78 protein-coding genes are annotated in these 87,516 nt (G+C 44.5%); 40 read left to right on the forward strand and 38 right to left on the reverse strand.

Features of this window, described 5'->3' with window-relative positions; all coding sequences use genetic code 11:
- The first annotated feature begins 563 nt into the window (after positions 1–563).
- From AB4138_RS06800 to AB4138_RS06825, 6 genes are all read left to right on the forward strand, one after another.
- A complete protein-coding gene (locus AB4138_RS06800; protein WP_017066617.1) occupies positions 564–1,484 on the forward strand; it encodes a DUF368 domain-containing protein in 921 nt (306 codons plus the stop codon).
- Positions 1,485–1,687: 203 nt separating this feature from the next.
- Positions 1,688–2,128, forward strand: a complete 441-nt coding sequence (locus AB4138_RS06805; protein ID WP_017061864.1) for a hypothetical protein — start codon at positions 1,688–1,690, stop codon at positions 2,126–2,128.
- Complete coding sequence (locus AB4138_RS06810) at positions 2,125–2,721, forward strand: SCO family protein (RefSeq protein WP_004732104.1); 597 nt, start codon at positions 2,125–2,127, stop codon at positions 2,719–2,721. Before AB4138_RS06805 ends, AB4138_RS06810 begins: the two co-directional genes overlap by 4 nt.
- A gap of 83 nt (positions 2,722–2,804) precedes the next feature.
- The gene (locus AB4138_RS06815) at positions 2,805–3,263 is read left to right on the forward strand and encodes a copper chaperone PCu(A)C (protein ID WP_017068936.1); all 459 of its coding nucleotides are present in this window, start codon (positions 2,805–2,807) and stop codon (positions 3,261–3,263) included.
- A 469-nt stretch (positions 3,264–3,732) separates the two neighbouring features.
- A complete protein-coding gene (gene rsgA, locus AB4138_RS06820; protein ID WP_372305415.1) occupies positions 3,733–4,797 on the forward strand; it encodes a ribosome small subunit-dependent GTPase A in 1,065 nt (354 codons plus the stop codon).
- A gap of 387 nt (positions 4,798–5,184) precedes the next feature.
- On the forward strand, positions 5,185–5,718 hold the full coding sequence (locus tag AB4138_RS06825; RefSeq protein WP_372133773.1) for a DUF4136 domain-containing protein: 534 nt from the start codon (positions 5,185–5,187) through the stop codon (positions 5,716–5,718).
- A 331-nt stretch (positions 5,719–6,049) separates the two neighbouring features.
- On the opposite strand, the gene AB4138_RS06830 is transcribed toward AB4138_RS06825, so the two are convergent.
- On the reverse strand, positions 6,050–6,241 hold the full coding sequence (locus AB4138_RS06830) for a hypothetical protein (RefSeq protein ID WP_372305418.1): 192 nt from the start codon (positions 6,239–6,241) through the stop codon (positions 6,050–6,052).
- Between the two features lie 148 nt (positions 6,242–6,389).
- Positions 6,390–7,358, reverse strand: coding sequence for an alpha/beta fold hydrolase (locus AB4138_RS06835; RefSeq protein ID WP_136979036.1), 969 nt, complete (start codon positions 7,356–7,358; stop codon positions 6,390–6,392).
- A 285-nt stretch (positions 7,359–7,643) separates the two neighbouring features.
- On the opposite strand from AB4138_RS06835, the gene AB4138_RS06840 reads away from it, so the two are divergent.
- A complete protein-coding gene (locus AB4138_RS06840) occupies positions 7,644–8,651 on the forward strand; it encodes an AraC family transcriptional regulator (RefSeq protein WP_017072401.1) in 1,008 nt (335 codons plus the stop codon).
- 56 nt (positions 8,652–8,707) lie between these two features.
- Here AB4138_RS06840 and AB4138_RS06845 read toward each other — a convergent pair whose 3' ends face one another.
- The 3 genes from AB4138_RS06845 to AB4138_RS06855 form a co-directional block, all read right to left on the reverse strand.
- The gene (locus AB4138_RS06845; RefSeq protein WP_029235518.1) at positions 8,708–9,370 is read right to left on the reverse strand and encodes an OmpA family protein; all 663 of its coding nucleotides are present in this window, start codon (positions 9,368–9,370) and stop codon (positions 8,708–8,710) included.
- Positions 9,371–9,558: 188 nt separating this feature from the next.
- Positions 9,559–10,782 carry an HlyD family secretion protein gene (locus AB4138_RS06850; protein ID WP_372131746.1) on the reverse strand — a complete coding sequence of 408 codons (1,224 nt, stop codon included), beginning with the start codon at positions 10,780–10,782 and terminating at the stop codon, positions 9,559–9,561.
- Entirely contained in the window at positions 10,783–11,103 is a 321-nt protein-coding gene (locus tag AB4138_RS06855; RefSeq protein ID WP_017072398.1) for a hypothetical protein, read from the reverse strand.
- Between the two features lie 636 nt (positions 11,104–11,739).
- Between AB4138_RS06855 and sstT the strand changes: the two genes are divergently transcribed.
- A complete protein-coding gene (gene sstT, locus AB4138_RS06860) occupies positions 11,740–12,954 on the forward strand; it encodes a serine/threonine transporter SstT (RefSeq protein ID WP_004732110.1) in 1,215 nt (404 codons plus the stop codon).
- A 215-nt stretch (positions 12,955–13,169) separates the two neighbouring features.
- On the opposite strand, the gene AB4138_RS06865 is transcribed toward sstT, so the two are convergent.
- The 3 genes from AB4138_RS06865 to AB4138_RS06875 form a co-directional block, all read right to left on the reverse strand.
- Positions 13,170–14,381, reverse strand: a complete 1,212-nt coding sequence (locus tag AB4138_RS06865; RefSeq protein ID WP_372305466.1) for a tetratricopeptide repeat protein — start codon at positions 14,379–14,381, stop codon at positions 13,170–13,172.
- Positions 14,382–14,696: 315 nt separating this feature from the next.
- Positions 14,697–15,299 carry a response regulator transcription factor gene (locus AB4138_RS06870; RefSeq protein WP_108151820.1) on the reverse strand — a complete coding sequence of 201 codons (603 nt, stop codon included), beginning with the start codon at positions 15,297–15,299 and terminating at the stop codon, positions 14,697–14,699.
- Between the two features lie 14 nt (positions 15,300–15,313).
- The gene (locus AB4138_RS06875; RefSeq protein WP_372175091.1) at positions 15,314–17,182 is read right to left on the reverse strand and encodes a PhnD/SsuA/transferrin family substrate-binding protein; all 1,869 of its coding nucleotides are present in this window, start codon (positions 17,180–17,182) and stop codon (positions 15,314–15,316) included.
- 257 nt (positions 17,183–17,439) lie between these two features.
- On the opposite strand from AB4138_RS06875, the gene dsrO reads away from it, so the two are divergent.
- The 5 genes from dsrO to AB4138_RS06900 all read left to right on the forward strand — a co-directional run bounded on the left by dsrO (position 17,440) and on the right by AB4138_RS06900 (position 24,694).
- A complete protein-coding gene (gene dsrO / locus AB4138_RS06880) occupies positions 17,440–18,276 on the forward strand; it encodes a sulfate reduction electron transfer complex DsrMKJOP subunit DsrO (RefSeq protein WP_372175090.1) in 837 nt (278 codons plus the stop codon).
- Entirely contained in the window at positions 18,273–19,421 is a 1,149-nt protein-coding gene (gene nrfD, locus AB4138_RS06885; protein WP_017064228.1) for an NrfD/PsrC family molybdoenzyme membrane anchor subunit, read from the forward strand. The genes dsrO and nrfD overlap by 4 nt, the downstream gene beginning before the upstream one ends.
- Positions 19,422–19,435: 14 nt before the next feature.
- Complete coding sequence (locus AB4138_RS06890; protein WP_372305422.1) at positions 19,436–22,528, forward strand: tetrathionate reductase subunit A; 3,093 nt, start codon at positions 19,436–19,438, stop codon at positions 22,526–22,528.
- A gap of 453 nt (positions 22,529–22,981) precedes the next feature.
- On the forward strand, positions 22,982–23,623 hold the full coding sequence (locus AB4138_RS06895; protein WP_372175088.1) for a cytochrome c: 642 nt from the start codon (positions 22,982–22,984) through the stop codon (positions 23,621–23,623).
- Between the two features lie 9 nt (positions 23,624–23,632).
- A complete protein-coding gene (locus AB4138_RS06900) occupies positions 23,633–24,694 on the forward strand; it encodes a c-type cytochrome (protein WP_372175087.1) in 1,062 nt (353 codons plus the stop codon).
- Positions 24,695–24,834: 140 nt separating this feature from the next.
- Here the strand turns inward: AB4138_RS06900 and AB4138_RS06905 are convergent, their stop codons facing one another.
- Both AB4138_RS06905 and AB4138_RS06910 read right to left on the reverse strand, forming a co-directional pair.
- Positions 24,835–25,764, reverse strand: a complete 930-nt coding sequence (locus tag AB4138_RS06905; RefSeq protein WP_017064224.1) for a LysR family transcriptional regulator — start codon at positions 25,762–25,764, stop codon at positions 24,835–24,837.
- Positions 25,765–25,790: 26 nt separating this feature from the next.
- Positions 25,791–26,231 (reverse strand): Lrp/AsnC family transcriptional regulator, encoded by a 441-nt coding sequence (locus tag AB4138_RS06910; protein WP_009845852.1) that lies wholly within the window; start codon positions 26,229–26,231, stop codon positions 25,791–25,793.
- A gap of 140 nt (positions 26,232–26,371) precedes the next feature.
- Here AB4138_RS06910 and AB4138_RS06915 point away from each other — a divergent pair, with 140 nt between their 5' ends.
- The gene (locus AB4138_RS06915; protein ID WP_017058847.1) at positions 26,372–26,956 is read left to right on the forward strand and encodes a LysE family translocator; all 585 of its coding nucleotides are present in this window, start codon (positions 26,372–26,374) and stop codon (positions 26,954–26,956) included.
- Positions 26,957–27,008: 52 nt separating this feature from the next.
- Here the strand turns inward: AB4138_RS06915 and AB4138_RS06920 are convergent, their stop codons facing one another.
- Positions 27,009–27,398 (reverse strand): DUF1294 domain-containing protein, encoded by a 390-nt coding sequence (locus AB4138_RS06920; protein WP_017066606.1) that lies wholly within the window; start codon positions 27,396–27,398, stop codon positions 27,009–27,011.
- A 156-nt stretch (positions 27,399–27,554) separates the two neighbouring features.
- On the opposite strand from AB4138_RS06920, the gene AB4138_RS06925 reads away from it, so the two are divergent.
- The 3 genes from AB4138_RS06925 to AB4138_RS06935 all read left to right on the forward strand — a co-directional run bounded on the left by AB4138_RS06925 (position 27,555) and on the right by AB4138_RS06935 (position 34,139).
- Complete coding sequence (locus tag AB4138_RS06925) at positions 27,555–29,327, forward strand: alpha-amylase family protein (protein ID WP_372175086.1); 1,773 nt, start codon at positions 27,555–27,557, stop codon at positions 29,325–29,327.
- Positions 29,328–29,678: 351 nt separating this feature from the next.
- Complete coding sequence (gene pulA, locus AB4138_RS06930; protein ID WP_372305426.1) at positions 29,679–33,377, forward strand: pullulanase-type alpha-1,6-glucosidase; 3,699 nt, start codon at positions 29,679–29,681, stop codon at positions 33,375–33,377.
- Positions 33,378–33,809: 432 nt separating this feature from the next.
- Positions 33,810–34,139, forward strand: coding sequence for a hypothetical protein (locus AB4138_RS06935; protein ID WP_017058851.1), 330 nt, complete (start codon positions 33,810–33,812; stop codon positions 34,137–34,139).
- A 102-nt stretch (positions 34,140–34,241) separates the two neighbouring features.
- On the opposite strand, the gene AB4138_RS06940 is transcribed toward AB4138_RS06935, so the two are convergent.
- Positions 34,242–35,069 (reverse strand): MalM family protein, encoded by an 828-nt coding sequence (locus AB4138_RS06940; RefSeq protein WP_017058852.1) that lies wholly within the window; start codon positions 35,067–35,069, stop codon positions 34,242–34,244.
- 165 nt (positions 35,070–35,234) lie between these two features.
- Positions 35,235–36,455 carry a maltoporin LamB gene (gene lamB, locus AB4138_RS06945; protein ID WP_017058853.1) on the reverse strand — a complete coding sequence of 407 codons (1,221 nt, stop codon included), beginning with the start codon at positions 36,453–36,455 and terminating at the stop codon, positions 35,235–35,237.
- A 434-nt stretch (positions 36,456–36,889) separates the two neighbouring features.
- On the opposite strand from lamB, the gene glgX reads away from it, so the two are divergent.
- The 3 genes from glgX to AB4138_RS06960 all read left to right on the forward strand — a co-directional run bounded on the left by glgX (position 36,890) and on the right by AB4138_RS06960 (position 41,718).
- Positions 36,890–38,875 carry a glycogen debranching protein GlgX gene (gene glgX, locus AB4138_RS06950; RefSeq protein WP_017069732.1) on the forward strand — a complete coding sequence of 662 codons (1,986 nt, stop codon included), beginning with the start codon at positions 36,890–36,892 and terminating at the stop codon, positions 38,873–38,875.
- A gap of 240 nt (positions 38,876–39,115) precedes the next feature.
- Complete coding sequence (locus AB4138_RS06955) at positions 39,116–40,858, forward strand: diguanylate cyclase (protein WP_102398418.1); 1,743 nt, start codon at positions 39,116–39,118, stop codon at positions 40,856–40,858.
- 131 nt (positions 40,859–40,989) lie between these two features.
- Positions 40,990–41,718, forward strand: coding sequence for a tRNA (adenine(22)-N(1))-methyltransferase TrmK (locus AB4138_RS06960; RefSeq protein ID WP_017072289.1), 729 nt, complete (start codon positions 40,990–40,992; stop codon positions 41,716–41,718).
- A gap of 105 nt (positions 41,719–41,823) precedes the next feature.
- On the opposite strand, the gene AB4138_RS06965 is transcribed toward AB4138_RS06960, so the two are convergent.
- Positions 41,824–42,768 (reverse strand): acyltransferase, encoded by a 945-nt coding sequence (locus AB4138_RS06965; RefSeq protein ID WP_017063993.1) that lies wholly within the window; start codon positions 42,766–42,768, stop codon positions 41,824–41,826.
- A 331-nt stretch (positions 42,769–43,099) separates the two neighbouring features.
- On the opposite strand from AB4138_RS06965, the gene AB4138_RS06970 reads away from it, so the two are divergent.
- Both AB4138_RS06970 and AB4138_RS06975 read left to right on the forward strand, forming a co-directional pair.
- Positions 43,100–43,900 (forward strand): ferredoxin--NADP reductase, encoded by an 801-nt coding sequence (locus tag AB4138_RS06970; protein WP_102428464.1) that lies wholly within the window; start codon positions 43,100–43,102, stop codon positions 43,898–43,900.
- A 347-nt stretch (positions 43,901–44,247) separates the two neighbouring features.
- Positions 44,248–45,243 (forward strand): 2-hydroxyacid dehydrogenase, encoded by a 996-nt coding sequence (locus tag AB4138_RS06975; protein ID WP_372305428.1) that lies wholly within the window; start codon positions 44,248–44,250, stop codon positions 45,241–45,243.
- A gap of 132 nt (positions 45,244–45,375) precedes the next feature.
- On the opposite strand, the gene AB4138_RS06980 is transcribed toward AB4138_RS06975, so the two are convergent.
- The 3 genes from AB4138_RS06980 to AB4138_RS06990 all read right to left on the reverse strand — a co-directional run bounded on the left by AB4138_RS06980 (position 45,376) and on the right by AB4138_RS06990 (position 49,410).
- On the reverse strand, positions 45,376–46,248 hold the full coding sequence (locus AB4138_RS06980) for a patatin family protein (RefSeq protein ID WP_372305432.1): 873 nt from the start codon (positions 46,246–46,248) through the stop codon (positions 45,376–45,378).
- Positions 46,249–46,499: 251 nt separating this feature from the next.
- On the reverse strand, positions 46,500–47,951 hold the full coding sequence (locus AB4138_RS06985) for a catalase (RefSeq protein WP_102398420.1): 1,452 nt from the start codon (positions 47,949–47,951) through the stop codon (positions 46,500–46,502).
- Positions 47,952–48,237: 286 nt separating this feature from the next.
- Positions 48,238–49,410, reverse strand: a complete 1,173-nt coding sequence (locus AB4138_RS06990) for a glycerate kinase (RefSeq protein ID WP_372305435.1) — start codon at positions 49,408–49,410, stop codon at positions 48,238–48,240.
- 293 nt (positions 49,411–49,703) lie between these two features.
- On the opposite strand from AB4138_RS06990, the gene AB4138_RS06995 reads away from it, so the two are divergent.
- On the forward strand, positions 49,704–49,913 hold the full coding sequence (locus AB4138_RS06995; RefSeq protein ID WP_009845895.1) for a hypothetical protein: 210 nt from the start codon (positions 49,704–49,706) through the stop codon (positions 49,911–49,913).
- Positions 49,914–50,076: 163 nt separating this feature from the next.
- On the opposite strand, the gene AB4138_RS07000 is transcribed toward AB4138_RS06995, so the two are convergent.
- The 6 genes from AB4138_RS07000 to AB4138_RS07025 form a co-directional block, all read right to left on the reverse strand.
- A complete protein-coding gene (locus AB4138_RS07000; protein WP_372305438.1) occupies positions 50,077–50,958 on the reverse strand; it encodes an L-ribulose-5-phosphate 3-epimerase in 882 nt (293 codons plus the stop codon).
- An 8-nt stretch (positions 50,959–50,966) separates the two neighbouring features.
- Positions 50,967–51,614, reverse strand: a complete 648-nt coding sequence (locus AB4138_RS07005) for a 3-keto-L-gulonate-6-phosphate decarboxylase UlaD (RefSeq protein WP_017078555.1) — start codon at positions 51,612–51,614, stop codon at positions 50,967–50,969.
- Between the two features lie 4 nt (positions 51,615–51,618).
- On the reverse strand, positions 51,619–52,440 hold the full coding sequence (locus tag AB4138_RS07010) for a pyridoxal phosphatase (RefSeq protein WP_017065672.1): 822 nt from the start codon (positions 52,438–52,440) through the stop codon (positions 51,619–51,621).
- A gap of 101 nt (positions 52,441–52,541) precedes the next feature.
- On the reverse strand, positions 52,542–53,240 hold the full coding sequence (locus AB4138_RS07015; RefSeq protein WP_017064003.1) for an L-ribulose-5-phosphate 4-epimerase: 699 nt from the start codon (positions 53,238–53,240) through the stop codon (positions 52,542–52,544).
- Positions 53,241–53,250: 10 nt separating this feature from the next.
- Positions 53,251–53,718 (reverse strand): PTS sugar transporter subunit IIA, encoded by a 468-nt coding sequence (locus tag AB4138_RS07020; protein ID WP_372154329.1) that lies wholly within the window; start codon positions 53,716–53,718, stop codon positions 53,251–53,253.
- Between the two features lie 66 nt (positions 53,719–53,784).
- Positions 53,785–55,623, reverse strand: coding sequence for a PTS ascorbate-specific subunit IIBC (locus AB4138_RS07025; protein ID WP_017060920.1), 1,839 nt, complete (start codon positions 55,621–55,623; stop codon positions 53,785–53,787).
- A 339-nt stretch (positions 55,624–55,962) separates the two neighbouring features.
- Between AB4138_RS07025 and ulaR the strand changes: the two genes are divergently transcribed.
- From ulaR to AB4138_RS07045, 4 genes are all read left to right on the forward strand, one after another.
- Complete coding sequence (ulaR, locus tag AB4138_RS07030; protein ID WP_017064005.1) at positions 55,963–56,718, forward strand: HTH-type transcriptional regulator UlaR; 756 nt, start codon at positions 55,963–55,965, stop codon at positions 56,716–56,718.
- Between the two features lie 120 nt (positions 56,719–56,838).
- On the forward strand, positions 56,839–57,906 hold the full coding sequence (gene ulaG / locus AB4138_RS07035; RefSeq protein ID WP_017060922.1) for an L-ascorbate 6-phosphate lactonase: 1,068 nt from the start codon (positions 56,839–56,841) through the stop codon (positions 57,904–57,906).
- A gap of 68 nt (positions 57,907–57,974) precedes the next feature.
- The gene (locus AB4138_RS07040) at positions 57,975–58,217 is read left to right on the forward strand and encodes a hypothetical protein (protein ID WP_017064006.1); all 243 of its coding nucleotides are present in this window, start codon (positions 57,975–57,977) and stop codon (positions 58,215–58,217) included.
- A 204-nt stretch (positions 58,218–58,421) separates the two neighbouring features.
- Positions 58,422–58,883: a hypothetical protein gene (locus AB4138_RS07045; protein ID WP_017060924.1), complete on the forward strand. Its 462-nt coding sequence runs from the start codon at positions 58,422–58,424 to the stop codon at positions 58,881–58,883.
- A gap of 43 nt (positions 58,884–58,926) precedes the next feature.
- Here AB4138_RS07045 and AB4138_RS07050 read toward each other — a convergent pair whose 3' ends face one another.
- The 4 genes from AB4138_RS07050 to AB4138_RS07065 all read right to left on the reverse strand — a co-directional run bounded on the left by AB4138_RS07050 (position 58,927) and on the right by AB4138_RS07065 (position 63,429).
- Positions 58,927–61,158 (reverse strand): hypothetical protein, encoded by a 2,232-nt coding sequence (locus tag AB4138_RS07050; protein ID WP_372305441.1) that lies wholly within the window; start codon positions 61,156–61,158, stop codon positions 58,927–58,929.
- Positions 61,159–61,589: 431 nt separating this feature from the next.
- Positions 61,590–61,928: a hypothetical protein gene (locus AB4138_RS07055; protein ID WP_017060926.1), complete on the reverse strand. Its 339-nt coding sequence runs from the start codon at positions 61,926–61,928 to the stop codon at positions 61,590–61,592.
- 199 nt (positions 61,929–62,127) lie between these two features.
- Positions 62,128–63,102 carry a Gfo/Idh/MocA family protein gene (locus AB4138_RS07060; RefSeq protein ID WP_372305444.1) on the reverse strand — a complete coding sequence of 325 codons (975 nt, stop codon included), beginning with the start codon at positions 63,100–63,102 and terminating at the stop codon, positions 62,128–62,130.
- 3 nt (positions 63,103–63,105) lie between these two features.
- Positions 63,106–63,429 (reverse strand): putative quinol monooxygenase, encoded by a 324-nt coding sequence (locus AB4138_RS07065; protein ID WP_229648088.1) that lies wholly within the window; start codon positions 63,427–63,429, stop codon positions 63,106–63,108.
- A gap of 106 nt (positions 63,430–63,535) precedes the next feature.
- On the opposite strand from AB4138_RS07065, the gene AB4138_RS07070 reads away from it, so the two are divergent.
- Positions 63,536–64,393 carry a LysR substrate-binding domain-containing protein gene (locus AB4138_RS07070; protein WP_017069718.1) on the forward strand — a complete coding sequence of 286 codons (858 nt, stop codon included), beginning with the start codon at positions 63,536–63,538 and terminating at the stop codon, positions 64,391–64,393.
- A gap of 28 nt (positions 64,394–64,421) precedes the next feature.
- Here AB4138_RS07070 and AB4138_RS07075 read toward each other — a convergent pair whose 3' ends face one another.
- The 3 genes from AB4138_RS07075 to AB4138_RS07085 all read right to left on the reverse strand — a co-directional run bounded on the left by AB4138_RS07075 (position 64,422) and on the right by AB4138_RS07085 (position 67,290).
- Positions 64,422–65,630 (reverse strand): winged helix-turn-helix domain-containing protein, encoded by a 1,209-nt coding sequence (locus AB4138_RS07075; protein ID WP_372305446.1) that lies wholly within the window; start codon positions 65,628–65,630, stop codon positions 64,422–64,424.
- Positions 65,631–65,664: 34 nt separating this feature from the next.
- The gene (locus tag AB4138_RS07080; RefSeq protein ID WP_372305449.1) at positions 65,665–66,312 is read right to left on the reverse strand and encodes a DsbA family oxidoreductase; all 648 of its coding nucleotides are present in this window, start codon (positions 66,310–66,312) and stop codon (positions 65,665–65,667) included.
- A gap of 180 nt (positions 66,313–66,492) precedes the next feature.
- A complete protein-coding gene (locus tag AB4138_RS07085) occupies positions 66,493–67,290 on the reverse strand; it encodes a Cof-type HAD-IIB family hydrolase (RefSeq protein ID WP_017069716.1) in 798 nt (265 codons plus the stop codon).
- A 262-nt stretch (positions 67,291–67,552) separates the two neighbouring features.
- Here AB4138_RS07085 and AB4138_RS07090 point away from each other — a divergent pair, with 262 nt between their 5' ends.
- The 5 genes from AB4138_RS07090 to arsB all read left to right on the forward strand — a co-directional run bounded on the left by AB4138_RS07090 (position 67,553) and on the right by arsB (position 71,513).
- Complete coding sequence (locus tag AB4138_RS07090) at positions 67,553–68,716, forward strand: glycosyltransferase family 2 protein (RefSeq protein ID WP_017064013.1); 1,164 nt, start codon at positions 67,553–67,555, stop codon at positions 68,714–68,716.
- Entirely contained in the window at positions 68,713–69,375 is a 663-nt protein-coding gene (locus AB4138_RS07095; protein WP_065583761.1) for an START domain-containing protein, read from the forward strand. Before AB4138_RS07090 ends, AB4138_RS07095 begins: the two co-directional genes overlap by 4 nt.
- A 31-nt stretch (positions 69,376–69,406) precedes the next feature.
- Positions 69,407–69,814, forward strand: a complete 408-nt coding sequence (locus AB4138_RS07100; RefSeq protein ID WP_029235181.1) for a glycine zipper family protein — start codon at positions 69,407–69,409, stop codon at positions 69,812–69,814.
- A gap of 192 nt (positions 69,815–70,006) precedes the next feature.
- The gene (locus AB4138_RS07105) at positions 70,007–70,348 is read left to right on the forward strand and encodes a helix-turn-helix transcriptional regulator (RefSeq protein ID WP_017064015.1); all 342 of its coding nucleotides are present in this window, start codon (positions 70,007–70,009) and stop codon (positions 70,346–70,348) included.
- A gap of 109 nt (positions 70,349–70,457) precedes the next feature.
- Positions 70,458–71,513, forward strand: a complete 1,056-nt coding sequence (gene arsB / locus AB4138_RS07110; RefSeq protein ID WP_017065681.1) for an ACR3 family arsenite efflux transporter — start codon at positions 70,458–70,460, stop codon at positions 71,511–71,513.
- 89 nt (positions 71,514–71,602) lie between these two features.
- Here arsB and AB4138_RS07115 read toward each other — a convergent pair whose 3' ends face one another.
- Positions 71,603–72,493: a LysR family transcriptional regulator gene (locus AB4138_RS07115; RefSeq protein WP_017066099.1), complete on the reverse strand. Its 891-nt coding sequence runs from the start codon at positions 72,491–72,493 to the stop codon at positions 71,603–71,605.
- A 130-nt stretch (positions 72,494–72,623) separates the two neighbouring features.
- Between AB4138_RS07115 and AB4138_RS07120 the strand changes: the two genes are divergently transcribed.
- The 6 genes from AB4138_RS07120 (at position 72,624) to AB4138_RS07145 (ending at position 79,936) form a co-directional block, all read left to right on the forward strand.
- The gene (locus AB4138_RS07120; protein ID WP_017066100.1) at positions 72,624–73,055 is read left to right on the forward strand and encodes a PACE efflux transporter; all 432 of its coding nucleotides are present in this window, start codon (positions 72,624–72,626) and stop codon (positions 73,053–73,055) included.
- Positions 73,056–73,503: 448 nt separating this feature from the next.
- A complete protein-coding gene (locus tag AB4138_RS07125; protein ID WP_019827050.1) occupies positions 73,504–74,358 on the forward strand; it encodes an MIP/aquaporin family protein in 855 nt (284 codons plus the stop codon).
- A 59-nt stretch (positions 74,359–74,417) separates the two neighbouring features.
- Positions 74,418–75,938, forward strand: coding sequence for a glycerol kinase GlpK (glpK, locus tag AB4138_RS07130; protein WP_017060940.1), 1,521 nt, complete (start codon positions 74,418–74,420; stop codon positions 75,936–75,938).
- 260 nt (positions 75,939–76,198) lie between these two features.
- Entirely contained in the window at positions 76,199–76,993 is a 795-nt protein-coding gene (locus AB4138_RS07135) for a DeoR/GlpR family transcriptional regulator (RefSeq protein WP_004740378.1), read from the forward strand.
- A 288-nt stretch (positions 76,994–77,281) separates the two neighbouring features.
- Positions 77,282–78,841, forward strand: coding sequence for a glycerol-3-phosphate dehydrogenase (glpD, locus tag AB4138_RS07140; protein ID WP_372137897.1), 1,560 nt, complete (start codon positions 77,282–77,284; stop codon positions 78,839–78,841).
- A 285-nt stretch (positions 78,842–79,126) separates the two neighbouring features.
- Complete coding sequence (locus AB4138_RS07145) at positions 79,127–79,936, forward strand: SDR family NAD(P)-dependent oxidoreductase (RefSeq protein WP_372305453.1); 810 nt, start codon at positions 79,127–79,129, stop codon at positions 79,934–79,936.
- A 101-nt stretch (positions 79,937–80,037) separates the two neighbouring features.
- Here AB4138_RS07145 and AB4138_RS07150 read toward each other — a convergent pair whose 3' ends face one another.
- The 7 genes from AB4138_RS07150 to AB4138_RS07180 form a co-directional block, all read right to left on the reverse strand.
- Positions 80,038–80,934 (reverse strand): LysR family transcriptional regulator, encoded by an 897-nt coding sequence (locus AB4138_RS07150; RefSeq protein ID WP_372111738.1) that lies wholly within the window; start codon positions 80,932–80,934, stop codon positions 80,038–80,040.
- 192 nt (positions 80,935–81,126) lie between these two features.
- Positions 81,127–81,363, reverse strand: a complete 237-nt coding sequence (locus AB4138_RS07155; protein WP_065606862.1) for a YdcH family protein — start codon at positions 81,361–81,363, stop codon at positions 81,127–81,129.
- Positions 81,364–81,630: 267 nt separating this feature from the next.
- A complete protein-coding gene (locus AB4138_RS07160; protein ID WP_372057863.1) occupies positions 81,631–82,503 on the reverse strand; it encodes a radical SAM protein in 873 nt (290 codons plus the stop codon).
- Positions 82,504–82,702: 199 nt separating this feature from the next.
- On the reverse strand, positions 82,703–82,825 hold the full coding sequence (locus tag AB4138_RS07165; RefSeq protein ID WP_258182976.1) for a hypothetical protein: 123 nt from the start codon (positions 82,823–82,825) through the stop codon (positions 82,703–82,705).
- A gap of 223 nt (positions 82,826–83,048) precedes the next feature.
- On the reverse strand, positions 83,049–83,744 hold the full coding sequence (locus tag AB4138_RS07170; protein ID WP_372057865.1) for an aspartate/glutamate racemase family protein: 696 nt from the start codon (positions 83,742–83,744) through the stop codon (positions 83,049–83,051).
- 207 nt (positions 83,745–83,951) lie between these two features.
- The gene (locus tag AB4138_RS07175; protein WP_102332358.1) at positions 83,952–84,935 is read right to left on the reverse strand and encodes an HAD family phosphatase; all 984 of its coding nucleotides are present in this window, start codon (positions 84,933–84,935) and stop codon (positions 83,952–83,954) included.
- A gap of 236 nt (positions 84,936–85,171) precedes the next feature.
- Complete coding sequence (locus tag AB4138_RS07180) at positions 85,172–86,416, reverse strand: NADH:flavin oxidoreductase/NADH oxidase family protein (protein ID WP_372305458.1); 1,245 nt, start codon at positions 86,414–86,416, stop codon at positions 85,172–85,174.
- Positions 86,417–86,695: 279 nt separating this feature from the next.
- Between AB4138_RS07180 and nfsA the strand changes: the two genes are divergently transcribed.
- The gene (gene nfsA / locus AB4138_RS07185) at positions 86,696–87,418 is read left to right on the forward strand and encodes an oxygen-insensitive NADPH nitroreductase (protein WP_086968828.1); all 723 of its coding nucleotides are present in this window, start codon (positions 86,696–86,698) and stop codon (positions 87,416–87,418) included.
- Positions 87,419–87,516 lie beyond the last annotated feature (98 nt).

The following is an 87,516-nucleotide window of genomic DNA, read 5'->3' on the forward strand; positions in this document are numbered from 1 at the left end:
CGAGATTCGAGATTCGAGAAAAGTTTAAGCTAGTCACCTATGGTGGCTGGCTTTTTTTCATCTGAAGTTTAGAGCCTAAAAGTGTAGGAACGGGAAATGAAAAAAGACAATCACCAAATGACAAGCAAAAAAATAGCCAACCGCAATAATCGCGATTGGCTCTATATATTTGTGAACAAATCATAAGTTCACTAACAACGTCAGTTGGCTAGGTGACCCTCGGCTTAAGAAGGGTCAATGTATATAATGCAGTTAGCGTGCCAACTTTTATTCGACGTTTTATAAGCCCTGCATCGCTTAAAAACCATGAATTTGTCATGCGAATTGCAAAGTGCATTTGCATAATGCAACCAAGATGCAATATCGATAAGAGATCAGTTTCATCGCTGCTCTTAATGACAAATCACTAAGTGGTTGTTATCTAAATGTTAGGCAAATATTCACTTCAACTTATTGCCTTACAATTAATAGAGTAATAAAAGCCCTTCCCCAAAAGCATATTCATACTTTTTTTACACTAAAGTTTGTATACTGCACAAAATCATCCTCAACTCTATGAAGCAATGAACTACTTAAGTACTTTTTTCAAAGGCATGGCTATGGGCGCAGCAGACGTTGTTCCTGGCGTGTCGGGCGGAACCATCGCATTCATCACTGGTATCTACGATACGCTGCTAGAAAGCATTCGAAGAATTAACCCTAGCGTACTTGGCTTATGGAAACGCGAAGGCTTCAAAGCCGCGTTTAATCACATCAATGGTTTCTTCCTAATTTCACTGTTCGCGGGCGTATTCACGAGCATTGCGACATTCGCAAAATTGATTTCTTGGTTATTAGTCACCCACCCTGTTCCACTGTGGTCTTTCTTCTTCGGCCTGATCTTGGTCTCGGTTTTCCATATTCTTAAGCAAGTAGAGAAACGCGATATGATTCGCTTCGTGTTTTTGCTGCTTGGCGTTGCTTTCGCTTATAGCATTACCGTGCTTAAACCGCTGCAAATGGAACCAACCAGCATCAACGTATTGATTGCGGGTGCGATTGCTATCTGCGCGATGATTTTACCCGGTATTTCAGGCAGCTTTATTCTGCTCCTGATTGGCATGTATGGCCCCGTGCTTGGCGCCGTTAAATCATTTCAAGTCGATGTACTTGCGCTATTCCTTGCGGGCTGTGTGATCGGACTGCTGACTTTCTCACATGTACTGTCTTGGCTATTGCGTTCATTCCGCGACTTCACATTGGTATTCTTAACCGGTTTGATGATCGGTACGCTGCCTAAGATCTGGCCTTGGAAAGAGACCATCAGCTGGCGCACAAACTCAAAAGGTGAACAAGTTCCTCTGATTCAAGAAAACCTATCACCGTTTGATTTTGAAGCCGTAACTTCTCAGCCTTCTCAGCTGGTAATGGCTATTGTGATGATGTTTGTTGCGATTGCATTGGTTCTAGGACTAGAGAAGTTTGCAGAGCGTAATGCTGACTAATCATTCAGCCAGCTTCTGGAAAGCGTTTAGAACGGATAATGCTTAGAAATACTAAGCTCACATATCTATTAAACAGACAAAAGCGAAGCCAATGGCTTCGCTTTTTTAGTTCTACCATACGCACAAAATTGCTTTTTGATACAAGCACGTATTGAGGGGTGTGATAACATCGCCGCTCTTATAAAATTAAATGAGAACACGACATGCACTCTGCATTAAAGGTTGCTGCTGTTGGGATCGCTCTCGTGGCAGGCTTTTATGGGCCGCAAGCAATTCAGCAGTTTAAATCAGCGATGGAGCACTCAACTGCCGACGTCAGCTTGGATGATTACTGCATGCTTTCAACCACATCGTGTGAGCAGGAATCCATTTCAATGTCGCTTGACCGAGAAACCGCGCAACCTCTTCTACCCACAAAGATAAAGGTCGTTTGGGAAGGTGCTGCATCTGAGACACTGGTGTTATCGCTCACAGGTTTAGAAATGGAAATGGGATCAGCGCGTTTTCAATTAAAGAGCATTGGCAACAATACCTATGAAGGTGATGTGATTTTACCTGTATGTACTTTAGATAAAATGACATGGATCGGTGAACTCACTGATGGTGTCGATACTGTAAACCCTGCAATAAGGATGGCAAGATGAGTAGAAATTGGTCGTTAGCATTGGTTGTCGCTTTTGTACTTGGCTTTGGTGTCAAAAGCTATCTTGATGGGCAAAACGAAGTTCAAGAACAACACGCTGCAAAACAAGAGTTCTCCGCAACGACTCTTTTCGGCAAAGACAACCAACCAACGGAAATCTTTGACCAAACCGATGACAGAATTCGTATCGTTTACTTCGGTTTCACACGCTGCCCAGATGTGTGCCCCACTTCTTTGGCTATGTTGGCCGGAGCACTTAACCAAGTCTCTGATGAAGCAAAAGCCAAGATTCGCCCGATGTTTGTCTCTCTCGACCCTGAGCGTGATGCAGCAGAAGCCTCATACGAATACGCACAATACTTCCACCCAATGATGGAAGGATTAAGTGGTCCTTTGGATGTGACAACCACGCTTGCACACAACTACGGTGTTATTTTCAGAAAGACCAAGCTGGAAGGTTCAGAGTTGGAATACACCCTAGACCACAGCTCATATTTTTATTTTTTAAAGCCCGACGGTACCTTGATTACCAAAGTACCGCACACGTTGACGCCAGCGCCAATTGTTGAGGCTATCAACAAGCTGACGCAGTAAAACGTAAAAACAAAGAACTTACTCAATAAAGTTCAAAAAAAGTCAGGTCCCAGACCAAAAACATAAAAATTAAGGACAACAACATGAAGTTAAAAGCACTTGCTCTAGCAGGCTTATTGCTCACCCCTTTTGCTCAGGCTAGTAGCGATATTATGGTTCATGACGCGTACGCTCGTGCAACCCCGCCTTCAGCAGTGAACAGCGCGGTGTTCACGACTCTGATGAACCACAGCGATAAAGATCGCGCTATTGTTTCTGCAACAACACCTGCAGCAGGTAAAGTAGAACTTCATGATGTAATCATGGATGGCGATGTTATGAAAATGCGCCAAGTTCAAGAGATCACCATCCCTGCAAACGGTGAAGCGGTACTTAAACCTGGTAGCCTACACATCATGTTGTTCGACCTAAAAAGTAGCCTAAAAGAAGGTGAGCAAATCGAGATGACTCTGACTTTCGCCAATGGTGAAACGCAGACCTTCGATGCCCCGGTTAAGAAAGTGATGAGCGGCATGAAGAAGATGAACCACGACCATCATTAATCGTATTCACAATTGATAAAATAATTTAAGCCACGATGACTTCTCGCCATCGTGGCTTTTTGTTAAACTGAGCGCGCTTTTTATTCAAAGCCTGAACACATTAATAAACCAAGGAGAATAGAAGATGATTGTAATGAAAACACTAAAACTGGCAGTAAAAGTAACGCGTTAATTTGTTTGGTTAATCAAACTTTAATCTCGAACTACCAACATTAAGCCATCAGCTGGCTACCGCACACTTTTACCCGGTTTACTGTTGATCGTAAGTGATCAATATCTGCATGCCTGTAAAGCATGACTCAAATCCGGGGTCCTATCGATTTTGAATTCGACCCAAGCTCAAACATTTTTGACGTCTCGACGCTTTTTGAACTGACCAACGCTTTTCGATCTCATCGACAACCTGAGATCTTACAAGACGTTAATGCTCTCACAAGAAAAGAAAGCTCGCACGTCTGGGTAAATAGACATGAATTCACAAAACGCATTTTCTCATCCAATGTCACTTCAACAACTTGGATGGCAACCTGTATTCCAACAACAACTGACACTCGAAGACTATAATCACTCCGTCATTGCTCGTATCGTCGCACATCACCGCAATGGCTATACATTAGCGTCAGAGCAAGGTGAAATTGTTCTACCCATCCACCAAAACCAACCGGCAATGACCGTTGGCGACTGGGTAATATTGAACTCTGAACTGCAATTCGATCGCTTACTAGAACGCCAATCGCTCTTTAGCCGAAAAGCTGCGGGCAGTCGTGTGGCTGAACAATATATTTCAGCCAATATCGACACAGTGTTTATCGTGGTTTCATTGAACAACGACTTTAATCTGAGTCGCATTGAACGCTACCTGGCACTCGCAAATGAAGCACAAGTTGAAGCGGTTATCGTCCTGACGAAGAAAGACTTGTGTGACGACTACGAAGACAAAGTACAACAGGTACAAAGCTTAGACCCGATGCTGATGATCGAAGCGGTCAACAGCCTAGATCAAGACTCAACCCAAGTACTTTCACCTTGGTGTAAAATCGGCAAGACCGTCGCGCTAATGGGCTCTTCTGGTGTGGGTAAGTCGACTTTGGTTAACTCATTGCTAGGTGAAGCATCGCAGGCAACTGGTGGTATTCGTGAAGACGACAGTAAAGGTCGTCATACAACCACATCACGATCACTCCACTTGCTCGCATCAGGTGGCTTGCTTCTCGACACTCCAGGAATGCGAGAGCTACAACTTGCAGACTGCGCTGAAGGCGTGAGTGAAACTTTTTCAGACGTCGAAGAGTTAGCAATGCACTGCCGCTTCTCTGATTGTCATCATGAATCAGAGCCGGGATGCAAGATAAGGGCTGCCATTGAGAGTGGTGAACTGTCTGAAAGACGATTTACTAACTATCAAAAGCTACTGAGAGAGCAAGCAAGAAACGGCGCTTCTCTTGCAGAGCAACGCGCTAACAATAAGCAGCTTTCCAAAATGTACCGAAACGTACAGTCAGAAAGCCGCAATATTAAGAAAGGCTCAGCTTAAGCAGTTGGATATTGACGGTAATCTGAGTTAATCGCTCAACGCTGAGCTGAAACACCGAGCCCCACGTGTCAATCGCGTGGGGCTTTATCTACAAATTCCCTTCCTCATCAACAAGGGATATTAAGATATCGTCTGCTTCCGAAAGTAAAAATTCACCATTTATAATAGTTGGAATTTTTCTTAGCGAGTTAATCATCACGTTAATGTTTCTCTTTATCCAGTTCAATATAATTCCCCCTTGAACAATAAAGTTAAAATACGATTAATCGCGTCACTTTTACTACCAGATTGACTGAATATAACGAACATAAAGTATCGATTACCGGACAAGTATAATCACCTTCAGAAGAAAATTTCATTTCAAACCACCTTCCAAGGAGATAGAAAATGCTTCGTCTAACCACCATATTATTAACGCTTCCTCTAGCTGCCTGCTCTACAATAAATACTGACTTCGAAAAGCAAACCGATTTCTCAATGTATAAAACCTATGATTTCAGCTCGCCCGGGACTGCGAAAGAAGAGAAGAACAAAATACCGATTAGTATCGACTCAATCAGGATTGAAAGTGCGATCATTAAAGAAATGAGCCGCACAGGGGTTTCATTTGTAGAGGACGGAGGCGACCTATACGTCCGCTACCAACTTCAGCAAGCATCTGAACTTGTGTCTTCCGGCTCGTCAGTTGGTATTGGCTATGGTTGGAACAATTTCCGTGGGGGAATGTCCACTCCACAAAATTATCACCGACAGACGTACGGACAATTGGTTGTAGAACTGATCGATGATAGAACCAACATCGTTGTATGGACAGCGAATTCAAGCCGAAAATTGACTCGCTCAATGAGTTCTAAGGAACGTGAAGAGCTGATTTACGAGGAGATCGCTGAAATGTTTCAACAGTACCCTTCGTACAAATGATTGAAAACTTCTAGGTGATAACTTCTTCAAATATCGGCCATTGAATGTGCAGATAGAGGAAGCCTAGGCATTAGAGGAAGAAGGCACCAAAGCCACTAATGCAATAGATCAAAGCTGCATCATATTGTTATATTCCCTCAACCTTAAAGCTAACGCTGTAACTCACGTCCGAGTGACGAGTTTCACTCCAATCACGTTAGGAGCTCCATTTTCGTCTATATATAGCGAGACGTTTAAGGGGATGCCTAACGTACTCAAATGCTCTTTATGTACCAGACTCGACTCTAAAACAGGATCGTGAAACATAATTGTCAGCGAGGGCAAAAAGCGGCTATTCAGCTTGATTGGCAAACCTAGAATATTCAAACGCGATAGCATTTAACAACTGAGGTAAGTCTTTAATATTGTGTTTATTAATTTCGATATAATCATCAACGAAGTGGTCTTTTTCTTCGGCTGCCTTATTAATAGAACAACCTAATAATAGAATACAACTTAGCGCTAAAAGGGTTAGCTTCTGCATTTACAATGCCTTGATTAGTTTTAGGTAAGGGATGAGGATAGAAGTGGTAAAAAGCTCGAAAGGCGCTCAATAAATCGACATTCACTTTTATTGAGCATGAACCTTCTCGTAGTTCCATTTCAATCATATTTACTCAATCATTTAACTGTTATTGCGTCTTATCAATCCAATATTTCACCATTAGCGAAAACTCTTGGTACCTATCTTGATAACAAAAATGACCACTGTCTTTGAATACTGTTAACTCAGCATTCGACATGCGTTTAGCTAAACGTTCTCCATTATCGACGTAAAGAATTGCATCGTTTTCTCCCCAAAATATCTGAGTGGGTAACTCTATTTTATCGAGCAATGGATCAACCGTTGCTAGACTTTTTGGGTAATCTTTAAACCATTGCATGACGGCAGGAATTCGATTGCGATAAGAAGCAATATAGTCGGAAATCTCTTCTTGATTGGGGCGATAGTTCGTATAGCAAACCTTGATACAGCCTTGAACTAAAGAGCCAGCCCCTGTCACTTTAAAAACAGTGCGCCAAAACGATGAGTCGACCATTTTTCGGATGGCGCTTGCATTTGACGAAGGATTAATTGCTGGGCCATCGCCTATCAATAAACTTTTGACATCATTGTCATATGTGCCCACATAGTAAACGATCGCGGGCATACCAACGTCAGGCCCCAATAAATGTGGTTCTTGAATATCCAAATGATTTAAGAATTCTTTTAAAAAGTCGCCTTGAGCCTTGAAAGACATGTATTCAATCCCGCCCGCACTGCCGCCGAACCCAGGCATATCGTAAGCATATAGGTTGTAGTGTTCAGCCAACCCTGTCCAAATAGGGGCATACGCAAGAATGCTTTGAGGAAAAGGGGAAAGCATCACAAGAGTCGGTTTACCAATCGCTTCAGAATGTGCGTATCGAATATCGACACCATTTATCTTGGTTCGCTTTATTGGCATGGATGGTGTCGTTTCAAATGTTGGGAACATTGGATAGTCGTTTTTTCTTCGCAACTGCTCCAAGCTTTTATATTCAGAAGTCAATAACATCAGTGCCGATGCGTTAATACGATCAAACACGCTAATTTTTTCTATCTTAGGAGTATGTGTCATTAATTAATCTCTATTTAATTCTCTGAAGTTAAAAGACGCTGAAACCATGATTAAAAATTTCCATCCAATTTGTTTCTGGTTCTCAAAAAATAGTATTGGGGTTTACTCAACTCAGTATTTACAGCTATCAATAATTGTAGTTAACACCATTATTACTAATATTATCGCCACTACTTTACCGATATATTTGATGTTAACTAACATCGTTGGGGTCTGTTAAAACTCGTTAAATTACGTCATTTATGCTATGTTTATGACCTAATTCACAGAGGTTTGGATGGATCAATGACTATCAACACAACTTACTTTATAAGGGTAAATAGCCTGATGAATTTGTATTACAACGTATGTAATCAATATTATTCAGATCCAATCTCCCCACAGACAATTCCCCAATCCGCGTTTAATCACACAATGAACCTGTTGCCCATTTCTGAGGTATTTCAGCTTTATGAAGAACTCGAATGCTATACAAAAAATCCAAACTTTATGCTCGAGGCTGTGCGCCATTTCCGGGTCGAAGACTTGGGCGGATTAGGCCAATGGATGTTCTCTGGTCATGACTTAATGTCGACGATAAGAAAGGTAAATTACGGCATGGGGTGTATTCAATCCGGTGCTTTTTGGGTTGCTGCACCTGCGGGGTCTATCATCAAGTGGACTTACAACAATCAGTATGATGCAGAACACTTAGACGTTCATGACAGTATTAGAGTCGCTGTTTTGATGTCAAAAATATTGAAAAAATACCTTGGGGCAGACTTTGCTCCGATGCGCGTACTACTTTCAGGAGAGCGTGCGGATGAGAAACTATATCAAGATTATTTTGGCTGTGATGTCGCGTGGAATCATCATCAAACAGAGATCTGGTTTCATTCCAGCTTACGCTTGGCAAACCTGGCTGATAATCAAGATACCAAGCAAACCTTTTCGCTGAATTTTGAGGATTTGGACCGATGTTTAGACATGCCCGATCCTAGCGATGACACTAAGTTAGTTTATGAAGCCATCAACTACTCATGTCATTTTGGTTTACCGACACTCGAAAGAGTATCGAACCTGTTGGGCCTATCAATTCAGCAGTTTCAACGTAGATTCCATAAATATGGCCACAACTTTACCGAAATGTGTGGTTTTGTCTTAAGCAACAAAGCGGTCAAAATGCTAAGCCAATCAATACCAGTCGAAGAAGTTGCAAGCAGTTTAGGGTATAACCATCTCGATAGCTTTACGCATATGTTTAAGAAGCATCGAGGCATGACACCCAAGCAATATCTCAAATCATTGGAATAAAATAAAACATCCGCAGAGTGTCTCTACTTGCGGATGAGAAAGGTTGCATCACCTCGCTAGATGGCTTGGATACTGATCTCGACACGGCGATTGCAGGCTCTTCCGTCTTCGGTTGCATTGTCACAAATAGGGTAACGTTCACCAAGGCCGCTGGTACTGATGCGTCCACCTTTCACTTTTTGATTCACTAAGTAAGCTTTTACTGAATCAGCACGTTTCTCAGACAACTGCTGATTAGAAGCATCATTGCCAGTACTGTCGGTATAGCCTTTGATCTGCAAATACGAATCTGGGTACTCGACCAATATTCTCGCAACACCATTCAATGAATTGTATACCGTCGCTTCAAGTAGGTATTCACCAGAGCGAAAACCGATGCCGTTTTCCATCACCAACACTAACTCATTTTCACCAACACGCTTTACTTGAACGCCTGAATCTAGCAACTCCTGACGCAAAGCTTCCTCTTGTTTATCCAGTGAGTAGCCGACTCCTCCACCGATGAGACCGCCAGCCGTTGCCCCAATTAACGCTCTCTTTTTCCGTTCTTTTGAATTATCTCCAGACAGGAGACCAATCGCAGCACCAGACAAAGAACCAATCGCAGTCCCTTTTGTTGTGGAATTCGTTTCCATCTCACCAGTCGTTGCGTCCTGACGTTGAGTCGCCTGACAGCCCACCAAGCTCGTTAATAGCAACAGAGAGATAATAGGTTTAATGCATCTTTTTATTTCAGAAGATATGAATAGCATAAATATATTCCAGTTAAATTTAGACTTTCGATTAAATATTCACTGAATAGCAAACATATTAAAATTACAGACCACGACTGTGGCCCGTAATTTCATTAATAATCTTATTTTGAATAATTCGGAATTAAATAACCGAATTAACTCTGGTTCTAGATCTAGAAAGAGTAGAAGTAGTAAAGCTGCGACTTCATACGTAAAATGATTCCACGTATTACATCAAGAAACGCCATAAGCTCTGTTGGCTTTTCTCCGCTAATCCAAGCTAAACCAACCGAGCCGACTGGTACGCTATAGCCTTCAGGTTCAAAGACTTTCAACCTAACAAAGTGATGTTTGTTTTGTAGGTTCTTGCCTGTCGTAGAGCGAACATTCTGGTCAAAGCCAAGCAAGTTACTTTGCGCTTCGCCGGTTGCTTCAATAATACCTTCAACCTCTGCCGTGAATACTTTCCCTGGATAAACTGGCGTTGTAAATTCAGCCAATTGACCCGGTTTAACATTTCTAATCGCTTGATGATTCACTCTCATCAATACGTATTTCTCGTTGGTGTACATCTGCAATCGTGGAACTCTAGAAACAAGCTGACCTTCACGAAGAATAAAGTTAGTCACAAAGCCATCAGCGGGTGCATAAATCTTGGTGCTATCAAGATCCCATTTCGCTTTATTCACCTTCTGAATTGTTTCGTTAAAGTCTGACTGACGGGATTCAACCGAGAGTTCCGCTTTGGTTATTTGTAGCTTGGCTTTCTCTACATCAGATTTCTTTTTGCTCAGCTGTGACTCATGCTTGGCCACAGTGTACACAGCAGAATCGGCGACCGTTTGCTGGTTATCAATCATGCTTTCAGTGATCGTATTACGCACGACTCGGTTTTGTTCAAGATAACGCTTCAACGTTCTTTTCTGTAAGTCTCTATTTGACTGAGCAGCTGAAAGCTCACTTTGTGTCATTTCAAAATCATGTAACGCTGCCTGATAGCTGGATTCAGCGATTTTTACTTCTTCAGCCGCAGTGCTAACCGCTACGTTTGCCGAGTCGCGCGAAATCTTCGCTTGTTCATAAGCAATTTGATAAGGCTCGTTTTCAATCTCATAGATTAACTGCCCTTTCTCAATGCGTTGGTTCGGGGTGATATAAATCTGGTCGACCTTGCCCGAGACATTGGTTGAGGTTGGGCGAAGCTGAATGTGAGGAGACTGCACCACAGAGCCTCCCGACAAATCCATTGGTGTATAGTTAATTAATCCTACCCACACAAATAACAACCAACCACTGCCTCCTAGATAAGCGAATGCTTTAGTCCCTGTGTTCCAAGGCATGCCAACAAGTCTTAATAAATAGATGAACAAACACCAAACCGCTAAACCTTCTAACATTTAGACATCCTCTGATTGATTAACTTGAGCCGGAGAATTCCATAAATCACGCAGTCGGATAATGGCTTTTTCAAAATCTACAAAAGCAATGATAATGGCGAGCACCCACACCCAGTGCCAAATGAAGCCAATCCAAGTGAGCGCGGTAATCAACCCTATCTGATGGTGGTCAGTCTTATGAGCCTTTTGAATAGGGATCTCGTGAAGCTTCCAAAAACCGAACAGGCCAGCCGCTATGGTGCTGATCAGCACGATAGCGGCTGCTATATGTAAAACGGTATCTGCAGAGGTCTCTACATAAGGGATACTGATTAAACTCATTGCTCATACTCTTGTAAATTAAGACCAACACAGGATATATGCCACCCACTTACAACGGCAATTTTAGATAAATTACGTCATATAAAATAACATGATGATATAGATCACCAGATAAGGTGTGCGATATATCAAAGTAGCAAGGTATTAAGTTCAGTAGCCTGACGCTATTAAGGAGAGCTGATGAGATTCAAAGCTAACGCTGCTTAAGTAGGTGGGAATGCCGATAGAAAGATTAGATAACGACAAAACATGGCAAGTCATGCACCAACGTAGATTAAGCAAAGTAGGTGATGTCTATGATGTCTGTTGAAGTGGCTTTTTTACCTATACAAGTTTAGGCAGCTATTTCCGAACACAATGTTTTTATCAGTAATGGTTTACACACCATAAATACTAGAACATTAAGCCAATGGAACATTATTCAGCAGACTTATACCTCAACAAAAGCACAAAAATTTAACATTTAGCTCTAAAAACACCACGCAGCGCAAACAATCACCCTAAAAGTAAACTATTCCTAGACACCCTCTTAGATCCCGCTAATATGACCGCCCATTCCACTAGTGTATAGTTGGATTTGGTACAACTTTATAAAAAAATACATCACTATAATAAATTAACAATTGCAGGTATTTTATGCAAAATCACAACATGCTCGCCCGCATCGCTCGTGGAAATCTCGTTCTACAGATCCTTGCTGGTATTGTTTTCGGTGTCGTTCTCGCCATGGTTTCTCCTTCAGCAGCTCAAGATGCAGGCCTATTAGGTAGTCTGTTTGTTGGTGCTCTGAAAGCTGTTGCCCCAATTTTAGTATTCATTCTTGTTGCAGCTTCTATCGCAAACCAAAAGAAAGGTCAGCATACTCATATGCGTCCAATCATTGTGCTTTACCTGATTGGTACGTTCTCTGCAGCACTGACTGCTGTAGTACTGAGCTTCATGTTCCCAACCACTTTGACACTGGTTGCTGGCGCTGAAGGTGCTAACCCTCCTCAAGGTATTGCAGAAGTTCTTCATACGCTTCTATTCAAGCTTGTAGATAACCCAGTTAGCGCACTAATGAACGCGAACTACATCGGTATTCTTGCTTGGGCTATCGGTCTTGGTCTTGCACTGCACCACGCATCTGCAACAACCAAAGCGGTTTTCGAAGACCTTAGCCACAGTGTTTCACACATTGTTCGCTTCATTATTCGTCTTGCGCCATTCGGTATCTTCGGCCTTGTTTCGACTACATTCGCAACAACGGGCTTCGATGCACTAGCAAGCTACGGTCAACTGCTAGCGGTTCTACTAAGCTCAATGCTGATCATTGCTCTTGTCGTTAACCCACTGCTTGTCTTTGTAAAGACAAAACAGAACCCATACCCACTTGTACTGCAATGTATTCGTGAGTCTGGTGTAACGGCATTCTTCACTCGTTCAAGCGCTGCAAACATCCCAGTGAACATGAACCTTTGTAAGAAGCTAGAGCTAGATGAAGATACTTACTCTGTATCTATCCCTCTAGGCGCAACCATCAACATGGCGGGTGCTGCAATCACCATCACTGTGTTAACGCTTGCAGCTGTACACACAATGGGTATTGAGATTGATATCTTCACTGCGATTCTACTAAGCCTTGTTGCTGCAATTTCAGCATGTGGCGCATCAGGCGTTGCCGGTGGTTCACTGCTACTGATTCCTCTAGCTTGTGGCCTATTCGGTATATCAAACGATGTAGCGATGCAGGTTGTAGCGGTTGGTTTCATCATTGGTGTGATTCAAGATTCGGCTGAAACAGCACTTAACAGCTCAACTGACGTAGTGTTCACTGCGGCTGTATGTAAAGCTGAGCAAAACAAAGCTTAACAGCTCTTGGGTATTAGGCTTTAGCTCTAAGCTCTAAGCTCTAAGCTCTAAAAGCAAATAGCACACAAATAAAAAGGGAAGCATTCGCTTCCCTTTTTTGTTGTCTTGGTTTTCTAGATTACGGTTAGAAGCTATATAGATTTATAGATTTATAGATTTATAGATTTATAGCTTCAGTCATTTTTGTCTAACTCATCAAAGCTAACCAACACGTTTTAGTGGTTGCTTTTCCAGCTTGGATCCACGGCTGCCTGACTGAAGTCTAGAGGGTCACTATTTGGGGTCGCTTGTCTCTCTGTTGATGCTTGCTCGGAATTAGGTTGTTGGCTGTAATCAACATTCGTATCTTGAGCACTCGCCGTTTGAGTATCTAGATGGCTCGCATCTACTTTTAATGCCTCACCTTCTTCATCAGACGCTTCTTTCACTTTCTTAGGGATCGGTATATTGCGCTTGTAGAGCTTATTGAGCGCTTTAATGATTGAATGCTTAGTGATCGCTTCTTGAGTCAACTTAGTCATGATCGGCTTAGTCAGAGCTTGTAAGCCCACGACGGCATCGACACCCAGTTCACCACCAACTTTATCCCGCAAATGCTTCGCTTCTGAGTAGCCAAAATGAGCAGACAAAAATAGCCAGATATAAGCAATCGCGTTGCCGTGTTCACCATGGTCAATCCAAGCTTCGCCAGCTCTAAACATGGCTTCTGCACTGTTCTTTTCTGCGGCAGTTTCAAACCAGTACACCGCTTCGCCGTGATTCGGTTCAACACCAACACCGTTCAAATAGCTCATACCCAGTTTGATCTTGCCGTCTAGGTTGTTTTTTTCAGCGGCCTTTTGGTACCACTCGACAGAGCTTTCAGCCGAGTAATCTGGATTCTCTTTGTCTAGGCACCAGTCACCCATGAATAGCATCGCTTCGGTATTACCACCTGCAGCTGACTCTTCGATGTAAGTGTAACCTTTAGGGATATTCTTATCCGTACCGCGACCAAACACGAGCGCTTTACCCATCTCAAATTTCGCAACCAAATCATTATCCAGTGCAGATATCGCAAGCTGCCAAAAATTGGCTTTTTCTCTTAAAATCAGGTCTTCTTTGCGCTTCATACTGAGTCGCACAACGCCATACATACCGTTGATATTATCTAAATGAGCCGCTTTGTCATACCAATACAAAGCTTCTTTAATATTGTTACGTTCAGCCTCTTTCGCTAAATACAAAATCGATGGCGTATGGCCTGTTTCAGCCTTAAAGTGGCGTTCTTTTTGTTCTTGTATTCGAGCCTTTTCAATCGCCTTTCGGTAAGCAACTGCTCGCGCTTTTCGTTCTTGCTCTAACCGTTGCTTTCTTAGCGATAAAGAAATCAGCCAAACGGCCACAAGTATTAACGAAAGAGCCGTCGCACCAATTGCGATTCCCATTGTACTCATAAAATATATTAACCTAACTCGGCTGATACAAATCTCTATATCGAGGTGTCATCAACCATAGTGAATGTTTCGAATTATAGGGAAAAGCGCCGTTATTGACACGTTCCGCCCCAAAATGAACTTAGTTCAGTATCTCAGGAATACATAGCGATAAAAAGTCTACTTAGACCTATCCTTATGCACTCCATAAATGGTGTGATCTTGCTTCAATAGAGTTCGATAATGAAGACCACCTTTGAGCAAAATAATCTTAAAAAACGACAACGAAATTGATGAATACCTATCAGCAATTTCGTGTCGCTGTAGTTAGTTCAGTTGACCGTATATGTAAGCCAGTTCAGCAACCGTTTTAGCAGAAAATTTCTTCATTAAACTCGCTCGGTGTACTTCTACCGTTCTCATCGCGATACATAATTCATCGGCAATTTTCTGGTTACGTTTGCCGTCGATAATCTGCTTAAGAATATCGATTTCTCGCTCAGTTAACGACGCATACGCTTGGCGATAAACATTCATGTGTAAATGCTTTTCAGAAGCATCCAAACCTTGTTTGATTGCCTCAGCTAACTCACTGCCTTTAACTGGCTTTTGAAAGAAGTTCACCGCACCGGCTTGCAATGCCTCGACCGCCATTGGTACATCACCGTGACCCGTCAGATAGATCACCGACAGTGGGCTCTGCGCCTTCACCATCAACTCATGAACTTGCTGCCCTCTCATTTCGGGCATTCTACTATCCAATACCACGCATCCTGGAACACTCAGATCCACTGCACCCAAAAAGCTCGGGCCATCTTCATAGGCTGTCACCTTGAAATCGTGCTCTTCCAATAAGAACACCAATGAGTCACGCATCGACTCATCGTCATCAACCACATAGACCGGCAACGTTTGATGAAGTTCAGGCATAACAAGATTCCTTATCAATCATTTGAAAGAGAAAAAGGTAACGTCACTGCGACGTGACAGCCGTGAGGAGTTAATGATTTGATGGCCATTTGGCCGCTATGGTCTTCAATCACATCTTGGCAAATCGCAAGCCCTAACCCCAAGCCGTTTTCTTTGCTACTCACAAAGGCTTGAGTGACTTGTTGCTCGGTGAAATCTAAGCCCGTGCCGTTATCGATAACCGACAGCATCATTTTATCCGGTTGATACTCGGTAATCACTTTAATTGTTGGTGGTTCGCTGTTTTTGTTATCAATATCAGACGCAGCGCTTTGTTCGCGATGCTGTTGTGCGTTACACGCGTCCGTCGCATTGTTGATCAAATTTACAACCACCTGCTGCAATCCGACAGGGTCAACATGTAGCGTGATAGGTTTACCCACGACATAACGTTCAATGGTTATCTTGTGTTTCTCTAATCGAAATTGCAGTAGCTCGATGGTATCTGTAAGAAGCACTTCTATATCAGTTTGAGATTTATCTGATGAGCGTTTTTTGATCATGTTTCTCAAGCGCTGGATGATCGCATCAGCACGGTCCACTTGCGACTGGATCTTCTCAAATACAGGCTCTATGTCAGTCAGCGGTTTGTTCTTCGAAATCCGCAGTAAACCACCTTCGCTATAATTCCGAATTGCTGCCAGAGGCTGATTAATCTCGTGTGCCAAGCTACTTCCCAGTTCACCAACTACCGCGATACGTTGTGAGTGCTCTAGTTGTTCACTCTTACTTTTCAGCTTGTACAGCGTCGCTTCTAGTTGCTTTTTGCTGCTACTGAATTTGTATTCTAGCCAGAAGTGGTAAGCATTCAGCGACACGACAAGAATAAAGAACGCCCATGCCCACTGTTGATTGTACTTGAGCCAGATTAACGCTTCTTTCCACCAAGGTTGTTGCAGTGGATGCATGTCGAGTTGTTGATATAGCTTGTCGATCGACAGCAAGCTTGTCGGTGACGTCCAGCCCGATGCATTCGCTGCAATGGCTGGCGCACTGCTTTTTGGCATCGCAAATAACACCTGACTCATTTGTTTCGCCAGTGCCGAAGACGCTCGCTCTGTTTTGGCAAACGACCAGTTAGGGTACAACGGTGTAGACACCTGACATCGGACCCCTTCTGGTGCTTGATTCTCGATAACACGATATTGACCCGCCACCAGCAAACCTTCGCTGATCATGCTCTCGACCAAACACGCAGGCACCACCGCAGCTTCAATGTGCCCTTCACGTAGTTGATACAAGCTAGCATCAATAGGGAAACCTAAGAACTGAGTATTAGAGAAAAAGTGATTGGGGTTGAGCCCTTGTTGCATCACTTGGTAACGCATAGTGAGGTAACCACCAAAAGCATTTTCAGAGACTGCCGCAATCGGCTTACCGCTAAGTTGTTCGAGAGAGATATAAGGCGACATTCTTCTCACCACCAAGGCGGAACCAATGCTGCGTGTATTACTTGAGCCTTGAGCTTCAAAGTTATGACTGGTCATGGTCGCCATCCAAGAAAGCGCATACTGGCGTCCTAATCGAACCGCCTGACCGGGGTTGGTGATAACAAAATCAACAGTCACATCTTTTACCGCTTCGGCCATCTCTTCCAAGTTGAAAGGCTTGAGAACAAAGTGTTTTCCGGGAATGCGCTCCGACAGCCAATCCATCGTCGGCTGCCAACGCTGCTGTGCGGAAAGCTTACCTCGAGTCGCCAACACGCCAACTTCTATGATTTGCTCAGACCCAACAGTGCTTGTCGTTGCAATATCTTGCTCCGATTGAGCCGCTAAACACGCGCCTGCGGTTAGGCTCAACCAACAAAGGCCAACGATTGTCATTAGGTTTCTGACTGTCACTGAAATCTCTTTCTCCAAACGGACTGTTTATTCAATTTATTCTCGATTCATTTTATGTCAGCGGCGTGTTTCGCGCTTAGCTCATGCTTGAGCGCCTTAAATAAGCCTCTAAAACAAAGCATAACAGCTAGATAGCGAAAACCACATTTGTTCTAGATCAAGTTTGATCTGGGTATGTGGAAATCCACAATACCCCGTGAACGGTCAAAAACTGACAATGAGCCTAACAGATCGAATACCCATTTATAGGTACCTCTATGGACTCATTGAAAAGACGGTTTCTCAGCCAATTCGGCAAGGTTTCCGCTGGTGCTGCGCTCATTCCCATTGCCGGAATCAACACCGCAGTCGCAAGCACAGCCATTCGCAATAACAACCAACCTGACCGCAAAGGCAAAATAGGCAAACGCTACGCCATGGCGATTGATTTACGTAAGTGCGTTGGCTGTCAGGCGTGCACTGTTGGCTGTAGCGTTGAAAACCAAGCGCCAATTGGCCAGTTCAGAACCACCGTAAAACAGTATGAAGTCTCCCTTGATGATGGTTCGACGGCTCAACAAGACGTGAAATCATTCATGTTACCTCGCCTATGTAATCACTGTGACAACGCCCCCTGCATCAAGGTTTGTCCAGTTCAAGCGACCTTCCAACGCGAAGACGGTATTGTCATGGTCGACAACGAACGCTGCGTAGCCTGTGCTTACTGTGTTCAAGCTTGTCCTTACGATGCTCGTTTCATTAATAACGACACCCTTACCGCAGACAAATGCACCTTCTGTGCACACCGCCTTGAAGACGGCTTACTGCCTGCTTGTGTAGAAACCTGTGTCGGTGGCGCGCGTGTCATTGGCGACCTTAAAGATCCAAACAACGAGATCAACCGTCTGCTCAATGAAAACCAAGACGACATCAAGGTGCTTAAGCCAGAGCAGAATACCAACCCCCATGTTTTCTATATCGGCATGAACGAGCGATTCGTTAGTCACATTGAAGGCCAACCTGCGATTTATGATCCAGCCGCCATCGATAACTCATCCTCTAGCAAACAAGAATTGGCAATCGCGACACAAGGCAAACAAGGAGAGACAGCATGAATATCACTGAGGTGTTAGTCCCCGCTCAAGAGATCGCTTGGCTACCGTGGGCGGTTCAATATTTCTTCTACATAGGTTCAGCCTACGCGGCCGCTATTTTGTTCTTGATTGCACTGATCTTTAAAAACTCAACCAGTCACCAATTCCGTTCTGCCCTTGTGCTTGTGATGGCCATTGGCGCGATTGTTGGACCATTAGCATTAACCGGTGACTTGCACCAACCCGGACGTGCGTGGCACTTCTATGCTCATATTACGCCTTGGTCATGGATGTCATTGGGCTCTTTGTTTCTACCTTTATTTTCTGGTCTGGCTGTCACGACGGCTTGGGTTTACCTGCGTGACGACATCGCACAGCTTAAACAAAGTGAAAACCCATTTCTAAAACGTTTGTCTTGGCTGACGCTAGGTAAATGGCAAATATCATCAAAGCTGATGATTGCACTCGCTGCTGTGACGGCTATTTCGGGCCTAAGCATCGCGCTTTATACAGGCGCAGAGATTGCGATTTTGGCGAGCCGACCGCTTTGGCATCAACCGGCTTCTCCACTACTTTGGTTCACGACCGCATTCTTTGCTGCAACGGGTTTAACGCTGTTGATTTGGGCTCTTCTGCCTTCAAGCAAGCCAAGCTTAAAACCAACAGACCTAGCTCTGATACAAAGAACCATTACCTTAACGGGTGGCCTTGCCATCATTCTCACGTCGATTTGGGCATCTAACCATGGTCACTTCAGCCTGTATGAGAATGACGCTTGGGGCATCAATTTAGGCATTATGACCACCAGCATTTTGCTGTGCATGATCTTGGTTCTACCACTGCAACGCCTATCGCAAAGTAAGCTAGGAATTATCTGTGTTGCGCTTGCGACCATAGTTTCTGCATGGGCGGTACGTTGGGTCACCATGATGGAAGTTCAAACCATTCCACGTTTCGATGTTGGCCCATTCCCTTATGAACTGCCGATGGGTAGCGCAGGATTACTCGGCATTGTTGGTATGTGTGGTCTTTGGTTAGCACTTGCGTTGTTCGCCTCTGAGATCGTGTCTACTGGTTCTACACGAACAACTGGTTCTGCACCAAAGACAACATCGAAGCCAAACCAAAATACACCTTCACCACTTAACCGCTCACATAGCTTGTAGTCTGAGGAATCATCATGGATAACAAACGTCGTCAATTTTTAAAAGCAGGCCTTGCTGCCGGTGGTGTTGGAGCTTTTGCTGCAGGTTATGCGACAACCACAAAACACATGGTTCACGGTGCTATCGATGGCACCGCGGGTAAGAAAACCAACCACATCCATCACGGTAATTCGCTAGAGACGGAATACAGTGTCGATGAGCAAGGTAAGATCTCGCCGAATCCAAACCAACGCGTTGCACCATCAATGTGTTTTGGTTGCTGGACACTGTGTGGCTTGCGTGTACGTATCGATAATCGCAATGACGAGATCTTGCGTATCTCAGGTAATCCGTATCACCCACTATCAAGTGATCAGCAGATCCCGTTCAAAACACCGGTAAAAGACGCCTACATTGGCTTGTCTGGTGAGTCAGGCATCAATAACCGCTCGACAGCCTGTGCCCGTGGTAACGGCATGTTGGAGATTCAAAACAGCCCATACCGAATCACTCAACCGTTAAAACGTGTTGGTAAACGAGGTGAAGGCAAGTGGGAGCCGATCAGCTACGAACAACTTATCTCTGAGATCACCGAGGGTGGTGACTTATTCGGTGAAGGTAAAGTTGAGGGCTTACGATCGATTCGTGACATCGAAACACCACTCGATCCAAACAACCCTGAATACGGACCAAAAGCCAACCAACTGCTTGTGACCAATGCCGGTAATGAAGGCCGTGACGACATCTTGAAGCGCTTTGCATTTAACAGCTACGGCACACGCAACTTTGGTCACCACGGCTCTTACTGTGGCTACGCATTCCGTGCAGGTTCTGGCGCGATCATGAACGATCTAGACAAGTTCTCGCACCTAAAACCCGACTTCAACAACGCAGAGTTCATTCTTTTCATCGGCATGTCTCCAGCTCAAGCGGGTAACCCGTTTAAGCGCCAAGCGAGACAATTGGCTGAGGCTCGTACCAACGGAAAACTGAGCTACACCATTGTGACTCCAAGCCTTCCGGCAGGATCGTCAAGCCTTGCGGCGGGCGATCGCAACAACTGGCTACCGATCAAACCGGGCACCGATTCAGCATTAGTTCTGGGCATGATCCAATGGATCATCGACAACCAGCGCTACAATCACGACTTCTTGTCTCGCCCAAGTGCGCAAGCGATGAAGCAAGCAGGCACCACACACTGGTGTAATGCATCTCACCTTGTGATCAGTGACGAGTCGCACCCACAAAATGGGCGTATGCTTCGTGCATCGGATATAGGGTTGCTAGAAACAGGCGAACCGATGTCTGACGATGACGGATTTATCGCACTTGATGTGACAACGTCACTATTAGCATCACATCTTCAGGTGAATGAAGCGGCTCTGTTCGTCGATCAAGACGTAGAAGTTGATGGTCAGACTGTTCGTGTTAAGTCTTCTCTACAAAGATTGAAGGAAGAAGCCTTCAAATATGACCTTGCATACTACAGTGAGCAGTGTGAGATCCCGCAGGACCAAATTATTGCGCTAGCGAAACGCTTTACCAGTTACGGGACGAAAGCAGTCGTGGATACTCACGGTGGCAACATGCACACCAACGGCTTCTACAACTCGTTCTCTATTCTGATGCTGAACGCGCTGATCGGTAACATCAACGCGAAAGGCGGTGCGATGGCGAAAGCGGGCGGCTACCCGACTTCGGTTGCTGGTCCACGTTACGACTTTACCAAGTTTAAAGGTAAGACTAAGCCTCAAGGTGTATTCTTGTCCCGCAGCAAGTTCCCGTATCAAAAAACTAGCGAATACAAACGTCGCGTTGCCGCAGGCGAGTCACCTTACCCGACCCGCGCGCCGTGGTACCCAATATCAGCTCCGCTTTTAACTGAGCACTTATCAGCTGCGATTGACGGTTACCCTTACCGCGCAAAAGCGTGGATCAACCACATGGCGAACCCACTTTATGGCGCTCCGGGTTTAGATAACTTACTAGGCGATAAGCTGAAGGATCCAAAGCAGCTTGGTTTGATCGTGTCTATCGATGCCTTCATCAATGAAACAACAGCATTATCAGATTACCTAGTGCCAGACACAGTGACCTATGAAAGCTGGGGCATGGCAACCCCGTGGCATGGCGTTGCAACTAAAGCGATCACTGCTCGTTGGCCGATTGTTGAGCCTAAAACCTCACGCACTCAAGACGGGCGCGCCATTAACCTAGAGAATTTCTTTATTGATGTGGCAAAAACACTGGGCTTAGGTGGCTTCGGCGACAACGTAATCAAAGACAACCAAGGTAACTGGCACGGTATTCATAGCGCTGAAGACTTCTACCTGCGCTCGGCTGCTAACTTGGCGTTCGTAAAAGGTGGCGTGCCGAATGTAGACGCGGAAGATATTGTTTGGTCTGGTCTAGAGCGCCTTATACCTGTAATGAACAAAACGCTTAAACCAGAAGAGATGCTCAAAGTGGCGTATATCTTTGCGCGTGGCGGTCGTTTTGAAGACGCAACCAATGCCTACACCAATGAAACTATGAAGTACAAATGGACCAAACCTTTGGCTATCTGGAATGAAAAGCTGGGTACCTCTCGCAACACCATCAGTGGCGAACAGTACATGGGTTGCCCGACATGGTATCCACAAAAACTGGCAGACGGCACGCCTTTGGCTAAACAGTTCCCAGTAACAGAGTGGCCATTTACGCTAACTAACTTCAAGTCCAATATTCACAGTGCGGTATCGAATTTGTCACCACGCTTAGAATCCATCAAGGGGGTAAATCCGGTTTACATCCACCCGCAAGACGCCTCTTCTGCAGGCATCAAAACCGGTGACGTATTTGCCATTGAAACACCGAGTTCAACCACACACGCGTTGGCGATGGTGATTGATGGCATCAAACCGGGCACATTAGGCTTTGAACACGGCTTTGGCCACAAAGAGCTCGGTGAGCGTGCACACTGGATTGGTGACACACAACAACCAGTGAAGATGAAGTCAAACGATGGCGTTAATATCAATGATATTGGTTTAATTGACCCAACGAGAGAAGGCAAAGGCGTCATGTTGGATTGGGTGGTAGGCGCAGCAGCAAGACAAGCGCTTCCGGCTAAGATCTACAAAGTCTAATCAGTGATCCAATACTTATTCATTCCTGAATAGGAACGCAGCAGAGCAACTTCGTCATTCGAAGTTGCTCTGCTTTTTAACAACCAATACATCGGCAGCATTCAATCCGTAATATTCAATCCAACCCGCAAACTCTCTTCACTTCTATTCTCTTTGCTTCTCTTCACCGTAACTTTTTTAGCCAGCCCCCATAAAGCAGCTATGCTTATACAATCGGTGCCATAAAAGAGCCTTAACAAGCAGTTATACCGAGGCGAACATGGCAGTTCCCTTGCATTTCATAAACGGCAGTTGGATCAACCTATCGAAGTTCACATCAATACCATTATGGTAACTGAGGTTATTAATGTGAGACTCACCTCAAGTTCCAAGTGAATTAATGTGGAAATCCACAATAGCGCGAACAACCAATTATGTCGAAAATGCGTGCATTACAACCAATAGCGACGCCTCATGACTAAGCTGACAATTAAAACTCAAACTCTAACGCTTTGCATCGCTGCTCTAGGAAGCCTTTCTTTATCCGCTTTTGCACAAGCAGCACCCAATCCAATGCCAGAAGCCGCAGAAACTTGTAGCGGCTGCCATCAAGCCGACGGTAAAGGCATGCCCAACATTGCCCCTATGCTTGCAGGGCTCAATGCTGACTATCTAGAACATCAACTGGTTCTGTTCTCAAGTGGTGAGCGTCAAAGCGCGATCATGAAGGGAATGGCTGACGGTGTATCTGATCCCGCTGTTCGTCGTGAGGTCGCAGAATACTTTGCATCACTACCTTCATACGAATTTACCGATTTAGAGCAGCGCGGCTCACAGGCTGATATCGATAACCCCTATCGTAAACTTGTATTCCAAGGCGATTGGGATAGAAACATTCCAGCCTGTGCAACCTGTCATGGGCCAAGCGGTATGGGCGTGGACAAATTCCCGCGCCTAGCAAGCCAGCATGCCGACTACATTCAAACTCAGCTCAACGCTTGGAAAAATGGGACTCGTAAGGGTGATGATTTGAACATGATGGGTAATATCGCGGGCAAGTTAACCGACGATGAGATCGAAAACCTGTCTTACTACTTCGCCTCTTTCCGATACTAAAGGGCTCGCATGAAAACATTACTTCTAATTACCGCAACCCTTGCCTCTGGAATCGCTTATGCCGAAGCAGAGTTGCCCGATCGCCAAACCGAACTGCCAGCCGTTGAGAAGCCTCAAGATAACAAATATCTGGTGCCACGAGACTTGGTTGATATCCCTGCTGGGGAATTTGGCGACAAAGTAAAATTGGGTTATTCGCTGTTTGTCGATTCACAACAGATGCGTGGTACGTTCGTCGGCAATGAACAAAACTGTGTAAACTGTCACATGCAAGCGGGCATGAAGCCTAACGCAGCACCTCTTTGGGGTGCGTACATGGCCTACCCTGCGTATCGTTCCAAGAACGACAAGGTAAACAGCTACGCAGAACGTATCCAAGGTTGCTTCACCTACTCAATGAATGGCCTGCCACCGGCTGAGGGTTCAAAAGAAATAGTCGCACTAACGGCTTATTCATACTGGCTGGCGATGGGGGGAATCTTAGACAAGAACGGCATGCAAGACACACCCGTTCCTGAGATCAGCGATGCTGATTTACAAATTGGTGGTAAAGCTGAAAGCTTCCCTCTTCCAGAAGAACTGTTAAGCAAATACCCAATCGATGACCGCAGTAAACTTGCCGGTCGTGGCTACCCTAAGATTGCAAACCCTGAACAAGAACCCTCAATCGCTCGTGGTGAAAAGGTTTACCAAACCAGCTGCCAAACCTGTCATGGTCAAAATGGTGAAGGTATTAAAGGGGCGGATGGTCGCTCATACCTACCACCTCTTTGGGGCGAGAATTCGTTCAACTGGGGTGCAGGTATGCACCGTGTAAATACAGCAGCCTACTTCATCTACGAAAACATGCCGCTAGGGAAGAGCGAACAGCTTTCAATTCAAGATGCGTGGGATGTGGCCGTATTTGTGAACAGTCATGAACGCCCACAAGATCCTAGATACAAGGGTGATGTTACCGGCAATGCTAAGCGTTACCACAACCACCAAGGTTACTATGGTAAAGAAGTCGACGGTAATGTACTGGGTTCAAAAGCCTACCCAAGTGGTAAAGAAGTGATTCATGAGCATTGATAGACATTAGTAAAAGAGCCATTCACGCCAGATATAGCTAAGCTTTACATTGTAAATCAGCTATAGCCGGAGGAATAAAAAGGAGCCAGATCGTTCGACGTTCTGGCTCCTTTTTTATGTTTGAACGATTAGAGATTCAGCTAATCTTGCTGCATCTTTTCCCAAATGGTCGGAGAGCCAATATAGTCTTGAACCGTAGTGATGAATTCTTTGACTAGTTTGGTTTGCTTACGGTGCGGATAGACAGCGTAGATTGCGGTATCAATCGTAGAGATCGGATAATCCGGCAGTAAAGTGACCAAGCCAAGTTCTTTCATTGAGGCATACAGGTTTGATTGATCAAGGAAGCCATAACCTAGACCATCTTTCACACAAGACACCATAGTACGAACATCACTCACCTTATAGTTGCCACGAATCGTTAGGCTCTGGAAGGTATTACCTCCCGGCTCTTCACTAATGCGCAGATGGTCGACCGTCATATCACCATTGGTATAAATCACCGCAGGTAGAGCGAGTAGATCTTGTGGCGTTTTCGGTTCACCGTGCTGCTTCACAAAATCGTTTGACGCGACCAACATGAAATTACTGTCGGCAATCTTCTTCGCAATCAAATTCGATTCAACAAGCTTACTGAAGCGAAACGCGATATCAAACTGCCCTGCAATGATATTGGCGATCTTATCGTCTAGTGAAAGTACGATCTGAACATCTGGGTACTTTCTCATGAACTGAGTGATGATAGGTTGCAGATATTGCTGCCCAAAATAGATCGGTGAAGTAATTCGTAGCACGCCTTTTGGCTCTGACTGGTATGAATCTGCAATGCCTTGAATCTGATTGATGGTGTCTTTCAGTACATAGGTTTGTGCGAGAATATCTTCCCCTGCCGACGTCAACGAAAACGAGCGTGTAGAGCGGTTCAGCAGCTGAACACCTAAATCTTGCTCGAGCTTTTTGATCTGTTTAGAGAGCGATGAGTTGTCCATGTCATGCAAAGTTGCCGCTTTGGTAAACGACCCTTGTTGAACCACATCTAAGAACAATAACAACTGATTGGTATTTGGCACTGCGCCTCTCCTGAAATAAAACTCGACTAACGTTCGTCTTTGGGTGTGTCCATAACAACCATGGTCGTAATGGATTGAACCTGAGCACATTCCCCAAGCACATCGGCATGAAACTTCTTATAGCCCGGTAGATCTTTGGTTTCTACCCTTAGCAAGTACTCGTTGGCACCGGTAATGTTGTGACACTCCACCACCTCCTTTTCCATACTGACGTGCTGCTCAAACTCCAGCTGAGCCGCTTTGCTGTGGCTCGATAACCCAATCGAAACGTAAGCAATAAAACCGACACCCATCAGGCCATTGTCCAGAACCGCGCGGTAACCTTGAATGATACCTTTACGCTCAAGATCCTGTACTCGCCTTAAGGTCGCTGAAGCCGACAAGCCAATCCGTTCTGAAAGCTCAATGTTGGAGATTCTGCCGTCCAATTTAAGCTCTTGCAATATCCTTTCGTCAAATCTATCCATAAGTACTTATTATTGTGCATTTAGTGATAATAGAGGAAATAAAAGCACATAATTGCCTCACTTTCCACCTACTATGTTTCTCAACACGTGAAAGTCATGACCGGTCAGTCACTTCGTTCATTTTTTGCTGGAGAACCATAATGCCTTTAGAACAACTTAGCGCACTTGCCTTGTTTGCGTTCGTCTCGACCTTCACACCAGGTCCAAATAACATCATGCTCATGACATCAGGAGCAAATGTTGGCTTTGCCCGTACTATTCCGCACATGCTTGGCATTGCTCTAGGGTTTGCAGCCATGTTGCTGTTGGTTGGCTTCGGTTTAATGGGCATTTTCAACGCTTATCCGGTTACTCACCAAATCTTGAAATACCTAAGCCTTGCTTACCTCGTGTACCTTGCAATTAAGATAGCATTGAGCGGCAAAGCCAAAAGCACCGAGGCTTATAAGCCAATGACCTTCATCGGCGCGGCAAGTTTTCAGTGGGTGAACCCGAAAGGTTGGTCGATGGCGCTGACGGCAATTTCAGTCTATAGCAGCGGCAGTTCATGGTGGGAGCTTGCGATCATCGCAGGTATCTTCACGCTCGCCAACTTACCATCCGTGACATTCTGGACAGCGGCAGGTAAACAACTGCAACACTGGTTAACAACACCAGTCCGTATCAAAAGCTTCAACTACGGTATGGCAGGCTTGCTGTTAGCCTCAACGATTCCGATGTTATAACAAAATAGCTTTCCTATGATGGTTAGTAAGTGATTACTAGCCATCAATTTCATTACAAGTATCCAATAACCTCGCTAAGCCAACGTCCAAACGTCGCCTGCCCGCTCGGGGTTAGTGTCCACACAAACGCCGCAACATTCACTGCCACTGTCACCCAATATATGGCTCTGAACGGCTGCTTCTGCGTTTTATGACGCAGCTTATCTTGAGCAATCAACGCCCCTAGCCAGCCACCAGCAACAGAAAAAATATGCAGAGTTTTCTCTGGCACACGCCAATTGCCATTGATCGCTGCTCGCTTGTCCTTCGCGTACACAAAAAACGTCACGAAACCGATAACCAAATACCACACCAACAGCGCTTTAGAACTTTCCGCAAACAACACAGACACCGCCACCAGAACCAAATAGGTGATAACGATTTGAATAGATGAAGACAACATGACTCCTTTTGAGCAACAGCTCACATACTGTAGCAATTACGCCCTGTAGATTTTGATAAGGATGAGCAAGGCATATTGTAATTCGGTTAGCCTGCAAAGAATAAACAAGCCCTTTCATCCCTACATAACATGATGGAAGTTAAAGGAATTATAAATATGTACAACCAAAAGTACGCCATCTACCAAGTTTTTACGCGTTTATTTGGCAATAAAAACACCCAACATGTTCCATGGGGCACAATCGAGCAAAATGGCGTCGGTAAGTTCAGTGATTTTACCGACAAAGCGCTGTCTGAAATCCGCAAACTCGGTATGACTCATATTTGGTATACCGGAGTGCCACATCACGCCATCATCAATGATTACAAACACATCGGGATTTCAGACGATCACCCGAGCGTGGTAAAAGGCCGTGCAGGATCACCTTATGCGGTAAAAGATTACTACTCAGTCAATCCAGACCTCGCTGAGAATCCTGATCGCCGTTTGGAAGAGTTCGAGGCACTCATCAAAAGAAGTCACGACAATGGTTTAAAAGTGATTATCGATATCGTACCGAATCACGTTGCGCGTCATTATAAAGGCTTAAACAACCCAGAAGGTGTCAGTGACTTCGGCGCTCAAGATGACACAACGCTGGAATACCACAAAGACAATAACTTCTACTATATTCCCAACAGCACCTTTGAATTGCCAGACATAGAGCCCGCCTTTACGCCGCTAGGTGGTGAACAGCACCCTAGCCTAAGCTCCCCGTTTATAGAGACGCCAGCCAAATGGACGGGCAATGGATCACGCTTAGCTAAACCTAATTTCGACGATTGGTATGAAACCGTAAAGATTAATTACGGTGTGCGCCCTGACGGTTCAAAAGATTTCCCTAAGCTACCCAAAGGCTATGTACAGCGTGACCACCTAGACCATTACCACTTCTGGGAAGGCGTGGATGTGCCAGACTCTTGGATTAAATTCCGAGACATCGCCTTGTTCTGGTTAGACAAAGGCATTGATGGATTCCGTTACGACATGGCTGAAATGGTGCCAGTTGAGTTTTGGAGCTACCTCAACTCATCAATAAAGATGAAAAACCACGATGCCTTTCTGATGGCAGAGGTGTATCAGCCGGACTTGTACCGTGAATACATTCACTTAGGCAAGATGGACTACCTCTATGACAAGGTAGATCTGTACGACGGCCTCAAAGCCATCATGCAAGGCAAGGCTTCAACGGCAATCATCCCTGAAATCCAACATCAAATGCACGACATTGAACATCATATGCTGCATTTTTTGGATAACCATGACGAGCAACGAATCGCCTCACCAGAGTTTGTAGGCAATCCACATATCGCAAAGCCTGCGATGCTAGTTAGCGCTCTATTGAGCAGCTCTCCAACCATGATCTACTTTGGGCAAGAAGTCGGCGAACCCGGTGCGGAGAACGCTGGCTTTGGACAACCCTCACGAACTTCCATATTTGACTACATCGGAGTCCCACAACACCAAAAGTGGATGAACCACGGCGCATTCGATGGCGGGCTATTAGACGAAAACGAAAAGCAGCTGCGTCACTTCTATCAAAAGGTAATGAACTTTTCGCTTGAGCATACTTCAATGACGGGGCAGTACCTAGACTTACACCAGAGCAATAATTTGAGTGATTCGGTTTACGCATTTCTGCGCTATGACAACCAAGAGTTGACAATAGTTGCTGCGAATTTCAGCCAACATGTCACCGAGAATATTCACTTAACCGTTCCAAGTGATGTTATACAAACGCTCACAATCGCTGATGACAGTTACTTGTTAGATGAACATATTGAAGGCATTCAACAACAGGTATTAAAAGTTGAGGAAAGTATTGGCCGTTTTAGTCTTGATCTAAAGCCACTAGCTTCGTTGGTTTGGGTATTTCCCTTATCTGAATAGGATATTTATTATTAATTCCCAAAAAGCCTGAGTTTTAATTAATTGATAAATAACTTAATTCCCACATTAAATTAACGTCACCTCAATTCGATACCTTCCTCACATTAATAAGGATGAGCTCTCATCCTTATTATCTACTCCCATCCTCTACGCCTTCTACTATTGATATTAAACATATGAGTTATTGATCCAATAAATTTAACTTAAACCAAATACAAAGCGTGATATTGACACTAGGTTTCCTATTTTTATATATTAAAAATAACTTTATACATAGCCATCACAAATAGTTGACCATCGTTAAGACTAGGATATTCATCTTCATAAAAAGTGAAATATGGATATCAAAACGTGAACAACATAAATATTAATAAAATTATCTCTCTACGAAATACCTTCAACAATACCAAAAAGAAGAGCTTCAAACGCTCTACATTGGCCAAAGCAATGTTACCGCTCTTCACCGCTACTTTGATCGCGGGTTGTGGTAGTGATAATGATAGCGACAACGGTACAGCCCCTGGCAACAGTGGTTTATACCCTGCAGCTGAAAACGAAGTCGTTATTTACTACAAACGCGATGTTGCCGCTGCCAGCTCATCTGGCTCTACTTACGACGGTTGGGGACTTCACCTGTGGAATGGCGAAGGCTGTACCAGCACAGACTTAGTCGGCATGGGGTTGAGTGAAACCGGAACCGATTGGAACAGCCCTTACGAATACGATGGTATCAGCGATACTTACGGTGCCTATTATGTGTTGAAAGTTGACCCAGATGCCTCTGACCCACACAAATGCATGAACTTCATCTTGCACAATGGTGATGAGAAAGCATTTGGCAGTGCGAACTCAAAAGTCGAGTTAACTAAGCTTGGCGATTCACAAGGCGTATTTGGTTTCCATGGCAGCAGCGAGTTGTACTACGACCCAATTTCAGAGCGCCCAGTCAATATTGATGGTCAAAAAGCACACTGGCTAGATGCAACCACAATTGGTTGGGAAGCGGCTAGCAATGCAGACTCTGTGAAGCTTTTCTATGCACTAGACAACAGCATCACAATGAACGATGACAAAGAGATTGTCGGTGGAACTGCAATTGAACTAAGCAAAGACGGAGAACTATCTTCTGAATTGAAAGAGCGTTTCCGACACCTTGCAAGCTTACCTGCCCTAGCTATCGATGTTGACGACAGCACACTTCGCACTATTTTAAAATCTCAGATAATTTTTGTTGCCTACAATGCCAATGGCGATGTTATCTCTTCAACTGAGGTTCAAAAACCTGGTGTGCTTGATGCGGTATTTGCTAGCGAAGATGCTGGTAATGCAATGGCTGAAGAACTAGGCGCAATTGTTGAAGGCAGTGCGGCGACCTTCAAGCTTTGGGCACCAACCGCGCAAGATGTAGAGCTAGTTCTTTACAGCGAAGACCTGAAAAGCTCACAAGTTTTTCCAATGACAGAAAGCACTGAGACGGGTATTTGGGCGACTGACGCGGTACCTAACGCTGTCAACAGTTACTATCGCTACCAAGTGAAGGTTTACCACCCAACCACAGGCAACATTGAGACTCGCCTAGTGACAGACCCATACTCTCTCAGCTTATCGAAGAATTCGGCATACTCTCAAGTGATTGACCTAAATGATTCAACCTTGAAACCAGCGAACTGGGACAACTACCAACGACCAACCGTAGAAAAAGACGAAGACCACGTACTTTACGAATCACACCTACGTGACTTTAGCTTCAGCGATAAGCTCGGCACAGCTAGCCTAAATGGCAAGTACCTCGCTCTTACAGAAGCCGATCGTGAGTCGGTCAAACACCTACAAGCTCTCCAAGAAGCAGGTTTAACTACGCTGCATATCTTACCAGCATTTGATATCGCTACCGTCGATGAAGATGCCGCGAGCCGTGTTGATATCACCGACACCGTAGGAAAACTGTGTGATGTAAAACCGACAGCTACCTTATGTGGAAGCGAAGACGAAAACAAAGTCATCGAAGACGTACTCGATGGTTATGACCCTTCAACGGGTGACGCACAAGCATTAATGAATGACCTTCGTATGCTTGATAGCTTCAACTGGGGCTACGACCCATTCCATTACACAGTGCCTGAGGGAAGTTACGCGACCGATCCTAATGGTTCTCAGCGTATTCTCGAATTCCGTCAGATGGTCAAAGCTACGCACGACATGGATCTTAAGCTGATCATGGACGTGGTATACAACCACACCAATGCGTCTGGTGTGAACGATAAGTCGGTACTGGATAAGATTGTCCCTGGGTACTACCACCGTCTTAACGTCAACACTGGTGGCGTAGAAAACTCGACTTGTTGTGACAACACTGCGACCGAAAACCTGATGATGGGTAAATTGATGGTCGACTCACTTAAGGTGTGGGCTGACGACTACAAAGTGGATGGTTTCCGTTTTGACTTGATGGGCCACCAGCCAAAAGATGTAATGGTCGAAGCATTGGAAGAAGTGCGCAAAATCGACCCGAATACTCTGTTCTACGGGGAAGGCTGGGACTTTGGTGAAGTCGCCAACAACGCCCGCTTCGATCAAGCAAACCAAATCAATATGGCAGGTACAGAAATCGGTACCTTCTCAGACCGTTTGCGTGACGCCGTTCGTGGTGGTAGCCCATTCGATGGTGGTGTCGACTCAGAAGGCAACCACCCACTTCGCTTTAACCAAGGCTTTGGTAACGCAGCGATTGCCAACGAAGAAACCAAAGTTGATCAAGATTCGATCAATGGTCGTTTACATAACCAAGACCTTGTTCGTTTAGGTATGGCAGGTAACCTCGCTGAATACGTACTGATTGATTACAAAGGCGATACCAAACTGGGTAAAAACGTTGATTACAACGGCGCGCCAGCTGGTTACACCAAGATGCCTTCCGAGAACATCTCTTACGTTTCCAAACACGATAACCAAACACTTTGGGATAACAACGCTTACAAGATCGCCACTGGTACTAGCTCTGCAGAGCGTGCGCGTATGCAGTCTGTATCGCTTTCTACCGTGATGCTAGGCCAAGGCATACCATTCATCCATATGGGTTCTGAACTGCTACGATCTAAGTCTATGCAGCGCGATTCTTACGATTCTGGTGACTGGTACAACCGCGTCATGTTTGATGGGACGGACAACAACTGGAATGTTGGCTTACCTCGTGAAGATAAAGATGGTGCCAACTGGGATCTGATCAAAACAATCATTGCTGACAGCGCGGCTAAACCAGACTCAGACGACATTGAGCTGACTAAGCAGCAATTCCTAGAGCTATTAAAGATCCGTAGCTCAAGCGAACTGTTCCGCTTAGATACAGCTGACGAAGTTATGAAGCGTGTCGACTTCCGTAACGTTGGCGAAGATCAAGTCGAAGGCCTGATTGTCATGTCGATCGATGATGGCGTGTCTGCGGGCGAAGACCTTGACCCTGCCAATGATGCGATTGTCGCAGTTGTAAACTCAACGAATGAATCTCAATCGTTCAAAATCACGGGAGCAACCGGCTTTACACTTCACACCGTTCAACAGAGCTCTGAAGATGACATTGTAAAAGGTGCAAGCTTCGCCGCTGAAACCTTCACAGTCCCTGCACTAACCACCGCTGTATTTGTACAAGCTCAAGGCGATGCACAAGGCGCTGGTTTGCCGGTTGATAACTCAGACAAGGATGTATCTAGCATTCCTCCGTACGGTCAAACAACCGTGTACGTGCGTGGTGATATGAATGGTTGGAACCCTGTTGATGCTTGGGCAATGAACTTTGTCGCTAATGGTGTTTATTCTGTGACAGGCAACTTGGAAGCGGGTAACTATGGCTTCAAGTTTGCTGATGCTGATTGGGTATCACCTAACTTTGGTTGCGATTCTGTAGAGCTTGCAAGCGGGTCAATCGATATTGGCACAGGTGGCAATTGCCAATTGAGCGTAACGGAAGCGGGCAGCTACACCTTCACCTTGAATGCCATTCACGAGCTTGACGACAATGTAGACAAAGCTGTGGTATCTGTCACTAAGAATTAAGCTCCAAGCTTAGGTTCAAGTAACAGATAATAAAACAAGCGAAAGCTAGCCTTTGGGAGACGTCAGTCTCCCTTTTTTACAACTATTGAACCCAGCAGATTTAAGCAAATAATAAACAACTGCATCGCCCATTAAAATTCGGGGCATTTCCAACCATACTTTATAGCCCCTACATTCGATTACATGGCTGAAAACTTAGAACTAAAGGGAAAGGATATTCCTTAGAACCGTTAAAACCAAATCTTAACGATATATCATAGTAGGAATGCCGCTCTCCCTTAAGTGAACAGAATTAATCCTGGCAGCCTTTTTTGAAGGGTTACGCCCTACAATTACGATTAAAATACATTCAATTCTCGATGTAATATTCTATCAACAGCAAAACACCGCAGTTGTTTGCGGTGTCGTTAAATTTTGATTAGGAAAACTTCCATGAACCGTAAACATATCATCAAAACCATCCAAATGGGCATCGTGACTACAGCATTGATGGGCGGGATGGCTTTGGCTAATACCACTGATCTTGTAGAATCTACCGACGCTGCTCGCGCCCTGGCACATACTCCTAGCACTGCAACAACGCAACAAATACAAGCTGAAAATGCCGCGCACAAACAGGCACTGCAAACACTTGAAAGCAACGGTAATGTTGATCAATATATGGAAACGGATAAAGCAGGGGAAACGACTACTGGTCACGTATCAAAATGCGAAAATACAGAAGTCCCTTTAGGCGAGAAAGTTGCTGAACATTGCAAATAAAAAGCATATACATTAAAGCGGTATTCGATAGGGTTCCTTAGAAGATGCTAACCGATGCTTAACTTACAAGCATTGCACTTTTAAAGGAACCCTTTATCTATATTACTTGGCGTTGACGGCTCGCACAAAGGCTTCTTGTGCACCTTCAATACCAAGGGCTTTTGCTTCATCTAATAAGCTAAGTGCTTTGGGAATATTGTCTGCGTCTACTGCTGCTTGAATGGCATTATGGTAGTAAGTTTGTGTTTCTGGTTGAATAGTCTCAACCTTAGCTGCTGCCGCTGGTTTAGCGTTAGATTCACTGCTAGAGCCAAATGAGAAGAAGCCCACTCTATCAATAGTCACTTCAATCTTACCGACATTCGCGTTTGGAACGGGGATGTCTTCTACTTCTGGCAGGTAGTTACCGCGGCCTTCCGCATCTAAACGTGCAGGGTGAATGACATCAGTAAAACCACCAAGATCTTCTTGCTCTGTATAGATAACTAAGTAAACAGATTCAGCAGTTGTCGGTGGGTAAAAATCATTTTCTGCAACAAGACGGTTGCCCAAATGCAACCTAGGCTTCGCGTATTCGAAGCTCTCTTTGCCATAACGCTCTAACTCGCGACCGTTTTTATCGTAAATCACGGCATTCGGCACAAATGCTGTATCACCGATCATGCTGGTGATCTTAATAGAGTATTCACCGCGATCCGCTGGTAGCTCGATCGCTACTACAGGGCTGTTTATACCCTGATAGTTTAAAATTTGACTGTCTGGTGTTACATCGAAAATTGCCGAGCTTGGAAGCTTCATCGGGGCAAATTGAAGACCAGCAATAGAGTTAACTTGTTCAGCCTGTGCCACTTGCACTTGCTCGACTACTTGTGCAGATTGACAACCGGCCAATGCAACACAACCACTCAACATTAGAGCTTTAAAATACATAACCCTTCCTTCTTGTTATTTTTTTAAGAAATTTACTAACTTTAATTACCACAAAGAGAACTATTCACCTAGGGAACGATCAACTTAATCGTACATTCCTTAAAAAAATAGCCGACGCGAGCCGGCTATGAATTAGGACAGTTTAGGATTTGTTAAGCTAAGTGTTTACCACCAAGCTTCAGCTTGGATACCGAACACGTACTCAGTATCGTCGCCGTTGAATGCATCTTTGTTTTCAGTATCTAGGATGTAAGAACCGTAAACACGAATTTCAGGACGAGCCCAGAAGCTGTCACCCATAGCCCAAGCTTGAGCTACTGTGAACTTAGCGTTACCGAAATCTTCTTTAGCTAAACCGCTGTCTGAAATTTTCTCACCAGCATTGTAACCTGCTTCGAAGATAGTACGCATAGTGTCGTTCCACTTGAACATTGGACGAGCAACTACAGAGTACTGGTCGATATCAAAGTTTTTGTTTGTGTAAACGCCTGCAGCTTGACCACCGATGTCGCTACCAGATAGGTATGCTAGTTGGTGACCCATTTCCCAAGATTCGCCTAGGTTCATTACACCCCAGTTGATCAAACGGAAACCAGATGCATCGTTGAATGCTTCAGTACCACGAGCGTAGTATGTACCTGAACCCCAGAAGTTAGCCGCCTGAACACCGTAACCGTTAGTACCGTATTGAAGGATAGTTTGGTGGAAACCGTTATCCATACCTTGGTGAATGATCGCAGAAGCTAGTAGGCCATCATCCGCTTCTTCACTCTTATCATCAGAGTCAGTTGCAAAGTTGTACGCTAATGCTAGCTCTAGAGATGCATCTTGCCATAGGCCAATGTTCGCTAGACGAGCATCAAAAATGTAACCTGTAGACTCGTCGTGGTCACCGTCTTGAATCAGCGCAACAGAAAGCTTCTGGTCACCAATAGATAAGTTTTCAATACCACCACCGGTACCTGACGTGTTTAGGAAGTAAAAGTCAGTGATGTGGATATCTTTACGTTGGTAGTATGTTTTACCAGCCCAAAGCGTTGCTTCTTTGTCTGAAGCGATCACGCCTTTAGCTTTAACAGCAAATTGTGCAACGTTGAAATCACCGTCTTCCCAACCATTAGAACCGTTGTTGCCTTGAGCAATCATAGATTCTACGCGCCACGTTTGCTCGCCAGTTTTTAGTTCTTCAGCTAGACCAAACTCGTAGTAGTTGTCATTTTCGTTACCTAGACGACCAATACCGTTTTTATTTACTGATACGTCGCCGTTACCGTTACCGCTAATACCAGTACCAGCACGCATGTAGCCATTAAAATCTACAGCGAACGCAGAGCCAGCAGCTAATGTAGTTGCCACTGCAACAGCAATCAAACTTACTTTTTTCATTCTTAACTCCATTAAGGACGATTTATTTTAGGTTTTTATATTTTTGCTCTCTTGCGGCAACCAAAGGCAGTAATGGTAGTCGTAAGATAGAGAGGTTTAGGGTTTCCCCTGATTCGTTTCAACGGGGTCAATATTAAGAGGGGATGACAAGTTTGACTTCCTCCGCCCCTAAGTTAATTAAGGGGGACTAGAGGGGAGTAGAAAATATACAGAATGGTGTTTTAAAGAGGTAGATCACTTAATATAGGAGGAGTAGACAGCACACAGATCTAATTATTCAACATAAGTGAGATCTAGCTCAAATATATAATTTGAACTTCATCGATGAATTATTTTTTTTACCGTAATTAATCTGTGAAGTTGCTTGACCTTACTGTGACAAAGCTTTTTACTTATAGTTCACTGATGTCGATAAACGAACAAGAAATCAAGCAATGACTAGAACGCTCGCTCGCCCTTATCCGCTAGGCGCAACGCTAGGTAACACTGGCTGCAACTTCTCTATTTATTCTCCTGACTGTAAATCTCTTTCACTCGCTCTTTTTGACGAGAACGACGAATTCACCACTTATAAATTGGAAAATGAATACGCTGATATCAGATATGTCTTTATTGATGGTATTAAAGCGGGGCAAAAATACGGCTTCATTGCCGAAACGGACAATGGCCCTATCCTGCTTTCAGACCCGTATGCCAAAGCAATAAGCGAACCGCTCGATTACGTCACGCCATATACCAATGAAAAAAGCTTTGCTATGGCGAAATGTGTCGTTGTTGATGACACCTTCGATTGGCAAGATGTAGAAAAGCCACGCATTAGCCGCGAAGATACCGTTCTTTTTGAAACGCATGTAAAAGGTCTATCTCAACTGCACCCAGAAGTGGCTGCCAATACTAAAGGACGCTACTTAGGGTTAGTGAGCCCTGAAATGCTTGCGTTCTACAAACAGCAAAATATCAACTCTCTACAGCTTTTGCCCATTGCCGCATGCATGCATGAACCACACCTATTAGACATGGGTAAAGTGAACTATTGGGGTTACAACCCATACTTGTTTATGGTGCCTGACCCTCGCTACGCAGAGAAAGATGCCGTAAACGAGTTAAAGACTGCGATTCGCGAACTGCACCGCAATGGCATCGAAGTCATTCTAGACGTGGTGTACAACCACACAGCAGAAGGTGGGGAAGGCGGAACCACCTTCAACCTAAAAGCACTCGATAGCCGCTACTACATTAAACATGGCTGCCATTACGCGAACTTCACTGGCTGTGGAAACACCGTCGACCTTACCCACCAACCTGCACTCAACTTAGTGATGGATACACTTCGGTACTGGGTGAGTGAATTCCAAGTCGACGGCTTCCGTTTTGACTTGGCAGCGACACTGGGGCGCGAAGGCGACAACTACAACCCTGAGGCTGCTTTCTTTAAAGCCGTAGCTCAAGACCCTGTACTTAAAGAAACTAAGTTAATCGCAGAGCCGTGGGATATTGGTCCTAATGGTTATCAAGTGGGTAATTTCCCGCTTGGTTGGAATGAATGCAATGACAAGCTGAGAGACATCACACGTAGCTTCTGGCGCGGTGATCAGGGTTACCTAAAAGAGTTTGCTACACGCCTAATGGGCTCTCGTGATATCTACAGTGCAGCACACTGGCCTTACAAACTCACCGTCAACTACATCACTTACCATGATGGCTTCACCATGCAGGACCTTGTCTCGTACAAGCACAAGCACAATGAAGAAAATGGTGAGAATAACCGCGATGGGCATGGTGATAACCGTTCTGAAAACTACGGTGTTGAAGGTGAAACCGAAAACCTGTTAGTTATCGCAACACGTGAAAAGCAGAAACGCAACTTCATGGCGAGCCTGCTGTTTGCTTTTGGTATTCCTCATATTTTGACGGCCGATGTGTTATCTCATACTCAAAAAGGTAACAACAACGCTTACTGCCAAGATGGCGTGACCAGCTGGCTTAACTGGGAAGATTCAGAGCGCAAGACTTACTTCAAGACTTGGTTATCTGAAATGATCTCTGCTCGTCAGCAATACATGGTGCCGTTTATTAAGGCATTCAGTGGCGAAAAGCGTAACTCTAACCGCATCTTCTGGAGCCGTGTCGATGGCACACTTATGGAGCATGACGACTGGAACCGCTTAAGCTCAGTCGCTTTGCATTTAGGTATTGGTAAAGATGGCGACGAGTTAATTTATCTTATCAACCAAACCAATGCGCCAGCACGTTTCTCGTTACCGAATGACCGTGAACAAAACTGGGTAACCATCTGTGATACCAACTTGCGAAACGTTAAACCCGGTCATGCAGAAGGTGAAATGTTGTTGTCGCCAACTTCGATGGCAATTTTGCACTATTCGCCAGATCAGGCTGATTTGATTAAAGCAAAAGCTTAGTCAGCTTAATAAAACACCGAAAACCATAGAAGCCAGTTATATTTACAGCTGGCTTTTTTGTTAGCTGAATATCACAAAAATCATTCATCCATATGGAATCATTTGCATTGATGTGGTTAATGAAACTGTTTAGTATTGCCGTACTATAAAAATGAATCTATAACGTCTTTGGATATCATGGCTTTACCTAAAACATTAATTCGGCTTTTTAAACCATACATTATTTTATTAACTGGAGGGATGCTCTATCTTGCTATGACTCAGCTTGAAAAAGTAGAAACAGCAGCAACAGAACAATCATCATCAAACATTCGTATCGCAAGCTCTACCATTCGTTCCAACATCGAAGCCACATTCGGCAAACTCTATTTTTTAGAAACCAGTCTAGGCTTGCCTAAAACGGCTCCAATCGGTGATAAAAAATTCAGAGAATTGAGTGATAATATTCTAAGAAGAACACCAAATTTCTCCGATATCGTTCGATACCAACCTAACTCCCAACATTATGTCTCCACTCGTGGCCTTCCTCTTTCCAATGAACAAATCGCCACAATACAATGGCATTCAATAGACGGTGTTGTAGAAGATTTTTACATCTCTTCCGTTTACCAAAAAGCCGATGGACGATGGGTTTTCGCCGTTAAACACACTGCAGAAAAGCTCAACGAAGAAATATGGATTGAGTTTGATTTAATGCATACCACGCAAGGTTTAAGAGATTTAAAAACGCTTAATAATGGCTATGTATTTGTTGTAGACAGAGCAACAGAGCGACTGGTATTCCACCCGGATCCACAGCGTATCGGTTCTAAATCCATCAGCTTCCATGCAGGGATCAGCCACCAACTCTCACAAGGTGAAACCGTTGGTAAGCACGAATATTACTATCAAGATAACTTCAAAATATCGGTATTTGACGCAGACAACAGCTTAAATTGGGTGTTCATTGCGGGCACTGACCGCCATGACATCTTAACCAGCTCACATCAATTTACGTTGACGGGCTTAGTACTGGGCTCACTCCTGCTATTGTGGATTGGTGCCAACTATCTGGCTTATCGTTTGAACGTGTCCTTGTCGCAACTGAATAAAGTCGATGACCTTGTAAGCTTTAAGCGAGAGTTAAAATCCATACTGGATAGTTTCACCTACCAAAAAGGCATTCAATTCTGTCTCTATCAGCTTGAGAACCACGCATTCAGTACCATCGACTATCACGGAAACAAATCCACGGTACATTGTGACAAAGCCCTTGCAGAGCGATTTACACCGGACACTATGGCTTACCGAAGTGGTAAGTACGCCGATCCACTGGCGTGTAAACTCAAAATACACCAACGTCATTACTGTATTCCTTTGCACTCTCGTCAGCAGTTGATCGCAGTGTTGTACGTAAACGTAAACTTACCGATCAGCCAGAGTATTCTACGAATGATCCGTGATTACACTGAAGTCTCTTTGTCTAACTTACTGCTTCAACATCAATTGAGCAGCAAAGATCTGATGACGCAGTTAGACAATAAGAGCAGTTTCAGCATCGCCATCGAAAACTACGTGAGCGAGCCCGATACCTATGTCGCTCTGCTTGATATCGATAACTTCGACCACGTAAACCGAGCCTACGGTGAAGCGGTTGGCGACAAGATGATCAAGCTGACTGCAGAATCGATACGCAGTTACTTCCCCAAGCCAAAGGGACTTTGCTTGGCTCGTGTTGGAGGAAAGGAGTTCGCAGTATTATTCAAAGCCAATGATGTGAAAGATGCCAAATTCCAGCTAGACCAGTGCAGAGTCGCAATCGCAGAGAAAACCATCGTCACTCCAGATATCACCTTATCGCTAGGGGTTAGCGTGGGATACTCGCAAATAGAGGGTGAAACAGACTCAGCTTTAGCGCTGGCGGAACAAGCGAAACTTATCGCGCAACAACTTGGAAAAAATCGAGTTGAAGGCCACATCAGGGCTGTTGCCAAAGCATCGTAAACCTATACTAACAATTCTGTAGCCACTACAAAGCACCTAGGATTCACACCCTAGATGCTTTTGTTTTTCTAGAAAGTCATTACAATGCGCCTTCGATAAGACAACACCCCTTTTCTAACGACGCGAACCTTATGAAGCTAAGTAACCGACTGCAAACTCTCCACTCCCTTGTCAGCAATGACTACCAGCATATTTGGGACTGTTGCTGTGATCATGGCTTTTTGGGTGTTCAACTGTTATCGGATAATAAAGCGCCTCAGATTCACTTTGTCGACATTGTCCCGTCTCTGATGAGTGAGCTTGAAGGCAAGCTAGCGCGCTACTTTCCGCAAGATAACAGAGCCGAACAAACGGTTAGCAGCCAATGGCAAGTCTACTGCATGGATGTCGCCGCTATTCCGCTTGAGAAACATACAGGCAAACACCTAGTTATTATTGCGGGTGTCGGTGGCGATCTTACTCAAAAGCTCGTCGATGATATTCATCGTCAACACCCAGACAAAGCGATCGATTTCTTGCTTTGTCCGGTGCATCAGCAATTCGAGTTGAGAAGCCATTTAAAGGCGATCCATTTTGGTCTTATTGATGAAGTGTTGATTGAAGAGAACCGTCGTTACTACGAGATTTTATTGGTGAGTAATAGTCGCGGTGATTCAGAAAAGAGCCAAACCGTTAGCGAGATATCAAACGTCGGTGACAAGATCTGGACACCAAGTTGTGATGAACAAGTGAAGGTATCACAGCAATACAAAGCCAAAACATTGCAGCACTACTTACGTATCCATCAAGGACAAGAGAAGCAAGGCAAACCTAGCCAAGTAAAGCATATTATTGATGCTTACCAGGCGGTTAAGCCATAGTAAGTACTAACTTAATGGTTTGAATATTAAGAAAGTCAAATTAATAAAAAAGCCGATAGTTCAATGAGCTATCGGCTTTATTAATGCTATCGATTCAGTTTTAGCTTACTGTTCTTGTTTCTTATAAGCCACATCAGGCTCGTCAACTGTCTCTACCTCAGAAGGCTTATCAACCCCATAAACCGTATCAAGGTAGACGTCTTTCTCTTTCCACGTGCTGTTCAACCAATTGTGGAAGCGACGTTTAAAAGCCTTATCTTCAAAGTAATTACCGTTCACGTTCTCATCCATTGGATGCAATTTAATACGCACAACGACCTTAGTCATTTTGCCCTTCAGCATATCTTCAAACGGAGAGGTTTGGTTTTCAGGGTAAGCTAAGGTCACATCCACGATACCATCCAAAATTGGGCCCATTGCAGATAAAGCAAATGCCACGCCCCCAGTTTTCGGCTTCAATAAGTGGCGATAAGGGGTCTTTGCTGACGCCAGTTTCTCGTGGTTTGCACGAGTCCCTTCAACAAAATTAACCAATGTTGTCGGTGCTAATTTGAACTTAGTACACGCTTTATTGATTGCATTAAAATCATCATTACGGCGTTCTGGGTTGCGTAATAGGAACTCACGAGAGTGGCGTCTCATGAATGGCATATCTAAGCCCCAGCAGGCCAAGCCAACAAATGGTACGTACAACAATTCATGTTTCAAGAAGTACTTCGTCATCGGCATTTTGTCTTTTAGGATTGAAGACAAAATCACAATATCTGCCCAGCTTAGGTGGTTAGACATCATCAAATACCACTGCTTGGTCGAAATATCTTCCCCCCCTTCCACTTGCCATTCGATATCGTTATTGGCGTTCAACATCCATAAATTAAGAGAAGCCCAACACCAGAATGTGAAGTTAGCTAAGCGAGTGCATGATTTTTGAACGACAGAAATTGGCAAAATAAGTTTGATTAGGGCAAACAGGCTCACAGCCAATGCGGTGAATGCAGTATTAATGGTCACGAACAATACGTTCAAGGCCATACGAAGATTATCAAGCATAAAACACAGTTATATTGAGAACGAAAGCCGCCATTATACGCATCTATAAATTATTCTCTTCAGTAATTGATTGAATATCCTAGGGGTCAAACCACTCAACCTATGTTAACGATGTTCAACCAGCTAAAGTCTATTAAAACGAAACCAAAACACATGCACGAGTCATTTGGACTCAAATAGTATATTGTCTTTTTGACAACATTCGACCCAATAATTAACCCTTAATCAGTATTGATAAGCATTCTCATTATTGGCGTGGTACATGCAACTCTAAAGTGTAAATAGTTGAGTATCCTTAATGAGATAACTTCTCTTCTTAAAGGTGGATGATATGACAGATATTCCTCATGGTTTAGTTACAGGCAAAGTCCTAAACAAAACAGAATGGACAGATCAATTGTTCTCACTCCAGGTTAGTGCACCTGTCTCTTCTTATCAGGCAGGTCAGTTCACGAAACTTGGCTTACTTAACAGTGAGGATGAGTTCGTAAGACGCGCCTATTCGATGGTGAACGCGCCAGAGCACGAACAAGGTCATCAACATCTGGAATTTTTGATTATTAAGGATCAGAACGGTCAGCTTTCACCTCAACTTCATGAGTTGAAGATGGGCGATGACATCTTTGTCGGCAAAGACCCAAGTGGCTTTATGACCTTAGATGAGATCCCAGAGATCGCCGACGATCTATGGATGCTTTCAACCGGAACCGCGGTAGGCCCATTTATCTCAATACTTGAGAGCATGCAGATACAGCAAAATGAGTTGGCTTCAGACAAAGCCTCTTCATTCAAGAATCTGGTTCTAGTGCATGCTGTAAGAACAGAGCAAGACCTGACTTATCGAGATCGTATCACTCAACTCGTTAATCACTTTCAAGGGAGACTTAAATATGTGCCAATTATTTCTAGAGAATCAGTTACCGGAACTTTGCGCGGACGAATCCCAAATTTGTTACTTGGAGGCGGCCTCGAGCAAGCCGCGTCTGTCGCTTTCAATCAAACCCGCAGTTTTTTCTACCTTTGCGGCAATCCGCAAATGGTTCGTGACACAAGCGAAGCGCTAACTAGCTTAGGTTTCGAAAAGCACTTACGCAGAAAACCCGGTCAATTCAGCAGTGAGAACTACTGGTAAATAACAACCGCCACTCGTTAGACAGAAGCACAACTTTCAAAGAACAGTTAGAGAAGAGGTTTTATATGAGTCATTTACGTATTCCGTCACACTGGAAAATTCAACGTTCCACACCCGAAAGTAAGATTCATTCAATATTGATGAACTTATAAGCAAGCAACCTCGTAATGTGATTTTTAATGTTCAATAAGTGAAGACAAAAGATCAAATAACCATAGCAATTACAATGACTAATGGTGATAGACAAGAGAAAAAAACTCTAGCACACTGAACAGAGTTATTAGTTTTAATCCCGTCTCAGAGAATGAATTAGTGGGTTATTTATATTTTAGGTAAGAGAGGAAGCCATGCTCAACATTGCTTTTTTTAGCTCAAAATCATACGACGAAAAATCATTCGAACTGGCAAAAGGCGAACTCAACGCTGAGTTTCATTTTCACGATTTTCGACTCACCACAACAACAGCAAAAATGGCGCACGACAACGAAGTGGTTTGTGCGTTTGTAAACGATGACCTATCGCGAGACGTGTTAGAGATTCTTGCTCAAGGCCGCACCAAGTTAATCGCGATGCGCTGTGCGGGGTTTGACAAAGTCGACCTAGACGCAGCCAAAGAGTTTGGCTTGCAAGTGGTACGCGTTCCTGCTTATTCACCAGAGTCAGTAGCAGAACATACGGTCGGCATGATGATGTGTTTAAACCGCAAGCTGCACAAAGCGTATCAGCGTACTCGTGATGCAAACTTCTCTCTTGAGGGCTTGGTAGGCTTCAACTTCCACGGTAAAACTGTAGGTGTGATAGGCTCTGGAAAAATTGGCCTAGCGACCATGCGAATTCTGAAGGGTTTAGGCATGAATATCCTATGCTATGACCCATATCCAAACCCGTTAGCTGTTGAGTTAGGCGCTAAATACGTTGAACTCGACGAACTTTACCAAGAGTCTGATGTGATTTCTCTACACTGCCCAATGAGTAAAGAGAACTACCACCTATTAGATGCGACTGCGTTTGAGAAGATGAAAGACGGCGTGATGATTGTCAACACCAGCCGTGGTGAACTACTGGATTCCACAGCTGCTATCGAAGCGCTTAAACAGAGTAAGATTGGCGCACTTGGTCTTGATGTGTATGACAACGAGAAAGAGCTGTTCTTCCAAGACAAATCAAATGACGTGATTGTCGATGATGTGTTCCGCCGTCTATCTGCTTGTCACAACGTGCTGTTCACAGGTCACCAAGCTTTCTTGACTAAAGATGCGTTGTTCAACATTGCCAACACAACGCTCACCAGTGTTGATGCCTTCTTTACTGGTAACACCAGCGGTAATGAATTGGTCGAGTAATAGACTGGTTTAGTAACAGGCTGCTTTAATAAAATATTGTTTTAAAAATAGATTGTTTTCTAAAATATAAAGCCACGCTAGGTCTTAATGAATAGCGTGGCTTTTTAGCTTAGTCCATTATCGAAAACAGAACTAGACACAAAAGTGACAATCTTCAATATCCAAACCATACACGCCTTTTCGGATCGCGATATGCTCTTCCCCAGCTTGGATGCCCATCTCGTAACCTGCATCAAGTGTCACTTGATCCATGGTCAAACGCTTCACCGCGAAGGCTTCTGGCGGCGCAATCACTTTAATGGTCGCATCTTTGGGAGGGTTACGAATGAACTCCAAAGACTGGTTGTAGTTTTCGGCGCGCACAGCCATCGACTCAGCAATATTTGGGAATTTCTTTAACAGCTTTTTCAGCATCCACTGATACCTCTGCGGTTTCATTCGGTAGCTAAGAGGATGAGAAAGAATCACCGTAATGTCTCGTGCGCCGCGACGGTATGCTTCGCGAACCGGAATCGAATCCGCTACACCACCATCGGTATAACAACCACCCGAGAAACACGGTGTTTCGCGGTAAGCTATAGGTAAAGCTGTTGTCGCTTCAACCACATTAGAAAGGTTTTCTGGCTTGATATGATAGTAGTCTGCACTACCCGTATCGACATTTGTGACAGCAGCAATGAGTGGGATACTTGAAAACAACTCACCACAATCGAGCGGATAACGTTGATTGGATTCGTTCCATAACCATTTAACATCTACCAAGTTACCGCCTTTGGCAAAGCGAGCAGGATTAAAGAAAGTTTTATCCGTCGCCATCGTGGTGATCACATCATAACTGCGTTTTGGTGCATGAGATAAGTAGCCAACCAGATTCGACACACCTGCAGATACGCCGATGGCAAAGTCATAAGGACGGAAATCGTCTTGCATAAAGGCGTCTAAAACTCCGGCAGCAAAAATACCTCTCATTGCTCCACCTTCAACGATTAATGCGCTCTTATTCATCTCAAACTCTTCTACTTTATAAACTGATAGTCGTAGAATAATCCCATCACTCTTACAAAGATAGTCGTAGAATAATCCCATCACTCTTACAAAGATAATGGGATAGATTTATCAATTCGATAGGTAAAAACTATCAATGTGGATTATTAAGTTTTTCAATGATTTAGGGTTGCTTAATAAACAGCGAGATCAAAAAAGGCCGTTGAGTGATTCACTCAACGGCCTTTCAATTAACGAATCAAGATGATTGATTACGACTTAAATTCGCTCACATCGATTTCAAGCAGTTTACCAATGCCTTCACCGTATGCAGGGTCAGCTTTGTAACAGTGTCTTAGGTGACGCAATTGAATCTCTTTTGGCACGCCGCCTAGGTTGCGAGCAGTGTTATCAAAAAGAATCGCTTGCTTCTCTGGTGTCATTAGGCGGAACAAGTCACCCGGTTGCGAGAAGTAATCTTCATCTTCGCGGTGATCCCAGTGTGCTGCTGCGCCATCTAGGTTCAGTGCTGGTTCAGCGAAATCTGGTTGCTCAGCCCATTGACCTTCGTTGTTTGGCTCATAACCTAATGTGCCACCGAAGTTACCATCGACACGCATCGCGCCATCACGGTGGTAGCTGTGTACTGGGCAACGAGGCGCATTCACTGGAATGTGCTGATGGTTTACACCCAAACGGTAACGTTGTGCATCACCGTAAGCAAACAGACGACCTTGCAGCATCTTGTCTGGCGAGAAGCTGATACCTGGAACTACGTTCGCTGGGTTGAATGCTGACTGCTCTACTTCTGCGAAGAAGTTTTGCGGGTTACGATTTAGCTCAAATTCGCCCACTTCGATCAACGGGTAATCTGCATGAGGCCAGATCTTAGTCAAATCGAACGGGTTGTATGGAACCTTCGCTGCATCCGCTTCTGGCATCACTTGTACTTTCAACGTCCATTTCGGGAAATCTTGGTTATCGATGCTGTCTAGCAAATCACGTTGGTGGCTTTCGCGATCATCACCGATCACTTGTGCCGCTTCTGCATCAGAAAGGTTCTTAATACCTTGCTGAGATTTGAAGTGGAATTTCACCCAGAAACGTTCGTTATCAGCGTTGATGAAGCTGAACGTGTGGCTACCAAAGCCGTGCATGTGACGGTAAGTCGCAGGGATACCACGGTCACTCATTACGATAGTAATTTGGTGCAGAGCTTCCGGCAAAGAAGTCCAGAAATCCCAGTTGTTTTTCGCGCTACGCATGTTGGTGCGTGGGTCACGTTTCACCGCGTGGTTTAAGTCTGGGAACTTAAGAGGATCACGAAGGAAGAATACTGGCGTGTTGTTACCCACCATATCCCAGTTGCCTTCTTCAGTATAAAACTTCAACGCGAAACCGCGAATATCACGCTCCGCGTCCGCTGCGCCACGTTCGCCCGCTACCGTTGTAAATCGTGCAAACAGATCCGTCTTTTTACCGATTTCAGAGAATAGTTTAGCTTTGGTGTATTGAGTAATATCGTGAGTCACAGTGAAAGTGCCGTAAGCCCCTGAACCTTTCGCGTGCATACGACGCTCTGGAATCACCTCACGATCAAAATGCGCCATTTTTTCTAAAAACCAAACATCTTGAAGAAGTTGAGGACCGCGTTTACCCGCAGTTTGGACATTCTGGTTATGAGCAACAGGACAACCCGCAGCTGTAGTTAATTTTTTACTCATCATCTATTCCTTATTACCTTTTAGATGCACCATCTTTGTTGCATCTTTACTTCTGAATGGTGGCTATTCATCACACAAAACCACGCAGTAATTAAGGATATAGAATACGCCTGGGCTAAAGTAAAATATAATCGTTTGTATTTATCGTTATCATGGATAAAACCTATCAAATTAATGATCTAAATCATAATCATTCAATATTGACAATAATATTTACAATATAATAATCATGAACTTACAACACGCAGAAAACCAAAGCTAGGCGCAGCCTACCTCGTAGAAGCCACTATTTTTGAGATATTTTGTGACCTAACCGTAAAGTCGCTGCGATATTTCTTGCCGTTCTTGTTAAGTTAAGCTCCGCCTCTTGTAATACTTTTTCTAAAGTTTGTGGCGATCTTACAGTTCCAAACAAGCTGCTCATTTCGCCGTAAAGCGCTTCTACTTCGGTGCCTAAAGATCCGGCAATTCCTATGGTTGGAATGCCCTGTAAGCTCGCACGTTTGGCAATGCCATAAGGCGTCTTTCCTTGCAGAGTTTGATTGTCCATTTGCCCTTCACCGGTAATCACAAGATCTGCGCCTTTCAATACTTCATCGGCTTGCAAAACATCAAGCACCATCTCAATACCCGGTTTAATCTGCATGTTAAACAACAAACCAAGCCCCATTGGAGCACCACCAGCCGCGCCATAACCAGTACGCTTGTGAACGGGATCATCCCCACGAACACAACCTTGCGATTCAACTACTTGAGCAAAATTCTCAAGCGCCTTATCAAGCATCACAACTTGTTCTGGGCTTGCGCCTTTTTGTGGGCCGAATATATGGCTAGCACCGTTATCACCACACAACGGATTATCGACATCGCACGCCACAATTAACTCGATATCAGCACAGCGTGAATCTAAACCAGTAAGATCAATCGATGATAAATCAGCTAGTGCAACGCCACCTCGGTTAAGCTCTTGCCCTGCATTATCTAACAGTGTCCCACCTAATGCTTGAACAATACCTGCACCGCCATCATTAGTTGCACTGCCACCCAATCCAAGAATAATCGTTTGAGCGCCCTGCTCTATCGCCTCCAAAATCAATTGCCCCGTTCCGAATGAAGAAGCAATCAATGGATCACGCTGCTCTGCCGCTAACAAATCCAAACCTGATGCCGCAGCAATTTCAACAAGTGCGGTTTTGTTCGGGTTGCTATCGGATGGCTCAAGCATCGCCCATTCAGCATTAACCAATGCGCCCAACGGCCCTTCAACTCGATGTGTTCGCTTCTGTCCCACTAAACCTTGCAGCAACACATCAACCGTACCTTCGCCGCCATCGGCTAAAGGCAAGGTCACGTATTCAGCATCAGGGAAGATTTCACGAAAGCCCTTTTCAATACACGCCGCCACAGATACAGCCGATAGAGATTCTTTAAACGAGTCTGGTGCAATAACAATTTTCATACTGAGAGATCCAAAAGATTAGTAATTTTGATGAGTGCCCGATCCAAAAATGCCCCTATTGAAGATCAGCAAGCTAATCACTTAATAGGGGCAGTATATAAAGTAAATACTAAGCACATAACGTCACCCTCACATTGAGGTTATTGATACCCGCAATTTGTGAGTTAGATCTACTACTTACATATTGGAATCATAGATTGAGAGCATCGACCGAAATTTTAGGATAGGCAGAGTAGAGTTGCATAAATTGAAGATGGTATAGTCCACGAAAATCAAACATCTTGGACATCATCATGCATTCTAGCGACATCATCAAATTGGCAAATTTAGGCGTTAATATCGAAATTTCAAAAGACTCTTCATTGCATCCTTCTGATGCGTTGGAAGTGGTAAAGATTGTTGCTGAAATCGGTAGCCAAATCGTCATCAAAAAGAAGTACCACACAGACTACCTGATTCAGATGGCTGAAGTGGGCCGTGATCATGTGACTATTGCTGTTTAAGAACAGCCACTATTTCGAAATTGACATAACCTCAGCTTCAACAGTTTAGGGCGACATGTTGATATAAAAATGCAGCATATTGGGGGGCAATATGCTGCATTTTCTCTTTTCGTTAGGAGCACCGAGAACGCAAAGAGAAACTAGTTAATAATTCTAAGTAGAGTTAGTGGTCAAACAACATCGGAACACCCGTTTGCACACAAACATCATTCAGTCGTTTTTGTGCCGTAATTATATTCTCTTTCCAACGTTCATCTTGAGCCCACATCTCAATCACGAGTGGTACGACGCACTCAGTCTCTTTCAACGTTTCAAAAATGGCATTAAAGTCGACTTCACCATCACCAATCACTAAGTCTCGAAATTGACCTTTGTATTCGTCAGTCACTTTATAAGTGTCTTTGAGGTGGATCTGAGTGATATGAGGCTTGCTCAACTTTAGTTCCGTCACTATGTCGTAATTCCAACCGGAGATATTACCCACATCTGGATACGCCGTGAAATACGGTGAATTGACTTCACGACTCAGCACTTCAAACTTGCTCAAAGAGTTCAAGTAATCGGTATCCATGATCTCCACAGCGAGCATAACGCCCGACCTTTCCGCCAACTGCGCAGAAAGCTTCATGCCTTCAATGAACCTCTGGTGAGTCACCTTATCCGCAGGCTCGTAGTAAACGTCATACCCAGCCAATTGGATGGTACGAATACCCAATTTGTAAGCGAGTGAGATCGCTTTTTCCATATGGATAGCCGCTTGTTCACGAATCACCGGATCTGCAGATCCAAATGGGAACTTGCGATGCGCGCTTAAACACATGGATTGCAGCGGTACACCATGCTTTTCACAAAGGTGACGCAAGGCATACACTTGTTCGTCATTCCAATCTAGTCGACTGCGACGCTCGTCTGATTCGTCTACCGATATCTCAAGAAAATCAAAGCCGAGTTCTTTGGTTTGCTTAAGTTTATCTTCCCAGCTGAGTTCGTTAGGTAGGGCCTTTTCATAAAGCCCTACACGGTGGCGTAACAGGTTTTGATACATAACGCCTCCTAGTTCCAGTAGCGATCGATCTGAGCTTTTAGTGCTTCTGCTGTTTCTTTACCTTTGTCACCTGCAAGTGCTCGACCTGCGATAAAGGTTTTCGCTTTAATGCCTTCAAATAGGTAAAGGTCTTCAGGCACGATACCGCCCGTGATAGAAAGCTCGATGCCCATTTCAGACAAGGCACGCATCTTCACGAGATCTTCTTCTGTCCAACCCACACCGGCTAATTCAGCGTCACGAGAACGGTGGTAAATCGCTTGTGAAATACCTAAGTCGACCCAAGATTGAGCATCGTCCATTGTCCAGTTACCATAAATTTCGATTTGGATTTCACCGTTAAATTCATCTGCGACTTTCTTACATGCACCAATAGTCGCAATGTGTGCGGCTGCAGAAACGGTAATCCAGTCGGAGCCTGCTTCAAATGCCATACGCGCTAGAATTGCGCCGCCATCTGTGGTTTTCATGTCGCACACTAGGATATGGTCTGGGTGATTTTTACGAAGCGTAGAAACCGCCGTCATTCCCTCTGCAAACGCCAAAATAGTACCCACTTCAATCACATCAACAAAGCTTTCAACGTTGTTTGCCACTTCAATTGCTGCAGGAAGGTTTGTTTGGTCTAGGGCGATCTGAATCATTGGTTTAGTCATGTTGTTATCCTTTAATTTGTTCACGTATTAGACGGGCTAAGCCATCATGGTTGTTATCTGTTGAGCACACGCGTTGAACGTGTGATTTGACGATGTCATCAGCATTGAGCATCGCTACACCGAATCCGGCGTACTTAATCATGGATATGTCGTTGTGGTTATCACCGACGGCAATGACGTCATCGGCGTGATAACCGAGTTCTGCGATGTATTCAGCAAGGCGTAGGCCCTTACTGTTACCTTTTGCAGCAAAGTCGATTCGGTTTGACCAAGAACGCTCACCGTTGAAGTTCTCTCCTATCCATGGGTGTTGCATTAAACGGTCGACGGAATCTTGGCTCCCCTCTACCACAAACTTCCAAACGTGTTCAGCTTGTTGAGCTGTTTCTATGAATGATTCCACTTGGTAAATTTGTGGGCGATGTTGTTCTGGTGCCGTTTCAGCCCAGCTTTCCAATGTCAACATGTAGGCAAATGGGTTGTACTGTGAGTACGTCATGGCATGAGTTATATACATCACCATCTTGAGCTGAAACTCGTCAGCCATGTTAATGAAAGTAAGTGCCTTATCTTTCTCTATGGCGTTTTGAGTCAATACCGTTTCAGTTTGATAGTCATAAACATAAGTGCCGTTACAGCAGATGATTGGAGTATCTAGCCCCAATTCGTAATAGTAAGGTCGTGCTGCTGTGTGGTGTCGGCCAGTAACAATCATGACGTGACAACTTTGTTTGGCTTCTTGAATCGCCTTTTTTACTTCTGGATGAATCGTGTGATCATCCTTTAACACGGTTCCATCGAGATCTAACGCCAGCACTTTATACATAGAGTCCTCTACTTATTCCCTGAAGTCGGGCCTAATCAATATTGAAGCTACTTCGAATAGAAACGACTTACTTAAACGGCTTATTTAAACAAAAAGCCGATTTACTGTTGGCCGTAATAAGCATTTTCACCGTGCTTACGTAAGTAGTGTTTGTCGGATAGTTCTGGCTGAATTTTGATGCCGCTATTCAAGGTGCGCGTTGCCAACGCCATTGCCGACACTTCTTCTAATACCACCGCGTTATGAACGGCGTCGTTGGCATCTTTGCCCCAAGAGAACGGCGCATGTCCTGCAACAATCACACTTGGAACGGCCATTGGATCAATTCGACGTTGCTTGAACTCTTCAATAATCACCAAGCCAGTATTTTTCTCGTACTCTTCAGAAATTTCAGAGTGAGACAATCGACGTGTACATGGGATGTCACCGTAGAAATAATCAGCGTGAGTGGTGCCTAAGGCTGGGATGTCGATACCCGCTTGTGCCCAAATGGTGGCACTGCGTGAATGCGTGTGAACAATGCCACTCACTTCAGGGAAAGCTTTATAGAGCTCTAAGTGCGTTGCGGTATCGCTTGAAGGATTGAGTTTCCCTTCAACAACCTTGCCTTCGAGATCGACGACCACCATGTCTTCAGCCGTCATATCACTGTATTCGACACCTGATGGTTTAATCGCTATCACTCCGTTAACACGGTCAAACTCAGAGACATTACCCCAAGTAAATGTCACCAAACCGTATTTCGGAAGTTGCAAATTGGCTTCTAAAACACGTTGTTTCAATTGGCTATATTTAGACATCGTTGCCTCCTTACGCCGCTTCCGCTTGAAGCAATGCAGCATCAATTAAACGCGCCACTTCTTCTGGGCTTTTGCACGCGCGAAGTTTTGAGAAGTCTTCATCGAATTCAATCAAGTTCGCCACTTGCATGGTGCCTTCGATGTGCTCTTCTGAGTCCTTACCCGCTAGTGTTATCAGCACATCTACAGGCTCATCAACACCTTCAAACGTAATTGGCGCTTCAAGCACGGTTAGCGCAAACCCAGTACGAATAACACCGTCTTCAGGGCGGCAATGTGGCAGTGCGAACGCATCGTGAATACAGATATAAGGCCCTTCTTCGCCAATCGCTTTGGTAATCGCTTCGTAGTAACGCTCTTCAGCCACGCCCGCTTTTACCAATGCGTCAGTACCTAGCTTGATCGCCGCTTTCCAGTCGGTTGCTTTTGCATTCAGTAGGATAGAGTTATTCTTGATAAGAGATTCTTTTAAGTTCATGTTATTGCTCACTTATATAATTGTTTTTATTGGCTCAGCAGTGCGACACCACTGAGCCGTTTTTAATTATTTATGGAAGTTGTTCTCGATGATGGAAACAAGCTCGTCGCCGAAAGTTTTCACCATAATCATGTTCTTAACCGCTAACTGTTGCTTACCTTCCGGCAGACCCGTGATCTTCGCTGCAAGAGCAACCGAAGTAACGATGATGTCGAATGAACCAAGGTGTGATTTGTAATCGGTGATGGCGCTGTTAAAGGTCGAGCTTGGGATGCCTTTCTTGTCCAAGTACTCTTTAATTTTCTTAGAGCACATCATTGAAGAACCTTGTCCTGAGCCACAGCACACTAAGACACGAACCGGTTTCTGGTCAGCGGCTGGTGAGATTCGAGTTTCTGATGTTGTAGAAGCTGCCGTTGTTGAAACAGATGGTGCTTCAGCGGTTGCTGTCGATTGTTGTGGAACCGCGACTTCAACCTCAATACCTTCAGGCGTTACTGCGGTCATTGTTTCAGCAGCAGCTTCTGCGTCTTCTTCAGCTCGTAGTTGCTTAGAAGCGAAGTACATGTAGATGCCAGCCAAAGCCAAAATCACAAAGAAGAACATGCTAGAGCTTGAGATACCTTGCATGATTGGTGGGAATACCAGAGCCCAGTCAGCCATGCCCATCCAGCCATTAAACTCAGTACCTGATTGAGCGAAGATATGGATTGCCCACGCAGAGCCAACCACTTCGATGATGCCCATCACGAAACAGATCTTCATCACCGCTTTCCAGCCACCAAAGTGGTTAGCAAACACACCGATAGTGGCGTTCGAGAAGAACATTGGGATAAAGCCAGGAATGATCATGATTGGTGCGTCAAACGCTAGCATTGCAAGAACAGCGGTGAATTGACCCACTGCGCCCCACATGAAACCAAATACCATTGCGTTAGGAGAGTAGGCGTAAATAGCCGCACAATCGATTGCTAAAACAGCGTTAGGAATAAGGCGTTGAGAAATACCGTTAAATGCCTCGGACAGTTCCGCAACGAACATGCGAACACCAGTAACGATGACTTGAATGGCAACAGCGAATTTCAAACCAGTTTCAAAAATGTAGATAAACCAGTGCGTTTTACCTGCCATGTCCTGAAGGTTATCAAGACCGAACGAAAGAAGAATAATGCCGAAGAAGCCAGTCATTACTAACGTTGTTGCAGCGATACTGTCGTGGAAAATGTGTAACCACTTAGGCAGTTTGATGTGGTCAACACTGTCGTTCTTGTCGCCAAGCTTCGGTGCAACCTTGGTGGCTACCCATGAAGCAAACTGTTGTTGGTGACCAATCGAGAAACCCGCACCACCAGTGACTTCTTGAGTCGGCTTGAACATGATGTTTGAGGAGATACCCCAGTACAACGCCATCAATATTGCTGAATAAATAATGGTTTCCCACATACCTGCACCAAGCACGAAGTAGAAAACAGCAATGAGGCCAGCTTGCTGGAACATGATATGCCCAGTCAGCATGATGGTTCTGATACCCGTAATACGTCGGAAGGCAACAAGTAGAATGTTTAGCCCAAGAGCCAGTAATACTGCATACCCAACCCAAGAGTAGTTGTCGCCCATGGTTTCCATGGTGGACATCATGGAGGTGTACGGGTCGATTACCGATCCCGTTAATCCATGTATTTCACTCATTTTTTCAATAACCGGTTTAAAACCCGCTACCAATGTTCCTGCACCTACCTGCACTATCATGAAACCAACGATGGTTTTAATAGAGCCGGAGATAACAGTTGTTGCGTCACGTTTTAGAAGGATGTAGCCGAGACAAGTAACAAGACCGAGTAGCAACGGTGCTTTGGTCATTACCTGACTGTAAAAAATATAGAAAATATCGTATAAGAATTCCATATCTTTACCCCTGATTGATTTTTAATTTTAATGATTTGTAGGATGTGATGATTCTAGTTTTGCTCACGAACTAGACTTTACCAATCAAAAGTAATCATTCAATGCTCACTTGTGATTACTTTGATTTATATCAATTAACCACACCCAGAATGTGCTTAATTGAGCTTTAGATCACACGCAAAAATAATAAATACAATAAAATCAACTACTTATAAAACATTGTGATTAATGTCTGGTTTTTATAGCGATGTGGTTTGACAATCATGATGGTGATTATTAGAATCAAAACAAATCAAAAGTAATCATTAAATTGTCACAACGACAAAAAGAGTGATAAATATGAATGAAGTACAAAGACATAACGGCATCTTGTCGCTGTTAGAAGATATGCAGACAATCAACGTCTCTCATATTATTGATAAATTTAGCGTTTCTCCTGCTACTGCTAGGCGCGATATCGCTAAGTTAGATGAAGTTGGCCGACTTAGAAAAATTCGAAATGGTGCGGAACGAGTAGAAACTCAGAAGAGAAAGTGGTCACCACTGAATATCAACAGCACTGAGTTCTATGAAGAGAAATCAGAGATTGCTCAAGCAGCTGCAGGGCTTTGTCAGGCTGGCGATACAGTCGTGATCAACTGTGGTTCGACGGCTTTCCTACTCGGTCAGCAATTATGTGGCGATGACGTTCAAATCGTAACGAACTACTTTCCACTCGCAAGCTACTTGATCAACGAAGATCATGACGATGTCATCATCATTGGTGGTCAATACAACAAAGCGCAGAACATCTTTCTAAACCCTGCCCCTAATTCATTAGGCGGCTATGCGGGAAACTGGATGTTCACCTCAGGTAAAGGCTTAACCGATGCCGGGCTGTACAAAGCCGACATGTTAACGGCCGTAGCCGAACAACAAATGCTCGAACAGGTCGATAAGCTTGTCGTCGTGGTCGATAGCTCAAAAGTTGGACAACGTACCGGAATGCTCTTTTGCAGCACCAAGCAAATAGACATCGTCATCACCGGTAAAGACGCCAATCCCGAAGTCGTAAAACTGATTGAAGCTCAAGGGACGCAAGTCATCCTAGTTTAAATCGCAGGGCTAACTAGCCCACCAATAATAATAAATTTAGCTCAGTGCCTTAATCCAAATTAAGGCGCTCGGCTCCCTACATCCAAAATTAATCAAATTATTGAAATAAAAGGTATTATCATGAGCAATGTAAACGAAATCACTCGCGAGTCTTGGATCCTAAATACATTCCCTGAGTGGGGCACATGGTTAAATGAAGAGATTGAACAAACAGTTGTGCAACCGGGTACCTTTTCTATGTGGTGGCTGGGTTGTACAGGTATTTGGCTAAAATCAGAAGAAGGTGCAAACCTATCAATGGACTTCTGGTGTGGTACTGGTAAAAAAACACAAGCCGTTCAAAAAATGAAAAACCAGCACCAAATGATGCGTATGGGCGGTGTGGAAGCACTTCAACCAAACCTACGTACCGCGATCTTCCCATTGGACCCTTTCGCTATCAAAGAGATCGATGCAGTTATGGCATCTCATGACCACGGCGACCACATTGATATCAACGTTGCAGCGGCAGTTCTACAAAACTGCGGCGACCACGTTAAATTCATTGGCCCTAAAGCGTGTGTTGATTTATGGATGAAATGGGGTGTGCCAGAAGATCGGTGTGTTATTGCTAAAGTTGGCGACGAGATCAAAATCAAAGACGTGAACATCAAGGTTCTTGACGCATTCGACCGTACAGCTCTAGTGACACTTCCTGAAGGAACATCTTCCCTAGACAAAGAAATTCTAGACGGAATGGACGACCGTGCAGTGAACTACCTAGTAGAAACAACAGGCGGTTCAGTTTACCACTCTGGTGATTCTCACTACTCAAACTACTATGCTAAACACGGTAATGACCACAAGATCGACGTTGCACTGCTTTCTTACGGTGAGAACCCACGTGGCGTAACAGACAAAATGACATCTTCAGACATTCTTCGTGCTGCTGAGTCTTTGAACTGTGAAGTAGTTGTTCCGTTCCACCACGACATTTGGGCTAACTTCCAAAATGACCCGCGTGAAATCGAAATGCTGTGGAACATGAAGAAAGAACGTCTTCAATACGGCTTCGCACCTTTCTTCTGGCAAGTTGGTGGTAAATACACATACCCAACAGATAAAGGCCGCATGCACTACCAGCACTTCCGTGGCTTTGCAGACATCTTCACAAATGACCCAGAACTGCCATACCGCGCATTCTTGTAAACATTAAGAAAAGCACTAACTAGGGAGCAATGCGCTCCCTTTTTTTATCATCGAATAAGGATGTTGATATGGTATTACGTGAGTTCAAAAAACATTTCAGTCGTGGCGACCTGAAAGCAGCAATTGGTGTCGTGTCCCCTGGAGCTAATGGTTATTACTTAATGGTCAAAAGTCATAAGTGGGGAGTAAACAGCTTTCTTGAATCCGACAGAAAAATGCAACCCAGGGTATTCAAGACTCAACAAGCTTTGTTGAACGCCGCTAAAGCAATCGGTTTTTCCTACCACTCGATTGATATCCAACATTTATAATCAAGATGGTTAGATATTGGGTTGATTCTGTTATCGGTGTCGCTTCGTAAAATAACCAAACATTCAGAGCCTGAATACCACCACTCCAAAATCATCTGTTTATCTACTCGACAAAAATAATTCTTACAATTAAGCGTTTATATTCATTAATAATATTGGCGGCGGGCGGCATAATAGCCGCGAATCCTTCTAACGAGTTTGGTTATGTTCTACAAGCGTCTTTTGGTATTGGCTTTACCGCTTACTTTTGTGTTTCCCATCCATGCTGAAACGTTTGGTGAGCGAATGGCGCGTATCGAACAAGAGAATGTACTGGCGAAAACCATGAGTGAAGAACAAGTTGAGTTGATACAAAAAGTCGTACAGACCAATCACTGCGCTAAAGTGGCGTTAACCCACCACCAACGCATTTTAGGCCAATATAAGGTTGAGACATCTTCTTCTGAGTTATTTGTAAAATGGCGTCAACTCGGTAAGCAGTTAGACGCTCAATACGAGACAGATTACCCCGGCTACCCTAAGCACGCTTTTCAAGAATATCCTGCGGCTTCAAGCAAAGTCGATGGCTACCTTTTTGCTTTAATCGACAATGGTTTAAACGAGCAATCGTGGATCGCCAAAGAGTTTAAGCAGTGTAAAAAGAATAAGCTAATATCCCGAACCTAAGCTCAAGTCTGCTCTGGTTCGAGAGTACTCACTCACATTGGTTCTAATAAAGTAAGAACAGCCCTTCATAACCGCCAATTTCGATTTCACTCACATAGTCACCAACGTTACCGTTGGCATCAACAGGTTTCATTGGAACATCCAGCGCGATGGTGAGTTTTGCCGCGTCATAAAAGCTCGGATTCTTACCGTGGAAATCCGTGCGATACAACACACGACCATTGCTGAACTCTCTCGCTAACACCATGTCCTCAGGGCCACCAGCAACCACCTGATTTTCAGATTGATACATAAAGTACGTGAACGTCGGTAGAACGTGAGTCATGCCATTGGGCAGATCAGCATGCACCATTTCGTTCATCGAGGCATCGCCAACGATGGTGTAGTCAGCGGGCTGAGGTGTCGTTGTCGATAGCATCAAAGGAATCGGCGCAAAGCCTTGTGGGATTTGATGACTCGGCTCTCCCAAATCAACAGCCAATAACGAACTTGGTTGGTAGGCGATGTTTTTAGGGACACCACTTTGCCAGAAAATCTCAGCCGTCGTATTGCCACTTCCATAGACGTAACCATTGTTCCACTGATTAAAGTAGCTATGTTGAGCGTGTCGATTGAGGTGGTAGATCGCTAGGGTCGAGTATTGGTCTTGCTTCCAATTCTCTTCACTATTTTCAAGGTACTGAACTCGCCCATAACGCGTTGTCGCCTGAAAAATAACACTTTGTCCATTATAGGCGAGCGCAGAATTATCCCAGAATTTAGAGATCCCCGAGTAACCACTAAACCCAGTAGACGGAAAAATGTAGTGCTCGCGTAAATACAGAGATCCCGCCTCGCTAAGATGAGACTGTCCATTTCGACCCAGTAAGTTCGCGGTTCCGATATTCAACCCAATCGACGCATCACTTTCTAAAGCAGATAGATTTTTCAGAAACGCTGAAAATTGTTGTTTATAGAGATCATCCGCTTGATTCGAACCCGCAACAGCTCCTAACTCTTGAACATGCCCGCCAGAATGAACATAGAACTGATTCGAACCAATAAGCTTATTTGTGTCGTCGTTGTACGCACCATTCAAACCTTGGCTTGCCCAGCTTTGCTTGTAGTAGCGATGAATAGCAGATAGATAATCCGCGTTTGCGACGTTCGTTAGCGACCAAGATGAGTTAGCGCTCCACATTCGACCAAATGGCACCACTCTTGATTCCCAACGAAAACGTGCTGTCGCGTTCTTATTGGTTCGATTTCGATACTCGCTTGGCGACAAGTAGTTATCACCATCTAGGTCTGCAGACACATCAAAACCACGGATTTTTCGCCATTGGCTGATAGCATTGCCGTCCGGGGTTGAAGTCGGAGCATCGGTTAACTTGACGGTTGGAAAACTGTTTTTGAGTTTTACTTCTTTTAAACGCGGCCTGTCGTCGGCATTCTCACTTTGCCAACGAACTCTCACAACGTATAAGCGCCCACCATCTCTCAAAAAGGTTGAACCAAAATACTGGCCGCCGCCATAACTCGCACCGCTCCCATCATGAGTTGTAGCTCTTAACCAGTTATCCGGAAGGTTCCAGATCACCGATTGGTTTTTGGTCATATTGAGCGTTTTGTCTTTCTTTACATCAAGCCTTTCCCATTGTGAAACCCTACCCTGAGAATCAATAGCAGTTGGGTATTCAATCCAAAATTCACCGCTGCCAGCAAACTGTGAGAACTTAAAGGTCAGCCGTTCGAACTGTTCAGCATGATAGACATACAAAGCCCCACCCTGTTCGAAATTCTCAAACACATCGGCATCCCACGGAGGCTCTTGATACAACCAAAAACCAGCATGGTCTTCACTGGCTGTATAACCCAAGATCATAGGTTTTCGGTTTAAAAGGGTCTTTTCGCCATGAGTTTTATCAACTTCGGCAATGACAGTATCTTCAGAAAAGTGCAGGAAATAGTCTTCGAAATTGAGGCCTTCTAACTCAGCTTGGTTACGGAGATCGTTCTCCAACCAACCCGAGTTCATCGCCATGACTTGGTTGTACATATAACCAATTGTCGTGGCCCGCTCATTGTCGGCTTTGTCGGCATAAGCTCCGAACACAATATCACTGTTGGAAATTTCCCAATCAATGACGGCATTCGTAGATAGTGGGGAGCCCAAAAGATCAACACCAACTTCATGTTGCCCTGGCAGCACAACCGCTGTACCAACAGCAAAAGCGTAACCAGCGATTAAACATGACGGTATGAGTGCGAGCAGCCCAGAAATGTAGGTTTTCATGATTCAAATTTCCTAATCGATACTGTCATGCCTTAAATCACAAAACGAAAAGTCAGCCAACTTACGTGTCAATTTAGGAATCAAAATACGAAAAAAGTATCGACTACATGGCTCTATTGTTCAAGTGCTCGTCTGTCTTGTTTCATCGGTGGCAAGTAAAACGAGCAAATGCCGATTCAAAATCAATGCATTAAGGAAAATATAAGTTTTTGTGATTTTAATTTTATTTGGAAACCAAGTATCTCCGGCTAACGAGAAATCAGCTCAGATTTTCTCAAAATGAGAATAATACGGTTTGGAAGATGAGAAGTTATCAGAGCCTAGAACTCAGAATAGGACTTGGATTTGCTGTATCGAATCTCAGTTTGAGCGCCACACTATTGAAACTCAATTTGGATAGGCTGTCTAAACAAGAACGATGACAACGCTCCTTAAAGCCTCTTGTTCCACTTCCCTTGATGGTCGCGATCGCAATTTTCTTGCGTATCGTAGCTAACATGCTTATCGATATTCTTCAGTTGAATTCCAACTTGATTGAACGCTTGTTGAATAGCCCCTGAGACACTCTGTTGACCTTCGCCACTTAAGAAGTTCGTTCTATCCTGATTGGTATCGAATACACAGACAATTTTCAAACTTTGCGGAAAAGAGGAAAAGTTGACCGAGTGAGTCACCCACAAAAAACCATCGAAGCCTTTCAGCGTGTCTTCACAAACGTCAGTTAACACGTCTCTGATTTGATTCTCGATTTTCTTATCTGATTTACGCATGCGGCAAAGGTCCTATTTAACACCTTAAAAAATAAGGTTTTTCGGTCAGTTTCGTACTACCTGATATTGGACACTGTGGCGGTTTCAAATGCAAAGTATTTATTGGGGAGAGTCGACTGGAAGATATAGAGGAAACGCCTCATGTTTGATAGCTTACGAGGCGATCAAACATGAGACGAGTATAGAATTTACTAAAACATTAGCTCGCCGCTTGTTCCCAATCAGTTAATAACTTCATGATTACGCGAGAGTCTTGGTGGGTTGCCATTGGCGCAGCAAGTTGTGTATCACCTTGCTCAACCGCTTGGCGGATATTGCGCACTTGATAATGGAAACCATCGCCTTGCGCTTCGACTTTTACTTCACGTGTCGATGTTTCATAGATCTCTACCGTAAACGTGTTTTCTGCCGTCGGTAGCCATGGATTAGTATCTAGCGTGATACAGCCTTTGCTGCCTAGGATCGTAAAACCATGCTTTAAACCGTGGTCTTCAGCAGTGTGGATTTGTGCGGTAAAACGGTCGTTGAAATGCATCATCGCCGACGATTCACAGATATTGCCATCTTCGCCTCGTCGACCGATTGCTGAGATCTGCACGTCATCGAACACGCTCTCACCAAATTGCTGCTGCGCAACAGAGTGAATCAGCGACATTGGGTAACAGCCAAGGTTGTATAGCGCGCCTTTGCTCGCAGGATTCACGAACTGATCAATCGCCGCAACGTAGGAACCTTGAATTGAATGCACTTCGCCAATCTCACCAGTTGCCAGTTCTTGATGAAGCTTGGTGATAAGTGGATGGTTTAAATACATCAAACCTTCAGCAAAGAATACGCCCGCTTCTTTCACGGCTAGTAAAGCTTGCTCGGTTTTTTCCATATCTACCGACAAAGACTTCTCACACAAGATCGCTTTGCCTTTTTGAGCCGCTTTAATCACATACTCATGATGAACGTGGTTTGGTAGAGCAATGTAGATAATGTCGACCGACTCATCTTCAATCAAGGCTTCATAGTTGTTGAAGGTTCGTGTTGGCTGGTATTGGGCAGCAAACTCATTGAGTGTTTTTTCAGTGCGACCAGCAACGGCATACAGCTCACTTTGAGCATCGCCTTTAATCGCATCCGCCATTACGCCTGAGATAAAGCTGGTTCCTAGGATTCCCCATTTCATGTCTTAGATCTCCTGCTCTTGTGCTTTGATAGGCCCACGTTGCGTTTCGAATGCTTGAACCAACTCGGTAATATCACGCTCAATAAACGCTTGGGTATGAGGCATCACAAAGTGCTGATTGATCGCCTCGCGGTTTACGTATTGCTCAAGCAAGATCACACGATCGCTTTGGCTTTGATCATAGGTTGCAATTGCTTGTAGGCAGCCCGGTTCGCTTTGCATGTCTAAACAAAACTGTTCGATAGCTTCGAGCGCAGCTGCTCGTTCTATGTTGGTTTTGATCTTAAGTTCGGCAGTAACAAAGATAGTTTCATTCGTTTGAGGCATTGCACACTCTTATTTTAGTTAATTATCGGTTTGCCATTAATATAATTAACCCCTAATAATTGATAAACTCACCTTTTGTTTATTATTTATCAACCAAGAGTGTTCAATGGATAAGTTAACCAGCATGAAAGTCTTCGTCTATGTGGTGGAACAAGGTAGCTTTCGCAGCGCCGCAAACCACTTCAACCTGTCGGCGACCATGATAAGCAAACATGTCCATTCCTTAGAAGCCAGTTTGAAGTCTCAGCTGATCCACCGCACCACGCGTAAGCAATCGTTAACCGATTCAGGACAACTTTACTATCGTGAGTGTAAGCGAATTCTCGAAGACATCAGCAATGCAGAGAACCTGATTCAAACCTTGGAAAATCAACCACAAGGCACGGTAAAAATAAACTGCCCTGTCACCTATGGAAACAAGGTACTCGCCCCTATCGTAGCTAAGTTTCTCGCGCATCACCCAACCATTAACGTTGAGCTGATGTTGAATAATGACCTTGTTGATCCTTATTCATCTGACATTGACCTGATTGTGCGAATTGGTGACCTATCCGATTCAAGCTTGGTCGCAAGGTATTTAGGGGATTATGAGATGTGTTACTGCGCGGCGCCCGCTTACCTAAACCAACATGCTGAAATCAGAGTATTGGAAGACTTGGCGCAGCACCCATCGCTTGGATTCAGTTACAGCAGCCAAGCTCCTCACGCCACACCGAATAAAGAACGTGTGCGCTTGATGTCGAATAATGGTGATGTGTTGCGGTATGCCGCCCTGCAGGGTGTGGGCGTGTTGTTGCAACCGACTATCTTAGTCGCAGAAGAGATTGATCGTGGAGCGCTGTTGGAAATCCTACCCGGCATGGCGCCGTTACCAAAGCCGATTCACTTGCTCTACAAAACCAAGCAACTGTCGTTGAAGAACAGAACCTTTGTCGAGTTCTTGTTAGCTGCGTTTGCTGAGTAACTAAGCGCTTTCTAAACAACAAAGACCGCTAGACTGTTTGCCATTGGCTCATCAAGCGCTTGCCAAGATCAGAGGGCGTGGTGTTATGGACGATCATCTCATCACATTGGTTGAACACCATGAAGTGTTTTAGTTCATCGCATAAAGCATGAACCAACAACTCATGGTTTTTAATTCGCTCTTCCACAACCAAGTTACGGATATTGAGCAAACCACTCTTCCTGTCGACCTTGCAATCCATTCGTGCCACCAGCTCACCTTGCCACAGAATCGGTAAGCTAAAATAACCAAACTGACGCTTGGCCTCTGGAACATAGCATTCTAGGAGGTAATCAAAGTTGAACAATGATTGCATTCGCTTTCGTTGAATCAGCAGGTTATCAAACGGAGACAGTATCTTAAGCTTGGTTCTGGAAAGAGGTTGATTCAGCAGTTCAAAAGCACCTGGCAGGACATAGTAATCAGAGCCTTGAATATCTACTTTCAGAACCTGCTTATCTTCAAGCATCTGTTGGAGTGCTATCTGAATCAAAGGCTTTGTGTTCTTGAGTAGGTAGCTCATTTCCGACGCTATTCCAACTCCGTTAGCCTCTAAATAACGTGTTATCAGATGCTCGATGTACTCTTGTTCTGTCGGCTCAGAGGTATCAATTCCGCTCGGTAAAACTCGCTCGGTTAGGTCATACACCTTATGAAAGTTAACTCGGCTTGGCACCATTAAGTCGCCTTGCATGAACAATGTTTCTAATGCTTGCTTGGCCGGTTTACCGCCCCAACCGCCGGGGTTTGGCCTATCCCCTTCAAAATCTTTCGCCATCAACGGCCCTTCATTCTCAATACGTTTGAGAACATGAGCCATCAGTGCGTCATTCTTTTTATACCAATGCTTGAGCTTACCGCTCGCAAAGCCATTCTTGCGGTGTAGGCTGAATCGGAAGTCACGCATGGGTAAATACGCGGCGGCATGCGACCAATACTCAAATACTTCTCGACGCTCTAACAGCTTATCAAGATGGTTCAGTTGGTAATCTTGATTGCGATTCCAAAGCGTGTGGTGGTGAGCTCGCTGAATCACAGAGATGGTATCAATTTGCACATAGCCAAGGTTTTCAATCGCAGACAACGTGTTCGCCAAAGCGCCCCCATTGCGTTGCTTTTTAGGTGGCAACTTCTTAGGCGGCAGCTTTTGCGAAAGCAATACCAGTTTTTGCGCTTGAGCGAGTGACAGTGATTCCATGAAATTCAGACTCTAATTGATAGCAATGATCCGTTTATGATTCAGCAATAAGCTCTTGAAGAATCTGCTTGTAGGTTTCTATCGTCTGCGCGCCCGTTACTGCACTCTTACGGTTGAACACCACAGTAGGAACCGCAGAGATCCCCATGCGTTGCCATTCAAACTCTTGCGCTTCAATTTGCTTCAAGTTGTCGGTGTTCTTTAGACGCTTCAGTGCCTTCGTTGAGTCTAAGCCAACCGCTTCAAGCTCTTGTGCAATGACTTCAAGATCGGACAGGTCTTTTTGCTCTGTGAAGTGAGCAGCAAAGAAGCGTAGCTTTAACTCAGTCTGTTTGCCGTGCGCTAGTGCAAAATCGAGAAGTACATGTAGATGACGTGAATTGACCATTCTCATACTGTCATAGAAATTGAAATCGAAACCAACCGCTTGGCCGCGAGCCGAAAGCTGTTCTCGTGAACGTTGGCTCTCTTCTGCGCTAGAACCGTATTTTCTCATGATATGGGCACGCAGGTTTTCGCCCTCTTGCGGCATGTCAGGGTTAAGCTCAAACGGCTGCCATTCAAGTTCAATCTGGTCTTCTAAACCAAGTTCCGCAACGGCTAGCTCTAAGTTTTTGTAACCGACTACGCACCACGGGCACATTACGTCAGAAATAATATCAAGTTGAAGTTTCTTGCTCATAATCATTCCAAATATCGTTACTAAGGCGTATCCAATTCAAAGTGAATACCCATCTTTCTGGTTAGACTACAACAAGCTGAACACTCGTTCAAATTTAACTCAATACAACAGCAGCCAACAAAAAAGCCAACTCATTTTCACGAGTTGGCTTTGATAAAAATCGAATCTAGCTTAAGAGCGTTACGCTAGCAACTTCTCAAGTACTTGGAACACACCCGCGTCAACGTTACTTGGCGCGCCAAAACGCGCGATCTCTTTTAACTTTGGATGCGCGTTTTCCATCGCGTAAGAGTGGTAGCTCTCTTTAAGCATTTCCAAGTCATTTAGGTAATCACCAAAGCTCATGGTCTGCTCGTAAGTGAAACCTAATGTGTTCTGTAGATGTTTAATCGCCGCACCTTTTGACGCTTCAGCGTTCATCACATCTAACCAAATTTTTGCGCTTACAACCACTTGGTAGTTCTCACCGAATTTGGCATCAATAGTTGGGTTCACTTTCTCTTGTGAACCGTCGAAGTGACAGATAGCCACCTTGATGAAATCGTCTTCTACCGCCAGTAAGTCTTCTACTTGCTCACGGCGATGGTAGTACTTAGAGATCTCCGCCAGAGCACGCTCATCTTTGGTTTCGATGTATGCCGATTTCTTACCGCATAGCACCACATGCGCGCCTTCAATAGCTCGAGCTTCTTTAATGATCTCTTTAATGGCATCGGTATCAAGCAAGCAGCTGTAAAGTTCTTGGCCTTTGTGCATCACTAATGTGCCGTTTTCAGCAATAAACATCATGCGATCTTTAAGCGGGGAAAATGTTTCTAGCAAGCTGTAATACTGGCGGCCAGACGCGGCAGCAAAAATAATATCTTGCGCTTCTAAGCGCTCATAAAGATTGAAAAACTCTGGGTCGAGCTTTCCATGCTCATCGAGTAAGGTGCCATCCATATCAGTCGCGATAAATTTGATGTTTTGTTGGGGCATGTCGGGCGTACCTATTATTGGATTATGATCATTCGTTATCTTGAGTAACGGTTCTGGGTTCGATTATATCGCTAGAGTCGCTGGTGAATACAATGCTTATTTTACCGCCTGTCAGTCACTGTTTCACATCTTTCCAAGGCAAACGCTAACAGAAGCGCATTCCAGTTTGAAGGGTTAAGTCCTACATACAAGATGTGCGTTAGATCACACTCCACTATATTCTTTCCTGTCTCTCCATCACTTTATTCCGACCACAGTCATTATGATTTTAGCTATTATTACGACCTTGCTTTGCATCGTTACCGTCAAGTTTCTAATCACACTTGCGAACTTAGAGCGCCATCGTATTCACATTGAACCTAAAATATCGTTCAAAAGAACTGAGTGGCCGACTGTTTCCGTCATTATTCCTGCGCGAAATGAAGAAGACAATATTGAAATCAGCCTTGGCTCTCTATTGAAGCAGAGCTACCCAAAAGACAAGTTTGAAGTCATTGTTGTTGATGACTTTTCTACTGACTCAACCCGTGCAAAAGTAGAAGCATTGATCAGTAAGTTCGACGTTAACGCGCGCTGTATTTCAGGTAGAACGTTACCGACCGGATGGCTTGGTAAGAGCAATGCATGTATGGCTGGCGCACTCAACGCGAGCGGTGAATATGTGTATTTCATTGATGCAGATACCGATTCAGCACCCGCGATGCTACAGAGCGTTATCGACTTTGCTATCCAACAAAAAACTGATCTCTTATCGTTTAATCCAAAACAAACTTTTGCGTCTGTGGCAGAAAAAGCGACCTTGCCGGGCATCTTTCTATCGATCGCATCTTATATGAACTTTAAAAACTCGAACGACATGACTAAGGAAGAAGCGATTGCTAACGGTCAGGCGATGTTGTTTACCCGAAAATCCTACGACGCAGTCGGTGGACACGCCGCAGTAGCAAACGCGATATCGGAAGACATCGCCTTTGCAAAAGTCATGAAGGTCAATGGATTTAAGATTTTCTGGGCATTTGCAGACAAACTAATGAGTACGCACATGTATTCAGACTTCAACTCAATCTGGGCTGGCTTTTCCAAAAACATGAATCTTATTGTGAATTGTCAATCGCAAGCACAAGCTTTAAAAGTCTTCATCAAAGCCAACATCATCGCATGGGCGGGACCGCTTTTGATGCTGGTATCGGCGAACGCCTTCATCAGTGACATGTCTGCCATTCATGCTTATTCGCTCATTGTCAGCTCTGTGATGCTCTTGGTGTCGATCGTCACCTACTTCATTTTGGTTAAGGAACTGTTTGTTCCCGCAAAATTTGCGTTAACCGTACCCTTCGGTATTTGTGTTCAAAGCCTACTCGTGCTGAACAGTTACCGCTTATCTAAAACCAATAAAATCAGCTGGAAAGGGCGCTCATTAACATGATGAATAAGATTATTACTTTGCTTCTTCTTGCTTGTTCAGTTTCGGTGTTTGCATCAGACACCGATGGCTGGTCACTGGCACGCGATAAAAAAGGCATCGAGGTTTATAACCGTAAAATTGAAGGCAGTCACTTTAAAGAATTTCGAGCAGAAGGCGACATCAACGCGTCCCTCACTTCTATTATCGCACTCTTTATCGATACCTCTGTTGGCACGCAATGGGTAGAAAACATCGATGACATGGAAGAAATAGAGCATTTTAGTGCGGCGCACACGATCACCAAAACCTATACCAAGGCACCTTGGCCAGTTGCCGATCGTGAAGCTATCGTAGAGAACGTCATCACTCAAGATCCAGAGACGATGGTTGTCACCATTGATCAGCATGGTAGGCCTGATTACCTGCCAAACAATAATAAAAAAATCATCAGAGTGGCTGAATTAGAGGCGAGTTGGATCCTGACACCAATCGACGAAAACACCACCCATATCTCTTATCGAGTATTGAGTGATCCAGGTGGCGATATTCCGTATTGGCTCATTAACATGGTGGCCGTTTCTCAGCCTTACAACACGCTTCGCGGGTTATCTAAGATGTTGGATTCTGGTGAGTACACCGATCGGCGCCTTGATTTCATCGAGAACTACACGTCACTTTAACAATGCAATGAATACTCTAGAGGTCTATATTGTGAAATTTCCATTCTCTCCAATCGCAGCGATATTGCTTGTAGCATCAAGTTCAGTATTTGCTAATCAAATCATTGTCGATACTAAAGGTGTTGATGAAACACAGTATCACGCCGATCTGTATGAATGTGAGCAATACGCTCAACAAGTGAAGCCTGAAGAGGTCGATTCTCTTGGCAGCGATATTGTCGGTTCAACCGCTAAGGGTGCAGCGCTGGGTGCGGTTGGTGGAGCCGTCTCTGGCGGGAGTGGTCATGATGGTGCAAAAATTGGTGCTGGCATCGGTATTATCAGCGGCGCTTTAAAGCACGGTGCTCAAAAAAGACAATCCGCCGAGCTATCTGAGCAGCAGAAGTTTCAAGTGAATCGTAACTGTATGATCAACCGAGGCTATACCGTTCTTAACTAGCGGATAACCGAGCAAAATGGCGTTTAATCGATGTTCACGCCATTTTGCGTAGCTGAGTCAAAGCAGAGTTCAACCATAGTCCCTGAATCGCCACCTTAAAGTTCGTTCAAATAGACAGTGAGCATTGACCCCTATTTAAAATAGGCTTATCATTAATCGTCTTTTAACGATTAATGAAAGTGAGACGTCAATATGAACTCAACTTGCTCGACATCTGGTGGCTGTTCTCTGCCCATCGAACACGGTGATGCTAAAGCAGAAAAGCAAATGGCCGCACTGGCGAAAGCACTCGCTCACCCAGCAAGAATACGTATATTGAGTATCCTTTCCACGTTAGAAAAATCGGGCGGCTGCTTGAACAGTGATCTGGTGAGTGAATTGGGTTTAGCTCAATCAACGGTATCAGAGCACTTAAGAATATTAAAAGCCTCAGGTTTTATTACGGCTGAGTCGATTCCGCCGAAGATGTGTTACCGCATCGACCGCGACAATATTCAACGCTTCGAATCGATATTTAACAGCATTTTAAAATAGAAGTTCACGCTTGAATGATCGGCTTTGATAGCCTTTACTTTTAAGCGTGTTTTTTTGCCACAACCAATCGTTTTTCGACGATTTACGATATCAACTAAGAGAGATTATCATGAAACCAAAGTTAGGTTTTCTAGATCGCTACTTAACACTGTGGATTTTTATTGCCATGGGCCTTGGTGTACTACTCGGCACCCTATTCCCACAGATCGAACAGTGGAACGATTCAATGTCTGTTGGCACCACTAACATTCCGCTTGCGATTGGCCTTATCTTAATGATGTACCCACCTCTGGCTAAGGTTAACTACAACCTGCTAGGCACTGTGGTAAAAGATAAGAAAGCCATTAAGCTCTCTTTGATCATGAACTGGATCGTTGGTCCAATTCTGATGTTTGTATTGGCACTAACTTTCTTGGGAGACCACCCAGGTTACATGGTTGGGGTGATTCTGATTGGTCTTGCTCGTTGTGTGGCGATGGTTCTGGTTTGGAACGACATCGGCGGCGGTAACAAAGAGTACGGCGCGGCATTGGTTGCTCTAAACAGTGCATTCCAAGTGGTGAGCTACAGCTTTATGGCGTGGTTGTTCATCAGCGTTCTTCCACCAGTATTTGGTTACGAAGGCATGTTGGTTGATATCTCGATGATCGACATTGCACACAGTGTACTTATCTACCTAGGTATCCCATTCCTAGCGGGCTTCCTAAGCCGTAAGATCCTTGTGTCGATGAAAGGCGAGCAGTGGTACAACGACGTATTTATTCCACGCATCTCTCCAATCACACTGATTGCACTACTGGCGACTATCGTTCTGATGTTCAGCCTGAAAGGTGAAATGATTGTTGAACTGCCAATGGACGTTCTATTAATTGCGGTTCCACTGACTATCTACTTCACTGCGATGTTCTTCATCAGTTTCTTCATCGGTAAAAAGATGGGCATCGAGTACGACAAGAACGCATCAATTGCATTTACAGCAACAGGTAACAACTTCGAGCTAGCGATTGCCGTGGCTATCTCAGTATTCGGTATCAACTCAGACCAAGCGTTTGCAGGCGTTATCGGTCCACTGATTGAAGTCCCTGTGCTGATTTACCTTGTGAACGTGGCGCTTAAGATGAAAGACAAGTACTACAACGGTCAGACGGTTAAACCTAGCGTATAGCATCTACGTCTACACCTAGAACTAGAACTAACAAAAAGCAGCATCACTTTGAACAGAAAGGCTCACACGTTAAACGGTGAGCCTTTTCTTTATTCAGTTTCGTCTAATAGGCCTTTCAATGCTTGTTCAAGCCAAAGTAATGCAGGACCTTTTGAGCGTGTTTTAGACAGAACAAGATCAACCGGAGGCGACCAAGTTTTATGGTCAAATGACACATTCACCTCTACCAAGCGCTGTTTAATAAGCTCTTCTTCAACAAGGTGTTTCGGTAAGTATGCCCAACCGATATCGCTACCAAGAATCATCTCTTTAATGACGATAAAGCTGTTTGACCACCATACCTTTCCGGCAATCAGCGGAAACTGATCCATCACCTTACCTTTGTCTCCCCTCAACATTAACTGACGATGCGGGAGTAAGTCAGAGAGTTTCGCCACACCTGTTTTTGCGAGCGCATGACTTGGATGACACACAGCAATAAACGGTAAGTGACCGATAAAGCAAGGCTCAGAACCGACATCAAAAGCCAAGTTAGTAAACATTAATCCAATGTCGGCCCTCTCTTCGATAATTAACGGATTGACCTCTGTCGTGGTACACGCAACCAGTTCCACTTCAGTCGCAGGGAATTGTTGACTGAACTGACTAAGGATCTTAGATAGATTCGGGACCAATAGTGAATCATCTAATGCAATTTTGATGAGCCCCTCTTCACCACTGCCCATCGCACTAACCGTCACATTCAGATCTTCAACCTGAAGCACGATCGCTTTCACCTGTTTAAATAACTGCTCGCCCGCTTTGGTTAGTGAAGGCTTTCGAGTCGAACGATCAAAAAGCTCAACATTAAAATCTATTTCAAGATTACTGATGCCTTGGCTCACCGCCGACTGCACCTTCCCCAAATGACGAGCACTGGCAGAAAATGACCCTAATTCAACGGCATACACAAACATTTTCAGTTGTTCAATGTTGTACATTCGGTGTCTCCCAAAACTTACTATCACTATATGTGATGCTAACTATCTTTATATTATCACTTAAGTAGATATTATTTAGCCAAGTCATTAGCCCATCGGCGGCTATTTAATCGTAAAGAGAGTTAGAAAAATGTCACATAAAGAACGCATGTTGCACATGGTGCTATTTGAATTGGTTGCTTTGGTTTTGATGGCAGGGCTTGCAACCTATATTACAGGAAACGGCGCAGGTGAAATGGCAGGCTTAGCGCTCGCAATATCATTGATAGCGATGGCTTGGAACTACGTTTACAACTATGGCTACGACAAAATTTACGGAGCAGACCGAAGCAAAAGAACCACGAAAACACGTATCCTGCACGGATTAGGTTTTGAGCTTGGCTTAATGACAGTGACGCTACCTGTCTTGATGTGGGTTCTACAACTCGACTTCCTAACCGTACTGATCATGGACATCGGCCTAGTTATTTTCTTCGTACTTTACGCGATTGCGTTCAACTGGGCGTATGACTCGGTTCGATATCAATTGGTTGCGAAAGGAAAAGTGGCAGCTCTGGTTTAGAGCGGTAAGTTCGTCTCGTATAACAAGAACATACACCCAAATGAAAACTGCCAAACTACAACATAGTTGGCAGTTTATTCATTTATGCATATAAGCTCATTTGTTAACTCCCTTGTTACATAGCAAAAACATCACACAGCCCTCCCTAATTAAGTCTAATAATCCGCCACTCACGAAGTAGCATCACAAATCCAAACATAAACTCCTCGTACCAGTTGCGCATTCATTTACATATAGGTAGTTTGAGCGGCTTCGCAACTTATCAATTCGAGCAATGACGTTCATGCGAGCATCTTTTTCGAGCAAAAGTGTTCGGATTAACATTTCAAGTGACTTTAATTAACAATTTTATGCTCAAACGCTCACTTTTGATGTTCGTTTATTTTCGAGTTCGCAAATATATGCACAATGCACGTGCTAGATAAGCAAAACTAAAAAGGACTCGAACATGACAACAAACAAACACCCTTCTTTATTTGGGCAATGCTTGGCTGAATTTATCGGTACAGGATTACTCATATTCTTTGGCGTTGGCTGTGTGGCCGCTCTGGTATTAACTGGTGCGACATTCGGACAATGGGAAATCAGCATCATCTGGGGCTTCGGTGTTGCGATTGCAATTTACTGTACTGCCGGCGTTTCAGGCGCACACATCAACCCAGCCGTAACGATTGCACTGGCCATGTTCCATGGCTTTGATAAAGCAAAAGTGGTGCCTTACATCATTTCGCAACTGCTTGGCGCTTTCTGCTCTGCAGCATTGGTTTACAGCCTGTACAGCAACCTATTTACTGACTACGAAATCGCACATAACTTCGTTCGTAGCAGCCAAGACGCACTATCAACTGCTGGTATCTTCTCGACTTACCCACATGCTTCACTTTCTTTCTTCGGCGCTTTTGCTGTGGAATTCGTGATTACTGCAGTGTTGATGTTTGCCATTTTAGCGTTAGGTGATGAGAACAATGGCGCATCTCGCGGCGCAATGAACCCTCTACTGATCGGTATTCTTATCGCGGTTATCGGTGGTTCTTTAGGTCCACTGACTGGCTTTGCAATGAACCCTGCTCGTGACTTCGGACCAAAACTTTTTGCTTACTTTGCAGGTTGGGATTTCGCACTAAGCGGTGCTCGTGATATTCCTTACTTCATCGTTCCAATTCTTGCTCCAATTGCTGGTGCGTGTTTTGGTGGTTGGTTGTACCCACGTGTTATCGGTGCTTACCTACCAGTTGAAGGCCAAGGCTGCACAATTCCAAACCAATGTGAAACAGAACAAGAAGCTGAACAAGCTCAAGCTTAATCACTAAGCGCCCCTACATTTACTAAAATATAAATAACAAAAGAAAAAGGATTCTTACCATGACCGAGCAAAAATACATTGTTGCCCTAGACCAAGGCACCACAAGCTCTCGCGCTGTAATCCTCGACCACGATGCAAACATCGTTAGTTCTTCTCAACGTGAATTTACTCAAATCTACCCGAAAGCGGGTTGGGTTGAGCATGATCCAATGGAAATCTGGGCAACGCAAAGCTCTACATTGGTTGAAGCGCTGGCTAAAGCAGGCATCCGCAGCGATGAGCTAGCGGGCATTGGTATCACTAACCAACGTGAAACCACCATTGTTTGGAACAAAGAGACAGGTAAGCCGGTTTATAACGCCATCGTATGGCAGTGTCGCCGTACAGCAGACATCTGTGAAGACCTTAAAGCGCGTGGCCTAGAAGACTACGTACGTGACAATACTGGCTTAGTCCTTGACCCGTATTTCTCAGGTACCAAAGTAAAATGGATTCTAGACAACGTTGAAGGCGCTCGCGAAGACGCTGAAGCTGGCAAACTACTGTTCGGTACGGTTGATACTTGGTTGGTTTGGAAGATGACTCAAGGACGTGTTCACGTTACGGATTACACTAACGCGTCACGTACTATGTTGTTCAACATCAACGACCTATGCTGGGATCAAAAGCTACTTGATGAAATGGGGATCCCGTCATCAATGATGCCAGAAGTGAAGCGTTCTTCTGAAGTTTACGGTCAAACGAACCTTGGTGGTAAAGGCGGTACTCGTATTCCAATCGCGGGTATTGCGGGTGACCAACAAGCTGCACTTTACGGTCAAATGTGTGTAGAAGCAGGCCAAGCTAAGAACACTTATGGTACTGGTTGTTTCCTTCTAATGAACACAGGCCAAGAGAAAGTCACATCGAAAAACGGCCTTCTAACCACACTGGCATGTGGCCCTAAAGGCGAACCTGCATACGCACTGGAAGGTGCAGTATTCATGGGCGGCGCATCAATCCAATGGCTACGTGATGAAATGAAACTACTGGCTGGCGCAGAAGACTCTGAGTACTTCGCAACCAAAGTAGATTCTTCAAACGGCGTTTACGTAGTCCCTGCATTTACTGGTTTAGGCGCACCATACTGGGATGCTTACGCTCGCGGTACGATTGTTGGCCTGACTCGTGGTGTTAACTCTAACCACATCATCCGTGCAACCTTGGAAGGTATTGCTTACCAAACGCGTGACGTACTAGACGCGATGCAAGCGGACTCTGGCATCAAGCTAGCAAACCTACGTGTTGATGGCGGCGCAGTAGCGAACAACTTCCTAATGCAATTCCAATCAGACGTGCTTGATACTGAGGTTCACCGTCCTGAAGTAACTGAAGTAACGGCTCTGGGTGCAGCATACCTTGCTGGTCTAGCAGTTGGTTTCTGGGACAGCATCGATGAGCTTCAAGACAAAGCAGTACTAGACCGTACGTTCTTGCCACACCACGATGAAGAAAAGCGTAACCGCCGTTACAAAGGTTGGAAGCGTGCTATCAAGTGTGCACAAGTTTGGTCTGAACTGCACGATGACGACGAAGAGTAAAATCGAGCGTTCGAATAATCACTCTCTTATCGATTGAATTGTTCGTTCCTCAGTAAACGAAACTAAAAAGAGCACTATTTTGTGCTCTTTTTTGCGTTTGGAGCCAATTTTTCATGTTTTGATCAACGTTTTTGCGGTTTGGACATAATTCCTTACTATCATTACTTCTCTCTCCTCATCAATTCGAGCACAATAGCGCGAGTTAATATTTTCGATTGTGACGCGCTAGAGCCCATAGCGTGCAGGGAGTGGTAAGTTAAGTGAAGCAGATACCAAGACACCAGCAGATTGTAGACCTGGTAAAAACACAAGGATATGTGAGCACCGAAGAGCTCGTAGAGAAGTTCGATGTTAGCCCACAAACCATCAGACGAGACCTCAATGAGCTGGCTGATAGCAACAAAATCCGTCGTTATCACGGTGGTGCAACCATTCCTCTTAGCTCAGAAAACACCTCTTACAACACGCGTAAAGCGCTTAACTTCAATGAAAAAGATGTGATTGCCGACGAGCTGGTTAAACACATTCCAGATGGTGCAACCTTGTTCGTTGATATCGGCACCACACCAGAATCCGTGGCACGCGCGCTGAACAAAAACCACAAACAACTCAGAGTCGTGACTAACAACATCAACGTTGCCAGTATCCTGCTACCAAACCCAGAGATAAAGGTTATCTTGGCAGGTGGCGAAGTGAGAAACCGTGATGGCGGTATCGTGGGTGAAGCAACACTCGATTTCGTGAAGCAGTTCCGCCTCGATTTCGGCATTCTAGGGATCAGCGGCATCGACTTTGACGGCTCACTGCTTGATTTTGACTACCATGAAGTTCGAGTGAAGCAAGCTATCATCGAAAACAGCCGCAGCATCTTCCTGGCAGTCGACCACAGTAAGTTTGGTCGTAACGCGATGGTTAAGCTCGGCAATATCTCTCAGGCCCACATGGTGTTTACTAATAAGCAGCCACCGGAAGAGATCCTGAACATCCTCAAGGATTCATCGATCCCATTGGAAGTGATCGAGACCGCGTCTCAACCACTAGCGTCGGACGAATAAAAAAACGCTCAGAAATCATGTTCATTAAAAGAGCCCATTATTGATAGATCACTTTATCGATAATGGGCTTTTTTGTTACTTGGAAAGTCGCACTTGAACATGATTAATATCACTTCTATGCTCGAATGAGAGTTATTTGGAACCTTCGCTGTCATAAGCGAAGGTTTTTTTATGCGCAAATCACATAAAACGCGCATAAACGAAAATAATAAATGACCGCAAACGAAAGTTCATATAGGATTCAATTATGTTCTAAAATGCTCGTTCGCTCAGAAAGAGGTCAAAACCATGAGTGCTCAACAAAATAATTCAAACAACAGTACATCTTCCACTTTAGACTTGATCGTGATTGGCGGCGGCATCAATGGTGCAGGCATCGCGGCAGATGCAGCAGGTCGTGGTCTAAACGTTGGCTTATACGAAGCAAATGATTTCGCGTCTGCGACGTCTTCTGCTAGCTCAAAGCTTATCCACGGTGGGCTACGCTACCTTGAACATTACGAATTTCGTTTGGTTTCGGAAGCACTCGCTGAACGTGAAGTCTTGTTAAGAAAAGCGCCTCACGTTGCTCAGCCAATGCGTTTCCGTTTACCTCATCGACCATTTTTACGCCCAGCTTGGATGATTCGCTGTGGCCTATTCCTTTACGATAACTTAGGTAAACGTACGACGCTTCCTGGAAGTAAAACGGTGAACTTGGCTCAATCAGGTTTGCTTAAACCAGAAATGAAAACAGGTTTCGAATACTCAGACTGCTGGGTAGATGATGCGCGTATGGTATTGCTGAACGTGTTGGCGGCGAAAGAAAACAACGCAGAAGTACGTAACTACTGCCGTGTTGAAAAAGCGCACCGCGAAGGTGGTATTTGGCATGTGACGATCCTTGATGTGATGACAAACCAACGCTTTGAACGCAAAGCAAAAGCGCTTGTTAACGCTGCTGGTCCTTGGGTTAAACAGTTCTTTGATGATGGATTAGAGCAGGCTTCGCCTCGTAATATTCGTCTGATCAAAGGCTCGCACATTGTTGTGCCACGCATTCATGACGAACCACAAGCGTACATTCTGCAAAACAAAGATAATCGCATTGTGTTCATGATCCCTTACCTAGATAAGTTCTCGATCATCGGTACTACCGATCTTGAATACAAAGGCGACCCACGCAACGTTGCAATTGATGATGTCGAAGTGGATTACTTGATTGATATTGTTAACCAACACTTTGTTAAACAGCTTGGTCGTGAAGATGTGGTTTGGACATACAGTGGCGTAAGACCACTTTGTGACGACGAATCAGATTCACCACAAGCGATCACTCGAGACTACACATTGGAATTGGACGCAGAGCTTGATCAAGCACCACTGCTTTCGATCTTCGGTGGCAAGTTGACCACTTATCGTAAGCTCGGCGAAGCGGCACTTAATAAGCTTGAGCCACACCTAACCAACATGGGCGCACCATGGACAGCGAACGACACGCTTCCAGGCGGTAACTTTAGTTGCAGCAGAGAGCAGCTTGCGAAGATGATCCACACGAAATACCCTTGGGCATCTGAAGCGTTATTACTTCGCTACGTGACTCAATTTGGTACTTACACATGGAAACTATTGGAAGGCGCAAATAGCGAAGCTGACCTTGGCATCCAGTTCTCAAGCGAAGCCCATGGCGTTTATCAAGTTGAAATCGATTACTTGATTAATGAAGAGATGGCGATGACTGACGAAGACATCTTGTGGCGCAGAACCAAACTTGGCTTATACATGAGCGAATCCGAGCAGCAAGCGGTGACGGATTACCTGAAAGAGAAACTACAAAGCAAGGTAGTGAGCTTTTCTCAAGTAGGCTAACCCCACCAGCCTAAGCATGGTTCAAGAACATACTTAACAACGAAGCTTAGCGTCCCCCGCGCTAAGCTTTTTTATTGCCTGCTATTCCGACCTAAGAACTCGATTGATCGTCTCCTTCGCACGGACTGAGGCTTTGTTCACTCCCCCATTTTCAACAAAAACTAAATAGTGTTTTATTAATCCGGTTGATTATCAACTTCATAAAAGGTTGCTATTCTTTACCTCAATGAAACGACACATTTAAAAACGCTCACCATGTCAGCGCTTTAATAAGGAATCTATTCCATGCAAAAAGTTATTCTGATCACAGGCTCTACCGATGGTATCGGCTTCGAAACGGCAAAAGTACTTGTTCAACAAGGTCACCACGTTTTATTGCATGGACGTAACCCAAGCAAACTTAAAGACGTTGAGCAGCAACTTATCGCTCTCTCTACGGAAGCGAAGATCCAAAGCTACGTGGCCGATCTGTCCATTCTGGCAGATGTTGATGCGCTGGCTGACGAGGTGATTGCCGAGCACGAGAAGATTGATGTACTGATCAACAACGCGGGTGTGTTCAATACTCCAAACCCAATCACCAAAGACGGTTTAGATGTTCGTTTTGCTGTGAACACAGTATCGCCGTATCACCTGACCAGACGCCTGTTGCCAGTATTGAATTCATCGAGCCGTGTGGTGAACTTATCGTCGGCAGCGCAAGCAGCAGTGAACATCGAAGCGCTAGAAGGTAAGAAACCAATGTCTGATGGTGACGCTTACGCACAAAGCAAGCTTGCGATCACTATGTGGACTCGTGAGATGGCAAAAGAGTTAGGCTCTACGGGGCCAATGGTGGTTGCTGTCAACCCAGCTTCGTTACTAGGCAGCAAGATGGTGAAAGACGCTTATGGCATTGCAGGCGGCGACCTAAGCATCGGTTCTGATATTCTGGTTCGCGCATCATTGTCTGATGAGTTCGCACAAGCAGGCGGTCAATACTTTGATAACGACAACAACACGTTTGCTAACCCGCACCCAGATGCGATTTACGGCGATAAGTCACAACAAGTTGTCGCTAAAATTGAAGAGATCATCAAAGCAACGCTTTCTTAATGACAGCTATGCTCAAGTGATTTTCTGATTCCAAGAAAAAGCCCTACGTGACTAACGCATAACTTAGTCACGTAGGGCTTTTTCGTTAAATCTATCTGATTCTACTTTTGTTCCCAATACGGTGGATTACCATAATATTCAGAGAAGTAGTCAATGAAAGCTCTCACCTTTGGTGCAAGTAACCTTGTGCTTGGGTACACAGCCCAAATTGCAGGCTCTGATGTTAATGGGTAATCTTCTAATATTTGAACCAGCTGACCGCTTTTCAGTTGTTCATAGGCACACCAATTCGATGTCACCGTGATCCCCATACCACCTGAGGCTGCGTCACGCAGTGCTTCCCCGTTATCTGCCCTGAACGACCCAGATGCCTTAATCGTCTTAGGCCCGCTTTCAGCATTGAAGGTCCAGTTTTCTAAACCAATTAAGCTAATACATTGATGATCGTTAAGATCTCGAGGTGTGGCTGGCTTACCATATTTGATTAAGTAATCAGGCGATGCACACACAATACGCTTGTCTGTCGCAAGTTTTCGGGCAATCAGAGTCGAGTCTTTCAGCTCCGAGATACGAATCGCGATATCAAAGCCACCCTCAACAACATCCACCATCGAATCTGATAGCCTGAGATCGACTTTTAACCCAGAGTAGCGCTCTAAGAATCCAGGTAAGGCAGGAACAAGATGCAAACGTCCAAAAGACGCAGATGCGGTAACTCGCAACGTTCCGGTTGGAGAATCACAACCCACACCGACCGCCGATTTGGCAGCATCCACGCTCGATAACACTTCTTCAGCATGAGGTAAGAATGCTTCCCCCTCTTCGGTTAAAGAGACCTTACGAGTGGTTCGGTGGACCAAGCGAACGCCTAAATTGTCTTCCAGTTTACTGATGTGCGAGCTTGCAACAGCAGGAGACAAACCAAGCTCTTGCCCAGCCATGCTGATGTTATGTGTGGAAGCTAAACGAACAAACAATTTGAGGTGTTCAATATTCATGAGATTACCAATAAAATCTTAAAAATCGTGTACCAGTAACCCTCATTATGCGTCATTAACATAACAATACAACGTATTAACTCAGTTGAATTGTGAAGAAGTGATTGAGCCAAAACGAAAAAAAACTCCCGAAGGAGTTTTTGTCTAAGTCTGTAATTCGCCATTTAGCTAGTCAGCAAAATTGCCAACTCACTAGCCAGTTAAACGAGCATGCAGTGAATCTTTAAGCTCAGAACGATCATGTTTCAATTGGTGCATCGAGCCGTCATCAATGGGTGAATCTTTCAGCTCTAGTTTACGAATCTCTTTATCAAGGTTGTCGTATGTCTTCATATCTTCTGCAAAGCCATCGTCAGTTTTAGCAAGCTCAGCAATTTTGTCTTTCATTTCAGGAAATTCGTGAACAAGAGAGTGATTTTCACCTAGCATAGAAACCTCTTAAGTTGAGTAAAGTGATTGGTAGTACACATTCATTATTTACCTTAGCAAGGGACTCAAATAACAAATGAGATCCAGTACACAGCCTAGAATATAGACAGTTCAGATTCACAAATTTACAACATCCACCAAGAAAATGGCTTTGCTGATTTTGAATTGTCTCAGCAACGGAAGTAGGTTTATGGCGATTATCCCGCCTCGAAAACAATACTTTTTTCGATTTTTACTTAGCCTGCAAGTATCGTTTTTAACTAAACGCTACCAAGCAAACGTCTGAATAACACTGTCTTTAGCCATTGGGTTTGATGCTATCGCATGGTTCACCTTAGCCAAAAATTGCTCTCTTGAATCAAGCAGGAAACCTTTCTGAGTCACGATGTTATTACCATGGTCGCCCCAATAGAAAGTGTCGATGTTTAGATTCTCAAGCAGATACTTTTCTTCTTCTAAGATCTGAAGTTGCGTCGGCATAACGAACTTGCCATCTTTTACTTCTTGTTCCATCACGGTTCCTGGCTGAATCGCTAACGCCATTGGCGCTATCTGCTCGGGCTTCATGATATTCAGTAATCTTGTGGTCTCGACAATATGTTCACGTGATCGATCACGACCGCCAAGGCCGAAGATAAACGAAAGTAAGGTTTCAATGCCGGCTTCTTTGGCTAATTCCATGCCTTCGATCGCTTGTTCTGGTGTCATGCGCTTTTTGATGTTGTCGAGTACAACCGCATCGCCTGACTCCAACCCCGCATAAGCCATAGTGAGACCGGCACTTTTAAGCTCTTTAAGTTCGCTCAAGCTTTTACGACGGAAATCGTTCAAACCACTATAGAGCGATACTTTTCTGCTTTCTGGAAAGGTATGACGAAGCTTATCCAAAATCTTAAGGAGATAATCCGTGCGGGCGGCCATCACGTTGCCATCGATAAGGAAAATTGATTCAACATAAGGATAAATCAGGCGAGCTTCTTCGATATCTTTAAACACATCCTCAATATCACAAACCTTGAATCGTTTATCGCTGAACATATTACAGAACGTGCACGTGTTGATACTGCAACCTAAAGTGGTTTGAATCAGAATGCTCTTCGCCTCTGTCCATGGACGATATACTTTTCCCTCGTAATTCATATTGGTTTCTCCGGTCTATAAGCACGAGAGCGTGCTTTAATAAAACAGAGTTTATCAACACCAGTATTCATTGATAATTCGCGATATAGTCGAATCAGTTTTTAGATTTTGTATAAAATAAAAGCCTTGTGACAACACAAGGCTTTGTAGGGGTAACTCTCTACCGGAGCAGCTGAAAATGTGTTTCCACAAAAGAAGATTAGCTGCTGCACCCTTGGGTATGAACTCGATTCATGTCGTCACCGACTTGTGCTTCTTGAGACCCCGTCGATTGGCATCCTGCCACGAATAACAGCGTTACAGATAAGATAAGCCATTTCATAATAAATCCTCTTTCGGTCATGACTAAAGCATAGTGCTTAAAAGCGCGGATACCTCAGTCATTAACTAAAACCTTACCTACCGATAAGGCCTTGGTTAATGAACAAAGCATCGCTTCTTTAACTAACGACCTGCTTTTGTACAAAAAACTTTCACTTCAACGAATGAAAATCGTACAAGAGCGAAAATAGGACAGCTATGGAACTAAGAATAAGAACTAGAAGTCAGTCACTCGTCGCCAAACGTACAGCCGCTTCTGCATGAATGGCTGTGGTATCAAACAAGGGAACATCAGTGTGTTGCTGCTGAATCAGGAGGGCGATTTCAGTACAGCCCAGAATAACGGCTTCTGCACCTTGTTGGCCTAGCTTCTCAATGATTTGACGGTATACATCTCGAGATTCTTCTTTTACTTGGCCTCGACACAGCTCTTGATAAATGATGTTGTGGACTTTCTCTCGGTCACTCTCATCAGGAATCACCACATCGATACCGAATTTGTTAGTCAGACGGCCTTTATAGAAATCTTGTTCCATGGTGAAAGCGGTACCGAGTAATCCAACTTTCTTTACACCCTGTTCAAGCAACTTCTGCGCTGTGGTATCAGCGATGTGCAAGATAGGAATCGTGACCTTCTCTTCGATCTCAGGAACGATCTTATGCATGGTATTGGTACAGATCAGGATGAAGTCCGCTCCGGCTTTCTCTACCGATAAAGCCGCGTCCGATAAGATATCCGCCGTCTCAGCCCAGCGACCTTGATGTTGAAGCTTTTCTATCTCATCGAAGTTCACGCTGTACATACAAACCTTTGCAGAATTGAGCCCGCCGAGTGTGGCTTTAACGCCCTCGTTGATGGATTTGTAGTAGCTCACTGTCGACTCCCAACTCATACCGCCGAGCAAACCGATCGTTTTCATTTTGCTATTCCTTTAATTTCCGACTAACTCGATTAAACCGTCATGCATTGAAAATTTATAGTACGTTCTTGCTTAAAGCGAACCCATAACCCTTATTCCTTTCAAACGATTGCTTTCAAACCGTTCATTCCCAAAACCTCCGCTCACAAAAAAGGCTCGAATTTAAAATCCGAGCCTTTGAAGTTTTGACCAAGGGTATACTTGGCGTTAGTACACCTCACACCAATCTAATTTCATGTCGATCAGTGTCCAATCCTCTCTGGAATTCGCCTCATCTAGCGCTTTATCAAGCTTGCCAACGTGAGACTCACGATCGTACTGCCACTCGCGCTCAGCATCAGTGTGATGAACAATCATCGCCATTGAGTTGGGTTGGCTCGTAGCCCATTGCATCATCGCTTGGTCACCGTCTGAGTTGCCGACCGCTAGAATAGGTTTCTTGCCGATAATATGCTGAATGTTAGTGACCTTTCCGGCTTTGTCATCAATGGTCAAAATGGACGAGTCTTTAGTAACGGTTGGCTTACCATCGTTGTAGCTGTAGTTGTATTTAAGCGCGCTACCGATGATTTGCTCTGTAGGAATATTATAAGCTTGTGGAGCCCACGCTCTCATGAAATCAACGCCTCCGCCCGACACAATATAAGTCTTAAAGTCATGCTCTTGCAGGTAAGTCAGCATCTCTTTCATTGGCTGATAAGTAAGGTCTGTGTAGGCTTTGTTGAAGCGTTTATCTTTTGTTACCGTCAGCCATTGCTCAACGTCTTGCTGGTATTGCTCAACAGTCATACCAGAATGTGTCGCCATGATGATTTTCAATAGCCCTTCTTCACCGCTGCCCAGAACGCTCTCAATATCACCTTCGAGTACAAACTTAAACGGTGCTTCGGTTTTCCATTCAGGGTGATCAGGCGCCATCTCTTTTACACGATCTAGTGCAAAGGCTAATTGGAAGTAATAAGGCTTTTCCGACCAAAGCGTACCGTCGTTATCGAACACGGCAATGCGATCTTCAATTGCCACGAACGTATCAGACTCAGCTTTAGTGGCTTGCCCAACAAAGTCGACGATAGCGGATTTGCTCTCGCTGTCCTTCCAAGAAGGCAGCAAGTTGGGATCACAATCTTTAGCAAAAGATGAGAAAGAGAGACTGGATAAGATCGCGACAGATAAGAGGGTTATTTTCTTCATAGCAACTACCATGTTGTTGAATTAATTGTAGGGTTTAATTCAATTCATCCTAGTTGGTCTACTCTGATTTGCCACTTATGAACACTATAACCAATGCTCATGTTGGTATTAGATTAGTACCACAGCTAAGCTGGCTGAGGGTGCTCTGCGATGTATTTATCGAGAACTTAAAAGGAGACAAACAAAAAAGCAGAACTTCAATTCCTCAAAGTTCTGCTTTATCAATCCATGACTGCTTACACTCTGCGCTTTTTGAAAGCGTGCCAGCCAGCGCTGAGAATTGTTTTTACCACCACACCGAGTGCGCTTAGTTTTGGGTCGGCTTTCTTGCCAGAGGCAATGCGCCACATCTGATGTTCATACCAAACCAGCCCGACCATCGCCACCTTGTCTAATGCGGGTTTTCCTGTGGTTGGCACCGTTAGTGGCATGCCGTGGCTAGGGTTTTCAATTAACTTGTTAGGGAAATCAGGATCAACCGCCATTGTTCGCGCAATACCAATAAAATCGGTCGCCGAGGTGTTTAATGCTTCATTCATTGCTTGCGCGGTTCGAAAACCACCCGTGACCACCAGCGGTGTACTCACGAGTTTTCTCGCCTTAACCATGTAATCCATAAAATACGCTTCACGTTTTACTGTGCTGGACTTGATTGATTCAGCTTTGCTCTTTGAACCCATCATTGATGGACTTTCATAGGTGCCGCCAGAGATCTCAATCAGGTCGATACCGTTATCACTCAGTGTTTGCACAACCTGCATCGACTCTTCTTCAGTGAAGCCACCTTTCATGAAGTCGGCGCTGTTGAGCTTAATTCCGACAGGGAAATCTTCACCAACCTCTTTTCGAATCGCGCGATAAACCTCAAGCACGAAACGAAGTCTGTTTTCGAGTGACCCACCCCATTTGTCTTGGCGTTGATTGTGTCTCGAAGACAAAAACTGACTGACAAGATAACCATGAGCACCGTGAATCTGTACACCAGTAAAACCCGCTTGTTTTGCAAGCTTTGCACTCAGCGCGAATTTATCAATGATTGCGATTATTTCCTTCTCAGTCAGAGCTCGTGGCGTATTAAAGCCTTTTTCTAATCCACGCTCTAAAGAGATAGCCGAAGGAGCAACCGGGCTATCACATAAGAATTTAGAAATTTGCTTACCTGGGTGATTCAGCTGCATCCATATCTGCGAACCATTCTGTGTTCCGGCACTCGCCCACTCACGAAATACGCTTAAATCACTGTGCTCATCCAACACCACGTTTTTAGGTTCACCAAGCGCACCTCTATCGACCATCACGTTACCCGTCATGGATAGACCAATTCCTCCTTGAGCCCAACGCTGGTAAAGCGTGACTAAACCTTGCTTAGGGTTATGATGTTTATCACCTAGCTGTTCACTCATTGCCGATTTGAACAGGCGATTTTTGATCACTTGGCCATTAGGAAGAAAAAAAGGGTCGTTGAGGCAGATTGGATTCATGCGCGTGGTTACTTTCTTGGGTTTATACATTCAGTCCAGTATGCCCTATTTTATCCGACAGTTCTGAGCATTTAACGCCTATTTCGAAGCAAGTTTCACTCAATAATAAAATGCCAGCGGCATAGCAACTGACATTAATCGATTATAAATAGAATCTCAAAAACTGGGCTGACGCTGCTGAAATATGTCAACCAGAAAGGCTCGAACACCCTTTACGCTCATGGTAATTGTCGTTATTGTGATTCTCTACGCCATCATCACAAGGACTGTCTGAGAGTTATGAACAGCACGATTGAAACTATTCTGGGGCACCGCTCCATTCGTCAATATACAAATCAACCGATTGAAAAAGCACAACTTGATGTGATTATTCAGGCTGGTCTCGCGGCTTCATCATCGAGCTTACTGCAGGCTGTTTCTATCGTGAGAGTGACAGACAAAGAGAAGCGCAAACTGTTAGCTGAATACGCAGGTAACCAAGCTTACGTTGAGAATGCGGCTGAGTTTTTAGTGTTCTGTATCGACTATCAACGCCACGCTCAGATCAACCCTGAAGTGAAAACCGACTTTACTGAACTGACCCTGATTGGCGCTGTCGATTCTGGCATCATGGCGCAAAACTGCATGTTGGCTGCTGAGTCTCTAGGTTTAGGTGGCGTGTACATTGGCGGGCTGCGTAACAGCGCACAACAAGTCGATGAACTGTTAGAACTACCACAACATACCGCCGTGTTGTTTGGGATGTGCTTAGGTCATCCGGCACAGCAACCAGAGGTCAAGCCTCGCCTTCCAGCTCACGTGGTGATGCACGAAAACCAATACCAACCGCTGAGCCTAGATGACATTGCCAGCTACGATGATTCGATGCAAAGCTACTACGCAAGCCGTTCAAGCAACCAAAAACAGAGCAGTTGGTCACAGCAGATCACGCAAAAGCTGTCTGGCGAATCTCGCCCGCATATCCTGCCTTACTTGAACAGCAAGCAGCTGACCAAGCGTTAAGCCGTTAAGCCGTTAAGCCGTTAAGCCGTTAAGCCGTTAAGCCGTTAAGAGCTTGCAACAAACCACAGCAAACAGCAGTACAATCGAGTAGGAGGAGG

It is taken from the genome of Vibrio sp. 10N.286.52.C3 (assembly GCF_041468865.1).
GTDB lineage: Bacteria > Pseudomonadota > Gammaproteobacteria > Enterobacterales > Vibrionaceae > Vibrio > Vibrio crassostreae_C.

What these genes read in the sequence shown, in the direction of transcription:
- AB4138_RS06800 (WP_017066617.1), top strand. Translation starts at nt 564, where the DNA reads ATGAACTACTTAAGTACTTTTTTCAAAGGCATGGCTATGGGCGCAGCA.
- AB4138_RS06805 (WP_017061864.1), top strand. Translation starts at nt 1,688, where the DNA reads ATGCACTCTGCATTAAAGGTTGCTGCTGTTGGGATCGCTCTCGTGGCA.
- AB4138_RS06810 (WP_004732104.1), top strand. Translation starts at nt 2,125, where the DNA reads ATGAGTAGAAATTGGTCGTTAGCATTGGTTGTCGCTTTTGTACTTGGC.
- AB4138_RS06815 (WP_017068936.1), top strand. Translation starts at nt 2,805, where the DNA reads ATGAAGTTAAAAGCACTTGCTCTAGCAGGCTTATTGCTCACCCCTTTT.
- rsgA (WP_372305415.1), top strand. Translation starts at nt 3,733, where the DNA reads ATGAATTCACAAAACGCATTTTCTCATCCAATGTCACTTCAACAACTT.
- AB4138_RS06825 (WP_372133773.1), top strand. Translation starts at nt 5,185, where the DNA reads ATGCTTCGTCTAACCACCATATTATTAACGCTTCCTCTAGCTGCCTGC.
- AB4138_RS06830 (WP_372305418.1), bottom strand. Translation starts at nt 6,241, where the DNA reads ATGCAGAAGCTAACCCTTTTAGCGCTAAGTTGTATTCTATTATTAGGT.
- AB4138_RS06835 (WP_136979036.1), bottom strand. Translation starts at nt 7,358, where the DNA reads ATGACACATACTCCTAAGATAGAAAAAATTAGCGTGTTTGATCGTATT.
- AB4138_RS06840 (WP_017072401.1), top strand. Translation starts at nt 7,644, where the DNA reads ATGACTATCAACACAACTTACTTTATAAGGGTAAATAGCCTGATGAAT.
- AB4138_RS06850 (WP_372131746.1), bottom strand. Translation starts at nt 10,782, where the DNA reads ATGTTAGAAGGTTTAGCGGTTTGGTGTTTGTTCATCTATTTATTAAGA.
- AB4138_RS06855 (WP_017072398.1), bottom strand. Translation starts at nt 11,103, where the DNA reads ATGAGTTTAATCAGTATCCCTTATGTAGAGACCTCTGCAGATACCGTT.
- sstT (WP_004732110.1), top strand. Translation starts at nt 11,740, where the DNA reads ATGCAAAATCACAACATGCTCGCCCGCATCGCTCGTGGAAATCTCGTT.
- AB4138_RS06865 (WP_372305466.1), bottom strand. Translation starts at nt 14,381, where the DNA reads ATGGGAATCGCAATTGGTGCGACGGCTCTTTCGTTAATACTTGTGGCC.
- AB4138_RS06870 (WP_108151820.1), bottom strand. Translation starts at nt 15,299, where the DNA reads ATGCCTGAACTTCATCAAACGTTGCCGGTCTATGTGGTTGATGACGAT.
- dsrO (WP_372175090.1), top strand. Translation starts at nt 17,440, where the DNA reads ATGGACTCATTGAAAAGACGGTTTCTCAGCCAATTCGGCAAGGTTTCC.
- nrfD (WP_017064228.1), top strand. Translation starts at nt 18,273, where the DNA reads ATGAATATCACTGAGGTGTTAGTCCCCGCTCAAGAGATCGCTTGGCTA.
- AB4138_RS06890 (WP_372305422.1), top strand. Translation starts at nt 19,436, where the DNA reads ATGGATAACAAACGTCGTCAATTTTTAAAAGCAGGCCTTGCTGCCGGT.
- AB4138_RS06895 (WP_372175088.1), top strand. Translation starts at nt 22,982, where the DNA reads ATGACTAAGCTGACAATTAAAACTCAAACTCTAACGCTTTGCATCGCT.
- AB4138_RS06900 (WP_372175087.1), top strand. Translation starts at nt 23,633, where the DNA reads ATGAAAACATTACTTCTAATTACCGCAACCCTTGCCTCTGGAATCGCT.
- AB4138_RS06910 (WP_009845852.1), bottom strand. Translation starts at nt 26,231, where the DNA reads ATGGATAGATTTGACGAAAGGATATTGCAAGAGCTTAAATTGGACGGC.
- AB4138_RS06915 (WP_017058847.1), top strand. Translation starts at nt 26,372, where the DNA reads ATGCCTTTAGAACAACTTAGCGCACTTGCCTTGTTTGCGTTCGTCTCG.
- AB4138_RS06920 (WP_017066606.1), bottom strand. Translation starts at nt 27,398, where the DNA reads ATGTTGTCTTCATCTATTCAAATCGTTATCACCTATTTGGTTCTGGTG.
- AB4138_RS06925 (WP_372175086.1), top strand. Translation starts at nt 27,555, where the DNA reads ATGTACAACCAAAAGTACGCCATCTACCAAGTTTTTACGCGTTTATTT.
- AB4138_RS06935 (WP_017058851.1), top strand. Translation starts at nt 33,810, where the DNA reads ATGAACCGTAAACATATCATCAAAACCATCCAAATGGGCATCGTGACT.
- AB4138_RS06940 (WP_017058852.1), bottom strand. Translation starts at nt 35,069, where the DNA reads ATGTATTTTAAAGCTCTAATGTTGAGTGGTTGTGTTGCATTGGCCGGT.
- lamB (WP_017058853.1), bottom strand. Translation starts at nt 36,455, where the DNA reads ATGAAAAAAGTAAGTTTGATTGCTGTTGCAGTGGCAACTACATTAGCT.
- glgX (WP_017069732.1), top strand. Translation starts at nt 36,890, where the DNA reads ATGACTAGAACGCTCGCTCGCCCTTATCCGCTAGGCGCAACGCTAGGT.
- AB4138_RS06955 (WP_102398418.1), top strand. Translation starts at nt 39,116, where the DNA reads ATGCTCTATCTTGCTATGACTCAGCTTGAAAAAGTAGAAACAGCAGCA.
- AB4138_RS06960 (WP_017072289.1), top strand. Translation starts at nt 40,990, where the DNA reads ATGAAGCTAAGTAACCGACTGCAAACTCTCCACTCCCTTGTCAGCAAT.
- AB4138_RS06965 (WP_017063993.1), bottom strand. Translation starts at nt 42,768, where the DNA reads ATGCTTGATAATCTTCGTATGGCCTTGAACGTATTGTTCGTGACCATT.
- AB4138_RS06970 (WP_102428464.1), top strand. Translation starts at nt 43,100, where the DNA reads ATGACAGATATTCCTCATGGTTTAGTTACAGGCAAAGTCCTAAACAAA.
- AB4138_RS06975 (WP_372305428.1), top strand. Translation starts at nt 44,248, where the DNA reads ATGCTCAACATTGCTTTTTTTAGCTCAAAATCATACGACGAAAAATCA.
- AB4138_RS06980 (WP_372305432.1), bottom strand. Translation starts at nt 46,248, where the DNA reads ATGAATAAGAGCGCATTAATCGTTGAAGGTGGAGCAATGAGAGGTATT.
- AB4138_RS06985 (WP_102398420.1), bottom strand. Translation starts at nt 47,951, where the DNA reads ATGAGTAAAAAATTAACTACAGCTGCGGGTTGTCCTGTTGCTCATAAC.
- AB4138_RS06990 (WP_372305435.1), bottom strand. Translation starts at nt 49,410, where the DNA reads ATGAAAATTGTTATTGCACCAGACTCGTTTAAAGAATCTCTATCGGCT.
- AB4138_RS06995 (WP_009845895.1), top strand. Translation starts at nt 49,704, where the DNA reads ATGCATTCTAGCGACATCATCAAATTGGCAAATTTAGGCGTTAATATC.
- AB4138_RS07000 (WP_372305438.1), bottom strand. Translation starts at nt 50,958, where the DNA reads ATGTATCAAAACCTGTTACGCCACCGTGTAGGGCTTTATGAAAAGGCC.
- AB4138_RS07005 (WP_017078555.1), bottom strand. Translation starts at nt 51,614, where the DNA reads ATGACTAAACCAATGATTCAGATCGCCCTAGACCAAACAAACCTTCCT.
- AB4138_RS07010 (WP_017065672.1), bottom strand. Translation starts at nt 52,440, where the DNA reads ATGTATAAAGTGCTGGCGTTAGATCTCGATGGAACCGTGTTAAAGGAT.
- AB4138_RS07015 (WP_017064003.1), bottom strand. Translation starts at nt 53,240, where the DNA reads ATGTCTAAATATAGCCAATTGAAACAACGTGTTTTAGAAGCCAATTTG.
- AB4138_RS07020 (WP_372154329.1), bottom strand. Translation starts at nt 53,718, where the DNA reads ATGAACTTAAAAGAATCTCTTATCAAGAATAACTCTATCCTACTGAAT.
- AB4138_RS07025 (WP_017060920.1), bottom strand. Translation starts at nt 55,623, where the DNA reads ATGGAATTCTTATACGATATTTTCTATATTTTTTACAGTCAGGTAATG.
- ulaR (WP_017064005.1), top strand. Translation starts at nt 55,963, where the DNA reads ATGAATGAAGTACAAAGACATAACGGCATCTTGTCGCTGTTAGAAGAT.
- ulaG (WP_017060922.1), top strand. Translation starts at nt 56,839, where the DNA reads ATGAGCAATGTAAACGAAATCACTCGCGAGTCTTGGATCCTAAATACA.
- AB4138_RS07040 (WP_017064006.1), top strand. Translation starts at nt 57,975, where the DNA reads ATGGTATTACGTGAGTTCAAAAAACATTTCAGTCGTGGCGACCTGAAA.
- AB4138_RS07045 (WP_017060924.1), top strand. Translation starts at nt 58,422, where the DNA reads ATGTTCTACAAGCGTCTTTTGGTATTGGCTTTACCGCTTACTTTTGTG.
- AB4138_RS07050 (WP_372305441.1), bottom strand. Translation starts at nt 61,158, where the DNA reads ATGAAAACCTACATTTCTGGGCTGCTCGCACTCATACCGTCATGTTTA.
- AB4138_RS07055 (WP_017060926.1), bottom strand. Translation starts at nt 61,928, where the DNA reads ATGCGTAAATCAGATAAGAAAATCGAGAATCAAATCAGAGACGTGTTA.
- AB4138_RS07060 (WP_372305444.1), bottom strand. Translation starts at nt 63,102, where the DNA reads ATGAAATGGGGAATCCTAGGAACCAGCTTTATCTCAGGCGTAATGGCG.
- AB4138_RS07065 (WP_229648088.1), bottom strand. Translation starts at nt 63,429, where the DNA reads ATGCCTCAAACGAATGAAACTATCTTTGTTACTGCCGAACTTAAGATC.
- AB4138_RS07070 (WP_017069718.1), top strand. Translation starts at nt 63,536, where the DNA reads ATGGATAAGTTAACCAGCATGAAAGTCTTCGTCTATGTGGTGGAACAA.
- AB4138_RS07075 (WP_372305446.1), bottom strand. Translation starts at nt 65,630, where the DNA reads ATGGAATCACTGTCACTCGCTCAAGCGCAAAAACTGGTATTGCTTTCG.
- AB4138_RS07080 (WP_372305449.1), bottom strand. Translation starts at nt 66,312, where the DNA reads ATGAGCAAGAAACTTCAACTTGATATTATTTCTGACGTAATGTGCCCG.
- AB4138_RS07085 (WP_017069716.1), bottom strand. Translation starts at nt 67,290, where the DNA reads ATGCCCCAACAAAACATCAAATTTATCGCGACTGATATGGATGGCACC.
- AB4138_RS07090 (WP_017064013.1), top strand. Translation starts at nt 67,553, where the DNA reads ATGATTTTAGCTATTATTACGACCTTGCTTTGCATCGTTACCGTCAAG.
- AB4138_RS07095 (WP_065583761.1), top strand. Translation starts at nt 68,713, where the DNA reads ATGATGAATAAGATTATTACTTTGCTTCTTCTTGCTTGTTCAGTTTCG.
- AB4138_RS07105 (WP_017064015.1), top strand. Translation starts at nt 70,007, where the DNA reads ATGAACTCAACTTGCTCGACATCTGGTGGCTGTTCTCTGCCCATCGAA.
- arsB (WP_017065681.1), top strand. Translation starts at nt 70,458, where the DNA reads ATGAAACCAAAGTTAGGTTTTCTAGATCGCTACTTAACACTGTGGATT.
- AB4138_RS07115 (WP_017066099.1), bottom strand. Translation starts at nt 72,493, where the DNA reads ATGTACAACATTGAACAACTGAAAATGTTTGTGTATGCCGTTGAATTA.
- AB4138_RS07120 (WP_017066100.1), top strand. Translation starts at nt 72,624, where the DNA reads ATGTCACATAAAGAACGCATGTTGCACATGGTGCTATTTGAATTGGTT.
- AB4138_RS07125 (WP_019827050.1), top strand. Translation starts at nt 73,504, where the DNA reads ATGACAACAAACAAACACCCTTCTTTATTTGGGCAATGCTTGGCTGAA.
- glpK (WP_017060940.1), top strand. Translation starts at nt 74,418, where the DNA reads ATGACCGAGCAAAAATACATTGTTGCCCTAGACCAAGGCACCACAAGC.
- glpD (WP_372137897.1), top strand. Translation starts at nt 77,282, where the DNA reads ATGAGTGCTCAACAAAATAATTCAAACAACAGTACATCTTCCACTTTA.
- AB4138_RS07145 (WP_372305453.1), top strand. Translation starts at nt 79,127, where the DNA reads ATGCAAAAAGTTATTCTGATCACAGGCTCTACCGATGGTATCGGCTTC.
- AB4138_RS07150 (WP_372111738.1), bottom strand. Translation starts at nt 80,934, where the DNA reads ATGAATATTGAACACCTCAAATTGTTTGTTCGTTTAGCTTCCACACAT.
- AB4138_RS07155 (WP_065606862.1), bottom strand. Translation starts at nt 81,363, where the DNA reads ATGCTAGGTGAAAATCACTCTCTTGTTCACGAATTTCCTGAAATGAAA.
- AB4138_RS07160 (WP_372057863.1), bottom strand. Translation starts at nt 82,503, where the DNA reads ATGAATTACGAGGGAAAAGTATATCGTCCATGGACAGAGGCGAAGAGC.
- AB4138_RS07165 (WP_258182976.1), bottom strand. Translation starts at nt 82,825, where the DNA reads ATGAAATGGCTTATCTTATCTGTAACGCTGTTATTCGTGGCAGGATGC.
- AB4138_RS07170 (WP_372057865.1), bottom strand. Translation starts at nt 83,744, where the DNA reads ATGAAAACGATCGGTTTGCTCGGCGGTATGAGTTGGGAGTCGACAGTG.
- AB4138_RS07175 (WP_102332358.1), bottom strand. Translation starts at nt 84,935, where the DNA reads ATGAAGAAAATAACCCTCTTATCTGTCGCGATCTTATCCAGTCTCTCT.
- AB4138_RS07180 (WP_372305458.1), bottom strand. Translation starts at nt 86,416, where the DNA reads ATGAATCCAATCTGCCTCAACGACCCTTTTTTTCTTCCTAATGGCCAA.
- nfsA (WP_086968828.1), top strand. Translation starts at nt 86,696, where the DNA reads ATGAACAGCACGATTGAAACTATTCTGGGGCACCGCTCCATTCGTCAA.